This is a genomic window from Tepiditoga spiralis (assembly GCF_014701195.1).
In the GTDB taxonomy this organism is placed as follows: domain Bacteria; phylum Thermotogota; class Thermotogae; order Petrotogales; family Petrotogaceae; genus Tepiditoga; species Tepiditoga spiralis.
Genome location: NZ_AP018712.1, coordinates 346,027 through 447,500, shown reverse-complemented (window position 1 = coordinate 447,500; position 101,474 = coordinate 346,027). Strand labels below are relative to the sequence as shown.

The 101,474-nt window shown below is 25.2% G+C and carries 92 protein-coding genes and 3 pseudogenes (2 of these 95 only partly in view); 44 read left to right on the top strand and 51 right to left on the bottom strand.

Annotated features, from left to right (window positions below):
- From xth to IGS63_RS01990, 5 genes are all read right to left on the bottom strand, one after another.
- Window positions 1-318, bottom strand: the 5' portion of a protein-coding gene (gene xth / locus IGS63_RS02010; RefSeq protein WP_190615380.1) for an exodeoxyribonuclease III. The gene continues 444 nt to the left of window position 1, outside the view; only the first 318 of its 762 coding nucleotides appear in the window; it begins with the start codon at window positions 316-318; its stop codon lies off the left edge, out of view.
- 2 nt (window positions 319-320) lie between these two features.
- Window positions 321-863: an HD domain-containing protein gene (locus IGS63_RS02005; protein ID WP_190615379.1), complete on the bottom strand. Its 543-nt coding sequence runs from the start codon at window positions 861-863 to the stop codon at window positions 321-323.
- 73 nt (window positions 864-936) lie between these two features.
- Window positions 937-1,410, bottom strand: coding sequence for a Fur family transcriptional regulator (locus tag IGS63_RS02000; protein WP_190615378.1), 474 nt, complete (start codon window positions 1,408-1,410; stop codon window positions 937-939).
- A 157-nt stretch (window positions 1,411-1,567) separates the two neighbouring features.
- Window positions 1,568-2,590, bottom strand: a complete 1,023-nt coding sequence (nusA, locus tag IGS63_RS01995) for a transcription termination factor NusA (protein ID WP_190615377.1) — start codon at window positions 2,588-2,590, stop codon at window positions 1,568-1,570.
- Between the two features lie 13 nt (window positions 2,591-2,603).
- Window positions 2,604-3,065 carry a ribosome maturation factor RimP gene (locus tag IGS63_RS01990; RefSeq protein ID WP_190615376.1) on the bottom strand — a complete coding sequence of 154 codons (462 nt, stop codon included), beginning with the start codon at window positions 3,063-3,065 and terminating at the stop codon, window positions 2,604-2,606.
- A 190-nt stretch (window positions 3,066-3,255) separates the two neighbouring features.
- Here IGS63_RS01990 and IGS63_RS01985 point away from each other — a divergent pair, with 190 nt between their 5' ends.
- From IGS63_RS01985 to IGS63_RS01960, 6 genes are all read left to right on the top strand, one after another.
- Window positions 3,256-4,878 (top strand): peptidylprolyl isomerase, encoded by a 1,623-nt coding sequence (locus IGS63_RS01985; protein WP_190615375.1) that lies wholly within the window; start codon window positions 3,256-3,258, stop codon window positions 4,876-4,878.
- Window positions 4,879-4,908: 30 nt separating this feature from the next.
- Window positions 4,909-7,740 (top strand): DEAD/DEAH box helicase, encoded by a 2,832-nt coding sequence (locus tag IGS63_RS01980; RefSeq protein WP_190615374.1) that lies wholly within the window; start codon window positions 4,909-4,911, stop codon window positions 7,738-7,740.
- Between the two features lie 105 nt (window positions 7,741-7,845).
- Entirely contained in the window at window positions 7,846-8,568 is a 723-nt protein-coding gene (locus IGS63_RS01975; protein ID WP_190615373.1) for a queuosine precursor transporter, read from the top strand.
- A gap of 166 nt (window positions 8,569-8,734) precedes the next feature.
- Window positions 8,735-9,412, top strand: a complete 678-nt coding sequence (locus tag IGS63_RS01970) for a hypothetical protein (protein ID WP_190615372.1) — start codon at window positions 8,735-8,737, stop codon at window positions 9,410-9,412.
- An 83-nt stretch (window positions 9,413-9,495) separates the two neighbouring features.
- Entirely contained in the window at window positions 9,496-11,205 is a 1,710-nt protein-coding gene (locus tag IGS63_RS01965; RefSeq protein WP_190615371.1) for an AAA family ATPase, read from the top strand.
- A 187-nt stretch (window positions 11,206-11,392) separates the two neighbouring features.
- On the top strand, window positions 11,393-13,102 hold the full coding sequence (locus tag IGS63_RS01960) for an AAA family ATPase (RefSeq protein WP_190615370.1): 1,710 nt from the start codon (window positions 11,393-11,395) through the stop codon (window positions 13,100-13,102).
- 23 nt (window positions 13,103-13,125) lie between these two features.
- Here the strand turns inward: IGS63_RS01960 and oraE are convergent, their stop codons facing one another.
- Genes oraE through ord form a run of 5 tightly spaced genes read right to left on the bottom strand, consistent with a single transcriptional unit; the run spans window position 13,126 to window position 18,482 of the window.
- Window positions 13,126-15,306: a D-ornithine 4,5-aminomutase subunit OraE gene (gene oraE, locus IGS63_RS01955; RefSeq protein WP_190615369.1), complete on the bottom strand. Its 2,181-nt coding sequence runs from the start codon at window positions 15,304-15,306 to the stop codon at window positions 13,126-13,128.
- On the bottom strand, window positions 15,306-15,674 hold the full coding sequence (locus IGS63_RS01950) for an ornithine aminomutase subunit alpha (protein WP_190615368.1): 369 nt from the start codon (window positions 15,672-15,674) through the stop codon (window positions 15,306-15,308). The genes oraE and IGS63_RS01950 overlap by 1 nt, the downstream gene beginning before the upstream one ends.
- 33 nt (window positions 15,675-15,707) lie before the next feature.
- Window positions 15,708-17,111, bottom strand: a complete 1,404-nt coding sequence (gene ortB, locus IGS63_RS01945) for a 2-amino-4-oxopentanoate thiolase subunit OrtB (RefSeq protein WP_190615367.1) — start codon at window positions 17,109-17,111, stop codon at window positions 15,708-15,710.
- Window positions 17,108-17,413, bottom strand: coding sequence for a 2-amino-4-oxopentanoate thiolase subunit OrtA (gene ortA / locus IGS63_RS01940; protein ID WP_190615366.1), 306 nt, complete (start codon window positions 17,411-17,413; stop codon window positions 17,108-17,110). Before ortA ends, ortB begins: the two co-directional genes overlap by 4 nt.
- Before the next feature lie 52 nt (window positions 17,414-17,465).
- Window positions 17,466-18,482, bottom strand: a complete 1,017-nt coding sequence (gene ord / locus IGS63_RS01935) for a 2,4-diaminopentanoate dehydrogenase (protein WP_190615365.1) — start codon at window positions 18,480-18,482, stop codon at window positions 17,466-17,468.
- 362 nt (window positions 18,483-18,844) lie between these two features.
- Between ord and IGS63_RS01930 the strand changes: the two genes are divergently transcribed.
- The 6 genes from IGS63_RS01930 (at window position 18,845) to IGS63_RS01905 (ending at window position 25,379) form a co-directional block, all read left to right on the top strand.
- Entirely contained in the window at window positions 18,845-20,860 is a 2,016-nt protein-coding gene (locus tag IGS63_RS01930; protein WP_190615364.1) for a urocanate hydratase, read from the top strand.
- Between the two features lie 14 nt (window positions 20,861-20,874).
- The gene (gene ftcD / locus IGS63_RS01925; protein ID WP_190615363.1) at window positions 20,875-21,771 is read left to right on the top strand and encodes a glutamate formimidoyltransferase; all 897 of its coding nucleotides are present in this window, start codon (window positions 20,875-20,877) and stop codon (window positions 21,769-21,771) included.
- A 2-nt stretch (window positions 21,772-21,773) separates the two neighbouring features.
- Window positions 21,774-23,012 carry an imidazolonepropionase gene (hutI, locus tag IGS63_RS01920; RefSeq protein ID WP_190615362.1) on the top strand — a complete coding sequence of 413 codons (1,239 nt, stop codon included), beginning with the start codon at window positions 21,774-21,776 and terminating at the stop codon, window positions 23,010-23,012.
- Window positions 22,999-23,622 (top strand): cyclodeaminase/cyclohydrolase family protein, encoded by a 624-nt coding sequence (locus IGS63_RS01915; protein ID WP_420856920.1) that lies wholly within the window; start codon window positions 22,999-23,001, stop codon window positions 23,620-23,622. Before hutI ends, IGS63_RS01915 begins: the two co-directional genes overlap by 14 nt.
- Window positions 23,623-23,713: 91 nt before the next feature.
- Window positions 23,714-24,937 carry an aminopeptidase gene (locus IGS63_RS01910; RefSeq protein ID WP_190615361.1) on the top strand — a complete coding sequence of 408 codons (1,224 nt, stop codon included), beginning with the start codon at window positions 23,714-23,716 and terminating at the stop codon, window positions 24,935-24,937.
- 4 nt (window positions 24,938-24,941) lie between these two features.
- Complete coding sequence (locus IGS63_RS01905; protein ID WP_190615360.1) at window positions 24,942-25,379, top strand: hypothetical protein; 438 nt, start codon at window positions 24,942-24,944, stop codon at window positions 25,377-25,379.
- A 260-nt stretch (window positions 25,380-25,639) separates the two neighbouring features.
- Here the strand turns inward: IGS63_RS01905 and IGS63_RS01900 are convergent, their stop codons facing one another.
- From IGS63_RS01900 to IGS63_RS01820, 19 genes and pseudogenes are all read right to left on the bottom strand, one after another.
- On the bottom strand, window positions 25,640-27,430 hold the full coding sequence (locus IGS63_RS01900) for an AAA family ATPase (protein WP_190615359.1): 1,791 nt from the start codon (window positions 27,428-27,430) through the stop codon (window positions 25,640-25,642).
- Between the two features lie 247 nt (window positions 27,431-27,677).
- A complete protein-coding gene (locus IGS63_RS01895; protein ID WP_190615358.1) occupies window positions 27,678-28,571 on the bottom strand; it encodes an Rpn family recombination-promoting nuclease/putative transposase in 894 nt (297 codons plus the stop codon).
- 174 nt (window positions 28,572-28,745) lie between these two features.
- Complete coding sequence (locus IGS63_RS11720; protein WP_232521259.1) at window positions 28,746-28,994, bottom strand: PD-(D/E)XK nuclease domain-containing protein; 249 nt, start codon at window positions 28,992-28,994, stop codon at window positions 28,746-28,748.
- A 44-nt stretch (window positions 28,995-29,038) separates the two neighbouring features.
- Window positions 29,039-29,929: an AAA family ATPase gene (locus tag IGS63_RS01890; protein ID WP_269777944.1), complete on the bottom strand. Its 891-nt coding sequence runs from the start codon at window positions 29,927-29,929 to the stop codon at window positions 29,039-29,041.
- Between the two features lie 11 nt (window positions 29,930-29,940).
- The gene (locus IGS63_RS11760; protein WP_269777943.1) at window positions 29,941-30,189 is read right to left on the bottom strand and encodes an AAA family ATPase; all 249 of its coding nucleotides are present in this window, start codon (window positions 30,187-30,189) and stop codon (window positions 29,941-29,943) included.
- 166 nt (window positions 30,190-30,355) lie between these two features.
- Window positions 30,356-32,167, bottom strand: coding sequence for an AAA family ATPase (locus tag IGS63_RS01885; protein WP_190615357.1), 1,812 nt, complete (start codon window positions 32,165-32,167; stop codon window positions 30,356-30,358).
- Window positions 32,168-32,486: 319 nt separating this feature from the next.
- On the bottom strand, window positions 32,487-32,804 hold the full coding sequence (locus IGS63_RS01880; RefSeq protein ID WP_190615356.1) for a hypothetical protein: 318 nt from the start codon (window positions 32,802-32,804) through the stop codon (window positions 32,487-32,489).
- A 221-nt stretch (window positions 32,805-33,025) separates the two neighbouring features.
- Window positions 33,026-34,447 carry a lipopolysaccharide biosynthesis protein gene (locus IGS63_RS01875; RefSeq protein ID WP_190615355.1) on the bottom strand — a complete coding sequence of 474 codons (1,422 nt, stop codon included), beginning with the start codon at window positions 34,445-34,447 and terminating at the stop codon, window positions 33,026-33,028.
- 31 nt (window positions 34,448-34,478) lie between these two features.
- A complete protein-coding gene (rfbB, locus tag IGS63_RS01870; RefSeq protein ID WP_190615354.1) occupies window positions 34,479-35,528 on the bottom strand; it encodes a dTDP-glucose 4,6-dehydratase in 1,050 nt (349 codons plus the stop codon).
- A pseudogene (locus tag IGS63_RS01865) lies at window positions 35,525-36,286 on the bottom strand (sugar nucleotidyltransferase). The gene rfbB and the pseudogene IGS63_RS01865 overlap by 4 nt, the downstream one beginning before the upstream one ends.
- Window positions 36,287-36,981: 695 nt before the next feature.
- Window positions 36,982-37,161, bottom strand: a complete 180-nt coding sequence (locus IGS63_RS01860; RefSeq protein WP_190615353.1) for a glycosyltransferase — start codon at window positions 37,159-37,161, stop codon at window positions 36,982-36,984.
- Window positions 37,154-37,204, bottom strand: a complete 51-nt coding sequence (locus IGS63_RS11830) for a hypothetical protein (protein ID WP_420856919.1) — start codon at window positions 37,202-37,204, stop codon at window positions 37,154-37,156. Before IGS63_RS11830 ends, IGS63_RS01860 begins: the two co-directional genes overlap by 8 nt.
- Window positions 37,205-37,227: 23 nt before the next feature.
- The gene (locus IGS63_RS01850) at window positions 37,228-38,028 is read right to left on the bottom strand and encodes a glycosyltransferase family 2 protein (RefSeq protein WP_190615352.1); all 801 of its coding nucleotides are present in this window, start codon (window positions 38,026-38,028) and stop codon (window positions 37,228-37,230) included.
- On the bottom strand, window positions 38,010-38,789 hold the full coding sequence (locus IGS63_RS01845; RefSeq protein ID WP_190615351.1) for a glycosyltransferase family 2 protein: 780 nt from the start codon (window positions 38,787-38,789) through the stop codon (window positions 38,010-38,012). The genes IGS63_RS01850 and IGS63_RS01845 overlap by 19 nt, the downstream gene beginning before the upstream one ends.
- Window positions 38,755-39,642, bottom strand: a complete 888-nt coding sequence (locus tag IGS63_RS01840; protein ID WP_190615350.1) for a hypothetical protein — start codon at window positions 39,640-39,642, stop codon at window positions 38,755-38,757. Before IGS63_RS01840 ends, IGS63_RS01845 begins: the two co-directional genes overlap by 35 nt.
- Window positions 39,643-40,305: 663 nt before the next feature.
- Window positions 40,306-41,575 (bottom strand): annotated as a pseudogene (locus IGS63_RS11825) (IS110 family RNA-guided transposase).
- A 332-nt stretch (window positions 41,576-41,907) separates the two neighbouring features.
- Complete coding sequence (locus IGS63_RS01830) at window positions 41,908-43,047, bottom strand: glycosyltransferase (protein ID WP_190615349.1); 1,140 nt, start codon at window positions 43,045-43,047, stop codon at window positions 41,908-41,910.
- A gap of 13 nt (window positions 43,048-43,060) precedes the next feature.
- Complete coding sequence (locus tag IGS63_RS01825) at window positions 43,061-44,335, bottom strand: MATE family efflux transporter (protein WP_190615348.1); 1,275 nt, start codon at window positions 44,333-44,335, stop codon at window positions 43,061-43,063.
- 1 nt (window position 44,336) lies between these two features.
- Window positions 44,337-45,272 carry a glycosyltransferase family 2 protein gene (locus IGS63_RS01820; RefSeq protein ID WP_190615347.1) on the bottom strand — a complete coding sequence of 312 codons (936 nt, stop codon included), beginning with the start codon at window positions 45,270-45,272 and terminating at the stop codon, window positions 44,337-44,339.
- A gap of 261 nt (window positions 45,273-45,533) precedes the next feature.
- On the opposite strand from IGS63_RS01820, the gene IGS63_RS01815 reads away from it, so the two are divergent.
- Window positions 45,534-45,872, top strand: coding sequence for a hypothetical protein (locus IGS63_RS01815; protein ID WP_190615346.1), 339 nt, complete (start codon window positions 45,534-45,536; stop codon window positions 45,870-45,872).
- A gap of 49 nt (window positions 45,873-45,921) precedes the next feature.
- Here IGS63_RS01815 and IGS63_RS01810 read toward each other — a convergent pair whose 3' ends face one another.
- The 15 genes from IGS63_RS01810 to IGS63_RS01740 form a co-directional block, all read right to left on the bottom strand.
- Window positions 45,922-46,872, bottom strand: coding sequence for a glycosyltransferase (locus IGS63_RS01810; RefSeq protein WP_190615345.1), 951 nt, complete (start codon window positions 46,870-46,872; stop codon window positions 45,922-45,924).
- Window positions 46,873-47,191: 319 nt separating this feature from the next.
- On the bottom strand, window positions 47,192-48,232 hold the full coding sequence (locus IGS63_RS01805; RefSeq protein ID WP_190615344.1) for an NAD-dependent epimerase/dehydratase family protein: 1,041 nt from the start codon (window positions 48,230-48,232) through the stop codon (window positions 47,192-47,194).
- On the bottom strand, window positions 48,229-49,155 hold the full coding sequence (locus IGS63_RS01800; protein ID WP_190615343.1) for an NAD-dependent epimerase/dehydratase family protein: 927 nt from the start codon (window positions 49,153-49,155) through the stop codon (window positions 48,229-48,231). Before IGS63_RS01800 ends, IGS63_RS01805 begins: the two co-directional genes overlap by 4 nt.
- 100 nt (window positions 49,156-49,255) lie before the next feature.
- On the bottom strand, window positions 49,256-50,326 hold the full coding sequence (gene rfbG, locus IGS63_RS01795) for a CDP-glucose 4,6-dehydratase (RefSeq protein WP_190615342.1): 1,071 nt from the start codon (window positions 50,324-50,326) through the stop codon (window positions 49,256-49,258).
- A gap of 30 nt (window positions 50,327-50,356) precedes the next feature.
- Window positions 50,357-51,136 (bottom strand): glucose-1-phosphate cytidylyltransferase, encoded by a 780-nt coding sequence (gene rfbF, locus IGS63_RS01790; protein ID WP_190615341.1) that lies wholly within the window; start codon window positions 51,134-51,136, stop codon window positions 50,357-50,359.
- A gap of 12 nt (window positions 51,137-51,148) precedes the next feature.
- Window positions 51,149-52,495: a lipopolysaccharide biosynthesis protein RfbH gene (rfbH, locus tag IGS63_RS01785; RefSeq protein WP_420856918.1), complete on the bottom strand. Its 1,347-nt coding sequence runs from the start codon at window positions 52,493-52,495 to the stop codon at window positions 51,149-51,151.
- 378 nt (window positions 52,496-52,873) lie between these two features.
- Window positions 52,874-53,947 carry a GDP-L-fucose synthase family protein gene (locus tag IGS63_RS01780; RefSeq protein ID WP_190615339.1) on the bottom strand — a complete coding sequence of 358 codons (1,074 nt, stop codon included), beginning with the start codon at window positions 53,945-53,947 and terminating at the stop codon, window positions 52,874-52,876.
- 31 nt (window positions 53,948-53,978) lie between these two features.
- Window positions 53,979-55,058 (bottom strand): GDP-mannose 4,6-dehydratase, encoded by a 1,080-nt coding sequence (gene gmd, locus IGS63_RS01775; RefSeq protein WP_190615338.1) that lies wholly within the window; start codon window positions 55,056-55,058, stop codon window positions 53,979-53,981.
- A 328-nt stretch (window positions 55,059-55,386) separates the two neighbouring features.
- Window positions 55,387-56,553 carry a nucleotide sugar dehydrogenase gene (locus tag IGS63_RS01770; RefSeq protein WP_190615337.1) on the bottom strand — a complete coding sequence of 389 codons (1,167 nt, stop codon included), beginning with the start codon at window positions 56,551-56,553 and terminating at the stop codon, window positions 55,387-55,389.
- A 14-nt stretch (window positions 56,554-56,567) separates the two neighbouring features.
- Entirely contained in the window at window positions 56,568-57,563 is a 996-nt protein-coding gene (locus IGS63_RS01765; protein ID WP_190615336.1) for a glycosyltransferase, read from the bottom strand.
- Window positions 57,563-58,882, bottom strand: coding sequence for a sugar transferase (locus IGS63_RS01760; RefSeq protein ID WP_190615335.1), 1,320 nt, complete (start codon window positions 58,880-58,882; stop codon window positions 57,563-57,565). The genes IGS63_RS01765 and IGS63_RS01760 overlap by 1 nt, the downstream gene beginning before the upstream one ends.
- A gap of 332 nt (window positions 58,883-59,214) precedes the next feature.
- Entirely contained in the window at window positions 59,215-59,616 is a 402-nt protein-coding gene (locus IGS63_RS01755) for a hypothetical protein (protein WP_190615334.1), read from the bottom strand.
- Window positions 59,617-59,788: 172 nt separating this feature from the next.
- Complete coding sequence (locus IGS63_RS01750; RefSeq protein WP_190615333.1) at window positions 59,789-59,980, bottom strand: hypothetical protein; 192 nt, start codon at window positions 59,978-59,980, stop codon at window positions 59,789-59,791.
- Window positions 59,980-60,192 carry a DUF2922 family protein gene (locus IGS63_RS01745; RefSeq protein ID WP_190615332.1) on the bottom strand — a complete coding sequence of 71 codons (213 nt, stop codon included), beginning with the start codon at window positions 60,190-60,192 and terminating at the stop codon, window positions 59,980-59,982. Before IGS63_RS01745 ends, IGS63_RS01750 begins: the two co-directional genes overlap by 1 nt.
- Window positions 60,193-60,240: 48 nt before the next feature.
- Window positions 60,241-60,441, bottom strand: a complete 201-nt coding sequence (locus IGS63_RS01740) for a hypothetical protein (RefSeq protein WP_190615331.1) — start codon at window positions 60,439-60,441, stop codon at window positions 60,241-60,243.
- 292 nt (window positions 60,442-60,733) lie between these two features.
- Here IGS63_RS01740 and IGS63_RS01735 point away from each other — a divergent pair, with 292 nt between their 5' ends.
- From IGS63_RS01735 to IGS63_RS01720, 4 genes are read left to right on the top strand one after another with little or no spacing between them, the layout of a single operon-like run.
- Window positions 60,734-62,560 (top strand): GumC family protein, encoded by a 1,827-nt coding sequence (locus IGS63_RS01735; protein WP_190615330.1) that lies wholly within the window; start codon window positions 60,734-60,736, stop codon window positions 62,558-62,560.
- 48 nt (window positions 62,561-62,608) lie between these two features.
- On the top strand, window positions 62,609-63,433 hold the full coding sequence (locus IGS63_RS01730; RefSeq protein WP_190615329.1) for a fumarate hydratase: 825 nt from the start codon (window positions 62,609-62,611) through the stop codon (window positions 63,431-63,433).
- The gene (locus IGS63_RS01725) at window positions 63,423-63,914 is read left to right on the top strand and encodes a FumA C-terminus/TtdB family hydratase beta subunit (protein WP_190615328.1); all 492 of its coding nucleotides are present in this window, start codon (window positions 63,423-63,425) and stop codon (window positions 63,912-63,914) included. Before IGS63_RS01730 ends, IGS63_RS01725 begins: the two co-directional genes overlap by 11 nt.
- 12 nt (window positions 63,915-63,926) lie before the next feature.
- Window positions 63,927-65,066: an NAD(P)-dependent malic enzyme gene (locus IGS63_RS01720; protein ID WP_190615327.1), complete on the top strand. Its 1,140-nt coding sequence runs from the start codon at window positions 63,927-63,929 to the stop codon at window positions 65,064-65,066.
- A gap of 28 nt (window positions 65,067-65,094) precedes the next feature.
- On the opposite strand, the gene IGS63_RS01715 is transcribed toward IGS63_RS01720, so the two are convergent.
- Window positions 65,095-65,592, bottom strand: a complete 498-nt coding sequence (locus tag IGS63_RS01715; RefSeq protein ID WP_190615326.1) for a hypothetical protein — start codon at window positions 65,590-65,592, stop codon at window positions 65,095-65,097.
- Between the two features lie 169 nt (window positions 65,593-65,761).
- Here IGS63_RS01715 and IGS63_RS01710 point away from each other — a divergent pair, with 169 nt between their 5' ends.
- A complete protein-coding gene (locus IGS63_RS01710) occupies window positions 65,762-66,943 on the top strand; it encodes a phospholipase D-like domain-containing protein (RefSeq protein WP_190615325.1) in 1,182 nt (393 codons plus the stop codon).
- A 17-nt stretch (window positions 66,944-66,960) separates the two neighbouring features.
- On the opposite strand, the gene IGS63_RS01705 is transcribed toward IGS63_RS01710, so the two are convergent.
- Entirely contained in the window at window positions 66,961-67,377 is a 417-nt protein-coding gene (locus IGS63_RS01705) for an Hsp20/alpha crystallin family protein (protein ID WP_190615324.1), read from the bottom strand.
- A gap of 288 nt (window positions 67,378-67,665) precedes the next feature.
- On the opposite strand from IGS63_RS01705, the gene trhA reads away from it, so the two are divergent.
- The 4 genes from trhA to IGS63_RS01685 all read left to right on the top strand — a co-directional run bounded on the left by trhA (window position 67,666) and on the right by IGS63_RS01685 (window position 71,088).
- Window positions 67,666-68,301, top strand: a complete 636-nt coding sequence (gene trhA / locus IGS63_RS01700) for a PAQR family membrane homeostasis protein TrhA (protein WP_190615323.1) — start codon at window positions 67,666-67,668, stop codon at window positions 68,299-68,301.
- Between the two features lie 93 nt (window positions 68,302-68,394).
- Window positions 68,395-69,138: a peptidylprolyl isomerase gene (locus tag IGS63_RS11755; RefSeq protein WP_190615322.1), complete on the top strand. Its 744-nt coding sequence runs from the start codon at window positions 68,395-68,397 to the stop codon at window positions 69,136-69,138.
- Between the two features lie 47 nt (window positions 69,139-69,185).
- Entirely contained in the window at window positions 69,186-70,526 is a 1,341-nt protein-coding gene (locus IGS63_RS01690) for an MATE family efflux transporter (RefSeq protein ID WP_190615321.1), read from the top strand.
- Between the two features lie 70 nt (window positions 70,527-70,596).
- A complete protein-coding gene (locus IGS63_RS01685) occupies window positions 70,597-71,088 on the top strand; it encodes a hypothetical protein (RefSeq protein ID WP_190615320.1) in 492 nt (163 codons plus the stop codon).
- A 40-nt stretch (window positions 71,089-71,128) separates the two neighbouring features.
- On the opposite strand, the gene IGS63_RS01680 is transcribed toward IGS63_RS01685, so the two are convergent.
- Window positions 71,129-71,734, bottom strand: coding sequence for a ribonuclease H1 domain-containing protein (locus IGS63_RS01680; RefSeq protein ID WP_190615319.1), 606 nt, complete (start codon window positions 71,732-71,734; stop codon window positions 71,129-71,131).
- A complete protein-coding gene (locus IGS63_RS01675) occupies window positions 71,731-72,594 on the bottom strand; it encodes a DegV family protein (protein ID WP_190615318.1) in 864 nt (287 codons plus the stop codon). Before IGS63_RS01675 ends, IGS63_RS01680 begins: the two co-directional genes overlap by 4 nt.
- A 357-nt stretch (window positions 72,595-72,951) precedes the next feature.
- Here IGS63_RS01675 and IGS63_RS01670 point away from each other — a divergent pair, with 357 nt between their 5' ends.
- The 5 genes from IGS63_RS01670 (at window position 72,952) to IGS63_RS01650 (ending at window position 79,039) form a co-directional block, all read left to right on the top strand.
- Window positions 72,952-73,995, top strand: coding sequence for an endonuclease/exonuclease/phosphatase family protein (locus IGS63_RS01670; protein ID WP_190615317.1), 1,044 nt, complete (start codon window positions 72,952-72,954; stop codon window positions 73,993-73,995).
- Window positions 73,996-74,108: 113 nt separating this feature from the next.
- Window positions 74,109-75,224: an MFS transporter gene (locus tag IGS63_RS01665; protein ID WP_190615316.1), complete on the top strand. Its 1,116-nt coding sequence runs from the start codon at window positions 74,109-74,111 to the stop codon at window positions 75,222-75,224.
- 37 nt (window positions 75,225-75,261) lie between these two features.
- Window positions 75,262-77,430 (top strand): methyl-accepting chemotaxis protein, encoded by a 2,169-nt coding sequence (locus IGS63_RS01660; protein ID WP_190615315.1) that lies wholly within the window; start codon window positions 75,262-75,264, stop codon window positions 77,428-77,430.
- A 161-nt stretch (window positions 77,431-77,591) separates the two neighbouring features.
- Window positions 77,592-78,185 (top strand): hypothetical protein, encoded by a 594-nt coding sequence (locus tag IGS63_RS01655; protein ID WP_190615314.1) that lies wholly within the window; start codon window positions 77,592-77,594, stop codon window positions 78,183-78,185.
- 89 nt (window positions 78,186-78,274) lie between these two features.
- Complete coding sequence (locus IGS63_RS01650) at window positions 78,275-79,039, top strand: TIGR00266 family protein (protein WP_190615313.1); 765 nt, start codon at window positions 78,275-78,277, stop codon at window positions 79,037-79,039.
- A 29-nt stretch (window positions 79,040-79,068) separates the two neighbouring features.
- Here IGS63_RS01650 and IGS63_RS01645 read toward each other — a convergent pair whose 3' ends face one another.
- The gene (locus IGS63_RS01645; RefSeq protein WP_190615312.1) at window positions 79,069-80,727 is read right to left on the bottom strand and encodes a methyl-accepting chemotaxis protein; all 1,659 of its coding nucleotides are present in this window, start codon (window positions 80,725-80,727) and stop codon (window positions 79,069-79,071) included.
- 191 nt (window positions 80,728-80,918) lie between these two features.
- Between IGS63_RS01645 and IGS63_RS01640 the strand changes: the two genes are divergently transcribed.
- The 16 genes and pseudogenes from IGS63_RS01640 to IGS63_RS11710 all read left to right on the top strand — a co-directional run.
- The gene (locus IGS63_RS01640) at window positions 80,919-81,191 is read left to right on the top strand and encodes an HU family DNA-binding protein (RefSeq protein ID WP_190615311.1); all 273 of its coding nucleotides are present in this window, start codon (window positions 80,919-80,921) and stop codon (window positions 81,189-81,191) included.
- A gap of 95 nt (window positions 81,192-81,286) precedes the next feature.
- A complete protein-coding gene (locus tag IGS63_RS01635; RefSeq protein WP_190615310.1) occupies window positions 81,287-81,598 on the top strand; it encodes a DUF1292 domain-containing protein in 312 nt (103 codons plus the stop codon).
- Between the two features lie 158 nt (window positions 81,599-81,756).
- Complete coding sequence (locus tag IGS63_RS01630; RefSeq protein ID WP_190615309.1) at window positions 81,757-82,935, top strand: sugar transferase; 1,179 nt, start codon at window positions 81,757-81,759, stop codon at window positions 82,933-82,935.
- Between the two features lie 11 nt (window positions 82,936-82,946).
- Window positions 82,947-84,752, top strand: coding sequence for a GumC family protein (locus IGS63_RS01625; protein WP_190615308.1), 1,806 nt, complete (start codon window positions 82,947-82,949; stop codon window positions 84,750-84,752).
- A complete protein-coding gene (locus IGS63_RS01620; RefSeq protein WP_190615307.1) occupies window positions 84,739-85,842 on the top strand; it encodes a glycosyltransferase in 1,104 nt (367 codons plus the stop codon). Before IGS63_RS01625 ends, IGS63_RS01620 begins: the two co-directional genes overlap by 14 nt.
- Window positions 85,843-86,814: a glycosyltransferase gene (locus IGS63_RS01615; RefSeq protein ID WP_190615306.1), complete on the top strand. Its 972-nt coding sequence runs from the start codon at window positions 85,843-85,845 to the stop codon at window positions 86,812-86,814.
- 76 nt (window positions 86,815-86,890) lie between these two features.
- Complete coding sequence (locus IGS63_RS01610) at window positions 86,891-88,036, top strand: hypothetical protein (protein ID WP_190615305.1); 1,146 nt, start codon at window positions 86,891-86,893, stop codon at window positions 88,034-88,036.
- A 19-nt stretch (window positions 88,037-88,055) separates the two neighbouring features.
- Entirely contained in the window at window positions 88,056-89,177 is a 1,122-nt protein-coding gene (locus IGS63_RS01605; protein WP_190615304.1) for a glycosyltransferase family protein, read from the top strand.
- The gene (locus tag IGS63_RS01600) at window positions 89,170-90,411 is read left to right on the top strand and encodes a DUF7033 domain-containing protein (protein ID WP_190615303.1); all 1,242 of its coding nucleotides are present in this window, start codon (window positions 89,170-89,172) and stop codon (window positions 90,409-90,411) included. Before IGS63_RS01605 ends, IGS63_RS01600 begins: the two co-directional genes overlap by 8 nt.
- A complete protein-coding gene (locus tag IGS63_RS01595) occupies window positions 90,411-91,376 on the top strand; it encodes a GNAT family N-acetyltransferase (RefSeq protein ID WP_190615302.1) in 966 nt (321 codons plus the stop codon). Before IGS63_RS01600 ends, IGS63_RS01595 begins: the two co-directional genes overlap by 1 nt.
- A gap of 1 nt (window position 91,377) precedes the next feature.
- Window positions 91,378-92,496 (top strand): glycosyltransferase, encoded by a 1,119-nt coding sequence (locus tag IGS63_RS01590; protein WP_190615301.1) that lies wholly within the window; start codon window positions 91,378-91,380, stop codon window positions 92,494-92,496.
- Between the two features lie 4 nt (window positions 92,497-92,500).
- On the top strand, window positions 92,501-94,198 hold the full coding sequence (locus IGS63_RS01585) for an asparagine synthetase B family protein (protein WP_190615300.1): 1,698 nt from the start codon (window positions 92,501-92,503) through the stop codon (window positions 94,196-94,198).
- A 1-nt stretch (window position 94,199) separates the two neighbouring features.
- Window positions 94,200-95,309, top strand: a complete 1,110-nt coding sequence (locus tag IGS63_RS01580) for a CapA family protein (RefSeq protein ID WP_190615299.1) — start codon at window positions 94,200-94,202, stop codon at window positions 95,307-95,309.
- A gap of 10 nt (window positions 95,310-95,319) precedes the next feature.
- Window positions 95,320-96,747, top strand: coding sequence for a lipopolysaccharide biosynthesis protein (locus IGS63_RS01575; protein WP_190615298.1), 1,428 nt, complete (start codon window positions 95,320-95,322; stop codon window positions 96,745-96,747).
- A gap of 676 nt (window positions 96,748-97,423) precedes the next feature.
- Complete coding sequence (gene wecB, locus IGS63_RS01570; protein ID WP_190615297.1) at window positions 97,424-98,482, top strand: non-hydrolyzing UDP-N-acetylglucosamine 2-epimerase; 1,059 nt, start codon at window positions 97,424-97,426, stop codon at window positions 98,480-98,482.
- 290 nt (window positions 98,483-98,772) lie between these two features.
- Window positions 98,773-99,001, top strand: a pseudogene (locus IGS63_RS11710) (integrase core domain-containing protein); the annotation flags it as partial.
- Between the two features lie 255 nt (window positions 99,002-99,256).
- Here IGS63_RS11710 and IGS63_RS01560 read toward each other — a convergent pair.
- Window positions 99,257-100,366 (bottom strand): glycosyltransferase family protein, encoded by a 1,110-nt coding sequence (locus IGS63_RS01560; protein ID WP_190615296.1) that lies wholly within the window; start codon window positions 100,364-100,366, stop codon window positions 99,257-99,259.
- A gap of 182 nt (window positions 100,367-100,548) precedes the next feature.
- Between IGS63_RS01560 and rsmA the strand changes: the two genes are divergently transcribed.
- Complete coding sequence (rsmA, locus tag IGS63_RS01555; RefSeq protein ID WP_190615295.1) at window positions 100,549-101,343, top strand: 16S rRNA (adenine(1518)-N(6)/adenine(1519)-N(6))-dimethyltransferase RsmA; 795 nt, start codon at window positions 100,549-100,551, stop codon at window positions 101,341-101,343.
- A gap of 26 nt (window positions 101,344-101,369) precedes the next feature.
- Here rsmA and IGS63_RS01550 read toward each other — a convergent pair whose 3' ends face one another.
- Window positions 101,370-101,474, bottom strand: partial view of a methyl-accepting chemotaxis protein gene (locus tag IGS63_RS01550; protein WP_190615294.1) — the end only. Its footprint extends 2,082 nt past the window's final position; only the last 105 of its 2,187 coding nucleotides appear in the window; the start codon falls outside the window, past its right edge — the gene reads right to left on this strand; the stop codon is at window positions 101,370-101,372.

Genomic DNA, 101,474 nt, shown 5'->3' with positions numbered 1-101,474 from the left:
ATTAAATAAAGAAAACTCATTAAATTCTGTAATTAAAACTCTTCCTTCACTATCAAATTTATCTATATTAAAACCATTCAAGACTTCAATTGGTTTTATTTTGGTAAAGGTAGCAACTCCGCTGTATCCTTTTTTTTGAGCAGAAAAAAAATATTTATACCAATCTCCATAAGACAAAAATTTTTTTGTTAGTTGTTCTTCGTGAGCTTTTGTTTCTTGTATACAAAGAATGTCTGGATTTTGAACTTCTAAAAATTCAATTAAATTTTTTTTCAATATTGCTCTAATTCCATTTACATTCCAAGATATTATTTTCATGGTTATAAACCCAACTCATTAGAAATTTTTTTCATTCCAGATATACCAATTTCAAAAAACTCATTTAACTCTAATCCTAATTTTTCAATTTGCTTGATATGTTCTCTATTAGCTCCTCTTGCAAAAGCTTTGTCTTTAAATTTTTTCTTTAATGATTTTACAGTTAAATCATTAATGCTTTTTGAAGGTCTTACATAAACAGCAGCTGTAATTAATCCAGATAATTGATCGGATGCATACAATGCAAATTCAATGTCAGTTTCTAATTCTTTTTTTTCATTGTGTGCAAGAATTGCATCTTTCATTTCAGGAGTGATTTGATCTTTTAATATTTCCACAGTTTTTATAGCATGAATATCTGGATTTTCTTTTGTTTCTTCATAATCTAAATCATGAAGTATACCTGTTACTTCCCATATGTTAGAATCTTTATTTAATTTTTCTCCAAGCTCTTTCATAATAGCTCCAACTGCTAATGAATGAGTTACTAAATTTTCTGTTTGTATATGTTTTTTTACTTTTAAAATTGCTTCATTTCGATCCATTTTTATCCCCCTTTACTAAGTTAAAAAATTTGAAATTAAAAAAAACACGATTTAAAATCGTGTTTTTTATTTATTATTTAATTATAGTTTCTTTTACATCTTCTATTAAAGCTTTTGAACATTCTGGACAGTAACCTGTTATTTTTATCATTGTATTTTTTATTTGAAATCCTTTTATATCTTCTGGTAGTAATGATAAAATTTTTTCTTTTGGAATTGAAAAAGATGTAGCTTTATTACAATTTTCACAGACAAAAATTATATTTTCCATATTTTTTTCTTTAAAAATATATTCATATTTTGTTCCTTCATCTTCATAGTTTACTTCGTTTAAGATATTTAATTCAACTAAAAGATCTATTGCTCTTTTTACTGTCATTTTACTTGTTCTATGATTTCTTTTTTTTCTTATTTCCATAAAAACATCATCTATATTCATTGCTTTTCCATTTGATTCCATAAAAATTCTTAATATTAATTCTCTTTGAGCCGTCATTCTCTGTTTTCTGTTTTTTAAAGTATTTTTTAATAAATCTTGATTTGACATAAAATTCCCCTCCTAAAAAATATTCCAAAAACCTCTCAACCAGACTAAATATAACACCATAATATTTAATTACTGTTTAAATAATATTAAATTGTCTTTGCTCTTTTTTATTAATCGTTTGATATAAAATTAAATTTAAGTTAAAACAATAAATAAATTAAACTGTATGTATATCAATTTTCCATCCTGTAATTTTAGCTGCTGTTCTTGCAGTCTGACCACCTTTTCCTATTGCAAGAGAAAATTGTGTTTTAGGAACGTATACAATTGCACTTTTTTCATTTTCATTTATTTCAACATTAACAACTTCTGCAGGAGCAAGAGCATTTTTTATAAATTGAGTGATATCTTCTGAATATTCTATTATATCTATTTTTTCATTTTTAACCTCATTTAATAGTTCTGATATTCTCATGCTGTTTTCTCCAATACAAGATCCAACTGGATCAATTTCTTTACTATGACTTATAACAGCTATTTTTGATCTTATACCAGGTTCTCTATATATTTTTACTATTTCTACAATACCTTTTTCTACTTCAGGAACAATACTTTTTAAAAGTTCTATTATTAATTCATTAGTTACTCTACTAACCATTATTTTTGGTCCTTTGGTTGTTTTTTGAATATCTTTTATGTGAACTTTGATTAAATCTCCTTGTTTTAAAATTTCTCCTGGAATCATTTCTTTTTCTGGTAATTTTGTTTCTAACTTTCCAATTCTTATTTCTGCATATTGTTCTGTTACTTTCATAACTTCTGCACTTGTTAATTTGTTTTTTAAAGGTGCATATCTATCATATAAAGCATTTTTTTCTAATTCTTTTATATTTTGTAATATAACTTGTTTTGCAGTTTGAGCAGCAATTCTTTTAAAATCTTTTTTTAAGTTTACTTTTTTTCTAATTTCTCCACCAATTTCTGCTTTAGAAGATATTTTTTTAGCTTCTTCTAAAGAAATTTCTTCTGTGGGGTCTTCTACGTTTTCTACAATATGCCAAATTTGATAAACACTTATAGAAGTTAAGCTTTTATCTATTTCAACTTCTACATTTTTTGTACCATAATTTTTTTTATAGGCGCTTTTTATTGATTTTTGAATGATTTCAATTAAAACTTCTCTTTTTATTCCTTTTTCTTTTTCAAAAGTATCAAGTGCATCTAGTAAATTTATATTCATAATTATTCCTCCATTAAAAATCTATTTCTAAATTTGAATTTTTTATATTTTTTATTTTTATATTATATTTTTTATTATTTTTAGTTTTTAAAAGTAATTCATCATCGAGTATATCTTCAATGAATGCAATTAAACTTGTTTTGTTTCCAACTTTTTCAATAAAATAAAATTTTGCTAATTTACCTTTAAATCTTTTATAATCATTTATACCTCTTAGAGGTCTGTCTAATCCAGGGGAACTAACAATTAAATCATAACTTCCATTAAAAAGATCTTCTTCATCAAACCAAGGTTCAATTTTAACTGAAAACTTTCTACAATCTTCTATGCCGACATATTTTTCTAATTTATCAATAATTATTTCAACTCTATTTTTTCTTTTGGTTTTATTTATTTTTATATCAAATATTTCTAAGTTCATTTCTTTGGCAAATTCTTCAGCTTTTTTAAAAATTTTTTCTTTTATAGTATCCATTAAATCACTCCTTAAAATAAAACTCGGTGGCATTTCTGCCCCCGGTTTATTACACCGAATATTAATTTTATTAAATTATAACATAAATGAAATTTATAAATCAAGTAGATTATATTAATATTGTGTATTTTATTTCATTTTTTATGGTAAAATATCTTTGGGGTATTAATTTTTGAGAGGAAGTGAATTAATGAAAAGGGTATTGTTGGGTTTTTATATTTTAATATTTGTAGCTATAGGCTTTTCAGAGCCAGTTTCCTATCTTACTTCTAAAGATGGAAAAATTTATGAAAAATATTTTATAGATTTTGAAACTTTAAAAAGTGAATACCTTAGTTCTTCAAATAAAGAATTTTTTGAAAAAGCTAATACTGAATATTCAATAATAAAAGGATTAATTGATTTTCTTGTAATTGATAAATATCTCAATGATAAGAATATAACTATTGATTCAACATCTATAAAAAATAATGCACAAGAAATGTTTAATAAATATAAAAATAATGAAAATGTTTTGAAAATATACGGAACACTTGATGATTTTTATAATTATTTGAAGGTTCAAATGTGGAAAAATGAAATTATAACAAAAGTAAAAAAAGTTTTTTTTGATGAAATAAAAAATGAAGAATTAGATAAATATATAAAAGATAATTTTTATGATATAAAAAATGGTTATGATAGGATAAAATTAAAATTAATAACAATTTCAAATGAAGCTTCTATATTGAGTATAAAAAAGGAAATATTGGATAAAAAGATTACTTTTGAAGATGCAGCAAAAAAATACTCTGAAGATGAATTATCTAAAAATGGTGGAGAAATTGGTTGGATAGATAGAAATACAAAAAAATATCAACCTCTCTTTTCATTGACTATAAATTCAACACCTAATGAAGTTTTAGGACCAATTAAAATAGAAGATAAATATGGACTTCTTCTTTTAGAAGATAAAATTTTAATGCAAACTAAAGAAGATATTTTAAAGGATCAGTATGCAGTTAATAAAATAAAAGAAATAATAACTCAAGATAAAGTTTCAAATTGGTTTAAAAAATATAGAGATAATTATGATTTTACTGTATATTATAAACCATTAATTATAGAATACAGAGTTGATAAAGCAAAAGATTTTAAAGAAAAAAATGCATTAGAAACACTTTATAGAGAAAAATTAAAAACTGAAAAAGATATACCAGATGAATGGTATTTATCTTATGATAAATTATCTGAATATATTTTAAAAGATCGTTTATCTTATAAACAAGATCTAACTGTGTATTATAATGAAATAAAAAAATATCCAGAATACTTTGGAAAAAATAAAGAAGAAATCGATAAAGAAATTGAAAAATTAAAAAAAATAGAATCAACAGATGATTCTACTATAAATGTTCAAAAAGCCGTTGAAAAAGAAGATATATTGAATGATTTACTCTATTATTCTGAATTTTATACTTTTAAAACAATTGAAGAAATCAAAACCGAAATGAAAAAAATAGATGAGTACATAAGTGAGTTAGAAAAAATTAAAAGAGATTTTTTAATAAAACTTTATAAGAAAAATGAAGATACTGAAAATTCTGCTGAAATAATAAGTACAATCTTTAAAAAATATCCAAAAGATCCTTATATAAAGTTTGAATATACAAAATTAATATACAGTAAAATAAAAGATTTAAAATCTAAGGATATTGAAAAATTAAAACAAATAAAAACTATTTTTGAAAGCTTATTAAATGAAGATTCTTTGAGTTCTAAGGTTAAAGATGAAATAAAAAAATATATTACAGAAATAAAAGCAGAGCTTTAGGCTCTGCTTTTATTTAAACAAGGTGATTGTATGGAAAATTCTAATTTTAAATTTATTATAAATAATATTTTGAATGAATGTGTAGACGAAGAGTATAATAAAGGAATAATTTATTATCAAAAAAACAATATTTTTAGCACTATGATAGCTTTTTCAAAAGAAATTGCTTTTATAAATTCAAAGTTTTCAAGTGAAAATATTGATTATAAAATAAATTGTAAGATCGAAAAAAATGGTAATTTTTCATTTGAATGTGGATGTGGATATCATAAGAAAAATATAGGTTTATGTTCTCATGCAATAGGTGCTTTATTAGATGTTAAAAATAAATATGAATTTAATGTTGAAAGAGAAAACAATATTTTAGATGAACTAATAGTTAAAAATGAAAAGTATGATGAAATAGAAAAGTTTGGTATCTTTGAATACAATGATCAAATGATTTTAAAACCATTAATAAAAGCAAAAAACAATAAATCATATAAGTTTTTTAACTTCAATCCTAATGAATTTGTTAAAGCTAAAACAATAAACCCTTATTTTTTAAGTATAAAAAAAATAAGCTATACTAAAGTTTTTGATAATAAAAATTTATATTTACTTTCATTTTCTAGTTTGTATGATTTACAAGAAAAGATTCTTTTTGAAAAAAAAGAATTGTTTTGGGATACAGAAGTAAACTTTGTATTTAAAGTAATTGGGAATAAATCAACTTATTCTATAAAAGGAATATTTAAAGATGAAAATGGAGAAGTTTTATATAAAAAATACTTTAATTCTCGTAATGATATGGCAATTTTAGATAATAATGGTTATTTTAGAATAATAAAAAATATACAAGAACCAATAAATTTAAAAAAATTTAATAAATTTGAATTAAAGATAGAAAAAGAAAAATTTATAGAAAAATATTATATTCCATTAAGCAAAATAGGTATAAAATTTGATTTTGAAGATAGTGATATAGATATTAGTTATTTAAATCCTCAATTAAAATTATATATCTTTAAATTAGAAAATAAATTTAAAGTTAAATTAAAGATTGAATATTCAAATAAAGAACATAGTTTAAATGAAATAGAAACCAATTTAAAAAAAAGAAGTTTAGATATTTTAAAATACAATTCTGTGAATTTAAATGAAAATGGAGAAACCTATTGGAGTGCAGATAAGTTTGTAGATTTTATAGAAAACACTATGAAAAATCTGCCTAAAAACATTAAAGTATTGTATAGTAAAGATATAAAAATAATAAAAAACCCAAAAATACTATTTAATACTATAAAACAAAAAGAATGGTTTGAAACAGATATAATTTATAAAAATAATAGTATAACAAATATGTTAAACACTTCAAAAAATAAAAAGTATATAGTTTTAAAAGACGGAAGTATAATACAAATTCCAGAAAAGATAAAAAAATTATCTAAAAAGATAAAAATGGATAAAAAAATAAACGCTTTAAATTTATTTGAATTTCAAGAAGAATGCGTTGGAGATGGATTAGAGTTTATAGAAAAATTAAAAAACTTTGAAACAATAAAAGATTACACTAATGAATTAAATTTAAAGTATGAATTAAGAGGATATCAAAAAAAAGGATATAACTTTTTAAGATTTTTAAAAGAATACAATTTAAATGGAATATTAGCTGATGATATGGGGCTTGGAAAAACCTTTCAAACAATAGCATTATTGAGTACCGTAAAACAACAAAATTTAATAATAGTTCCAAATTCAGTTTTACACAATTGGATTAATGAAATAAATAAATTTTCAAATATGAGCTATACTTTATATTCTGGAAAAGATAAAATAATAGATAATTCTGACATTATTATAACAACTTATGGAACGGTTAGAAATAGTTTAGATCTTTTAGAAAAAACTTTTGAGTATATTGTATTAGATGAAGCTCAATATATAAAAAATTCTTATACTAAAACTGCAAAATCAGTAAAAAAATTAAGAGCAAAACATAAGTTAGCTTTAACAGGAACTCCAATAGAAAACTCAATTTTAGATATATATAGTATTTTTGATTTTTTAATGCCAAATTATTTAGGAACTAAAAAAGAATTTATTGAATTATTAAAAACAGAAAAGGGAACTCAAAGTATAAAAGATAAAATAAAACCCTTTATTATTAGAAGAACAAAAGAAGAAGTTTTAAAAGAATTGCCTACAAAAGTAGAAGAAACTGTTTATGTAGATATGACTGAAGATCAAAAAGATGTATATTTTTCAATGTTAAACACTATAAAAAATACAGTAAATACAAATAATAAAATTTTACTATTTGAAGCCTTAACAAGATTAAGACAAATATCTTTGCACCCAAAATTAGTTTTAAAAGAGTATAAAGGAAAATCTGGAAAGTTTGAGGAATTAAAAAATTTTATATATAAAATTATAAATTCAAACCATAAAATAATTATATTTTCTCAATTTGTTAAAATGCTAAAACTCATAGAAGAGTATCTAAATTTAGAAGAAATAAGCTATGAAATTATTACAGGTAAAACAAAGAATAGAAATGAAATAGTTGATAAATATAACAATAATGCAAATACAAAAATAATGCTCGTAAGTTTAAAAGCAGGAGGAACAGGATTAAATATAACCAGTGCAGATTATGTTATTCATTTTGATCCATGGTGGAATCCAGCAGTTGAAAACCAAGCAACGGATAGAGCACATAGAATAGGACAAACCAAAAAAGTATTTGTATATAAATATATATCAAAAGGAAGTGTAGAAGAAAAAATATTAAAATTAAAGAAAGAGAAGAAAGATCTTTATGGAGAATTTGTAAAAAGTACAGACTTTTCAAAAAAAGATTTAGAATTTTTATTTAATTAAATAATTTAATCTTTACAAAATGTATATTTTAATTAAATCAAAATTTGGTTTAATTAAGTTCGGCGGTCGTGGCACCCGCTTAAAAAAAACACGGAGGTGTTCATTGTGAACGAAATGCTATGGTTTGTTATGCTCCTTATAAATTTTGGAGCTATTTTATTTGCCTATAAAATGTGGGGTAAAGCTGGACTATATATTTGGGTTCCAATTGCTACTATATTGGCAAATATTCAAGTTTTAAAAACGATACATCTTTTTGGAATGACAGCGACACTTGGAAACATTATTTATGCAACATCATTTTTAGTAACAGATATTTTATCTGAAAATTATGGAAAAAAAGAAGCAAAAAGAGCTGTTAAAATAGGCTTTTTTGCCGTAATTTCAATGACAGTATTGATGAATTTAGCAATTTATTTTGTTCCAAGTGCAGAAGATTTTGGAAATGAAAGTATTAAAACTATTTTTGGATTTATGCCAAGAATAATGATTGCAAGTTTAAGTGCTTATTGGATTTCTCAACATCATGATGTTTGGGCATATGAATTTTGGAGAAATAAATTTCCAGCAAAAAAATTTATATGGATTAGAAACAATGCATCTACTATGATAAGTCAATTAATAGATTCAGCAGTATTTACAGTAATAGCATTTTGGGGAAGCTTTAAGTTTTCTGTACTAATGCAAATATTAATTTCAACTTATGTAATAAAGTGGATAGTTGCAGCAGCAGACACACCATTTGTATACATAGCTAAAAATTGGAAAGATAAAGATAAAATAAAAGATGAAATTTTAAATAGTGAAGTGTTGGAAAAATCTTTATAAAAAAGAAGATTAATATTAAAGTGTTCCCTGTAAAATAGACACGAAATAAAGAAGTGTCAGAAAAGAACAGGGAACACTTTTTATATATACTAAAAATAAAAAAATAATGAGAAAAAATAAAAAAAAATGTTATAATTTTAATGTTATAAAAAAGGAGGAGATACAAATGTTAAAAAAGATGTTAGTATTTTGGGCTTTAATTTTTGTAACTATAGCTTTTTCAAATTATTATCCTTCAATTTGTTCAGATTCATCTATTTTAGAAGAAGGAAAAGCAGAAATAACTATATCATATCCTTTAAATTCAATTAGAATGGGATTATTTGGAATTGCAGAAGTTGGAATTTCAACTTCGGAAAATGGGTTTTATTTAAAATTAGGTATGAATGACTCAAAAATATTTCCAATAGACTTTAATATAGGTTATTCAGTGATTTGGAATTATACGTATAATTATTTTATGCATATAGGAATTCCTATAAATACTTTTAAATTCCAGTTTGGAGCATCGTATGGTAAGGATATAGGTATTATAGATAATTATATTATAGATAATTATAAAGGGACGATGAGTTTTTCTTATTTATTTGATGAAGATGAAAAAAATCAAAAGTTTTTAATATTAGATGGTTTTATGCTTGAAAAATATAAAGGATCAAATTTAGATGATACAAAGTTTAATGTTAATTTATATGGTGTTGAAAAATTTAAAAGTGATTTTCTGTTTTTTAAAGGTATAAGTTTAATAGGCGGTTTTCAAATTAACGAAAATACATTTATGGAGAATACAATATTTCCACTTTCAATAGTAATTGGAATATCTACAAGTTTTAGTTTATATTAAAAAAACACGAGTAAACTCGTGTTTTTTTAATAGTATATCCTATAATTTAACAAATGCGCTATAATAAAACTGAGGTGATTGAAATGAAAAAAGTACCATATGGTCTTCAAAACTTTGAAAAAATACAAACTGAAAATTTTTACTATGTAGATAAAACTAAGTATATAGAAACACTTGAAGATATGCCTGAATCCTATATATTATTTTTAAGGCCAAGAAAATTTGGAAAGAGTTTGTGGCTCGACACTATGAGTAAATACTATGATGTTAAGTATTCAGATAAGTTTGATACTATCTTTAAAGACTTGTACATTCAAAAACATCCAACACCTAAAAAGAGTAGTTATCATATTTTAGAGTTTAATTTTTCTGGATTGAATACAGACAGTAAAGAAGAGTTGAAATTTGACTTTAATTCAGAAGTTTATGAAAAATTATCAAGTTTTATTAATAGATATAACTTAAATATAAAATTAAATAATTCTATAAAAGAGCCTTCAACTCTTTTGAGAACATTTATAAATCAGTATAAAGAATTAAACTTAAAAACAAAAATCTACTTATTAATAGACGAATACGACCACTTTGCAAATGAACTTTTGAGTTTTAAACTCGATGAATTCAAAAATATCGTCAGTAAAACAGGTTTTGTTAGAAAATTTTATGAAGTAATAAAAGAAGGAACACGATCTGTTATAGACAGACTATTCATAACAGGAGTAGCGCCAATAACCTTAGATAGTTTAACGAGTGGATTCAACATCTCAAAAAACATGTCAACAACCTTAGAGTTAAATGAAATGATGGGATTTACTGAAAGTGAAGTCAAAGATATTCTCAAAGAGTATCAAATAAATGATGATATTTTACAAGATATGAAGTTTAGCTACAATGGATACATGTTTAATGAACGTGCAAGTGAAAAGGTTTACAACAGCGATATGGTCTTATACTTCATTTCTGAATACAACAGAGAAAAGAGAAAACCAAAAGATGTAATAGATATGAACATAGCAAGTGATTATAAAAAAATACAAAATTTATTTAAACTTGGTGAAATCGTTGGAATAAATACAGAAAAAGATAGTCATGAAGTTGTAAATGAACTTTTGAATGAAATACTATTAAACTCAAAAACAGAAATTGAAGTATTAACTCAAGCTTTTAACATGGAAAGAAAACTCGATATAAAAGATATAAAAACCTTACTCTTTTATTTAGGATTTTTAACCTTTGAAAAAGAAAACTTCTATACATACTTAAAGATACCAAACTATTCAATGAAAAAGTTATATTCAGAGTACTTTGTAGAATCAATAGAAGATAGAGCAAAGAGTTATATAAATACAGAAAAGTTAGAACTTGCAGTAAAAAGGATAGTAATAGATGGAAACATAAACCCATTTGCAAATGAAATAGAAAATGTATTGAAAAAGCTATCAGACAGAGACTTTCAAAGCTTTAGTGAAAAGCACATAAAGATGCTACTGTTTAGTTATTTAATCTTAACACCATGGGCATACGTTAAAAGCGAGTATCCAGTAGAAGGTGGATACATAGACTTAGCAATGTTTAAAAGATATGAAGAAGTACCCTACAATGCAATAATAGAATTAAAATACATAAAAAAGAAAGACTATACAGAAAAAGTATATCAAGAAAAGATAAAAGAAGCAGTAAATCAAATAAAGAGGTATGAAAAAACCATAAACAAAGAGTTCAATGGGCCATTAAAAAAAGTAGTGATGGTATTTGTTGGCAGAGAGTTAAAGTATCTTGATGAAGTTGGGTAAAATATAAAAAATGGTGATTAAAAAAATCACCATTTATATTTATATTTATACTATTACAAACGAGATTCTAAAAAATTTATAAAAATTAGTATTAAAATAATATTTGTTAGTCCTTCCAAATTGCTTCATTACTTTGAAAAGAAATTTATTTAATATGATATGTTATAATAAAACAGAGGTGATCAAAATGAAAAAAGTACCGTATGGACTTCAAAACTTTGAAAAAATACAAACTGAAAATTTTTACTATGTAGATAAAACTAAGTATATAGAAACACTTGAAGATATGCCTGAATCCTATATATTATTTTTAAGGCCAAGAAAATTTGGTAAAAGTTTGTGGCTTGACACTATGAGTAAATACTATGATGTTAAGTATTCAGATAAGTTTGATACTATCTTTAAAGACTTATACATACAAAAACATCCAACACCTAAAAAAAATAGTTATCATATTTTAGAGTTTAATTTTTCTGGATTAAATACAGACAGTAAAGAAGAATTAAAGTATGGATTTAAAAATAAGGTTTTTAATAGTTTGAATTTTTTTATTAAACATTATAATTTAAAAATAAAATTAAATATAGATTTAAAAGAACCTGCTGATTTATTAAATAATTTTATAAATCAATACAAAGAATTAAACTTAAAAACAAAAATCTACTTATTAATAGACGAATACGACCACTTTGCAAATGAACTTTTAAGTTTTAAACTCGATGAATTTAAAAATATCGTCAGTAAAACAGGTTTTGTTAGAAAGTTTTATGAAGTAATAAAAGAAGGAACACGATCAGTTATAGACAGACTATTCATAACAGGAGTAGCGCCAATAACCTTAGATAGTTTAACGAGTGGATTCAACATCTCAAAAAACATGTCAACAACCTTAGAGTTAAATGAAATGATGGGATTTACTGAAAGTGAAGTCAAAGATATTCTCAAAGAGTATCAAATAAATGATGATATTTTACAAGACATGAAGTTTAGCTACAATGGATACATGTTCAATGAACGTGCAAGTGAAAAGGTTTACAACAGCGATATGGTCTTATACTTCATCTCTGAATACAACAGAGAAAAAAGAAAACCAAAAGATGTAATAGATATGAACATAGCAAGTGACTATAAAAAGATTCAAAATTTATTTAAACTTGGTGAAATCGTTGGAATAAATACAGAAAAAGATAGTCATGAAGTTGTAAATGAACTTTTGAATGAAATACTATTAAACTCAAAAACAGAAATTGAAGTATTAACTCAAGCTTTTAACATGGAAAGAAAACTCGATATAAAAGATATAAAAACCTTACTCTTTTATTTAGGATTTTTAACCTTTGAAAAAGAAAACTTCTATACATACTTAAAGATACCAAACTATTCAATGAAAAAGTTATATTCAGAGTACTTTGTAGAATCAATAGAAGATAGAGCAAAGAGTTATATAAATACAGAAAAGTTAGAACTTGCAGTAAAAAGGATAGTAATAGATGGAAACATAAACCCATTTGCAAATGAAATAGAAAATGTATTGAAAAAGCTATCAGACAGAGACTTTCAAAGCTTTAGTGAAAAGCACATAAAGAGGCTACTATTCAGTTATTTAATCTTAACACCATGGGCATACGTTAAAAGCGAGTATCCAGTAGAAGGTGGATACATAGACTTAGCAATGTTTAAAAGATATGAAGAAGTACCCTACAATGCAATAATAGAATTAAAATACATAAAAAAGAAAGACTATACAGAAAAAGTATATCAAGAAAAGATAAAAGAAGCAGTAAATCAAATAAAGAGGTATGAAAAAACCATAAACAAAGAGTTCAATGGTCCATTAAAAAAAGTAGTGATGGTCTTTGTTGGTAGAGAGCTAAAGTATCTTGATGAAGTTGAGTAAAAAAAGCGAGCATAAGCTCGCTTTTATTTTTGTAATTGTTTACATAAATAAGTTGCAACGTGAATTCCTTTTGTTCCTCTTCCAAATCCAGCATCCATATGATTTTCTACGGCTATATCATTATTTAATTGTGTTCCACCTACTATTATTAAAACTTTATCTCTTATACCTTTTTCAATTGCAAGTTCATGAAGTTTTTTCATATTTTCTACATGAACATCGCTGTGTGTTACTATAAATGAAGCAAGTATTGCACTTGCACCTGTTTCTATTGCAGCGTCAATCATTTTTTCAGGAGGAACAGATGTTCCAAGATATGTGTATTTAACTCCATACTTTTCAATTCCACCATGTTTTATATCAAGTATTTCTCTCATACCAACGTTGTGTTCATCATTTCCTACAGTTCCTGCTACTACTTTTGTTGGATGCTTTTTAAAGAAATCAAACAATACATCTTCTTCGAGTAAATCTGGTTTTTTAGGTAAGGTTAATTCATCTCTTTTTACAAAGAATGGAACCTTTGCCCTCAATTCAACGTATGTACCTTCCGTTGGATGAAGTACGGTTTTACTTATAACTTGAATTTCTTCAAGGTTCATTTTTTTACATATTTCAATTGCTGCAGCTTCAGCGTATTCTGGTGTATCTGGTATTGTCATATCGAGTTGAATTACTCCATCATAACTCCATTCAACTTCTGGTTTTATTAAACCTTTTGCTCTATTTTCATTTACTTCTTTTAGTCTTGTGTTTACATTGTCATTTTCATCAAGTTCATCTATATATTGTATTTTTTCTGGTTTATGAAGCGTATCTCCGCCAATAGCATCTTCTGGTTTTTCTATACCTTCAGGTAATTTATTGTATCCAAAATGTGCTGAAACAGGTGCAAAGTAATCTTCATCTCTTGGAACAATTGTTCCTGCACCTATACCGCCATTCTTAGGCCTTTTAATGCCGTCTCCGTGTCTTTCTGGATAGTTACCATTGTCTACAAAAATACCATCTTCAACAGCTTCAAAGTATCCACCCATTTCTTGAATTTCTTCAAGCATTAATATTGCTCTCATCTTTAATTCTCTTATTTCAGGTCTTACAGCTTCTTCATCTATCTTTACATATTTTTTGATTCCATCAAGAGATATTAAAGCATGTTTAGCAGTTTCTACACCTCTTATAGAATTTATATGCCATGGAACATTTCTACCTTCATCTGGTGTAATAGTTGATTGTATATCTGCTGAAGTTAATCTTGAAAGGACTGTATTCAATGTATGAATTCTTGTTGCATCAAATAAATCAGCTTCTATATATCTTGTATTCATTTGTGCTCTAAACTTATAATCTCTCATAACTTCTCTTAAGGTCAATGCATAGATTAAATTCATTCTAAACTCTGGTGATGGAACTGTTGTTGGTGGAACTGTTGATAAAGATATTAAATCTTTTTTCATACCAGCTTTAACAGAAAACATACAGTTTATACCATGTTGAACTATTAATTCAGGCATAACATTCCAAGCCTTTTTTGCAGAAGCGTTTGCATTATGAGCACCATCTATTTGAAGCATATCAACAGATGCCATTACATGTTTTGCAGCAGCTGCATCAACAAATGATCTTATAGGATTAATTCCTCTGTATAAAACATTGTATTGTGGATCTTGATGAGCTGCGTTTACTCCTTCTTCAGCAAATAATACAGCTATTTCAGGGCCAGCAACTCCAGAAACATAACTGTGAAAATTAATAGGTCTACCAATTTCATCTTCTATTAAATCACAAGCTTTTCTTGAAGCTCTCAATTGTTTTCTTGTTATTGGTATTCCACCTATACCTTCAGGTGTTCCTTCTATTAAACCATCAATATGGCTTTGACCAAGTGTTCTTATAACCATTATATGATCTGCACCATGCCATGCAGCCATTCTCATTCTTCTTATGTCTTCTTCAAACTTTCCAGAAGCTATTTCTGAAGTTATTACTTCATCTGGTTGTGGATCAATATTTCCAAAGTAATGAGCAGATGGTAGTGGAACAGAGTTTTTTAAATCTTCAGATGTTTGATAGTATGTAAAATCATGTTTTTTTGCTTCATCAACATGTTTTCTCCATGCCCATCCTTTTCTTCGGGGAACGTAACTTTCTAAATCTTTTAATATTTCATTTACATCTAACTTTTCATTTGGTTTTAAATCCATTATTTTTCGCCCCCTTTGAAAAGTTCAACAGCTTCTTCCCAATACTTTCCTTCTATCATTTGTTTCCCTGCTTCAATTACATCAAGGTTATTATTTTTTGCTACTTTCCATATTACATGTCCTGCTCCTTTTGAAAGTAAGTTCTTTTCAAAGATTTTGTCAACAAGAGCAGCTGCTTGTAATGAATTGAACCCCATTCTTAAAAGTACAGATCTTTCTATTGATTTTGTTGTATGTTTTTCTGCAAGTTCTACCATTGGATTTACAGTTTTTTCAACTAATTCCCAAAAGTATTTTTCAAGTTGTTCATCTGTCATATTTTGAAGATGTTTTGATCTTTCTTTAAAATCATCAATTCTTTCTTTCATTTTTTACCTCCTGTTCGTGTGTGTTGTGTGTTTTTATTTTAGTTCATTTATATAATTTTCAATGGTTTTTTTATCTGCTTTTAATTCTTTTTCAAGGTATTCATATTCAAAATCAGAAAATTCTGTTTTATTTTCCATCTTTATTAAGTTCTTTAAGTAAGATTTTTTGAGTTTTTCCATAGGATATTCTATGTATTTTATCATTGATGGATGTTCTGGTATTACTATTTTTTCACCAGGTTTATCTTCTTTAACAGGATCTCCTACTTTTATTTCTATACCATTTTTCTTTGCAAAAGTTAATTGAGCTGAAGGTAACTTTCCTGCTCCTGTATATTCTGTTTCATTTACAACTATTACCTCATCCTCATTCATTTCCATAGCAAGAGCAAAAGCAGCTGTTAAAGATGTGTTTCCTGCAGGACCTCTTTGCATACCTTCAATATTTGCAAGTGCTTCAGTCATATAGAATACTTCTCCTTGAGTTACTAATAAATATCTATCCATATATCTTAAAACTCTTGCAGCATTTCTTGGAACATCTGATCTATCTGGGAAGGTTGCAAAAGGTATTCCAAAACCTGTATGCCCAGTTGTAAAAGATTTTTTATTGAATGCAGTATCGGAAGCCATGTGTAAACCACTCAAATCAACACTAGCCCCAATAACTTTTGTATTGTTTGCTCCAGCCATTTGTAAACCTCTTGCTGTTCCTGTTGTTATTCCGCCACCAGCATGAGTTGAAACAACTGCATCTGGGAACTTTCCTGTTAATTCTTTACATTGTATTGCTATTTCATATCCAAGAGTTTCTACACCTTTAATTCCAAAAGGAGTGTAAAGAGATGCATTAAAATATCCTGTTTCATCTAATAATAGTAAAAAATAATAAAATAATTCAGGTCCAACAGACATTTGAACAACTTCAGAACCATAAGCTTCACAGGCTCTTGTTTTTTCAAGTATTTCTGGTTGACCAACACCTCTTGAATCAAAAGCTTCTTGCACTATTATAGAACGCAAACCTCTTTTAGCAGCTTGTGAAGCAACAGCAGCTCCATAATTTCCACTTGTGGCAGCCATTACGCCCTTATAACCAAGTTCTTTTGCTCTATAAGCACTTATAGATGCTCTTCTATCTTTAAATGATCCAGAAGGATTTTTTTCTTCATCCTTTACAAAAATTCTTGCACCTTTTCCTTTTGGAGCAAGTTTTTTTATTAATTTATTTATATTTTTAAGTTCAACTAAAGGTGTATTACCAACACCAGTTTCACTTTGTATTTTTCTCATTTCTTCAATAGTATATCCAGCATCTTTCATCATTTTTTCATAATCAAAAGCAATGCCTTCTTGTTCATACTTTGAATAATCCACTCCAACAGACTTTTTCATTATTTTATTTTTTCTTGCCATTACTTCTTCATAAGTATTCATTTTGAATCACCTTCTAAAATGTCCCATAACTGATTTGAAATTTTTAAAAGTTCTGGAACAGGTTCGCCAAAGTTATGTTCATAAACAGGATTTATGGAAATTAATTTACCTTCAACAACTCTTCCAACATTTGTTTTTATCTTAACTATATCTCCTATATTAGCTGAATCATTTTCAAGAAATCCCTTTATTTTTATTTCAAGAGGAACTTTTTTAGTATCTTCAGGAAGTCTTGGTGATCTTTCTTCAGGTTTTAATGCAATGAAGTGTATTTGTACCCAATCACCTTTTTTTGCACTCATTTTTTTCACCTCACTATTTTAAAAAAGGGTCGGTTTCCCGACCCATTATTTTTTAATAAAGTTCGCCTATTAAAGCTCTTGGAACAGGAAGATCGGACATAGTCATTAATCCAGCTTCTGATTCTATTACTGCAGGAATCATATTAGTTGCTATTGCCATAGTTCCTTTTCCACCAGGAATTTCAGGTTTTATAGAAAGTGAAAGATCAGGATTTCCTTCTACCCAAATGTAATCTCCTGTATTTACATCTTCAAGTTCAGGAAGAACTTGTTGAGGATGTTCAAGTTCAATTACACATTCATCACCCATATAAGCCTTTGCAGTGTGATTACATCCAGCAACCATGCCTTTTTCAACCTTTACATACTTTGTTTCTCTGTATACATTTGAAACTATTGGTTTTCTTTCTTGTTCAATTCTATCTATGTGCCAACCCATAGCATCAGCGATCATGTGAATTGATTGTTCAAATCCTATATGTCCAACAATTGAACCATCATTTATACCTTTTTCAAATTCTTCAACAGTTGTACCAACGCCTTGTGTTTGCATAACAGTTGGTCCAAATGGTGAAAGATCATTTATTCTTGCAGCTTTTATCTTTTTAACATTTAATGATGCTCCAGTTAAAGCAATTACCAATGTATCTAAAACAAATCCAGGATTAACACCAGTTCCTAAAACAGTAACTCCGTGTCTTCTTGCTGTGTTATCAATTTCAAGTGATTCTTCTGGATGTGTATAAAAAGAGTGAGCCATTTCTTCTGCTATTGTCACTACATTTACATTTTTCTTTACTACAGATAAAATTTGATCCTTTACAACACTTACAAAAGAGTTTGTTGCAATAACAACTAAATCAGGATTAGTTTCATCGATCATTTTCATAGGATTATCATGAACTTTAACGCCTACTTCTTCTAAACCTAATAATGTACCAACATCTTTTCCAATATAATCTACTCTTGCATCGTGAACTCCAACGAGTTTTAATTCATATTTACTTATAATGTTTCTAACGATTCCACTACCCATTGCACCGAAGCCCCATACGGCAACTCTATACATAATAAAACCTCCCTCTGTGTTTGTTTGTATAATAAAATAATAACATTTTTAATAATATATTTTCTACCCCACATTAATGTATTTTAAACGAGTATAACCCCATTAATTACTTTCTAAAAGGATTAATCGCCATCTATTTCAATTTTTAAAATTTTTTGCATTAATTATCAATATTACTATCTTTTAACAATTATAGATATAAAAATATGTTTTTTTGTAGTATAAATCATGGTAGTTTTAGTAAAATAATGATTTGTTTAATCAAAAAAGGCTAAATACTATTAATTGGTTAAAACATAATTTTACAGGTTTATTCAATGAATGATATAATAAAAATATAAATAAAAAAAGGGGGAAATAGTATGAATAGTGATATTTCAAAAGCTATGACTATAAAATTAGACAATGTACTTCCAGAATATCCAAAGTTTGAAGAAGGAATAAGAAGAGCACCAAAAAGAGAGTTGACATTAACAAAAAAAGAAATAGAAATTGCTTTAAAAAATGCTTTAAGATATGTTCCAGAAGAATTGCATGAAGTATTAGCACCAGAATTTATGGAAGAACTCATGACAAGAGGAAGAATTTATGGATACAGATACAGACCAGCAGGAAAATTATATGGAAAGCCTATTGATGAATATAAAGGAAACACAATAGAAGGTAAAGCATTTCAAGTAATGATAGACAACAACTTAGATTTTGATGTGGCACTTTATCCATATGAATTAGTTACTTATGGTGAAACTGGTCAAGTATGTCAAAACTGGATGCAATACAGATTAATAAAAAAATACTTAGAAGTAATGACAGATGAACAAACCTTAGTTATAGAATCAGGACACCCACTTGGACTCTTTAAATCACACAAATTAGCACCAAGAGTAATAATAACAAATGCATTAATGGTTGGAATGTTTGACGATCAAGAAAATTGGATAAAAGCTCAAGCAATGGGTGTTGCAAACTATGGACAAATGACAGCAGGCGGATGGATGTATATAGGACCGCAAGGAATAGTTCATGGTACATTCAACACATTGTTAAACGCAGGAAGATTAAAATTGGGTATACCTCAAGATGGAGATTTAAAAGGAAAGTTATATGTAACTTCAGGACTTGGAGGAATGAGTGGTGCTCAAGGAAAATCAATTGAAATTGCAAATGGAGTTGGAATAATAGCAGAAGTTGATAGATCAAGAATACAAACAAGACTCGATCAAGGATGGATCTCAAAGGTAACAGACAACTGCGAAGAAGCATTTAAAATAGCTAAAGAATATCAAAAAAATGAAAAAAGTATAGCAATAGCTTACTATGGAAATGTAGTAGACTTATTAGAATATGCAGACAAAAATAATATACACATAGATTTATTATCAGATCAAACCTCATGTCATGCACCATATGATGGAGGATACTGCCCAGCTGGGTTGACATTTGATGAAAGAACAAAAATGCTTGCAGAAAATAAAGAAGAGTTCAGAAAAAAAGTCGATGAAAGTTTAATAAGACATTATCATGTAATAAAAAGACTTGTAGATAAAGGATCTTATTTCTTTGATTATGGAAATAGTTTCATGAGAGCAGTTTATGATGCAGGAGATAAAACAATAACTAAAAATGGAGTAGATACAACCGAAGGATTTATCTTTCCATCATACGTTGAAGATATAATGGGACCAATGCTCTTTGATTACGGATATGGACCATTTAGATGGGTTTGTTTATCAGGAAACCCTGAAGATTTAAGAAAAACAGATAAAGCAGCTATGGACTTAATAGATCCAAATAGAAGAAGTCAAGACAGAGATAACTGGGTTTGGATAAGAGATGCTGAAAAAAATAAATTGGTAGTTGGAACACAAGCAAGAATACTATATCAAGATGCAATAGGAAGAATGAACATAGCATTAAAATTCAATGAAATGGTTAGAAATGGAGAAGTTGGACCTATAATGCTTGGAAGAGATCATCATGATACAGGTGGAACTGACTCACCATACAGAGAAACATCAAACATAAAAGATGGATCAAATATAATGGCAGATATGGCAACACAATGTTTTGCAGGAAATGCTGCAAGAGGAATGAGCTTAGTTGCACTTCACAATGGTGGAGGAGTAGGAATTGGAAAAGCAATAAATGGTGGATTTGGAATGGTTTTAGATGGAAGTGAAAGAGTAGACAACATATTAAAAATGTCAATTCCATGGGATGTTATGGGAGGAGTAGCAAGAAGAAACTGGGCAAGAAATGAAAACTCAATAGAAACATGTATTGAATACAATAAAACATATACAGAAAATCACATAACAATACCATACATACCAAATCAAGATTTAATAAACAAAGTAATGAAAGACTTTGATTTATAAAAAGGAGAGATAAAATGAATAAAATAATAGAATGTGTACCAAACTTTAGTGAAGGACAAGACTTAAAAAAAGTAGAAAAAATAGTAGATGCATTTAGAGGAAAAGAAGGAGTAAAACTATTAGATTACTCATCTGATCCAGATCACAACAGATCAGTTGTAACAGTAGTTGGAGAACCAGAACCATTGAAAAAAGCAGTAATTGAAGCAATAGGAGTTGCAATAAAAGAAATAGATATGACAAAACATCATGGGCAACACCCAAGAATGGGAGCAACAGACGTTGTACCTTTCATACCAATAAAAAATGCAACAACAGAAGAATGTATAGAACTTTCAAAAGAAGTTGCAAAAGAAGTTTGGGAAAAATATCAATTACCTGTATTTTTGTATGAAAAATCAGCAAGTGCAAAACACAGACAAAACCTTTCTAAAATAAGAAAAGGTCAATTTGAAGGAATGGCTGAAAAGGTAAAAGAAGAAAAATGGCATCCAGATTTTGGAGAAGAAAAGATACACCCTACAGCAGGAGTAGTAGCAATAGGAGCAAGACCACCACTCGTTGCATTTAACGTAAACCTAAATACAAATGACTTATCAATAGCAGATAAAATAGCAAAAAAAGTAAGATACATAGGTGGAGGATTAAGATACGTAAAAGCAATGGGAGTTGAATTAAAAGATAGAAATATAGTTCAAATTTCAATGAACATGACAGACTTTTCAAAAACATCACTCTATCAATCATTTGAAATGATAAAATTTGAAGCAAAAAGATGGGGCGTTAGTATAGTAGGAACTGAAATAATAGGACTCGTTCCAATGATGGCACTCATTGATGTTGCTGAATATTATCTTGGAATAGAAAACTTCTCAACCGACCAAATACTTGAATCAAGGATAATGGAATAATAATGAAACTTTTAATAAAAAATGCTGCAGAAATAGTAACGTGTTCCGGATATAGTTCTAAAAAAGGAAAAGAAATGAACGATATTAAAGTTATAAAAAATGGAACAATAGTAATTGAAAATGGTATAATAACAGACATTGGAACAAACATAAAAGTAGATGAAAAAGAATATAAAGTTATAGATGCAACCGGGAAGAGTGTTCTTCCCGGATTTGTAGATTCACACACACACTTTGTATTTGGTGGATATAGAGAAGAAGAGTTTGATTGGAGATTGAAAGGTCAAACCTATATGGAAATAATGGAAAAAGGCGGAGGAATTGCAAGTTCTGTTAAACACACAAGAAACACAACAGAAGAAGAATTAGTAAATCTAGGTAAAAAACGTTTAGATTCAATGATGAACTTTGGAGTTACTACAGTAGAAGGAAAAAGTGGATATGGATTAAACTTAGAAACAGAATTAAAACAATTAAGAGTAATGAAAAAATTAAATGAAATCCATTCAATTGATGTGATTCCAACATTTTTAGGAGCACATTCAATACCAAAAGAATATAAAGGTAAATCAGATGAATACGTAGAAAAACTCATAAAAGAAATGTTGCCAAAGGTAAAAGAGGAAAACTTGGCAAAGTTTTGTGATGTTTTTTGTGAAAAAAATGTATTCACAGTAGAACAATCAAAAAAAATATTACTTGAAGCACAAAAATATGGATTAAAATCTAAAATACACGCAGATGAAATAGTTGAACTTGGCGGAGCAAAATTAGCTGCTGAAATAAATGCAGTATCTGCCGATCATTTATTACAAACATCTGATGCGGGAATTGAAAAACTTGCAAACAGCTCTACAATAGCAACACTATTACCATTAACAGCATTTAGTTTAAAAGAAAACTTTGCAAATGCAAGAAAAATGATAGACTCTGGATGTAGTGTTGCACTTGCAACAGATATGAATCCTGGATCATGTTTTTCAAACTCAATACCACTATTGATATCTTTAGCAACGATCTATATGAATATGACAATAGAAGAAACTATAACGGCATTAACAATTAATGGAGCAGCAGCACTTGGATTAGAAAAAGAAATTGGAAGTATAGATAAAGGCAAAAAAGCTGATATAATAATATTAGAATATCCATCTTATAAATTTTTACCATATCATACAGGTGTAAATATAATTGAAACAGTTATAAAAGATGGTATAGTGAGGAGGGATAAAAGTGTTTGAAGAAATGAAATTAAATGAATTTATTGACAAAGTAGCTTCATCTGATCCCGTTCCAGGAGGTGGAAGTGTATCTGCAATGGCTGGATCTACAGCAGCAGCACTATCCTCAATGGTTTCAGGACTAACGATTGGGAAGAAAAAATATGCCGAAGTAGAAGAAGAAATAAAAGAAATAAAGATAAAAGCAGATGAATTAAAAGATAAACTTTTAAAAGACATTGAAAAAGATTCAGAAGCATTTGATTTAGTTATGAAAGCTTTTGGAATGCCAAAATCAACAGATGAAGAAAAAGCAAAAAGAAAAGAAGCAATTCAAACTTCAATGAAAAAAGCAGCAGAAGTACCATTTGATGTTGCAAAAAGTTGTTTTGAAGTTATGAAACTTGCAGAAGTGGTTGTTGAAAAAGGAAACAAAAATGCAATAACAGATGGAGCAGTTTCTGCAATGCTTGCAAGAACAGCAGTTTTAGGAGCATTATACAATGTAAAAATAAACCTTGACTCTATAAAAGACGATGACTTTGTTGAAAAATATTCAAAAGAAGTAAAAGACTTAGAAGAAAAAACAAGAGAATTAGAAGAAGTAATATTATCAAAAGTTGGATTTTAAAAAGCCTTTCAAAGAAAGGCTTTTTTTTATACTTAAAAACCAAATATTTGATGTATAATTATATATATAATAATTATAAATGGGGTGAGTTATGGAAAATTTTAAAGAATTATTAGAAAAATATGCAGAATTATCAGTTAGAACAGCTATTAATATACAAAAAGATCAAACATTAGTTGTAAATGCACCGATAGTAGCAGTTGATTTTGTAAGAGAAGTTGTAAAAAAAGCATATGAAAATGGTGCGAAAAATGTGCATATTGAATGGCATGATGAAGAAATAACTTATACAAAATATAAAATGGCACCAGATGAAGCCTTTAATGAATTTCCAATGTGGAAAGCAAAAGGATTTGAAGAATTTGCAAAACAAAATGCTGCATTTTTATCAATATCGGCATCAAACCCAGATTTATTAAAAGATGTAGATCCACAAAAAATTGCCAATGCAAATAAAGCTGCAGCAAAAGCCATGAATAAATTTAGAGAATATACACAAAAAGGAAAGGTTAGCTGGGCAGTAGTATCCGTTCCAACAAAAGAATGGAGTAAAAAAGTTTTTGGAACAACAGATGAAGAAAAACTATGGAAAAAAATATTTGAAGTAACAAGAGTAAATACTGAAGATCCTGTATCAGAGTGGAAAAAGCATATAGGAACATTAAAAAATAAAATTGCAATGATGAACTCAAAAAACTATAAGTTTCTTCATTACAAAGCTCCAGGAACAGATTTAAAAATAGAATTGCCAGAAGATCATGTGTGGGTTGGTGGAGGATTGACAACAGAAAAAGGAGTATACTTTATTCCAAATATGCCAACAGAAGAAATATTTACTCTTCCATTAAAAACAGGAATAAATGGAACTGTTACTTCAACAAAACCATTAAATTATGGTGGAAATTTAATAGAAAAATTCACATTAACCTTTAAAGATGGAAAAATAATAGATTTTTCTGCAAAGAATGGATATGAAACATTGAAAAAATTAATAGAAACAGATGAAGGATCACATTATATAGGTGAAGTTGCTTTAGTTCCTCAAAACTCACCAATTTCAAACTCAAACATAATCTTTTACAATACATTGTTTGATGAAAATGCATCTTGTCATTTGGCAATAGGTGCAGCATATCCTTTATGTTTAAAAAATGGACCTAATATGACAAGAAAAGAATTAGAAGAAAAAGGTGCAAACACAAGCATGACACATGTTGACTTCATGATAGGAAGTGATTCTATGAATATAGATGGAATAACAAAAGATGGAAAAATAGAACCAATATTTAGAAATGGAAATTGGATAGAGGAGTGATAAAATGAAATCAATAGTAACCTTTCATGCCAAAGATATAAACTTTATATTTAATCAACATGAAAAAGCAAATGAAATAATAGATGTTGTAAAGAAAAGTCAATTTTTAGAAGGAACTATTATTTATCAAAAAAACCCTATTTTATTTAGAGATTCTATGTACAGTGAAAAATTTTTTAAACATATTGGATATAATATACCAAATGAAGTAGAAAAATATAACTTTGATGGAGCAGACGATCAAACTGCAAAAGTTTATTCATTTGGAGATAAATACGGAGTATATTTTCATGCTTACATTGAAAATATAGAAGTTTATGAAGGATATTTAATTTTTTCTGAAAAACCAACAAAGGAATGCTTTGAAAAAATGAATAAAATTTTATTTCATGCTTATTATGTATTTAAAAAAGATGAATTTAAAGAAAAATTCGAGATATAATAAAACACAAGAGTAATTCACTCTTGTGTTTTGTTTTTTTTATCTTTTTCAATATTATATTCTCTAATAAAAGCTTGGTTCCAAGATAAATAAACAAAGAAATCAATCCAAAAGCCACGGAATACATAGAAGCTTTAATTGAGAAGAATCAATCAACCACGTTTGAAAGGAACGCTTATAAACCCTAAAAAAGCACCAACAATTGGCCCTATTGAAAATTATGCCAATATTTTTAAAAATACATTTTTATTCTCCAAAATTTATAAAATATTTTTTATATTTTTTATCTTTTCAATAGACAAATTTGTCATTTTAGATATAAATTCTATATCAACTCCATTTTCAAGCATATTCTTTGCTACTTTTTCTATCTCTGTTAATTCAACATCTTTATCTAAATTACTAACAATTTCAACCTCTTTTTTATCAAAAACTATTGAAACTTTTATAATATCATTTATTCCATAACTTTTTATCTCTTCTTCATACTTCTTTTCATTTATTTGTTTTAGTCCATTTTTTGCACTGTCTTTTAAACTTTTATCTTCATCTCTATTGTACTTTTTAAACTCAATAATTATTCCTTTATCTGTTTTATCTTTTGGAATTAAAATAACATCAGCTCTTCCAAGTCCTGTTTCTCTATTACTCTTTATTATGTACTTTTCTTTTAAACCAACACTCATTCCAAGTATTAGTCCATGATAAAATCTTTCTGGTTCCTTTCCGCTAACATCAAAATAACTCAATGTGTTCATCGTTAAATCTTTAAATTGGTCTGTAAAGGTTTTTATTCTTCCTACTTTTAAATTCAAAAGCATATTTTCAATACTTATATTCGATTCTCTCAACATATTTCTAACTGTTTGTACAAAAAAATCTTTTACTTCTTCATTTGGTATCTTTACTTTGTACATTGTTATATTGTTTTTTCTTTTTTTACTCGTCCACTTTAAGTAACCACTAAATAAAAATAATGTCCAAATTGCGCTTTCACTATTTAAGTTTAAATCACCATAAACCATAGTTTCTATTATTTCGCACTCTACTTCTTCTCCATTTATTAATTTTTCTATTTTATCTTTTAATTCAGCACTTCCTTCTTTTATTAACTTTCTTATTAAATAATTTCCACTCGTATTCATCCAATACGGACCTATCTTTTTTTCATCTACTAAATTTATTATAGAAAAAGGATTGTAAATTTCAACACCGCCAAAGTTATAACCATTGTACCAATCTATAACTTCTTTTTCTTCATATTCAAGCTCATAATACTTAAGTGTTTCTTCAACTTCTTCTTTTGTAAATCCATACTTATCATTTAATAAATTACTCAGTACGATTGAAACTTCAATATTATTTAATCCAGAAAATATACTTTCTTTTGTTACACCAGTTATACCTGTTAACACTGCTTTTTCAAGGTATACGTTATCTTTTAACGCAGAGGAAAATAAGTTTCCAATTAAAGGAGTTATTTCATCATAGTATCCATACAAATATGCTTGTTTTATAGGAATATCACATTCATCTATTAATATTATTACCTTTTTACCATAGTATCTTTCCATGTACTTTGATAAGTTTCTTATAGAGTTTTCATAATCTGCATCTAAAGCTTCTCTATCCATTATTTTATCATATATAATTTTTTCTTCATTATCTAAAACATCTAAAACATACTTATGATCAATATACAAAGTTGAAAGTTCAGAAATTAATAAATCATGCATCTTTTTTAAGTTGTTAGATTTTAAATCTTTAAAGGTGATGTATATAACAGGATGTTTGTTCAAATGTTTTTCTATTATGTTCTTTTCTTTGTATATCTTTAAGTTTTTAAAGAGGTAATCGTTATTTTGAGTAATATCAAAAAAGTACTTCATCATAGATTGACTGAGAGTTTTCCCAAACCTTCTTGGCCTTGTTATTAATAAAACATTACCACTTTCAATAACTTCTTTAATTAACAAACTTTTATCTACAAAGTACATATCTTCTTCTATTATAGTTTTAAAATCACTTTGTCCTATTGGCAATCGTTTCATAGAATCATCTCCTCATTTCTAATTATATCTTTTACACTATTATATCAAATCTACTTTAAAATATAAAAAACAGGATTTCATCCTGTTTTTTATAGAGTTTATTATATTTTTTAATTTTTAATCTGTCATTTCGCATTTCGACAAGCTCAATGACCGAATCAAATATTTTTAAGACTTTATTCTACATCGAAAACAATCCTTTATTATGAAGCCTTTTTTTCTTTGTTTTAATAGTTTATTTAAGGGTTTATTTATACAATATATTTATTTCTTCCATAGACAAACCAGTAAGTTCGGATATTATGTTTTTATCTAAACCTTTATTTATCATTTTTTTTGCCATTTCAAGTTTTCCTTTTTTAACACCTTGTTCAATGCCTTGTTCGATCCCTTGTTCGATTCCCTGTTCAATACCTTTTGTTAAACCTTTTTTAAAACCTTTATTTTCAGCTGTTTTTATTGCAGCTTCTTCATCACGAAGCCACTTTAATCTTGCTTCATAGCTTTCTCGTTCTTCATAATTTAATGACATTTCATCCAATAATTCTACAGCTTTTTTTATACTTTCTACTTCTTCTAATTCTTTTGGTAATTTATCTTTTTCATATATATCCGCTTTTTTTAGAAAATTTACCCATCTATCTAACATGGTACTCATTTTTTCATCATACTTTTCTAGCTCAATAAAATGTATTTCTAAATGATCAATGAATTCTTTTTTGCTTTCCATATTTACTATTTTATATACATTATGGTAATTTTCTTCTTCTAAACATTTAAAGTTTAATATGTTTATACTAATAGTTTTTTTCAAATTATCATAGTTTATTCCTGCAAAAAGTTGTCCTGAATAGACTCTTGACCAGTAATACAGTGCTCTTTTATCATAATATTCTTGATCTATTATCTGCATTTCTACATTGTACCAATGTCCCTTTTGATCTACTGCTTTTATATCTAATATTGAAAGTTTATCATTTTTAAAGTTTTTTTCATTGTATGGATTTTTTATTTCTATGTCTTTTACTTTATCTTCTTCTGATACTATTGAATTTATTAAATCTATTAATAATTGTTTATTTGATTCAGTTCCAAATAACTTTTTGAATGCAAAATCTACTCTTGGGTTTATTCTACACATCTTTATTCACCTCCAAAATATTTCTTTGACAGGGTTATTACCCTTTTCATATTTTTATTAATCTTTAATAATTTTAAAGCAATATTTTTAATCTGTTTTACTTATATTTTCAATGTATTTCCTCAACTATATAATTTGTTATATTTCTTTGTTTTGTATCTATTTCTATACCCACTATCTTTGCACTTTTATATTTTTTTCTTTTATTTGTTGTATACACACTTCTGGTTTTGCTTTTTTTAATTCTATTATGTATACCTCTCCTCTATACTCTATTTCTATATCACTTTTTCCCAAATTCCCTAATACCTCTCCTCTTACATTTAATCCACACGACCATAATATCGTTAATATTATGCTGTGATACCATCTTTCTGTTTCTTCAAATAAATTATATGGTATCTTTGATATTATTAATTTCATTTCTTCTATTACTTTTTCTATCTTTTTTTCTTCCAGTGCTAATATTATATTTTTCTTACATGTGCATTTTCTTCTATTTCATATGTTCCTGTTAATAATAATTCTGACATACTTTCTTTTATTTCTTTGTTGGGATAATCCACCTTGTATCCCAAATATTCATGTTTTTCTTTAAAAGTCAAATATCCAGATTGTATTAAGTATACTATTGGAGGAGCATTTTCTATTTCATAAGTTGTTAAACTCGTTTCTGTTACATATTCTCCTATTATTTCTTCTGTTTGTACCTTGTGTTTTTTAATATATTCTATTAAGTATTGAGGAGTTCCACTTTCTATCCAATAATTCTTAAATTCTTGAACATCAAAAAACTTTAATAATGAATATGGATTGTACACACTTTTTATTCCATCAAAGGAAAATCCATTGTAATGTTCTTTTATCTTTTCTAATAACTCTTTTCTATTTAAATTCAATTCTTTTGTTGTTTCTTCTATATGATCTTTGAAACCTTCTTTTAACTCTTCTTGGGTTATCTCCATCATTTGTGAATACTTTTTATTTATAGTTACATCATTTAAATTATTTAATGATGAAAATATTCCTGTTTTGGTTAATTTTGTTATTCCAGTTAATATTGCAAACCTTAAATATGGATCAGAATCTTTTATTACTACATAAAATTCTCTTAATATATTTCTCATTACTTCTGCTTTTCCATCATTCATGTGATTCAATATTGGTCTATCATATTCATCTATTAACACTACTACTTTTTCTTTCCTTGATAACTTTTGGATTAGTTCAGAAAAAGCATACTTTATTATTGTTTCATTAATTTCTACTCCATATTCTTTTCCTATTTCTCTTAATCTTAATCTTAATAATATTCCATATTCTAATTCCTCTTCATTTTTTATCGACATTTCACTCATACTAAGCCTAATTACAGGATATCCTTTCCATTCCCATTTATCATATATATATATAATCTTTTAAATAATTCTTTTTCTCCTTTAAATAAATAATACAATGTTGATATGGTTAGACTCTTTCCAAATCTTCTTGGCCTTGATATAAATATTGGCACATCTGATCTTGCTAATTCATAAATATATTTTGTTTTATCTATATACATATATTCATTTAATATTATATTTTTTAAATCTTGTTTTCCTATGGGTAATTTTTTCACTTTTAGCACCTCATTTTTATAACTTTCTTCCCACCTCTAAGCGTGTCGTAGGAGTAGGTCCCTATCTTCTTTTCTCGTTCCATGTGCTTGTCGAAGGGAACTTTATTTCACATCGAAAACCATCCTTTATTTATGAATCCATTTTTTCTTTTTTTAATAGTTTGTGTTATTTATACAATATATTTATTTCTTCTATAGACAAACCAGTTGCTTGAATTATTTGTTCTTTTGTTAATCCCATTTCTTTTAATTTTTTTGCTGTTTCTATAGATTTTAACTTTAATTCATACTCTAAATCTTTTCTTTCATTATTTTCTTCTTCTTTATCCAAATTACTAACAATTTCAACCTCTTTTTTATCAAAAGCTATTGAAACTTTTATTATGTCATTTATTCCATAATTTTTTATCTCTTCTTCATACCTTTTTTCATTTATTTGTTTTAATCCATTTTGAGCGCTATTTAATAGTGTCTTTTCATTTTTATAAAATTTTTTAAACTCTATTATTATTCCTTTATCTGTTTTATCTTTTGGAATTAAAATAACATCTGCTCTTCCAAGCCCTGTTTCTCTATTACTCTTTATTATGTACTTTTCTTTTAAGCCAACACTCATTCCAAGTATTAATCCATGATAAAACCTTTCTGGTTCTTCTCCACTTACATCAAAGTAACTCAATGTGTTCATAGTTAGTTTTTGAAAGTCTTCTTTAAACTCTTCTATATGTCCATTTATTAAGTTTATTAGTATATTATCTAATTGTATATTTTCTTCTTCAAACATTAATAATACTGTATCTTCATAAAACATTCTTACTTCTTTGTTTGGAATAGCAAGTGTGTATCTTCTATAACCTTCTTTTGTTTCTTTTATCCACTTTAAGTAACCACTAAATAAAAATAATGTCCATATTGATTCATTTGAATTTATGTGCAAATCACCATAAACCATAGTTTCATTTATTTTACTTTCAATCTTTTCTCCATTCAAAAGTTTTTCTATACTATCTTTTATATTAACAGTTCCTTCTTTTATTAGCTTTCTTATTAAATAATTTCCACTCGTATTCATCCAGTATGGACCTATCTTTTTTTCATCTACTAAGTTTATTATAGAAAAAGGATTGTAAATTTCAACACCACCAAAGTTATATCCATTGTACCAATCTATAACTTCATCTTCTTCATATTCAAGTTCATAATACTTCAATGTTTCTTCTACTTCTTCTTTAGTTAATCCATATTTATCATTGAATAGTTCATTCAATACAGTAGAAACCTTTAAGTTATTCACACCAGTAAAGATACTTTCTTTAGAAACTCTTGTTATACCAGTAAGAACTGCCTTTTCAAGGTATACGTTATCTTTTAAAGCCATTCCAAATAAGTTACCAATTAAAGATATTATTTCATCATAGTATCCATGTAAATAAGCTTGTTGAATGGGAGTATCATATTCATCTATTAATATTATTACCTTTTTACCATAATATCTTTCCATATATTCAGATAAACTTCTTATACAGTTTTCATAATCAGCATCTAAAGCTTCTCTATCCATTATTTTATTGAATACAGCTTTTTCTCTTTTATTTAATACTTTTAAAACATATTCATGTTTTATATACAACCTTGAAAGTTCCATAGCTAATAAGTCATGCATTTTTTTTAAGTTATTAGACTTTAAATCTTTAAAGGTGATGTATATAACAGGATGTTTGTTCAAATGTTTTTCTATTATGTTCTTTTCTTTGTATATCTTTAAGTTTTTAAAGAGGTAATCGTTATTTTGAGTAATATCAAAAAAGTACTTCATCATAGATTGACTGAGAGTTTTCCCAAACCTTCTTGGCCTTGTTATTAATAAAACATTACCACTTTCAATAACTTCTTTAATTAACAAACTTTTATCTACAAAGTACATATCTTCTTCTATTATAGTTTTAAAATCACTTTGTCCTATTGGCAGTCGTTTCATAGAATCATCTCCTCATTTCTAATTCTTTATATGCTATTATATCAAATCTACTTTAAAATATAAAAAACAGGATTTCATCCTGTTTTTTATAGAATTTCTCATATTTTTTTATTTTAACAAAATCAATAACCACATTTAAACAAACAAACTCAATGATCATAAAAAAATAATATTATATTTTGAAATAAATTCCAAAAAAACTTTCGATGAGAAAAACAACTGAACTCATCGAAAGAAAATATAGAGGATAAAAAATATATTTATTTAAGTAGCCTCTTTTTTTACTTTTTATATAACTATTTTTTTAAAATATTAATATTTAATGATTTAAAAATTCTACTATTTCTCTTAATTTATTAAATGCTTGAACTTCTATTTTTAATCCACTAACTACAACTCTTTCTAATATATCTAACAATGTAATAAATACTTTGTCTTTATCATAAAATTCATTTAAGCCTAAATTTCCAAGATTAATAAAATTATTTTTTACCATTTTTTCTTCCATGCTTTTATCACAAGTTCCAGTATGAGTTACTCTTATTTCTGAAACAGTTCTAGTATCTTTTTTCCCATAAAAAGATAAAGTACCTTTTTTCAATAATTCTTTTTTACAATATTCACATTTTAATTCCATAAAAAACCCTCCTTTTATAATGATATTATTGTATTTTAAAAATTACAATAACACTACAATATTACTACTTTTTATTTAAAATTCCAAATTTTAATCATAAATTTCTTAAATTTAGTTAATTATTTAATTTTTTAATAAAACTAAACAATAATAATCACTCAATATTAATTTAAAAACATAAATAAAAAAACCAATGACAAAGTCATTGGGCTTTTTAAATTTTACTTTTTATTTTTTATTAAAATTCCTTTTATCAAACTAAAACCCCAAAGAATATCTTTTATATTATAAACAATAATAATCATAAATAAAAATAAATCAATAAAAAAATTGTTGTAAATAACCGAAAAAAAAGCCATAATAATCATTAAAAATATAGATATTGCATGCTTTTTTATATCAAACTTTTTCCATAAAAATCTTGAAATAAAAGTTCTTAACCAAAAAAAGACAATATAAGACAAACCAGTAGAAACAGAAGCACCAACAGCTCCATACTTTGGAACTAAAATAAAGTTCCCAACAACATTCATTCCACTTGCTACAATAGTTATTAATATATTATAATGTGTTTTTCTTGTAAAACCTATACCCATTTGAGTTGTTTCAGATAAAGTATACATAATTGGATAAAACATTAAAAACGGAACTATTATTGCTGCACTTTTATACTCTGGAGATAAAATCATTATTATTTGATTTTTAAATAAAACAATGAATGCAAATAATGTAGTTAAAATACTGTTTAATTTATTACTCACCATTTCATACTTTTTTGTTGAAACATTATTTTCATACCATCTGTACACGGTTGGTGCCCAAAAGGTTGCAAAGGCCTGCTGAACTATTCCTACAATACCAGCTATCTTAAATGCCGCTGAATATAAACCAATAGAATTAAAATCTGCCCACGTTCTAAGCGCTATCTTATCCATTGAATTTAATATCCACATCATTATTGACGTTGGAATTAATGGAAGACCAAACAAAACTATCTTTTTTACTAATACTTTATTTAATTTGAATTTATACTTCCAATCATCTATATTTATAAAAGTTGTTATGACTGCAGATAAGATTAAAGTGTAAAACTGCGCTTGTATAATACCTTTAAAGTTTTTATTAAAAAATAAAAGAATTATTATTAATAAAATTAATCCAATGAGTCTGTTCGTTATTTGTATGAAAGAAAATAACCTTGCCTTTTCTTTCATTCTTATTATCAACGTATTGAATCTAAAAACAACGGCAAAAGGCAGTGAAAAAGCCAATATTCTTATTATATATCTTTCAATTGAATTAAATAATAATTTAGAAATACTTTCATAAAAAAATATATAAACAAACATTATTATTATTGAAAAAATAAATGGAATTAAAAAGCTATTCCACAACAAATTTTTTTTATCCTTTTCAACATTATATTCTCTAACAAAAGATTGATCAATTCCAAGATAAATAAACAAAGAAGTCAATCCAAAAGCCATGGAATACATAGCAGTCTTTCCCAATTGAGAAGGATCAATCAACCACGTTTGAATGGGAACGCTTATAAACCCTAACAAAGCACCAACAATTGGCCCTATTGAAAATCCTGCCAATCTTTTTAAAAAATCTTTTTTATTTTCTTCTTTACCATTCACAAATTTATACCTCTATTCATAAAATTATTAATTACTTATAATTCTTTTCATAAAACTCCAAATAATCACCAGAGATTACAGACTTCATCCAATCTTGATTATTCAAATACCATTCTATTGTTTTTACTATTCCTTCTTCAAACATTATTGTTGGTTCCCAACCTAAATCTCTTTTTATCTTAGATGGATCTATTCCATAACGTCTATCATGACCGAGTCTATCTTCTACGTGTTTTATTAAAGATTCATTTATCTTTTCATCACCAGTTTTTTCTCTGAGTGTTTCTATTATTTTATTTACTATAAATATATTTTCTTTTTCATTGTGTCCACCTATATTATACACTTGCCCTACTTCTGCTTTTTCAAATACTAAATCTATTGCAATACAAGTATCAAAAACATGAAGCCAATCTCTTATTTGTTTTCCATCACCATATATTGGTAACTCTTTATGATTTAATGCATTATTTATCATTAATGGTATTAACTTTTCTGGAAATTGATAAGGACCATAATTATTTGAACATCTTGTTATATTCATAGGCATTTTATAAGTATCATAATAAGCTTTTACTATTAAATCCGCACTTGCTTTACTTGCAGAATAAGGACTGTGGGGATCAAGAGGTGTTTCTTCTGTAAAGTATCCAGTTTTTCCCAATGCTCCATAAACTTCATCCGTTGATATTTGAAGATACTTTTTATCTTTACTCCATCTTCCATCTTTGTACCAACTCTTTTTACAAGCATCAAGAAGAGTTTGTGTTCCTAGTATGTTTGTTTTTAAAAATATTTGTGGATCATGAATTGATCTATCTACATGGCTTTCTGCTGCAAAGTTTATTACTCCATCTATTTCATACTTTTCAAATATTTCATTTATTTTTTGTGCATCCGTTATATCTGCTTTTATAAATTCAAAATTTTTATTATTCATTAAACCACTTATATTTTCCAAGTTTCCAGCATAAGTTAAACTATCTACACCTATTACCTTTCTATCTTTATACTTAGATAAATAATAATGCAAAAAGTTACTTCCTATAAATCCTGCTACTCCTGTTACTAATATTGTCATTTGACTTCACCCGCAATATTCAAAATATATTGACCGTATTCTGTTTTTTCCATTTCTTTTCCTAATTTTATTAATTGTTCTTTACTTATCCATTTGTTTTTATAAGCTATTTCTTCAAGACAAGATATATATAATCCAGTTCTTTTTTGTATTGTTCTTACAAATTCATTTGCATTTGATAGCCCATCATATGTTCCAGTATCAAGCCATGCAAATCCTCTTCCAAGTAATTCTACTTTTAATTTACCTTCATTTAAATATTCTCTATTTAGATCTGTTATCTCTATTTCTTCTCTTGCAGATGGAGTTAATTTTTTTGCTCTTTGAATTACACTATTATCATAATAATATAATCCAGGTACTGCATAGTTTGATTTTTGATTTTCTGGTTTTTCTTCCAATGAAATTACATTGTTATTTTCATCAAATTCCACTATACCAAACTCTCTTGGATTGTTTACATAGTATCCAAATATAGTAGCCCCTTTCTTTATGTTAACTACTTCTTTTATCATACCAGTAAATCCATGTCCATAAAATATATTATTTCCTAATATTAAAACATAAGCATCATTTTCAATAAACTCTTTGCCTATAATTCTTCAAATATAGGCAAATCCTTTTGAGTTGATATAATTAAATTCTCATTTATCCTTGCGCATAAATACAGATAAAGGATAATAGATCATAGGCTTGTCATAAATAGGGGGTATCTGTTTTGATATAGCTTTAGTTACAGGATAAAGCCTCGTTTCCACTACCACCCGCAAAAATTATTCCTTTCAATTTAAATTCAAATAAGCATTATTTTTTTATACTAAAGAAGCTTGAAACTTTTAATCCATTATCCTTCCACTATCTTTCCACGCTTTATAACATTCCATGTTTACTTTTATAATATTTTTAATACTTTGATTGCTTTCTACTCCAATTCGCATTTTTATAATATACTTATCTAAAAATTGTATTGATATTTTATGTTTCAATAAAAGTCAAAGATTATTTCATAATCAGTTGCTATTTTATAATTCAAATTAAATAGTCCATATTTATTATAAATTTATTTTTTTGTGGATTAAATACACTTCTATATCTTTATCTACAAATGGACAATCTAACATAATACTATTCCTTCTATTATTATTTTAATGTTTTCAATTTCTCTATATAGTTTTCATTGATATTTTATTAAATCTATTTTATTTGAAGAAATAGAACTTTTTCTTAATCTATAATAATCCAAATTTTCATTTAATCCATTCCCCACCACACATTTTTTTAAAATTTTTAGTCACAAAGCATAATCCTATCTTTTTCTAATTAAGGACTATATAAATTACCCAATTTTTCAGCATTATATATTACACTATAGGATTTTTTAATAATACCGGCTTATAATTTAATGTTTTTGGAACCTCTATATATTTATCTAGTTTTTTTCCATTCTCTTTAATTAGTTGATATTTAGTAAAAGTAAATTCATAATTGTTTTCTTCCATAAATCATTACTATCTAAAAATGCTATATATTTACCATTCGCTTCTTTTATAGCAATATTTCTTGATACTGTTGCATCACTATTTTTTTCCAATTTTATTAATTTAATTCTATTATCTTTCTTATTCTTATACAATTTTTACTCCATTGTCTGTTGAGTAATCATCAACTATAATCATTTCCCAATTATCATAAATTTGATTCAAATTTTTTTCCTCATTTTTATTAATTTTATATAATCAAAAGTTCCTTTATAAATTGCTTTTATTGCATTTAATATTGATAATTTTTGATTTATCATTTTATATTTTTTTAAAATAAAAACTAAATTTACTAATAACGCTTTATATCTAAATAACCTAAAAAATAATGCACCTCTTGCAAATAATCCTTTTTCATCAATTATCTTCCCTGAACTTTCATCTGGATGTATTACAATTGGTATAGGAATATATTTTATCTTTAATCCTTCCTTTATACAATCCATAAGAAATATATTTTCTTCTCCGTTTTTATATCTACAATTTATTCCAAAATCAAGATCAAATTTAATATTTTTCTCTAAAATTCTATTCCTTCTAAAAGCTATTTCAATCATTGATACTTTTGTTATTGTTCTTTTTGTATGCCACATTTCTTTTTTTATATAATTTTTATATAATTTATTTTCTGGAGTTTTTATCTGAAACGTAAGTACATCAGCATCCAGATTTTTACTAAATTGATTTTCTATAATCTCATCATAATTTTTAACGTAAAAAATATCATCATCAGCTAGTATACAAAGATTACAATTAGCATTATTTATTGCTCTATTTTTACTAATTGAAGTTCCCATTTCATTATAATTCAACATCCTAATATTATTTTTTCCATCTATATAGTTGCCTTTTCGATTTGTTTGATTAATAATAACAATATTTCTATTAATATTTTTTTCTTTTAAAAATAAATCCTTTATTGATCTTTTATTTAAAGTTGACATTAATATTTCAACGCACATTTTTTCACCATCTTTTTTATTTTTCTTATTAATATTTTTTTATAAAAATAATATTTTGCCATAATTTTACTTAATCCGTTTTTAATTGCAATTCTCTCAACTTCAACCCAAGAATCCTTTAAAAATTCATTACTTACTCCACCAAGTCTCATATGAGAAATTATATTATTAAAATATACTATTCTTGCTTTATTTATATACGCACGAAGTAAAAAATCATAGTCTGAAGATATTTTATATTTAGTATTGTATAATCCTATTTTTTCATATAAAGATTTTTTAATAAAACAAGTCGGATGTTTTATTATCATTCCTTCCCACAATTTCCAATATTTATCTTTAGGATATCTTGTCTCTTTGTAAATCATTCTTTCTGAATATATCTTTAAATTACCATGAATAATATCAGGTTTATTATGTTTATCATACACATTCACAATCTTTTCAATTATATCTTTTTCGTACCAATCATCACTATTAATAATTCCTATTAATTCCCCTATTGCCATTTTTATTCCTTTGTTCATCGCATCATAGATTCCTTTATCCTCTTCACTAACCCATTTAAAACTAATTCCTTTATTCATGAACTTTTCTTTGTAGCTTTCTATTATTTCCACAGTACCATCATTAGACTTTCCATCTATTACAATATACTCAATATTTTTATAATTTTGAAGTAAAATTGATTCAAAAGTATCTTTTATCGTCTTTATACTATTAAAACTAACAGTTATTACACTTACCAATACATTTCTCATATTTTATTTTCTCCTTTCTATTAATTCTCAATATTTCTAACATAATTAAAAAAAAGAAAGAACCTGCTGAATTAAAATTTCCCCATGTAAAAAATGATACAAATAAAATAATCAAATAATCTTTACAAACTTTCGAATATTTTTTTATTAAATACCAAATAAATACGAATAACCCTAAATAACCAGAAACAATTTTTATTACTGCTATAATATTATTAACAGCTCCTCCTGTGGTAAATAATTTTATTATTACATTATTCATTTTTATGTTATAGTAATTTTCTAAATTTCCTATTCCTACTCCATAATACGGTGTTTTCAGTGCAAATATAATTCCTCCTACTAATCGAGTTGTTGAAGAAGAAGGATGTAATACTATCAAATTCCTTATGTGATTTTGAACTAAAGGTACAGAAAAATATAAAACTATTGAAAAAATAACTATACTCACATAAACCAAAGATTTATATTTTAATTTTAGCTTTTTCATTGCTATAACAGTAAATATTCCCATAAATAATAATCCATAAATAGTTAAAGAAAATGATAAAATAAAAGCTGATATTATAATAATATGATTTTTTTTGCTTAATTTTTCTCCACTTACTATCAAATATAAGTACATCATTACTGGAAATAAGAATAATGATGGCTCTCTAAAAATACTTCTAATTCTAAATATTCCATATGAAATCATACTTGTATCTAGTCCATATGGTAATCCAATATTTAAGTAATGCGCTATAAATTGATACAATCCATATATACATATGAAATTTAATGAATTAATTATTATTTTATTAAATTGTTTTATATCTTTTGATAAATAATTTGGAATAATTAGGTAGGACATAAAATATATTATTAACTTCATATAAGCAAAAAAAAACTTATCTATTGCTAGATATTTTTCGTCCACATTAATTATGAAAACCATAAAATTAATAAACAAAAAGAAAAAAACATATATATCTTTTTTTTGTATTTTTATGTAGCTTATTTTATATAAACTAAAAAAACATAACAATATCAATACTAAATCAGCAATCCCGATTTTTCCTATATAATAACTTATAAAATTCATTCCATATACTAAATACATATTATTCTCATAACTCCCTCTATAAAATATGATTAAACCAATATTTCATGAAAATGCATAGAAATACAAACAATAAAAAAATGCACTAAAATAACAAACAATAAAAGAATTTTTGGTATTTCAAAAAATTAGTAAATTATGGATATGGTAGTAATTACCATTAATAAATTAATATTAGGTCATAGTATCAACCATACTTCGACAAGCTCAGTAACCACATTATCTCAGGTAGCTTACCCTCCCATATCTCACTGACTCAATGGCCAAAATTCCTTCGTTCTGCTTATCCTTGAGGTGGTTTGTCGGCTCTGCTCCTTTGCTGGGTCGTACCCTTATGGTTACTGAGATTGTCGAAGTATGGATAAATTTATGCCGACTTAACTCACTTTTTAGTTAATGATATTTATACTTTTTTTATGCATCTATAAGTTGTGTTTTTTTGTTTCCATGCACATCATTTATTAGTTTTTTGGATCATATTTTATTTTTTTGTTATTAACGTATATATTATTTTTATTAATTTACCCATTAACGCTATCAATGATTGCTTCTTTTTCAATGGATTTTTGACTCTTGTTGTATAATAGTTATGCATTAATTTAAATTCATTATTTGTTGCTACTATTGGAAGTATTGCTTTAAACAATAAACTTCTCAATCTCTTTCTTCCCCTTTTATTTATTGTAATTTTACCTCATTGAGCTAGTTTCTTTCAAATTTAATCCAGCTAATTTTATTATTTGTTTTGGATGATTGAATCTTTTAATATCTCCTACTTCTGCGATAAATCCTGAAATGGTTATTATCCCTACACCTTTTATACTGAGTGCATTTTCTATTCTTGGTATTGTATATACCATCGTACTCAATTTTTCTTGTATTTCTTTTAAATCATTTTCTAATTTTTTATATTCTTCTATTAATCCTTTAATTTCTTACCATTGAAAATCCATCTTTTATCCCTATTGTCTCTTTTGCTGCTTCTATTAAACTTTTTGCTCTTTTTATCCCTACCGCTCTTTTTATTCCTTTTTGCCATATTTCTACTATTTCTTCAGCATTTAATTTTATTATTTCTAGCGGTATACTGAGTTCCTCTAGTGTTATTATTGATGCTTTTCCATATATTCCTTTAAATACTGTTTTATATTCTGGAAAATATATTGCCACCCATCTTTGTATCCTGTTTTTTACTACTAATAGTTTTTTGTTTATTGTTTCTCTTATATCATATGCTTTTCTTATCTCTGCATATATTCCTCTTGGTATATATGGTATTGCATATCTTCCATCTTTCACTAACATCGCTATTGTTTTTGGATCTTTTCTATCACTTTTACTTGGTGCACTCTAATTCCTTTGCCCTTTTTACATGATATGGATTTACTTGTACTAACATCATTTCTTTTTTGTTTACATAATTTGCTAATGTATACCAATAATGCCCTGTTAGTTCTATTCCTATTATTATTTTCTCTCTTCCTATTATTTCGGCTATTTCTTTTATTTGTTTTTCAAAACTTTCAAATCCTTCTCTCGTTGAGTTGAATTTTATTACTTTCCCGTACTCTATTCCTCTATTATCAAATGTTCTTGCGTAATGTGTTTCCTTTGCTATATCTACTCCTACTACCAATGTTTTTTCATCTACTTGCTTTATTTTTTCATTTTGTGTATAATTCATTTGAGGTTCCTCCCTTTTTGTAAAATATTTGTAGTTTTGCTCTACATTTTATATTTTACTGGGAGGTTCCTTTTTTTCAACTCCTATTTTTTTTACTTACAGGAATGTTACTTTACTAAAATTTATCCAAAACTTTTCTTTTTATTATTTTTTAATTTAAAAGCTTTTATAAGAGAAAATTCTTCAAAAAATAAATATACACTAAATATTGTTTTTAAAATTAAAAATATATTTTTATAAGTTTGATTTAATACTAATTCTAATTTTTTTTCAATTATGCCCTCACTATTGTAACATATTGTAATAATACTAAATAAAATTGTTTTTCAACATTATTCCTCTTTAAAAAAATATTTTAAGCTTTCATCAAAAATTTTTTCAAATTTTTCAATTGTATGATTATTTTTTATGTAGTCATACGATAAACTTGACATTTTCTCTATTTTTTTTTCACTATATATTGAAACATTTTTAATTATTTCAATAATTTTATTTATACTAATATCATCAATTAATATTCCATATTTATCTATATCTATTCCACATTCTTTTGTTGCTATTGGTATTAATCCATTTGCCATCGCAATAATAACTGAACCAGCTTGTCCTTCAGAGGATGTAGGATATATTAAATAAGAACATTTACTGATTATTTCTTTAAACTTAGAAGAATTAATATCCAAAAAACCATAATAATTAATATTCTCTTTTTTCAGCTCATTCTTATATACCTCAAAAAAATCTTCCTCAAATGCCCCACATATATGTAAATTTAAATCTTTAGTTTTACTAAACGCCTCAATACATAAATCTAATCCTTTATGCACCAATCCAGTACTACCCAACCATAAAAAATTTTTTTTTGCAGTACCGATATCTTTTTTCTCTATTTTTTCAAATGAAAAATCTCCTAATGATACTGGAATTTTCATAATTCTCTCTTTAAAATAATTACTATAAGTTGATATAGTCCAATCATTTCCAATGCAAAATATTGCATCCGATAATACTGTAGAGCAACTCCAGTTTTTCTCAACAATTCTTCTTGGTCTTAATGTTTTATTTTTACGTTTTTTTAAATTTAATAATCTTAATAATTCGGCATTATTTTGAAAATTAACATGTGCTCCTGTCGCATAGTATATTCTTTTTCCTTTAAAATCTTCCACATAAAAGCTTTTTTCATATAAATCTCCAAAACCAAAAATTAAATCATATTTAGAATAATTAATTTTTTTAAAATAATCATAATGTACAACATCTACATTATACTCATGATTTGAAAATAGTTTTGCTATAATCCTAGATTCTTTCCAATTTGAATGTTTTATATTTTTTTCTTTATTTATAAAAGGATCTATAATATATGAAATTAATACATTTTTTTTATATTTTGTTTTAAATATATTTTTTTTTATCTGCTTTTTTAATACTCTATTATATATGTTATAAAAATTCTTAATAATTAGCAATCTTTTCGTCTCCTTAATACTCTTTTAATTTTTTTGAATAGATAAAAAAGAATATAACCCCAAATAATTTAGATATAATATGTCCTAATATTATTCCTAACGCCCCATATTTAGGTATTAATAGAATATATAAAGCAAAATTAGAAAATCCTTCAATTACACTTGAATAAGCAAATACCTTTGGTCTTGCTATAGCATTAAAATAGTAATAATAAATCACTTCTGGAGCTCTTATTATTAAAAATACTAAAAAAACTAAAATATAAATATAAGTGCTATTTGCTATTTTTGATCCTAAATATGCTCCTATAAAAAATTTCCATGTAACAATTGTAAATAAAGAAAGAACTATACTTATTGTTTCACATATAAATAAATTTTTTTTTATATATTGATTTATTTTAAATAAATTTTTTTTCCCATGCATTTTTGATATTTTAGGAAAAATAATTTTAAATATATTTATTAAAAAAGAATATAAATAATTCATAACTTTCAAACTAATCTGATAAACTCCAACTGTTTTTAGATTAATAAATTTAGCTATAATCAAATTATCCAAATGTCCTAATAAAATTGAAAATAAATATTGAAGTAAACTATACTTCAAAAAATTTATTATTTTAAAAAATAAATTTTTTCTTATTTTTGTTAACTCAAAAAAATTATAATTTCTTTTTATTATAATTATAGAAACTATCAATTTAACTATAAAAATATTTAATATTAATACAAAAATTTTAAGTATTTTTTGTTTTAAGTTAAACATTATATATAATATTCCTAAAAAATTTATTACTTTAAAAATAATATTAATTTTTGATATTATTTTCCATTTTTCAAATGCAACTAATATATTATTTAATATCTGAATTATGAAATTTAAAGTCATTAAAATTGGCAATAATACTATTAATTTCAATCCTAATTTATAATAAAAGCCAGATAAATTCAGAAAATTAATAATGTTTTCTTTAAAAATAATAGTAATAATTAATACTATTATTCCTAAAGTTAAATAAAACAATATCCCTATTTCAATAACTTGGTTTACATCTTTATATTTTTTTTCCCCAATAAACTCGCTCAAATATTTTGAAACAGCCATTCCCATTCCAATATCAACCAAACCAAATGTCGCAATAAGTCCAATAAAAAGTGAATAAAATCCATATCCTTCTATTCCTAAACCATTTGTTAAAACTTTAATGTTTATAAAAGTTATTATAAAACTAGTTACGAAATCTATTATATTCCATTTTGTATCATGCATGATTTTATTTTTCAAATCATTTTCTCCTTATTTTTTTATTTAATTTTTGTATAAATTTTTTAAATAAATAGATAAACAAATATTTACATTTAAAAAACAAAAGTTTATTTTTTTGCTCTTCTTCAATCATATATCTATATTTTTTCTTTAGGCAATACAAATATTGAAAATATACTTCTCGATCTTTTTTATATTTAAATATATTATTTAGAAAATAAACTTTTGAATAAGTATAATATTCGTCCAAATCATAACTTATTGAAAAAGAATTTTTATGAGCCCTAAAAAACGACAAATTTTCATCAATAAAACCAAATTTTGAATAAGAAGCTGCTGTAAAAAGAAAAATTAAAAGATCATTTCCTGCACCATATCTTGAAAAATCTAATTTTTTAGGATTGTTAATATCAATTAATAGATTTTTTTCAATATCTTTTCTTCTAAATAAAGCATTACCAGGAGATACTGGAACGTGCTTTTCTCCAAATAAATGAGCTTTAATAAAAGCTTTAGTTTCATATTCTCCAGTTTCTCCAAATCTGTAAGCTTTTCTTTTTTTTCCAGTTTCAAAGTAAATAATAGTGGAAGTATAAACAAAACCAATTTCCATATCATTCATTAAAAATGGTAAGGTTTTTTCAATATAGTCTTTCAATATTTGATCATCTGACCATAATATTTTTATATATTCTCCTTTAGAATGTTCTAAACATTTTTTCAAATTTTTAACTGGTCCTAAGTTCTCTTCATTTTGAAAAACTTTTATACGGCTATCTTTTCGTGCCTCATCATAAACTACTTCATAAGTTGCATCTGTACTACAATTATCTACTATAATTATTTCAATATTCTGATATGTTTGATTTTTTGCACTTTGTATTGTTTCTAATATAATTTTCTCTCTATTATAAACTGGGATCAAAATGCTAACTAACGGTTTTGATTTATTCAATCCCTTCACTCCTTCGTGTATAATATTTTCTTATAATTAATAAATTTGATATTTATTTTAAAAAAAGTATTCTAACTCTGAGTTATTATTTAACTATAGTAATTCCGTCACCTTTTGCATGTAAAGTGCCCAAAAAAGTCTGACTAACTTTGGTATATAAGTTGAATTGTTACCGGAGAATGAGCTTTAGCTCTTACATACAACGAGACTCTTTTCTTATATACCCAGAGTTATAATTTTAATCTGAAAGGTTGTGTTTCTATGTTGTTTGTTGGTATTGATGTTTCAAAAGATAAACTTGATTATTTTTTTGATAATTCTATCAAAGGTATTGTTGATAATTCTATTGATGGTTATGAGAAACTTGTTTCTATTTTCAAAGATAAGGACATTTCTTTTGCTTTAGAATCTACTGGTATTTATTCTAAAAATATTTTTGTTTTTCTTAAAGCTCATGGGTTTAATGAATTATTTTTTTTTGCGCCTTCTGATGTTTTTAATACCAGAAAGATTCTTAATTGGCCTAAAAATGATAAATTAGACGATTTGAATCTCTTAGAGAATTTACTCGTTCTAGATATCATATTTCACATCAATTAGCAACAAAAAAAATTATCTTGTTTAGCTGATTACCAGTTATTTTCCTGATCTATCCAAAACTTTTCTTTTTATTATTTTTTAATTTAAAAGCTTTTATAAGAGAAAATTCTTCAAAAAATAAATATACACTAAATATTGTTTTTAAAATTAAAAATATATTTTTACTCTGAATTGCCGTTCTTATAATATGTTTCCCTAAAAATAATTCAACCTTTTGAGTTTCAAGCTTATCACAAGTTTCTGGATGAAGATTGATTAATGTTGAAAATATTCCCAATATCTGTTTTATTCTTATATCTTTAGCTTTCTTCCAATCTAATATTTTACCTTTTTTTTCTACTTCTCTGTAATGCTCTGCTTCTCTTAACGACACTAATTTCTTACTTATAAATCCTATTTCTTCTTCAGTTGCTCCAATATAATAACAAAGATATTCTTCAGAATTATAGTGATAACTTTCTTTAAATATATTTAATAATTTTTCACTTCTTAACATCGCTGTTAGTATATTTAAAAAATAATTTGTTTCATTTCCAGGAAGTAATTCTTCACCTTTTAAAAACTTAAATTCATCTCCATCGTAAATAGAAGTAAATTCATCTAGAAGATTTCCATTATAATCAATTGAATTAGCATTTGAATAAACAATATTAATATTTTTATATTGATTTAATACTTTAACTTGCTTTTCAATTTTAGTTTTATCATTCCACAAATCATCATCTGGAGTAAATGTCATAAATTCTCCATCAACATAGCTAAATGCTTTTAATGCATTTTTTCCCATTCCTATATTTCTATCATTTTTGATATATTTTATTTTATTTGAATTTATTTTTTTTACCATTTCCTTTGTATCTGTATTATTAGAATTGTCAGTTATTATTATCTCAAAATTTTGATAACTCTGAATAAGAATACTTTCTAATAATTCTCTTAATAACTTAGGCCTATTATACGTTGTTATACATATAGATACTTTTCCTTTTTTTATTTCCAAATTAATAATACTCCTTTCAACTGTATTCTTATACAAATATTTATTTTCTATCTTCTTCAAATTTTATATAATTTTTACCTATTATTAATGATTTTTCTGAAATTAAAAATACCTCTAAATTTATATCTATATTTTATTTCATTATTAGCTTATTCGATATAATAAACTTTTAATAATTCAATTTCTTTTATTAGTCTATTTCTACTTGCATTCAGCTTTTATAAAATTGTTACATTTATATTTTTTCTTATCAACTCTTTAATTATAAAACTATTTAAAACAACCTGTCACTATCACTAATTCAATCATTTTTTATTTCCTATTTTATTTTTACATCATTTATTTTTTCCACCCATTCGTACATTCTTTTCAATCCATCATATTTATTTACCTTTGGTTCCCAATCAAAATCTTTTTTAGCTTTTGAAATATCAGCAACAAACACTTTTTGATCTGATTCACGCCATGGCAATTTTCTATATTCCATTTTTATATCAAGATTTTTTTCAAGTTCTTTAAATAATTCAAGTAGTGAAAAGCTATTTTTCATTCCTCCACCAATGTTATAAACTTGGCCTTTTGTTTTATCAATATTTTCTATAGCTAACTCATAACACTCTATTAAATCCGTTCCAAATAATATATCTCTTACTTGTTTCCCATTTCCAGATATAGTAAATGGTTCTTCTGCTATTCCTTTTTTTATTTCATAAGCTTTCTGGCAAAACCATCCTACCCAACCTTGATCTTTTGTAGCAAATTGTCTTCCACCGAAAATAGATGAATGTCTAAAAACTATTGTTTTTAATCCAAATATTCTCGCATAATCAAGCATATATTGATCTGCACTCCCTTTTGAACATCCATAAGGCGAATGAAATTCTAAAGATATTGTCTCATCAAATCCATTTGGGTAATCTTTAGATACATATCTTAAATTTTTTTCCTCAAAATTCAAATATTTTAAATCTCCATAAACCTTATTAGTCGATGAAAAACAAACAATTGTCTCTGGCGAGTATTTTCTTACACTCTCAAGTACATTTATAGTTCCTTTTACATTTATTTCAAAATCCATATATGGATTTTCTATTGAGGTTGTCATAGCAACTTGACCTGCAAAATGAAATATTATATCTGGTTTTTCTTCTTGAATAACTTTACCTATTTCATATATATTTCTAACATCACCTTTTATAAATTTAAAATTTCCTTTTAACGAATTTAACCAGTCAAGATTTTTTTCTGTTCCAAACCTATACATATTATCAAAAACTATAACTTCATTTCCATTTTTTATATAATGTGCAGCCATATTAGAACCTAAAAATCCACAACCTCCATTTATCAAATATTTCATTTATTTTCTCCTTTCAATAATTCTATATACTTTTTTAGCCCTTCTTTGATATCTATATTAAAATATTGCCCTATTCTATTTTTAAATTTACTTATATCCAATTCAAAATCCATTATTTCATTTTCTCTATAAGGAATTTTTCCAAATTCTATTTCTGAATCCGATTTAATATAATCTTTACAAAATAGTATGATTTTTTTCAAAGAAATACTTTTACCTGACGATAAATTAACTATTTCACCTAAAAAATTATCATATTTTTTTAAAATTAAACTAATTCCATTTGCAAAATCTGAAGCATAAATAAAATCTCTCTTTTGCTCTCCTAAAGTTGTTTCTATTTTGTTATTATCAAGTAATTGATTTATAATATAAGTAATAAATTTATTTTTTTCTTGGTATTTTCCAAATAAATTACCAGGTCTAACAACTGCTATTGGAAAATTATAATTTTTATTTAGCATCATAGCAGTATTAGTAGTAATTTGTTTGGCTAAAGCATATGGTGAATTAGGATATTCTCTGTTATTTTCATTAAATGGAGCTTTTATATTGCCATATTCTTCTCCAGAACCAAAATGCAAAAATAATTTTAATTTTTTTAGAGCTTTTGATGCTTCATAAAGTTTCAAAAATATATTAATATTTGCCTGTATCATATCATTAAATATATCCATATTCCTTTCAGCAGTTACAATAGAAATAAGATTAATAATATAATCTGGATCTTCATCACTTATTATTAGTTTTATATTATCATTTTCAAAAAAATTATATTCATAATATTTTATTTCATTATATTTTTTTATAAATTGTTCATCAACATATTTATCAATAACCACAATTTTATATTGCTTAGATAAATACTCTATTAGGTTCTTACCAATAAACCCAAAACCACCTGTAATTAAAATTTTTTCCATAATCTTCTCCTTTAATTACATTTGTTTTTAATAAATGTAAAATTATCTAACATTTCATTACTAAAAAAACTAATTTTATACATTTTAAATATGCATTTATTTATTTGTTTATAAACTTTTCTATTTGTTCTACACACATGTTATACACACTTCTATTCTTATATTCTCTATACCACTCTACTGTCATCTCTATTGTTTCATCTATATTTAAAGTTGGCTTCCAACCAAGTTTAAATCTTGATTTTGATATATCAAGTGCAAGTAACTTTGCTTCATGTACTGCAGTCGAATTAGATATATCTTTTAATTCTCCATTACCATAGTTTTTGATTACTTTTTTACCTATTTCCCATACAGAAACTATAGAATCAAGAGTTGGTCCAAAATTCCATCCCTCTGCATATTTTTTAGGATTTTTTAATAACTTTTCTCCTAATAATAAATATCCACTTAATGGTTCCAAAACATGTTCCCAAGGTCTTATTGCTTTTGGATTTCTTATTTCAATAGGGTTTCCTTTTTCCAAAGCTCTTATACAATCAGGTATTATTCTATCTCTTGCCCAATCTCCACCACCTATTACATTACCTGCTCTTACACTCGCAATAGCCTTACCATGTTTTTCATAATCTTTTGTATTGAAAAACGATCTTCTCCATGAACTTATTGCAATTTCTGCTGCCCCTTTAGATGAAGAATAAGGATCATATCCACCCATAGCTTCATTTTCTCTATATCCCCATATTTGTTCTCTATTTTCATAACATTTATCTGTTGTTATCATTATTCCAACTTTAGTTTCGGGAGTTTTTCTTATGCACTCCATTATATTAATCGTTCCCATTACATTTACTTCATACGTTTCTACAGGAATTTCATATGACAATCTCACTAATGGCTGTGCTGCCAAATGAAATACAATTTGAGGTTTGTATTCATTAAATACTTTCTCCAATTTTTTTTTATCTCTAATATCCCCTCTAATATCTACTATTTTATCAGAAAGCTTAGATAATACAAAATTATCTTTAACTGTATATGGATCAAGCGCATATCCTATAACTTCTGCACCAAGTTCTTTAAGCCAAATAGTAAGCCAAGAACCTTTGAAACCTGTATGACCAGTAACTAATACTCGTTTCTCTTTATATATATTATTAAATAAATTCATTAAAATCCTCCATTAAAATAACATTAATTTCTAATCATTCCAAATTTTCCAAGGAGCTTTATTTTTATCCCACATTTCGTTCAATTCTATATTATCTCTTAACGTATCCATAGGTTTCCAAAAACCTTCATGCTTAAAAGATGTCATTTTCCCATCTTTTGCTATATTTTCAAGAGGTTCTCTCTCAAATATAGTACTATCTCCATTTTTTATGTAATCAAATACTTCTGGTTCACATACAAAATATCCAGCATTTATCCACATTCCATCTCCTGCTGGTTTTTCTGTAAAAGCAGTAACATCATTATTTTCATTAATTTCCAAAGATCCAAATTTGCCTTTTGGTTTATATGCTGTAACAGTTAAAGCTTTTCCTGATTTTTGATGATGTTTTACAAGCTCTTCTATGTTAATATCAGCAACACCATCTCCATACGTTAGCATAAACGGTTCTTTTTTTGTATATTCTTTTATTCTTTTAATTCTACCACCCGTCATTGTATTTTGACCTGTTTCTATCAATGTTACTTTCCAAGGTTCCGCTTTATTATTATGAACTTCTACACTATTACTTTTTACATCAATCGTTACATCACTTGTATGTAACATATAATTTGCAAACCATTCTTTTATTACATAACCTTTGTATCCTAAACAAACAATAAATTCATTATATCCATATTCTGAATAAGTCTTCATTATATGCCATAATATGGGTTTGTCTCCTATTCTTACCATTGGTTTAGGTATGTTTACAGTTTCTTCACTTAATCTAGTCCCAAATCCACCTGCTAAAAGTACTACTTTCATAAAGACCCCCTTTTATTTATTAATTTTAATATATTCTTTTATTTTTAATATCATATAGTCTAACATCTCATCTGTTATACCAGGATAAACACCTATCCAAAAAGTATTTTTCATAATAAAATCTGTGTTTTTTAAGTTCCCAATTTGTTTATATCCAGTATTTGTTTTTCTCATTTCATCAAATGCTGGATGTTTTATTAAATTTCCTGCAAATAAATTTCTAGTTTGAATTTTATTTTTTTCTAAAAACTCTACCAATCCTTTTCTTGTTATATTGTTATTTTCTTTCACAGATATTATAAATCCAAACCAACTTGGATTGGAATTTGCTTCTGCTTCTGGTAATATTAACACATCAGAAACTGATTTTAATCCTTCATTTAATTTCTTCCAATTATATCTCCTTCTATTAACAATATTTTCTAACTTATTTAATTGAGCTACTCCAATTGATGCTTGCATATCTGTAGCTTTCAAATTATACCCAAAATGAGAATATACATATTTATGGTCATATCCTAAAGGTAATTCTCCATATTGTTTACTAAACCTATGATTACAAGTATTATCCACTCCACTTTTACACCAACAATCTCTTCCCCAGTCTCTAAAAGAATTAATTAGTCTATTTAAAAGTGAATTATTTGTATATACAGCTCCACCTTCTCCCATAGTCATATGATGTGGAGGATAAAAGCTTGAAGTTCCTATATCCCCTATTGTTCCAGTTTTTTTCCATTCACCATCTATAAAGTATTCTGAACCAAGAGCATCACAATTATCTTCTATTAACCATAATTTATTTTTATCACAAAATTCTTTCACTTCTTTTAAGTTAAATGGATTTCCTAAGGTATGAGCAACCATTATAGCTTTGGTTTTATTGGATAATGCTTTTTCTAATTCTGTAACATCTATATTGTATGATGGTAACTCTACATCTACAAATACTGGTATTGCTCCATATTGAATTATAGGAGTTACTGTTGTTGGAAAACCTGCTGCTACAGTAATTACTTCATCGCCTTTTTTTATTCTTTTCTCCCCTAGCTTAGGAGAGGTTAATGCCATAAAAGCTAAAAGATTTGCAGATGAACCTGAATTTGTCAAAGAACAATATTTTATATTAAGATATCTTGCAAATTTTTCTTCAAATTCTTCTGCCCAATGCCCAGATGTCAACCAAAATTCTAATGATGAATCCACCAAATTAATTACTTCGTTTTCATCAAAAAAACGTCCTCCATAGTTAATAAAAGTTTCTCCAGGTATAAATTTTCTTTTGTTTTTATGAACTAAATTATAATATTCTTTTGTTTTTTCTAATATTTCTTGTTTTAATTGTTCTTTTTTATTCATTGATTTCTCTCCTTGAATAGATGATTGTCTAAAGTTATCAGAATTTGTTTTCATAGTTAATCTATACACTCTAACTGTTTTTGGTTTTCTTTTTAGTATCATATCTGCTATATGGTCTCTTTTCGTGTTGTATTTGCATCTACTATTGCTTTTATTATTTTGTTTGATATGTTTAAATATTTTTGCTCTTTTACTTTGTTCACCAATTACTATTCTTAATGGGTATAAATTGTCATACAAAGTTTTTCCTTCTCTTAAAAACTCTGGCGAAAACATACTATTTTCTATTTCATATTTCCCTTTTATACTATTTGTATATCCAACTATGTGGTTTTATCATAATTAAAGAACTTTAAAATTTTATTTTTTATAAAATCTTTATCTCCCTCTAAACCAATCATAAATTAACTTCACACCTTTTTCTAACTCTATATTATGTTTCCAACCCAAAGAATTTAATTTAGATACATCAAGTAATTTTTTAGGTGTTCCATCTGGTTTTGTTTTATCATAGATTGTTTCTCCATTGTATTCAATAATTTCTTTTATTAAATTTGATAATTCTTTTATTTTTATATCTTTTCCAGTTCCTATATTTACGAAGTAGTCTAGAGATACTTTTTTCATTTCTTTGGCTTCTATATTTTTCATTAAGTATACACATGCATCAGCCATATCTTCTACATATAAAAATTCTCTATATATTTCTCCACTTCCCCATAAAGTTATTGCTTCTTTTGTTACCCCAACTTTTTTTAATACTTTTAGTATAGAATCTTTATTATCAAAATCTATTTCTTTATCTAGATTAAATCCTATTTTATACTTTTTTATATTTTCTATTATTTTATCATATTTTTCTTCTTCTAATAACTTTCCTAAATAAAATTTTCTAATTAATGCGGGTAAAACATGTGCTGTTTCTAAATTAAAATTATCATTTGGACCATACAAATTTGTTGGCATTACACTTATAAAATTTGTTCCATATTGTTCATTAAAGTATCTACACATTTTTATTGCAGATATTTTTGCTATTGCATAAGGTTCATTTGTTGATTCAAGTTCTCCTGTTAATAATTCTTCTTCTTTCATTGGTTGTTTTGCATATTTTGGATATATACAAGATGATCCAAGATTTAATAGTTTTTTTACACCATACTTATATGATGCTTCAATTACATTTGAAGCTATCATTATATTTTGATATATAAAATCAGCCTTGTATGTATCATTAGCCAATATTCCACCTACTTTAGCTGCTGCTAAAAATACATATTCTGGCTTTTCTTGTTCAAAAAATTCTCTTGTTTCTTGTTGATTTGTTAAATCTAATTCTTTGTGCGTTTTTGTTATTATATTAGTATAACCATCTGATTTTAGTTTTCTAATTATTGCAGATCCAACCAATCCTCTGTGACCAGCAACATATATTTTTGAATTTTTTTCCATTATTTCACCTCAGTATTAAAAACAATATTTTTTAGTCAAAACTTCTTGTACTTTTATCTTCTTTTTTTACTAACTCCATATCTGATTTTACCATTATTTTTATAAGTTCTTTAAAAGAAGTTTTTGTTGGATTCCATCCTAACAAAGTTTTTGCCTTTGTTGGATCACCTAAAAGTTGTTCTACTTCTGTTGGTCTAAAATATTTTGGATCTACTTCAACTAATACTTTTCCTGTTGCTTTATCTATTCCTTTTTCATTTATTCCATTTCCTTGCCAATCAAGTTCTATTCCAACTTCTTTAAAAGCAAGTGTTGTAAATTCTCTTACTGTATGCATTTCTCCTGTTGCTATTACAAAATCTTCTGGTTTGTCGTATTGTAACATCAACCACATACACTCAACATAATCTTTAGCATATCCCCAATCTCTTTTTGCATCCAAGTTTCCTAAATATAATTTTTCTTGTTTTCTTAATTTTATTCTTGAAGCTGCCAATGTTATTTTTCTTGTTACAAATGTTTCGCCTCTTCTTTCGGATTCATGATTGAATAATATTCCGTTTACTGCAAACATATTGTATGCTTCTCTATAATTTTTTATTATCCAATATCCATATAATTTTGCTACAGCATAAGGACTTCTTGGATAAAATGGAGTTGTTTCTTTTTGTGGGATTTCTTGAACTTTTCCAAATAATTCTGATGTTGATGCTTGGTATATTCTTGTTTTTTGCTCAAATCCCAAAAATCTTACTGCTTCTAATAATCTTAATGTTCCTATACCATCTGTATCTGCTGTATACTCTGGAACTTCAAAAGAAACTTGAACATGTGATTGTGCTGCAAGATTATATATTTCATCTGGTTCTATTTCTCTTATTAATCTTATTAAATTTGTTGAATCTGTCATATCTCCATAATGAAGTTTTACCTTTCTCTCTTTATGCATATCTTTTATTAATTCATCTATATATAAATGTTCTATTCTTCCTGTATTAAAGCTTGAACTTCTTCTTATTATTCCATGGACTTCATATCCTTTTTCTAAAAGAAATTCTGCTAAATAGGAACCATCTTGTCCTGTAATACCTGTTATTAATGCTTTTTTCATACAAATACCTCTCTTTACTTAAAATTTAATCCAATTATTTGGTGCTATGCCAATATTTGTATTATTCACAACTCACTTTTTAGGGACTATCTCAATTTTATTTGTTATGATTTCTTAGCTAAGCTCCACACCAATGAATTTTACTCTTATCTATTATAGAATTCTTATATAAAATCATTAACTATAATTCTTGAGAATCAAAACTATATTTGTCTCTAAAAATAAAATTTTCATTTAATTTAAAACTGTTTTTTACCCATTCAAAATAAATTATTGTCAAAATAGTTGATTTCCAAAACCACTTTTATATTTTACAATTTTCACAATATCAATCCCTTTTATATAAATCTCTAGTATAGATTTTTTCAATTACATCATTAAGTTCTTCATGCATTCTATTTGATATTATTACATCAGATAAGTTTTTAAATTCATCTAAATTATTTATAACTCTTGAATTAAAAAATTTAGTTTCTTTTAGAGTTGGTTCATATACTATCACTTCTATTCCTTTTGCTTTTATTCTTTTCATTACTCCTTGAATAGATGATTGTCTAAAGTTATCAGAGTTGGTTTTCATAGTTAATCTATATACTCCAACTATTTTTGGTTTTCTTTTTATTATCATGTTTGCTATATGATCTTTTCTTGTTGTATTTGCATCTACTATTGCTTTTATTATATTATTTGGGACATTTTCATAATTTGCAAGTAATTGTTTTGTATCTTTTGGTAAACAATATCCTCCATATCCAAATGATGGATTGTTATAATGATTTCCAATTCTTGGATCAAGTCCTATTCCTTCTATTATTTGTTTAGTATCTAATCCTCTTATTTCTGCATATGTATCTAATTCATTAAAAAAAGATACTCTCATTGCTAAGTAGGTATTTGCAAATAGTTTTATGGCTTCTGCTTCTGTTTCATTAGTATACAATACTGGTATATCTTTTTTTATTGCTCCCTCAATTAATAGATTTGCAAATGTTTTTGCTCTTTCGCTTTGTTCACCAATTACTATTCTTGATGGATATAAGTTGTCATACAAAGCTTTTCCTTCTCTTAAAAATTCTGGTGAAAATATAATATTTTCTATTTCATACTTTCCTTTTATACTATTTGTATATCCAACTGGAATAGTTGATTTTATTATCATTAAAGCATTTGGATTTATCTCTAAAACATCTTCTATTACTTTTTCTACTGTTGATGTATCAAAATAATTTTTTTCTTCATCATAATTAGTTGGTGTTGCTATTATTACTATTTCAGCATTTTTATATGCTTCATTTTTATCTAAAGTTGCTTTTAAGTTTAATTTTTTTGTTTTTAGATATTCTTCTATTTCTTTATCCTTAATTGGAGAAATTTTATTATTAATCATTTCTACTTTTTCTTTAATTATATCTAATGCTGTTACTTCATTATGTTGTGCAAGTAATATAGCTAATGATAATCCCACATATCCTGTTCCTGCTATTGTTATTTTCATGTTATGAAAGCTCCTTATTTTTTTAATAATTTTAAAAATGATTTTATCACTCCCAAAAAAAAACCTAAGTGGTTCATAAAGTATGAATAAAGCGCATAAGGCAACAAAAATATTTCTATTATATTATCTATTTCAATTAAATATGATATTGAACAAATAAAAAAATAAAATAACAAAACATATATATAAATTTTTAAATTAATAAAAAATAAAATTAAACCTATAATTCCAGCTAATAAAGGAAAATAATGTCTAAATAATATTCCCTCTTTTCTATTAAAAAGCCATATTCCCTGTTTAAATTGCCTTTTATAAAGCTCAATAGCGTTTGTAGATTTAAGTTTATAATAAATTTTCATATTTTTTAAAATTTTAATTTTACCATTAAAAATTTTTTTTAATCTATAAAATAAATCTATATCTTGCCCTCTTATTAATTTTTCATTATAACCATTTACTTTAATTAATTGTTCTTTTCTAAATATTCCATAAGGAACTGTATCAACTATTTTGTTTTTTGCTTTATTTAATTTATTCATTCTATATTTTGAAAAACCAGATCCTAAGTATGAATTAAAAATTTTTGAAATTACCTTACTTCTCTTAGTTTCAAAAACAGGTGTTGTATACCAATATCCCCCAACTGATATTAAAGAATCATTATTTATCATTTCAATAATTCCTTCATATATATATTCTTTATTATATGTGGCATGTGCATCTAGTCTTACTATATATGAACCTTTAGCTCTTTTTATTCCAATATTCATAGAAATCGGTGTTAATTTTTTTGGATTATTTAATAATAAAATATCATATTTTCTTTTTTGTTTTTCTGTGTTTATGATTTTTACTGTATTATCACTAGAATTTCCATCAACTAAAATTAATTCAATTTTTTCTTTAGGATAGGTTTGATCATCTATTGACTTCAATAATTTTTTTATGTGTTTTTCCTCGTTTAACAAAGGTATTATAATACTAATCATTGGTAATTCATATTTCTTCACTATCTAGAACCTCTCATTCCCAACATCGTTTCTGCTGTTTTTAGCATTATTTGTAAGTCCATTATCGATGTTCTGTTTTTTATGTAATATAAATCATATTCTGTCTTTTTTTTGTAATCTTCTAAAGTTGTTGTATGCTTATAGTTTATTTGTGCCCAGCCTGTTATTCCAGGGTTTAATAAAAGTCTTTTTGGATAAAATAGTATTTTTCCCTTCATTTGATTGTGAAACTCTTGCATTTCTGGTCTTGAACCAACTATAGACATATTTCCAATTAAAACATTAAAAAACTGTAGCGTTTCATCTATTCTTAATTTTCTTGTTATTTTCCCTATTTTTAATACTCTTTGTTCTATTCCAGCATTTGGATTTTCTTTGTTTATTGGTTGATTTTTTAATGATCTAAACTTGTGCATTTTGAATAATTGTTCGTTTTTTCCAACTCTTTTTTGAGAAAAAACAATTGGCTTTCCGTCTTCAAATAGTGTAAAAAAAGAAATTATAAGCATAAACGGTGAAAAAACAGCAAATAAAACAGAGGATATTATAATGTCTCCAATCCGTTTTGCTGGCGATTCTTTAACATTTTGAAAGATAACTTCATAATATTCTTTAAACTTTTCTGCTACTTCAAGTGGTATTCTTTTTAAATAGTTTTCTGCTATGTTTGGAAGGTACTCTATTGGTATATTTCTTTTTTTGTATTCTTGAAGTTGCGGTTTTACTAAGTCTTCTAATTTTGGATCGGTTATTATTATTGCGTTGAAGTTGTTTTTTGCTGTTTCTTTTTCTTTTTTTAAGTTGAAAAAGTATAATGGATTTTTTTCTTCATAATTTTCTGTCATTAACTTTTCAAGTCTTACTGGTGAAGGGTTTATATATTCTACAAATTGTAGTTTGTTCATTGATTTTTTTGTTATTTCGTCTAATATTTTTCCTATTTCATTTTTTCTTCCTATTACAAGATATCTTTTTACTGGAAAGTGTTTTGAATATAAAATGTATTCTATTTTGTGAAGAACAGGTATTGTTATCATAACAAATAATAGGTTATATAAGAATATATATCTGTTTATATATTTTTCAATAAATACATAAACGAGCAATATTATTATATAACCTATTATTGTTCCAACTGTTGTTCTTATTAAATTTTCATTTATTGATTTCATGTTTTCACTGTCATATGTTCTAAATGCATATAGCCCTATGAATAATGCTGCTGTTATTATTAATGATAACCAAATTGGCAAAGCCATTGCATATATATTGAATAAAAGTATGATAAGCATGTCTAGTAACTTTATAGCTTTTCTCATAATGTCCCCCATTCTATTTTCACAATCATTATATATTTTATCATATAAAAGACTTTCAATCAACCATTGATTATTTTAGCATATAAACTTGTGAAAATCAACCTTGTTAATTTTTTTTACCAAAAATTATTTTATTATTAATATATCGTGCGATTGATTTATTAAGCTGTTGAAAAAAATAATAAACGTACTATTATTATAATACATTTTTTATTAATTTTTATAATCTTAGATAAAAGGGTAATTTTAAATGTTTAATTGACTATGTTATTATTTAATTGTCATTATTTGTATATTAATATAAAAATCCTCCACAAAGTGGAGGATTTAACTTACTCTCTGTTATAAACTTCTGATGTTTCTTCATAAAAATAAACTTTATCCCAATTTCGTATATAAAATGGGCTTTCTTTTCCAACATAGGGTAGTTTTGTTTTTTGTTTTCCTATGTCATTCATAACCTTTAGGTCTATATATCTGCTTGAATATCCTTTGAATTGTCCTTTCATTTTAAATGTTTTAATTGCAAGGTTGAATAAATAACATAATGATTGATATGTTCCATCAAAATCTGTTGAACAGTTTTCACAGAGTTTTTTTGTTTTGTTTTTTAGCATTCCTATGTACTTGTTAAATAATGTTTCTTTTGCCTTTTCCTTCAATCTTTTTGGTGTTTTTTCATTTTGAATCATTTGAACCAATTGTTCATCTGTGAATCTTTTTTGATTCAGCATAAAATCTCCCCCTTTTGATTTTGTTTTTTTAACAATACCTATAGGCTAAACTGTAAAATTAGTATATGTGAAAAAAAATACTATTAAACTTATTTTTATCTATATATACATAAGTATACCATAAATTTGTTTTTTTAAGCAAAAAGTGCGGGGCATTTTTTGCCCCGCAATGTTAATTTTTTAATAACCCTGCTATGCCGTCTATCATTGCTGATATTGCTGCATCTAATAATGGATTATACAAATTATTTACTTTTAAAACTTCTTTTGTTGCATTCATTACTATTTCCTTTTTTATTTCACCATTTCCTGGATGTTCTATCATCTTAACCAAGGTTGGTATTATTCCTGTTAATATGTCCATTAGTTTTCTATTAAGTTGAATACTTCTGTTTTATTGGTATCGGTTATTAAAGCTTCATCTTTTGCTGCTGTTGTTGGAACAAGAACTCCAATCATTTTATCCATTGATGCTTGTATTTCTTCTTGAGTTTTTGTATCATCAAAGTCAGATATGTTTACTGTGTAATTTTTCTTTGCATTCACATCATAAAATTTCATTGTAAGTTTTTTCATTAAAATCTCCTCCTTAGTTTAATTATTTTTTATTATTTTTGTTAATCTTTAAATTATTTCATAATCCTCTCTGTATGCATAAAAAGCATTTTTGTTTGAGGAAAGATTTACTACTTCATCTAAGGCTTGTTTTATTAATGTGTCATCATCTGTGTAGAGATTGTAAGTTTTTGTTGTTCTTTTTTCCTTTCCGTTTATTGTTTCTGTGTATGCTACTTTTCCACTTTTTTTCAATAGATTTTTTGCCATGATTTTCATCTCCTCTTTTTAGTTTTTTGGACGTCCACTTATAATATCCATTTTTATTATTGAATTTGTGTAAATTTTTATTTACAACTTAAAGGTGAGGATTTGATTACACCTTTCAAGTCTTTAAAACGTTTTATTTTTTATGTTTAAACTTTGTTGTTTGTGTTTTATTTTTTTATTTTTTATGGTAAAATAAAAAAGTTAATATGAAAAATAATAACTATAAATAATCATAAGAGTAATTAATAAAAAAATTCAATACAAAAAATAAAGATAAATTAGGAGGATTTTTATGGAAGAACAAGAAATGGAGTTGAGTCTTTCAGACATTTTAAGAATTTTTAAAAGAAGAAGTAAGTTTTTTTGGATAATTTTAATTTCTACTTTTGTTTTAACTTTAATTTATTTGTTTGCTTTTGCAAAGCCTGTTTATGAGGTTAAACAAACTATTGAGTATAAGGGAAGTAGCGGTTCTTCTTTTTCACTTGGTAGTTTGAGTGGTTTAGCTTCTTTAGCGGGTATTTCAACAGGTGGAAACTCTTCTCTTTCAACAGAAATAGAAAAGATGAAGTCCGATGAAGTTTTAAAAGAAGTAATAAAAGATTTAAATATGGTTGAAAAGGCAAATGAAAATAAAGGATTTTTAACAAAACTTAGAGGAATTACTTATACTGAAAGAGATTTTATAGATAAATTAAAAGAAGATATAAGCATTAATAATGTTAAAGATACAAGCCTTTTGAATATTTCTTATAAAAATAGTGATCCAACCTTTGCTGCTTCTGTTGTTTCTTTGCTTTATAAACATTATATGAAGTATTCAGAAGATAATTATTATAAAAATAATGCAGAATACATGAGTGGAATAAATAAATTATTTAATGATACAGAAACTCAATTTGATTTAATAAATAAAGAAATAATGGATTATCAGATAAAAAATAAGATAACAAGTAGTCAAGTTCAAAATGATCCAATGATTAGTTATTATGCAACAACTTATATGAACTTATTAAAGCTTGATTCTCAAAAGTCTCAATTAGAAATGAAGTTAAAGGCTATTGAATCAAATTTATTGAAGTTGAATCCAGATATGAAAGAATATTTGGCTGTTAACTCTGTTTCGGCATTGAATAATTTAAAGGTTTCTTTAGAAAAAAATAAGATGACCTTAGAAACTTTAAAGCTAACTCAGCCAAACTCTCCAAAAATTGATGAATTAAATGCTGTTATATCTGTTCAAGAAAACGATTTTAAAACTTCTTTAAATAAGGTTCTTTCAAACAACTTAAACTTTCTTGCAGCAACGGATAAAAACACTTTTAATGATTATATAAGTACAAAGACTCAACTTGAAATGTTTGATGTTTTAAAAAATGTAAATAAAAAAATTTTAAGCATGATTGATGCTGAAATTTCTAAAAAGTCTCCTATTTTGTATAAATATTATGAATTGAAAAAGAATCAAAAGATACTTGAAACAAAGTATAACTCTCTTTTGAACCTTGTTGAATCTGAAAAAATGAAAAAGAGTTTGTATCAGCAAAAGTTTGATGTTGTTTCTCCTGTTTATGTTCCTTTAAAGCCTGTTGCACCAAATAAAAAGTTAACTCTTGCCATTGGTATTGTTTTGGGAATTTTCTTGGGTATTCTTGGAGTATTTTTAAAAGAATCTTCGGATAAAACAATTAAAGATATAAACGAATTTGAAGCTTTGTTTGGTGTTCCTGAAATTAAAATGAGTAAAAAAGAAGTTAATAAACTTGCAAATTATATTTATCAGCATGGTGGAAATAATATTGGTATTATTTCTTTGTCTAGTGATCCTGAAATTCATAAGATTGGTAGATTTGTTTATAATAAGTTGTATGAAGTAAATAATGATTATGATTTTTATGATACTCATACAATTTCAGATAAGATAAAAGTTTTTGATGAGGTTAAGGGAAAAGATAAAAATATTTTGAGCTTTATAGATTTTGAATCTGAAGATTATATTTTGTATAAAAATATTTTAGATGTTAATATAATTTTAGTAAAAGAAAAAGAAACAAATATAGATCATGTTGTTGAAGCTAAAAAGTCTATTAAAAATATGGTTTACGTATATATTAAATAAAACAAGAGCTTTGCTCTTGTTTTATTTAATTATTGAAAGGGTGATTTTATGGAGAGTGTTGATTTAAATAGTATAAAAAATGAATTAATTGAAGCTATTAAGAATGCAAATGTTCTTATAAACTCAAAGGTTAAAGAAAAGGTGGATAATTATTCAGGTTTGTTTTGCAATACTTTAAAAGAAAACTACTCTGTTTCAAAGGATACTGGTATGCCTTTGTGTCAAGATACTGGAATGGTTGAATTTTTTGTTTTTGTTGGTAAAGATCTTTGTTTTAATGAGAATATAAATGATTTTTTAAATAATTGTGTTGAAGAGGTTTATACTAAAAATCCTTTTAGATATTCAACTGTTAATGATCCTTTGTTTGAAAGAAAAAACTTAAATAATAATACTCCAGCAATTGTTCATTTGTTTCAAACTAATGATAGTACTTTAAAAATAAAGTTTTTAATAAAGGGTGGAGGAAGCGAAAATAATACTGCTCTTTTTATGTTGAAGCCTTCTAGTACAAAAGAAGATGTTGTGGAGATAGTTAAATCTTTTATTAAAGAAAATGGTGCAAAGAGTTGTCCTCCACTTCATGTTGGTATTGGTGTTGGTGGAAGTTCAGATAAGGCTATTATTTTGTCTAAAATGGCTCTTTTAAAAGATTTTAATGAAAGAAATTCTAATGAACTTTATGCAAATCTTGAAAATAAATTAATAAAGGAATTAAATGAATTAAAGATAGGCTTTCAAGGTCTTGGAAAAGGTAGTTCTGTTCATTCTGTTCATATAAATTACTTTCCAACTCATATAGCAACGTTGCCGCTTGCTATTTCTGTTGATTGTTATCTTTGCAGAAAGGGGGAAGTTTGTTTTGAATATTGAGTCTTTAAAGATTTGGGATGAAATAAGTTATAGTGGTGAATTAATTGTAATGCGTGATGCTGCTCACAAACGTTTAAAAGAGTTAATGGATGATAATAAAAAACTTCCTGTTGATTTAAATAAAAAAATAATATTTTATGCGGGTCCTGCAAAGAGTTTAGATGGGTTCCCTGTTGGTTCTATTGGGCCAACAACGAGTAATAGAATGGATCCTTTTCTTGATATGGTGTTTTCTCTTGGAGTTCTTGGTACTATTGGTAAGGGAAAGAGAAGTTCTGTTGCAATAAGTATGTGTAAAAAATATAAAAGGGTATACTTTGTAACTCCAAGTGGTTCTGCTGCAGTAATGGCAAAAAAGGTTATTAAAAGAAAGGTTTTAGCTTTTAATGATTTGGGTACAGAGGCTATACAGCTTTTAGAGGTGGTTGATTTTCCACTTCTTGTTGCAATAGATAGTAATGGTAATAGTATCTTTAAATGAGGATGTGAAAATATGGATATTAAGGAACTTTCTTTAAAAAAACATGAAGAATGGAAAGGTAAGTTAGAGGTAGTTTCAAAGTCAAAGGTTAACAATTCTCATGATTTGGCAATTGCATATACTCCGGGTGTTGCAGAGCCTTGTAAAAAGATTTATCAAAACAATGATGATGTTTATAAGTATACAATGAAGGGAAATACAGTTGCTGTAATAACTGATGGAACAGCTGTTCTTGGTCTTGGAGATATTGGTCCAAAGGCTGCTCTTCCAGTTATGGAAGGTAAGTGTGTTTTATTTAAGGAGTTTGCTGGGATTAATGCTATTCCAATTTGTTTGGATACAAAAGATGTAGATGAAATAATTAAAACAATTAAGTTGATTTCTCCTGGTTTTGGTGGAATTAATCTTGAGGATATTTCTGCTCCTCGTTGTTTTGAAATAGAGGAAAGATTAAAAAAAGAGTTGAATATTCCTGTTTTTCATGATGATCAACATGGAACTGCTATTATAGTTCTTGCTGGTATAATCAATGCTTTAAAGGTTGTTAATAAAAATACAGATGTAAGAGTGGTTGTTAATGGTGCTGGTGCTGCTGGAACTGCTATTACAAAACTGCTTTTAAAGTATGGTTTTAAAAATATAATGGTTTGTGATAAACAAGGTATTTTAACGCCTAAAACGGCTGTTAATGATCATCAAAAAGAATTGGCTTTAATGACAAACACAAAAGAATTGAGTGGTAGTTTAAAGGATGCAATAAAAAAATCAGATATATTTATTGGAGTTTCTGCTCCAAATATAGTTACTGAAGATATGGTTAAATCAATGAATAAAGATGCTATTATCTTTGCTATGGCAAATCCAACACCAGAAATAATGCCTGATTTGGCTAAAAAGGCTGGAGCTAAAGTTATTGGAACTGGACGTTCTGATTTTCCAAATCAAGTTAATAATGTTCTTGCTTTTCCTGGAATTTTTAAAGGAGCTTTAAAAATACGGTCTCAAATAAGTGATGATATGAAGGTTGCTGCTGCAGAGGCTATTGCTTCTATGGTTGATGATTTGAATGAAGATAATATATTGCCTAAAGCTTTTGATGAAGGTATTTCTGATAAAGTTGCAGAGGCTATTGTAGCTATAAATAAAAAATAAAGGCTTTCGCCTTTATTTTTTATTTAAGTTAAAATGTTAATCCTACACCAAGTGCGTATCCTAATTGATCAAAGTGTCTGAATTTATCATTAGTTACAAAGTATGCTTCTCCGATTATATTAATTGCACCTAAGTTTAATTCAGCTCCACCTTTTAATACAAATGGGTTTAATGAATGGTATAATCCGCCAGATGGTGTTGTTTCTGTTGTGCTTGGGTCTTGAAGATTGAATAGTAAGATTGGTGAAACTCCACCATAAACATCTATTATTCCAAGTTTTAATACACCTAGTACAAATGCATTAAATTCTAAAAAATCTGGATGGCGAGGGTCATTAGGCATATAACCTTCAATAGATAATCCTATAAACGAGTCTAAGTTAGAAATTCTAAATCCATTTGCTCCTTTTGGTGTTCCATCAGGATAGGTGTCGCCATTAGGCATAAATCTAAATGCTCCTGATAGTTGTACAGAAAAAGCAAAAACTGAAATAACAACGATCATCAATACCAATAATTTTTTCATAAACATCACTCCTTACCCATATTAAGGATTTTTAATAATAAACTATATACTTCATTAATATTTTACTACAATTTTAAAACAAATGCAAATTAGATTTTTTGTTGAAGATACTATATAATAATGAAGGTGAAAAAAATTTATTGAAAAAATTTATTTTTGGAGGGTTAGTATGAGAAAGTTTTTAAGTATTTTAATTATTTTAACATTGCCTATTCTTGTCTTTTTATCTGATTATAACTTAAATTTGTCAAATGGAGATTATCTATGGATAAATGGTCTTACTGATAATATTATCGGCCATATTCCAGGTATGTATGAACAAAATAATGAACTTTTTTTTAGAGCAGATAATAGTGTCTCTGAATATTCTTTTGATATTGGATTGAATAAATGGAAAATAGGTATTTCAAAAAACACAAATGATTCAACAGTTTTATTTTATGATATTTCAACACAAGATAGAAATAATAAAAACTTATCTTATTTTTTGAATCTTATAAATGGTGCTAAGAAATTTATTTATCTTTCTGTTTATGATTTAGATAATGTTGATATTGTAAATGCTTTAATTTCTGCAAAAAATAGAGGGGTTGATGTAAGAGTTGTAATTGAATCTGGAAATAGAAATACAAAAACTGATTTTAAATTACCAAATAATAATATACCTATTATTTATGATATGAATAGTGCATATATGCATAATAAGTTTGGTGTTATAGATGGTTATTGTGTTGTTACTGGTAGTACAAACTTAACTGAAACTGGTATAAATTCTAATTCTAATAATATGTTTATTGTGTTTAATAATGAACTTGCACAAGATTATATGGAGGAATTTAATGAACAATTTAATAAAAAGATGTTTGGAAAGTATGATGATAATATAAAGAGTTTTGTTAAAGTAAAGACTAATTCTGGTTTAATAGAACCATTTTTTATGCCCGAAGATGATTTAAAGGATAGATTAGTTCAATTGATAAATAGTGCTCAACAGAGTATAGATATTATGATGTTTACTTTTACTGATAAAGAAATTGCAAATGCTCTTTTAGATGCAAAAAATAGAGGTTTAAAGATAAGAATCATTATGGAAACATTTCAAGCTAAGAGTTCGTGGTCTGTTTACTCTTTTATTAAAAGTTTAAATCCAGTTTTAGATAAAAATCCAAGAACTTTTCATCATAAAGTTATGATAATAGATAATTCTATAACCGTTACTGGTTCTTATAATTTTACGAATTCTGCTCAATTTAAAAATGATGAGAATGCTTTAATTATTCATAGTCAAGATGTTTCTCATTCTTTTACAAAGGAATTTAATAGATTTTGGACTTTGTATACAAAAAAATAAACTGCGCTAAGCGCAGTTTATTTTATAACGATTTCTTTTGAGTTATTTTGTTTTTCTTTTTTTGGTATGTTTAATTTTAAAATTCCATTTTCAAAGTTTGCATCTATTTTTTCTACATCTACATTTTCAGGTAGTTTAAAGCTTCTTTCAAAGGTTCCAAATACTCTTTCTCTTCTGAAATAATTTTTTCCTTTTTCTTCTTTTTCTTCTTTTTTATCACATCTTATGCTCAATACGTTGTCTTCTAAGTTTATTTTTATGTCTTTTTTTGTTACTCCAGGAAGTTCTGCTTCAATGTTTAAACTTTTTTCATCTTCATATATGTCTATTTTCATGTCTCTTGTTGGAGCTGCATTTAATAGATTGTCAAATTCTTCAAATAATTCAAATGGTTTTTTGAAAAAATCGTCGTTATAAACTTTTAATAAACTCATACATAACACCTCCATCTTTTTGTTTTTATCGTTTTATTTTTGTGTTTCTTTCATTTACACCTATATGATAGCACATTAGCACTCTATATGTCAAGTTGCTAATACGAATTATAAAATTTATTATAATTATTTTTAATAAATAATTATAGTTATAATAAATTTATTTGATACTATTTTGTTTATTACTTGTTACTTATAATTGCTAATTATTTTTATTTTTAATTTAATGATATAATTAAAAAAAGTATTTATAAAAAATATAATAGTTATTTTTATGGGAGGGATTTTATGAAAAAAAGAGATTATTCAATTGGTGAGGAAATTTTTAATAGTATAACTCATGGAGTTGGTGCTTTATTGAGTTTAATAGCTTTAATATTATTGCTTGTAAGTTCCTTTCTTAAAGGAAACACCTTGCATGCGGCTAGCGCTTTGGTTTATAGTTTAACTCTTTTTACTCTGTATTTGTTTTCAACGCTTTATCATGCTATACCAAATAAAAAGGCTAAGTCTGTTTTTAAAATCTTTGATCATTCTTCAATTTTTTTGTTAATCGCTGGTACTTATACTCCTTTTACTTTAATAACTATTGGTGGAGATCTTGGTTGGAGGGTGTTTGCTATTATATGGAGTATTGCCATTTTTGGAATATTAAAAGAGATTTTTATAAAAAAGAAAATGGTTGTTCTTTCAACATTAATTTATCTTTCTATGGGGTGGATGGTTGTTTTTGTTTTAAAACCTGTTGTAAGTAATTTACCTTTTTGGGGATTGATATGGCTAATAATTGGTGGGCTTTTTTATACAGCTGGTACTGCTTTTTATATAGTTAAAAAAATACCTTATTTCCATTCTGTTTGGCATCTTTTTGTTTTAGCTGGAAGTGTTTCTCATTTTATTTGTATTTATTTTTATGTTGTTTAATGAATAAAAAATGAAGTTGTTAAGTTCTATTTTAAAATAATTAATTTTTATATGTTAGACTTTTAATAATTCAAAATAAAAGGAGTTAAAAAAATGTCTGATAAAGTATTAGCTGTTGTAAATGGTAAAGAAATAACAGAAAGAGCTGTAAATGATTTAATTGCAAAGCTTGGTCCTCAAAGATCTGCACCTTTCATGACACCAGAAGGTAAAAAACAATTATTAGATGAGCTTATAAATCAAGAATTAATTTATTTAGATGCAATTGATCAAAAATTAGATGAAGAAGAAGATTTTAAAATAAACTTAGATGTTGTAAAAAAAGATATTTTAAAACAATATGCAATTGGTAAACTTTTAAATCCTATAACTGTTTCTGATGATGAAGTTAAGAAGTATTATGAAGAAAATAAAGCTGCTTTTGTAAAGCCTGAAAGCGTTAAGGCAAGTCATATTTTAATTGATTCTGAAGAAAAAGCAAATGAAATTTTAGAGGAATTAAAAAATGGTACTGATTTTGCAGATGCAGCTAAAAAATATTCAAGTTGTCCTTCAAAGGCTCAAGGTGGAGATCTTGGCTACTTTGGAAGAGGTCAAATGGTTCCAGAATTTGATTCAGCTGTTTTTAATATGGAATTAAATGAAATAAGTAATCCTGTTAAAACTCAATTTGGTTATCATATAATAAAGGTAACAGATAAAAAGGATAAAGAAATGAGTTCTTTTGAAGAGGTTAAAGAAGGTATTACAAAACAAATGTTGAATATGAAACAAAGTGAAGTTTACTTGAAAAAATCTCAAGAGTTAAAATCAAAATATACTGTTGAAATAAAATAAGAACGCCTTATGGCGTTCTTTTTAATAGGAAACATGAGGTGAATTTAATGGAGTTGAATTTAACTGAAGGTAGTATATTAAAAAAATTAACAAAATTAGCACTTCCAATAATGGCTACGTCGTTTTTTCAAATGGCTTATAATATGACAGATATGATGTGGCTTGGAAGGGTTGGTAGTTCTGTTGTTGCTGCTGTTGGTGTTGCTGGTTTTTTTATTTGGTTTGCAAATGCAATAGTTATGATGACTAAAGTTGGTGCAGAGGTAACTGTTTCTCAATCAATAGGTGCAAAAAATAAGAAAAAGGCATTTGAATATATTATTTCTTCTTTATTTTTGGCTTTTGTTTTGGGAGTTTTTTATTCTGTTTTTTTGTATTTTTTTGCAAATGATTTAATTTCAATTTTTCAATTTGAAGATAAGAGTATTTTTTCTATGTCTGTAAATTATCTTAGAATAATTTCTTTTGGAATTTTATTTACATTTTTAAATCCAACTTTTTCTGGTGTTTATAATGGTCTTGGTAATAGTAAAATTCCTTTTTTAGTAAATGGCATTGGATTAATTGTGAATATGATTTTAGATCCAATTTTAATTTTAAACTTTAATTTTAGAGAAACTGGTGCTGCTATTGCTACTGTTTTTTCTCAATTAATTGTTTTAATAGTATTTTTAATTGATTTTAAAAAGTTTAAAGAGAGTTTGGTCTTTAAATTTAACCTTAGTAATTTTAAAAAAATTATTAAAATAGGGTTTCCAATAACTTTAAATAGTTCTTTGTTTGCAACTTTTTCTATGATAATTTCTACTATGATTTCAAAGTATGGTGCTTTACCTGTTGCTGTTCAAAGTGTTGGAGCTAAGATTGAATCTGTTTCTTGGATGACTGCTTCAGGTTTTTCAACAGCTCTTGGCACGTTTACGGGTCAAAATTATGGTGCTGGAAAAATAAATAGAATAAAAAAGGGTTATTTGTCTACTATAACTTTGAGTTTTATTGTTGGTTTATCTGCAACCTTTGCTTTTATGTTTTTTGGAAAACAAATTTTTTCTTTTTTTATTCCAGAGCAAAGTGCTATAGATCTTGGTTTTAAATATTTAAAAATATTGGCAATTTCTCAAGTTTTTATGACTTTAGAGATTTCTACTCAAGGAGCTTTTAATGGCTTTGGTAAAACTATTCCTCCAACTGTTGTTAGTATACTTTTTACTGGTTTAAGAATTCCTTTTGGTGTTCTTTTGGCTGAGTATATAACAAAAGATGTTACTGGTTTTTGGTGGAGTATTAGCATTAGTAGCATTTTAAAGGGCGTAGTTTTAACTACTTGGTTTGTTTTATTTTTTTCTTCTAAGTATAATAAAAATATATTTAATTCTGAAAAAATTTAGGTTTACAGTTTAGTTCCTACAATTGAATACATTGTTTTTAAGTGATATAATATATTGTGGGGGTGTAAGAATGAATGAAGAAAATATGGGTGATGTTAAGATAAATAAAATAGCAAAGCCATCTTCTGTTTATTTTGAAATGTTTTTAGGGACCTTAAATATATTAGTTTCTACAATAGTTTTATTGTTCAGTGGTATTGTTCAAATTTTTAGAGAAGAATTAACTCAATTAATTGGAACTCAATTTACTTTAGATTTTAAAAATTTAATAATAATAAACATACCTATTTTAGTTTTTGGTATTCTTTTACATATTTACTCTCTTGAAAGAGTTGCAAATAAAAAATATAAGTTGTATGGTTTTTTTATTTTTTTGCTTGGTTTTGTAATGACTGGTTTAATCACCTTTTTAATAGTTAAATATTCATTAAATTGGTTCGGAGTTAGTTTGTTTGGTAAAACTTCAATAGGTTTAAATAAATTATTTTATTTTCCATCTATAGCTTATATTGCATATTCTTTAATAATAATATATTATTCAATAGGTTTAATGCGTAGATAAAAAGCCAAACTTAGTTTGGCTTTTTATTTATCAATTATTTTTAAAGTAACCCTAAAGCACTTTTTGCAAGTTTATCAGCTTCTTCATTATATTTGTTTCCTGTATGTGCTTGTACTTTTATGAATTTTATATTTACTTTATCTTTTATTTGGTCATAATATTTTTTGTATAGTTTTGTGCCTGTTTTATTTGCTTTCCATTCATCAGTACACCATTTTTCTATTCCTTCATAATCATAGTATATTTCTAAGTTTTTTACATGATTCTTTACTGCATATTGCATTATTAATTGTGATGCCATTATTTCTCCTGCAACATTTCTCATTTTTGAAAATTTTGGATCTTTATCTTTGTATTTAAAGGTTTTTTTTGTGTTATTATAAAACATTACTATTCCCGCTGAGTATTCTTTTGTTTTTGAATTAAAACTTCCGTCTATGTATGCTATTATTGTATTTTTAATATCAACATTTTTAGTTTTTTTATTTAAAGAAGAATTTTGTAAATATTTTTCTGCTTCTTCTTTATTTGTAAAACTTTTATATATTGCTCCTGAATAGCCTTTTGTTTGTTCTTCACATTCTTTCCAACTACTAAATAATCCAGTTTTTCTACCTTTTTTTACGGCATATATTTTTTTATTCATGAATTTAATGTTTCTTTAGTAAAGTAGGCTATTCCTATTGATCCAGGTCCAACATGTGTTCCTATTACTGGACCTATTGGAACTATTTTAATTATTTTTCCAGTCGTTTCTTTTAATAAGTCTGCTAATTTCAATGCTTCTTCTTCACAGTTAATATGATGTACAACTGCGTCTCCAAATCCATATTTTTCAATGTCTTTTGCAAAAATATCTATCATCTTTTCAATTGCTTTTTTTCTAGTTCTGATTTTTTCTAAAACGGCTGTTTTTCCATTTATTACTGTCAATATTGGTTTTATTTTTAGCACAGATCCTATAATTGCTTGTGCAGTTCCTACTCTTCCTCCTTTTTTCAAATACTTGAAATCGTCTGGTATGAATATAAATTTGCTTCTTTTTATATTTTTATTTATTTCTGATACTATTTCTTCAATATTTTTTCCTTCTTTTGCAAGTTTTGCACCAGTTATTGCTGCAAATCCAAGTTGCATTGAGTTTGATGTTGAATCTACTATTTCTATCTTTGCTTCTGGGTAGTTTTCAAGTATCATATTTTTTACCATTAATGCTGTTGAATATGTTCCACTCATTTTAGATGATAAAAAAACTCCAACTATTTCATGGCCTGCTATTACTATTTCTTCAAAAGCTGTGTAAAAATCTTTTATAGAAGGTTGCGAAGATTTTGGTAACTCATCATATTCTTCCATTTTTTTATAAAATGTTTCATTTTTCAATTCAATTTCTTTGTATTCTTCTGTATCAAAAGAAATATTTAATGATAATATTGAAATATCTAATTCTTTTTTTATGTTTTCGGGAATATACGATGTACTATCTGTTATTATCTTTACCGACATTTTTTTTAATCACCTCGTTTTAATTATTAAAATATATTATTTTTCTCATTTTACATTATACAACATTTTGCTTTTTTTATCAATTTTTTATTTAATAATAAAGAAATATAAATATTTTATAATTAATTTGAAGCAATAAAAATAAAATATTCAATGTAATTTTAGGTACATAAATAAAATAAGTATGCAAAGCTAATTAATTTGTAATATTAATGTTTTTTTTGAAAACAAAAATTAATAAATGTGATATAATGGTAAATAAAAAAATATTTTTATTTATTTTTTTATTAAATTATATTAATTATTATAACTGAGTAATAGAATTTAAGTTTCAATATATTTCAAAGGGGGAGTTATATGAAAAAAGTTTTAAAAGTATCACTTTGGATTTTATCTATACTTGTTGTTGCGGTTATTGCGTTTTTTGGTTTTTATACAGCTGTGGATTTCAAACCAAATAAAGTAATAAAATTAAATGTTACTTCAAATGGAAAATCCATTGATAAAAATGAACTTACTTTAATGACTTGGAACTTGGGTTATATGGGTATGGGTAAAGAAATTGATTTTTTTATGGATGGTGGAACTCAATCTAATCCTAAAAAAGAAAATGTAGAAAGAAATTTGAAAGGAATACTCAATTTTATATCTACTCACAATGCTGATTTTTATTTATTACAAGAAGTAGATAAAAATTCAAAACGTTCTTATCATATAGACGAATCAAAAGAAATAGCAAAAGCTTTAAATAATTATGCATATTCTTTTGCTGTTAATTATAAAAACCCTTATGTTCCAGTGCCTTTATCAGATCCAATGGGAAAAGTTCTTTCTGGATTATTTACTTTGGGTAAGTATACACCATCTTCTGCTACACGTTATGCCCTTCCTGGTGAATATGGATGGCCTATAAAATTGGTTCAACTTGATAGATGTATACAGGAATGGAGATTTCCTTATAAAGATAAAGAGTTAGTAATAATTAATACTCATAACTCTGCTTTTGATGATGGAAGTTTGAGAAAAACTCAAATGGGATTCTTAAAAGATAAATTATTGAGTGAGTATAAAAAAGGGAATTATGTAATCATAGGTGGAGATTGGAATATGGTTCCACCAGGAGTACCTTTAAATAACTTTAAAAGCGAACAAAAAATTCCTTCTTGGATTATTGAAATATCAAAAGATTGGCCAGACAAAGGCTGGAAATGGAATTATGATATAAAAACACCTTCAATACGAAATGATGATATACCTTATACTCCTGGAAAAAATTATACTACAATAATTGATAGTTTTTTAACTTCACCCAATATAGTAGTTGAGAGTATAAATGGTTATAATTTGAACTTTGTATATACTGATCATAATCCAGTTATGATAAAAGTTAAATTAAATTAACTAAAAATATCTTTACAAAAATTAATTATCATGTTATAATTAATACAGTTCCCGGCAAAGCCGGGATTTTTTTTATTAAATAATTTCCAATTAATAAAAATGGAGGTATTTTTATGGAATTGAAAAAAAGAAACTTTGTTTTTTTATCTTTATTATTATTTTCTATATTAGTAAATACACTTGCTCCAATTATGACTTCTATTAAAAGTACCTTTAATGTTTCTATTATTGAGCTGTCTTTTGTTCCAACTTTAAGTACTGTTGGAAGTATGCTTTCTAATTTTATTGGAGCTATGATTATTGCACAACTTGGTTTGAAATCTTCTCTTTTAATAACCATTATTTTTGGAGTTATTGGAACTAGTATTTTTGCAATTTCTTCTTCTTTTTTGATGATTTTATTTGGAATATTTTTTATTGGAGTTTCTATGGGTACGGCTTTTACAACATTAACCTCTTTTTTTGCTCATTTAGATGAAAAATATCAAAATTATGGTTTTTTTCATGCTTGCTTTGGATTTGGAGGTATTTTAGCTCCTGTTTTTATAGCTTTTTTATTAAAGTATAATATAGATTTTAGAACTATTTATGCTGTTTATTCTGTTCTTTTAATTGTTCTGTTTTTTTATGTTTTATTAACTAATACTATGAAAAATACAAAATATGAAGCTATAAGATTTCGAGAAGCTTTAAAAATATTGTCAAGAAAATTTGTTTATATTTCTTTAATTATTTTTGTATTGTATGCTGGTGTTGAAATTGGATATGTAACTTGGAGTGGTACATTATTTAATAAGTTTAATATTACCAAGGAAAATGCTTCATTAATTTTGAGTGGTTTTTGGATTGTCTTTACTTTTGCAAGAATTTTAACAGAAAAAATTAATAAAAAAATTGGTTTGTTAAAAACTATTTCTATTTTCTCTTTCTTTTCTGCATTGAGTATTATTTTATTATTATTTACACATAACTATTTGTTTTTTATTTCCACTGGAATATTTTTAGGACCAATTTTTCCATCAGTACAAAAGTTTTCTAATTCAAAATTATCTAATAGAGAAGTTGGTCTCTTTAGCGGTTTAGTTTATGGTTCAACTGGTATAGGTCAATTAATAATAGTTAATTCAATGGCCTTAATAGGAAGCATAAATATATTATATTCTTACGTTTTACCTATGTTTATTTTATTTACGTTAATTTTACTAAAACGATTATTAAATAGTGTATAATATATTTAATTATGATTAATAAAAGGAGGAGTTATTTATGAGATTTAAAAGTTTGAGTTTTAAGTTTATATTACTGATGTCTTTGGTGTTGATAGTTTCGTTTTCAGTAATTGGATTTTTTTCTGCAAGGGAGATAACAAATCTTTCCAATGACTTAATAAAAAATAAAATAATGGAAAAATCTGTTGATAAAATTACAAACATAATTTTAACAAATGATTCTAAAATAGCAAAATTAAGAGAAGAAGCTATAAAAGATCAAGTTTTAAGATTAACGAGTATTGATGAAATGGCAAAAGATATTATTGAAAAGTATATACAACTTGAAAAATCTGGAAAAATGACAAGAAAAGAAGCTCAAGAAGCAGCTAAAAATGATGTTAAGCTTTTAAAATATGATAATGGAGAAGGTTATCTTTTTGGTTTTACAGAAAAAAGTGTGACTGTATTTCATGCGGCAAAACCATCTCTTGAAGGTAAGAGTTTGTATGATTTAAAAGACAAAAATGGAAATTATGTTATAAGAAATATTGTAAAAGCTGCAAAAGATAAGTTTAATGGAATTGGTGATGGATCAAGTGTTTATTATTGGCCAAAACCTGGTATGCCAGATGATCAAGTTTTTCCAAAATTGAGTGTTGGTTTATATGTTCCTGAATGGAATTGGTATATTGGAACAGGTGTTTATATTGATAATATAGATAAAAATATGGCTCAATTAAAAAAAGAATCAGATGATCAGCTTTATAAAATGCTTTATTCAAATCCAACCTTAGGTAACAGTTCTTATCCAATTGTTTATGATAAAGATGGTAAATTTGTAATGTATTATAAAAAAGAAAGTATTGGTAAAAAAAGTTCTGCAGTTGATGATAAAACTGGAAAAAAAGTGTTTGATATAGTAAAAGATGTTAAAAATGGATTTTTTTCTTACTATTATCCAAAACCTGGACAAACAAAACCAGTTAAAAAAATTGCTTATGTAAAAAATATTGGAGATTATTATGTTGTTCTTGCTGCATATGAAGATGAAATGTATGCGGCTGTTAGAAAGAGTATTTCTATAACTATTTGGATTTCTATATTCTCAATAATTATTGTTTCATTAATTATTTATTTCTTGTTTAGAAATATGATAAAGAAACCTTTAAATACTATTGTTGAATTTTCAAAGGAAATTTCAAATGGTGTTTTAAATAAAGAATTAAAAAAAGATAAGAATGATGAAATGGGAATATTGCAAGAATCACTTGAAAGTATGAGAAAAAATTTACACAAGATAGTTATCGAAATAAAAGAAAAATCTCAAAAAACAGAAAAAAATTCTGCTAATATGGCAGCATTGTCTGAAGAATTAAATGCAACAACTGAAGAAGCTTTTGCAGATTCAGAAAAGGTAACTGAAGCTGCTGAAAATACGGCAGCTGCTATTGAAGAAACTACTGCATCTGTTGATGAAGTTGCAACTTCTGCACAAGTTGTTAGTTCTGCAGCTACTTCACTTGCAGATAAAAATGATGAAGTTGAAAACAACATAGAAACTGGTGAGAAAAAAATAAGAGAAATTAAAGATATTGCAAAAAATGCAGTAGATAACGCCGAAGATAATTATAGTACAGTTAAAAAATTACAAGATGAATCAGCAAATATTGAAGGAATAGTTGATGCAATAGTTACTATTGCAGAGCAAACAAACTTATTAGCTTTAAATGCAGCTATAGAAGCAGCAAGAGCAGGAGAAGCAGGAAAAGGTTTTGCTGTTGTTGCTGATGAAATAAGAAAACTTGCTGAAGAAACTAAAACAGCAACTGAAAGCATTTCAGAACTTTTGGGCAACATAAAAAATGATACAAAGGTTGTAGGAGAAAAATCTCTTGGATTAAAGGATATAATTGAAAAGGTTGGAAATCAATCTAATGAAGTTGCAATTGGTTTTGAAAATATAAAAAATTCTATGAAAGAAATGAGTTCTATGGTTACTAATCTTGCAGCTAGTGCAGAAGAACAAAGTGCAGCAGCTGAAGAAATGGCCGCAGCAATGAATCAAGCAAGCGATAATGTTTCTACAGTTAGTTCTAGTATTAAAAATACAAAAGAAGAAATTAAGGCTGTTGCTGATTCTAGTGTTGAAATAGTAGGTATGGCTGAAGAATTATCTCAAATTTCAAATGAATTAGATAGTTTAGTAGAAAAATTTAAAGTATAAAAAACTTATAAAAAATAGTTGACTTAAATAATTAAGTCAACTATTTTTTTATTATATTGTTAAGAAAACGTTTACTTTTTGTATACGTGTGTATGGTATTCTTTAAGTAAGTTGTATTTTATTAATAAAAACTTATATTTATTTGACAAAGGAGTGGTTTTATGAAGAAATACTTATTAGTTTTATTTGTTGCCATTTTATCTTTAACAAGCTTTTCTAATTTAATAGTTGGAGGAAATGGTTGGAGTGACATTTTTTTTGGGTTTGAAGGATGGAATGCTTATGGCGGAGTTAAAGAATATTTATCTTTAGATAGTATTCTTGGAGAAGAATATACAAAATTAAACTTGCCTCTTACTGATATACAATATATTTTTGATGGTGGAATAAATTATGTAGGTTTTGATGGCTCAGTTTTACTTGATGATACTAATCTTAGTTTTGGTTCTTATTATTTGAGTGGAGAAGCAAAGGCCGCAATTGGTACAACATTTTTAAAACTTAATTTTTTTGGTTATGACGTTATTCCTGCATTCGAAACAGGATTAAGTGCAAATTATTATTTTTATGATACTAAAGCATTAACTGCTGCTCAAAAAGCTGGCTTTGGTATTAATTTACTTGGAGACCTTTATTTAAATCCTATTTTTGGTTTTACTTTCATATTTGAATCTACGGAAAAAACAGATATTAAAATTACGCCTCATTTTTTCCCATGGCCTTTTATGTTAGGCGTAGAAGTTGAATTAAATTAAGTTATAATAAAAAAAAAGCAAAGAATATTTATTCTTTGCTTTTTTTATTTTGTTTATGGTAGAATTAAACTAAAAAAGGAGGGGAAAATATGGCTGATGTTATTGATTATAAGATTTATGGTGATGATATGCAACTTGTAGAAATTGAGTTAGATTATGGTGAAGGTGTTAGGGCTGAAGCTGGTGCCATGATGTATATGGAAGATGGTATTGAAATGCAAACTAATACTGGCGGAGGAATATTCAGTGGATTAAAAAGAATGGTTACTGGTGAAAGTTTTTTTATAACAAATTTTTACTATAAAGGTAATGGAAAAGGACATGTGGCTTTTGGTGCACCTTATCCAGGTAAGATAATTCCAATAGATTTGAGTAAATTTAATGGACAATTTATTTGTCAAAAAGATAGTTTTTTATGTGCAGCTAAAGGTATTGAAATAGGTGTTGAATTTACAAAGAAGATAGGTGCTGGTTTATTTGGCGGAGAAGGGTTTATTCTTCAAAGACTTGAAGGAGATGGTTTGGCATTTATTCATGCTGGTGGAACTATTATAAAAAAAATACTTCATCCTGGAGAAAGTTTGAGAGTTGATACAGGTTGTATAGTTGGGTTTGAAAGAAATGTAAAGTATGATATACAATTTGTTGGTGGTTTTACTAACGCTTTATTTGGTGGAGAAGGTGTGTTTTTAGCAAGGTTAACTGGACCAGGTGCTGTTTATTTACAAAGTTTACCTTTTTCAAGACTTGCAGATAGAATTAGTGCTGGAGTAAGATCTAATAAAGGAGAAACAAAGGGTATAGATGGAATTGGAAAAAATATACTTGGTAGTTTTTTTGGTGGAGATAATTAAAAAAGTCGCTTAAGCGACTTTTTTAATTTTTAAAATTTAAATTTTGAAATAGAATCATTTAAATTATCTACACTTAATTGCAAGTCAGAAGCTATATTTGCTAAGTTATCTGCCGTGTTTTGTATATCATTGCTTGATTCTCTCATATTTCTTACATTGTCAAAGTATTTATTTAATGAATCATTTACATTTTCAAATGATTGAGATATAGCTTGCGATGAAGCGTTTTGTTCTTCAGCAGATGCTGCCAATGTTTGCGATTTTTCAGAAACAACAGATGTTTGATTTAATATGTTGTTTAATTCTTTTTCTAATGTTTTTGAATGATCCGTTACTTTTTCTACGGTTTCTTTTACTGTAAAGATTTGATCTGTTGATTTGTCTACATTTGATTTTATAGATCCCAATATTTCAGAAATTTCTTCTGTTGCATTTCTTGTTTCTTCAGCAAGTTTTCTTATTTCATCTGCAACAACAGCAAATCCTTTTCCAGCTTCTCCAGCTCTTGCTGCTTCTATAGCAGCATTTAAAGCTAATAAGTTTGTTTGATCTGCTATATTTGAAACCTGTTCAATTACTTCTGTTATGTTACTTGCATATTTTTCTAATTCTTTAACTTCATCTATAGTTTTTAATGTTTCATTTTTTGCATTATTAACAGCACTTTCTAAGTTAGCCATAACTTCTTTTCCATTGTTTGTTGCATCTTCTAATGTTCCTGCAACATTTGCTAATTCAATTGCTGAATTTGCAACTTCATCTGTTGAACGAGATATTTCACTTACAGCATCATTAGTGTTATCCGTTTCATTTTTCATTACTTCTGCTTCTTCTGACATCATATCAAATGCTGCTTTAAACTCTTCGGTTATAGCATTAGACTCTTGTGCACTACTAGAAACTTCATCAGAGTGAACTTTAATTTTTTCTAAATTTTCTTTTATAAATTCAAAGGTTGGTCTTAGTTTTTCTCCAACTAACATATACATTTTTTGTGCTATAATACCTATTTCATCATTAGTCTCTATGCTTGATTTTACAGTTAAATCTCCTTCGGCAATTTTTTCAAGACTTTTTAAAGGAGATAAAGATTTTCTCAACATATAAATTGCATAGGTACCTAATAGTAAGCTTATTATAAAAATTATTAATTGCATACTTTTCATTAAAACAACCTTTTTTTCAGATTCTTCTTGAAATAAAGTAACTGCCTTATTCATCTCTATTAGTAAACTTAAGTTATTATTTATTAAATAGACTAAACTTTCTTCAGAGTCTTTGTCTAAAAAATCATGCATTTTATTATAAAAATTATCCCAAATATTTTTAACAGTTTCAAGTTGAAGTTTTACTTTTTCTGGAGCTTTTGGTAAGTTTACCATTTTTTTCCAAGCTAAATCAAATGGTGCCTCTCCGCCATCTTTTAGTGAAGTTAATGTTGTATCAAATACTTTTAATGTATTTAATAAATCTGTTTTATCTTCTTCTTTTTTAAATTTTGAAAAGGTTAAAGCTTCTTTTGTCATTCTTTGAGATAACATTCTTTGCCTTCCTGCAAGGTTAATAACTAAACCATCTGCAGACTGCATTTTTGTAATGTACAGTGTTGACAAATATGTAGTTAAAGCTAATAAAACAAATAAAATAATTGGAATTCCAAGTTTAATATACAAACTATCTTTTTTCATATTGATTCCCCCTTTTTTTATATAATATTTTTGTATTAATATTATATCATAATTTTGATAAGTTTAAGAATCAATAGCTCATTAATAAAAAATTTTTGAATAAAAATAATGGTTATATAAAAACTTGATTAACAAAAGATTTTATGGTAAAATTAAGAGAATATGATAACATTTCATAGGGGGGTGTATATATGAACAAAAAGAGTCTTGTTTCTGCTATTTCTGAAAAATTAAATGTTTCAAAAAAGGATGCAGAAAAATTTTTGAATGATTTTGTTGATATTGTTTCTGAAAGTCTCGAAAAAGGAGAAAGTGTAAAATTAGTTGGTTTTGGAACTTTTGAAGTTGTTAAAAGAGAAGAAAGAAAAGGTATTAATCCTCAAACTAAAGAAACTATTATAATTCCAGCTAAAAAAGTACCTAAGTTTAAGGCTGGTACAGAATTAAAAAATAGAGTAATGTAAAATTGGAGGCTAATGCCTCCTTTTTTTTACTGTATTGAAATAAAAATTAAATTTAAAAATGAGATAATGGTTAAAATATGACTGGAGGTAGTATAATGGAAAATATAGAATTTTTTACTTTAACAGGTGAAGATGGAAATGAATATCACTTTATGTATGTTGACGAAATTGAGTTAAATGGAACAAAGTATTGGATTTGTGATGAAGCTTTTCCTGAAGAAAATGCTGAAGAAATTGTTCTTGGAGATAGCGTTGCTTTTAAGGTTATTCAAGATGGAGAAGATTTTTTCTTAGATTCGATAGAAGACGAAAAAGAGTATGAAGCTGTTTCAAAGGCATGGGAAGAAGCTGAAAAAGAAATTGAAATTGATGAAGATGCTGATTTTGAAATAAAAGAAAAGGAATGAGTTAACTCATTCCTTTTCTTTTATTTCAAAGTGTAAATTGTACAGTTAGTATTTAAATTATTGCATATTATCATACAATTAAATATTATTTAATACTTTTCTGATAAAATAGTTTTTGTATAAAAGGTTGTATGATTTCTTTTAAAAAGGAGAAAATCATGAGAAAGTATATAAAAATAATAGATATTTTGATTATAACTATTTTTTTAATCTTATTAAAAGTGCCATTTACAGTGGCATTTTTCGTTGCGTTTATTGTATTTTTAGGATTTTATGCATTTAGAGTTTATGACAATGAAAATATGATCAATTACAACTCTAATTTAATTAGAAATGCCATTGGAACCATAATAGGATATGTTGGTACACTGATATTTTATTTTGCATTAGAAAACTTTATAAACAGATACATGCTTATATATTTATTTATTTTTAATACATTTGCTTTATCTCTTTTACACTTAATAGAGTATAAAATTTATACTAAACATGCAAATATAAAAAAATTTTTAATTCTTGGAGATTCAAAAGGAATTGAAAATATTTTAAGTGAAATAGAAAAAAAAACAATGAATAAAATAAAATTTGTTGATACTGAAGATTATGATAATCTTCTAATAGTTGACCCTAAAATAAAAAGAAATGGAGAAAACGTTGAATACCTTCCAAATCTTTGTGAATATTATTTAAAAAGAATACCAATTGAAGTTTTAAGTAAATTTTCAGAATATTATGAAGTTACACTCAATAATCCTCTTGAATCTCCTTCTAAAAGAATTATAGATATAATAATAAGTGTTGTATTAATGATACTTTTTTCGCCGTTTATGTTAATAATATCTTTTTTTATATTAATTGAAGATGGTTTACCAATTATTTTTGAACAAAAACGTATAGGAAAAGATGAAAAATCCTTTAAAATGATAAAGTTTAGGTCATTAAAAGAGGCAAAAATAGATAAAAATAATCCAAATGGTGAAATTGAAAAGAGAGTTTTGAAGATAGGAAAGTTTATAAGATTTACAAGATTAGATGAATCTTTACAGTTTATAAATGTTTTAAAAGGTGATATGTCTATAGTTGGTTCAAGGCCTGAAATGGAAGAATTTCATTTGAAAATGAATGGTAAGATTCCATTTTATTCAAAACGTTTAAAGTTAAAACCTGGAATAACAGGATGGGCACAAATAAACTATAAACATACATCAACAATTAAAGATTATATAAAAAAAACAGAGTATGATTTATATTATATTAAAAATAGAAATTTAATGTTGGACCTTCAAATAATGTTGAAAACATTTGAAACAATGATTGGTATGAAAGGTGCAAGATGATGGAGGAAAACATGGAAGATAATTCATTAAAAAAATTTTTTAATAAATACTTTAATATTTTCAAAAGAAATTATAAGTTATTTCTAATATTATTTTTAAGTTTTTATGCTTTTATGTTTTTATACTATAAAAACACAAGAAAATTTTGGGAAGCTTCACAAACTATGGTTTTAAAAAATAATGAAGTTGATTTAAGTAATAATTCATCATTATCTTTACTGGGGCTTGGTGAAGGAAATTCTGCAATAGATGATGAAGCTAATATAATAAAATCTGACTATGTAATAAAAAAAACTATAGAAGACTTAAAACTAATAAAGTATTTAAACGACAATAGGACTTTCATAGAAAAATTAAAGGGAGTTGAATATAAAGAAAGAAACACAATAGAATATATAAGAGGAATAATAGAAGCAGCTAAAATCCCAAATACAGTCAATTATTTTGAAATAAAAGTCAGATTTTTTAATGATGTTTATGCTTATAAAATAGTAAAGGATTTGTACAAATACTACAATGAATATTCTATTATTTTAGAAGATAAAAAAATGGAAAATAAAATAAAAAAAATGGAAGAAGAATTTAATAAAATATCTATTGATTTTGAAAGCATAAATCAAAAGATTATAAAATTTCAAGTAGATAATAAGATTTTAGATACATTTGAAAAAGATAACCTCACTAAACAATACTTTGAAGTTTATTCAAAACTCTTTGAAATTGAAAAAACAAAAATCGAAAAACAATTAGAAAAAAATAATATTGAAAAAAACATCAAAAATATGAATCCAGAATTACAAAATGTAATGCTTTATAACTCTAATTTTAGTGGAATAAAAGATTTAAAATCAACTATAACTAAACAAAAATTAGAATTAGAAATATTGAAAATAAATAGTCCAAACTCTCCTAAAATAAATGAATTGGAAACATCAATAAATGTATATGAAAATAATTTAAAAAACAAAATAAGTACAATAACAAAAAATAAAATCAATTTGTTGGCAGTAATAGATAAAAATAAATATAATCAATATGTAGAAGACCTCACTTTCTTAGAAAATGTAGATATTTTAAAAGAAGTAAATCAAAACTTATTGAAAGTAATAAATGAAAAAATACAAAAAAGAACGCCTTTGTACATTGAGTATTTTGAATTATTAAAACAAAAAAATTTTTTACAATACAAATACAATGCATACTTGGAAACTATTGAAAAATATAAATTAAATAAAAATATAAAAGAAAGTAAATTTGTAATTGTCAATGAAGCATTCATACCTCCTTATTCAGTATATCCAAGTAAAAAAAGAACTTTAATTTTGAGTATCTTTATTTCTGTGTTTTTTGCATACTTAATAATATATTTGAAAGACTCATTTTCTAAAAAAATAAAATATACATCAACTTTAGAAGAATTGTATAACGAAGATTATATAATTTTAAACAACAGTGTAGATAAACTTGTGAGTGAAATTATTTCAAAGGATTATATTTCTATTGGATGTGTTATAAAAAATTCAGAGTTAAAAAATATGTTTAAAGAAGAAATGATAAAAAATAAATTTAACTTATTTACAATACAAAAAGAAGATTCTTATGCAATAAAATTAGAAAAATATAGAGAATTTATTAGCAAAAAAAATAAAGTTTTCATTATTTTTGATAATTTTAATAATGACTATAATTTATTAAAAGATGAATTTGATAAAATATTAGTAATTGCAAATGAAATGAATAAAGATTTTTTTGAAAATCAAGTAAACAAAAAACATTTAATTGTGTTTTGGAAGGATAAAAAGAATGGAAAATACTAAAAAAGTAATAACCTCCATAGGAAAATATTATTATCCAACAAAAGGTGGAATAGAAAAAGTAACCAAAGATATAGCTGAAGTACTTGCAAAAGATGGCTATGTATCAAAGGTTATATCTTTTGATGGAAAAAAACATAAATCTGGTATTATAAATAATGTTGATATTATTAGATTTAAGGAATTAAAGATTGGACCTGCTCCAATTTCTATAAAGTTTTTAAAAATATTTAATAATTTGTGTAAAGATTCAGATGTTTTAATTTTTCATTATCCAAATCCAATAGCAGAATATGCTCTTTTAAAATATAAAGGGAATGCAAAAATTATAATATTTTATCATAGTGATTTAATTGGGTACAATGGGTTAATAACAAAAATTTATAACAAAATGACTGATAAAGTATTAAATAAAGCTGATGTAATAATAGGAACATCGCCAAATTATGTAAAATCATCTAAAAATTTAAAAAAATATGAAGATAAAACTAAAATACTCCCACTTTGTGTTAATCATGGTGAATTTGAAACAGATAAACTTTATGACTTTAAAAATTTTAACTTTAAAAATAAAATTTTATTTGTTGGAAGATTTGTCAAATACAAAGGAATTAATTATTTAATAGACTCTTTAAAGTATTTAGATAAAAGCTATGGATTAATAATTGTTGGAAGTGGAAAATTAAAAAATAAAATAAAAGAACAAATAAAAGAAAATGATTTAAAGGAAAGAGTTCTAATGCTGGAAAATCTTTCTAATGGAGAATTAAAAAGTGTATACAATTCATCTGATGTTTTTGTTCTTCCATCAATACTAAAATCAGAAGCATATGGAATAGTTTCGCTTGAAGCTATGGCAAACAAATTGCCAATAATAACAACAGAACTCGGTACAGGAACTTCATTTTATAACGTTGATGGATTTAACGGAAAAGTTATTGAACCAAAATCATCAAAAGCTATTGCTGAAGCTGTTAAAATTTGTATAAAAAATAAAAATGAATATGGAATAAATGGATATCAAAAAGTACGCCAAGAATTTTCTTTAGATGTTTTTAATCGTACAATTTTAGAAATATTGAAGGAGCTTTAAATGAGTAAAGTTTATCAACTACTGGATAAGTTTAGATTTGGTGGCGGAGAAAATGTTGCCTTCAACTATGCAAGAATTTTAAATAAACTCAACATAGAAAATTATTTAATTGCAAAAAATCAAGATAATAACTTTATAAATAAACTAAAAAATTATAAAATAAATTATAAAACTAAACTGAATAAAATAAATAAAAATGATGTTTTAATTATACACACAAATAGAAACCTAATTAAAATATTTATAAAATACTTTTTTAAAATAAATAAACCAAAAATATATTACTTACAACATTTAGAATATGATGAAAAAAAATTTAAAAGACTGTCAAAAATAATAAACTATATTTGCAATGGATTTATACAAATAACTCCAATTACAGAAAATTTAATAAATAAATACATAAAAATACCAGTGATTTTTTTTCAAAATTTCAATATAAACAGATATAAAAAAGAAGAATATGAAAAAATAAAAAATAAAATTAGAAAAGAATTGAACTTAAAAGATGATGATTATATAGCCATGTTTTCTGGAACATTCAAAAAAGGAAAAAATTTGTCTCACATACTGTATTTTGCAGAAAAAAATCCCAAGATAAAATTTTTAATTTTAGGTGATGGTGAAGAAAGATCTATATTAAAAAACAAAACAAATAATATTATTTGGCTCGGAAGAGTTGAAGATGTTGAAAAATATTTAATAGCAAGTGATTTATACCTCTTTACATCAGGAAAAGAAATGATGCCAATGGCTTTAATAGAAGCTATAAACTATAATAAAGCTTGTTTAGCCTATAATATAGAAGTTAACAAATATTTATTAAATAAAATTCAGCTCTGTAAAAATAAAGAAGAAATGAACCAAAAAATAAAAGAACTATATAAAAATAAAATTAACTACTTTGAATACAAAACAAAATATAACTTTGATTATGGAATAAGAAAAATGAAAGAACTATTGAATATTTAGAAGAGAATACAACTTGAAAAAGTTTTAAATTAACATTATATTTGTTTTACTACATTAAAAAAGTGGAGCTAAAAAAATGTTTGGTATTTTATTAATAACTCTTTCTTTTATTGTATCTATCAAATACAATAAATTAAACCATTTTATACTTTTTAATTTACTAATAGTAATAATGATTTACTTAATGAATATAAATTCGTATGAAGCACTTTTTCAAATAGCCTTTAAAACTTCTGATACTAAATTATACTTTAGTACGTTTAATCTTCCTTTTGAAGATATGACAAATAAAACTTTTTATCAATATCCAATGTTCTTAAGATATTTAATATATCCATTTAAAGATGCTGTTTTAGCCTTAATTACTCAAAGCAACATTATTTTTTTGTTGCTTATTTTGATATTTAAAGACTTAAATAATATCTTCTTTTTTACAATTTACTTTAATCACACACTATTTTTTACAAATATAAACTTTTTAAAAGACAACTACTTAATAATAGTAATTCTATTAACTATATTTTTAATTCAAAATATAAAAAATAAAATAATGCAAGCAATAATAATAGCTTTTAGTATTTTAATTATGAAAGATATAAGACCATTTTATAAATTCTTTATATTTTTATCGATTATCCCATTTGTTCATTTGAAACAAAACAGCAAAAAAAAGAATTTTATTATTATAGGTTTGATGTTGAGTCTTGCTGGATTAATTTTTCTTTTAAACTTTAAGTATATAATGGCTGTTTTATCTACATGGAATGCTACATCTTCCACAGGAACAACTGGATTTAGTATTTTATCACCAATAAAAATAATTTTTGGACCAACACCACTTAGATATTTATACTCACAAAATTTTTTTGTACAACCATTTTTAAAAGAACACAACATAATATTTTTTGTACTACATTTAATTTACTATCTCATACTACCATATTTAATAATAATGTTTTTTATAAATATAAAAGAATATTTAAACATAAGTGCTTTGAAATCAGAATCATTGTACAGTTTAGGAATGAGTTTAGGAACATTTTTAGTTTATTTATTGATTTATGGAAGTGCGGATATAAGACAAAGAGCTATAATACTCTTATTTTTAACCATATTTATAATAAAAGAAAATACTCTTTCATTTGACTTTATATTAAAGTATAAATATTCATATTTCTTTATATTTTTATTTGAAATGATTTTGATGGTAATATCAGTATAGAGTATTGGTTGGAGGTATTATGAATTTACTTTATTTTACACATTATAATTTAAATAACAATGAGTTTAAAGGCGTAAAAAATAAAATACAATCACAAATTAAAGTTTTTAAAAAAAATAAAATAAAAACATCTTTAGTTTATTTTGAAGATTTTAAAATGATGCTTTTAAATGAAGAGAAAAAAACAGTGCTTTCTACATTTAAAAACAATGTGGAAAAAAGAATGAAAATGTATAAAATATTAAATAATTACACAATGAACCATAATATTGATATTTTATATATAAGATATCCATCTACTGATCCTAATTTTATAAGTTTTTTAAAAAAACAAAAAAAAGAAAATAGGAAAGTTTTTTTAGAACTGCCAACATATCCATTTAAAAATGAAGATAAATCATTAAAAGCATTTGTAATTAAATCAATAGAATCATTGAATAACTTTAATTTAAAAAAATATGTTGATTATATAGTGACTTTTTCTAATCATAAAAAAATAAAGGGTATTCCATGTATAAATATAAACAATGGAATAGATATAGAAAAGCTACCTTTGCATCAAAAAACAAAAAATATAAATAAAATAAATTTAATAGGTGTTGCAAATATCTCCAAATGGCATGGATATGATAGAATAATAACAGGATTATACGAATACTACAAAACAAAACCACAAAAAGAAGTTTACTTCCACATAGTTGGTATGGGAAATGAATTTTTAAACTTAAAGAATTTGGTTGAAAAGTTAGCTTTAAAAAAATATATAAAATTTCATGAAATAAAAATTGGAAAAGAATTAGATGAAATATTTGAAAAAGCAGATATAGGAATAGGAAGTTTAGCAAATCATAGAAAGGGATTAAAAAAAGATAGTGCTTTAAAAAATAGAGAATATTGTGCTCGTGGAATACCTTTTATTATAGCTTCAGATGATGATGATTTTTCAAAAAATTTCAAATATACTTATAAAATTTCAAAAACTGAAAAACCTGTCAATATAAAAGATATTTTAAACTTTTATGAATCTATAAAAAATAAAAACTATCCCGAAGAAATGAGAGAATATGCAAAAAATAATTTATCTTGGAATGTAAAAATGAAACCAATAATAAATATTATAAAAGGTGATTTATTTGAATAAAGTTGATATAAAATCATATATAGAAAATTATTTAAATGAAATTTTTGTTGAAAATATAAATATTAGTATCTTGAAAAATTCATATATTTTAAATAATGAATTGAAATTTAATATTTATGAATTTTGGAATAAAAATGATGAAGAATTATTAAATGATTTTAATAATTTTTCTTTTAAAAATGATTATATAAGTACGATATTTTTCTTTTTATCAGGATATTGGGAATACACACATTCAGAATTAAAGGATAAAATTGGAAGATTTCCTGCAATTGAAAGTTTTCAATTTAAAAAAGAAATTTTAGAAGAACCAGTTGTGGAAATTATAGTAGAAAAAATTAGAAAAGAATTGAATTTAAATTATAAACAAAATAATACAAAAATTTTTATTACTCATGATATAGATTTTTTAGGATTACTTAAAGGATTTAATTTTATTAAAAATTTGGGAGGGGATATATTAAAAAGAAAAGATATAAAGTTATTTTTTGATAAATTAATAAAAAAAATTATAAATAGTGACCCTTGTTCAGTAGAAAACTTAATATCTATTCATAAAAAATATGGTACAACAGGAACATTTTTCTTTATACCAGATATTCAAGGAAAAAAATTTGGTGGTGGTTATGATCCAACAAAAAAGAAAAAATATTTAAAAAAATTAGAAAAAGAAATAAATAAAATAAACGGAAATGTAGGTATACATTATGATGCTGAATATTTAAATAAAAATAGAATGGAAAAAGATATAGAAAAATTGAAAAATATTTTTAATTCAAAAATTGATAAAGGTCGATCTCATTATTTAATGTTTGATATAAAAAAAAGTTTTGATATATATGAAAAAGCAGGAATAAAATTAGATAGTACAGGTGGTTATGCAGATAGGGTAGGATTTCGATTTGGAACATGTAAACCCTTTAAACCATTTAATTTTGATAAAGGAAAAGAATATAATATAATTGAAATACCTTTGATAATAATGGAAGGAACTTTACAAAGCCAAAAATACATGAATTTAACATCTAAAGAAGGCTTTGAGAAAATAAAAGAAATTATAAACAAAATAAAAAAATATAATGGAGTATTTACATTTTTATGGCATAACACATCATTTTACAATATAACCTGGAAAGATTGGGAATGGGTATATGAAGAAACCATAAAATATTCTATAAAAAAAGAATTAAAATGTATTTCTGCAGATAATTTGGTAAAAGGAGAAAACAATTAATGATGGTAAGGTTATTAAAAGAATCTGAAAAAAACAAATGGAATAATTTTGTTCAAAATTCCAATCAAGGAAGTATATTTTGCTCTTATGAATGGATAAAAACGGTAACTAATAATGATTTTAAAATACTTACATATGAAGAAAATAGAAATGTAATAGCTGGACTCCCCTTACCTTTTATTAATAGCAAAAATATTAAAATGCCTAAATTAACTCAAAAATTAGGCGTTTTATTTGATAATTTTGAAAATATGAAATATAATAAAAGATTAGAAAAGGAAAAAAAGATAATATATGAATTTTTAAATGAGATAAAAGGAAAATATAAATCTTTCTATATGAATTTTGATTGGCATTTTGATAATTGGTTGCCATTTTATTGGCAAGGATTTAAACAAACTACTAGATATACTTATGTAATTGATTTTGAAAAAGGAATTGACAATATTTGGAAAGAATTAGATCAAAATACTAGAAATACTATAAAAAAAGCTAAAAAAAATAATATTAAAGTAGTTGAATCTTTTGATATTAAAGAATTTTATAAATTTAATAAAATGACTTTTAGTAGGCAAAGTATGAATATTCCTTATTCTTTTGAATATGTAGAAAAAATTTATACTAATTTAAAAAATAATATTAAAATTTTTAAAACTATTGATGAAAAAGGAAACATTCATGCCATGAACTTTTATATTCAAGATAATAAAGCTGTATATTATTTAATGAGTGGTTCTGATCCTAAATTTAGAAAGTATAGTTCTCAAAATTTACTTCAATGGGAAGCTATTAAATATTACAGCAGTAAAGTAAGATACTTTGATTTTGAAGGATCTATGATTGAAAGTATTGAATCTAATTTTAGAAAGTTTGGTACTATTCAAAAGCAATATTTTAGTATTTATACTGCTGATTTTAATTATTATTTAAAATCATTAATAAAATACATATTAGGTAGGTCTTGATATGAAAATACTTATGATAACAAGTTTGTACCCGGCATACAAAAATCATTCTATTAAAGAAATAAGTTATGCTTTACATAACTTTATTACAGAATGGAATAAAAATAATGAAGTAATTGTTTTTAGGCCTTATTTTATTCCAGCAAGAAAAAAAGTACATTATGAAAAAAAAGTTATTATAGATAACATAACTATTTATAATGTTCCTGTATATAGAATACCTAAATTAGGAATATTTTTCACTAAAAATATTATAAAAAAATTAGAGAATATTAAATTTAATCCTGATAAAGTCATATGTCATTTATCTCCTGCATTTTCTTGGGGTTATAAGATAGCTGATAGATTTAATGCTGATTTTATAGTAGGAATTCATAATAGTGACTTAAAAGAATACAATAAAAAATATATCGAAATATTCACTAAAGCAAAAAAAATAGCTTGCCGATCTAAATCTATACAGAATAGACTTATAGAAAAATACCCTCAATTTAAAAATAAAACTTTTATAGCAAATTCTGGTATAGATAAAAATGAAATTGAATCGAAAGATTTTTTTTATAATAAAATAGATTTTTGGAAAAATAAAGATAAAATAAATTTTATAACTGTATCTTTATTACAAAAATTAAAAAATATAGATATTAATTTAAAGGCTTTAGCTAATTTAAAATATAAAAATTGGAATTATACTATAATTGGGGATGGTGAAGAAAGGGAATATCTTGAAAATTTAGTTGATGAATTAAATTTAAAAGATAAAGTTAAATTTTTAGGTATGAAGGATAGATTTGTAGGTCTTGAATATATGAAAAAATCAGATGTGTTTATAATGGCATCTGCTCCAGAAACTTTTGGGCTTGCTTTTTTAGAAGCTATGGCTAAAGCTAATATTATCATTGGAGCTAAAGGTTGGGGTATTGATGGTATTATTAAAAATAATTATAATGGTTTTTTAGTAAAACCTAGAAATACACAAGAAATGATTAATGTTTTAAACAGTTTATTTGAAAGTGGTTTTAATGAAATAAATAAAATTTTATTAAATTCATATGATACAATTAATAATTATACTCAGGAATTAATGGCTAAAGCTTATATTGATAATATAAAGGAGTAATATAATGCTTATAAAATTAGAAAAAAATAATTTTGATATTATAGATAAAAATAAATTAATAGAAACAGATAAATATTTTATCTACTTTGAAGGATACTTTTTTTATAATGATGACTTTTATATAAAAAATGAAGCTGCTAATTTTTTAGTTAAAAATATAGAAAATATAGAAAATTTAATCAGAGAGTTAAACGGTGTTTTTTTGTGTTTAACTCTAGATAAAGTTAATAAAAATATAATTATATTTAATGATAAAATAAGTTTTCCACAACTTTTTTATTATAAAATAGAATCAAATATTTATATTTCAGAAGACTTTTGGAAACTTAGAAATTATTTGAATATTAAAGAATTTGATGATATAAGTATTGTTGAATTTTTAAAATATCGTTTTGTAAGTGGAAAGTACACTCTATTAAAAAATATATTTGAAGTTCAACCTGGAAGAATTTACAAAATACAAAATAATATTATAGATGAAGAAATATGGTATGATTATAAAATTAAAGAAAAAATAAATGATAAAGAGTTTGCTGAAAAAGAAATATTTAATTCTATGGAAAAAATATTTAAAAGATATGATAAAATTTTTAAAAATAAAAAAATAGGTTTAAATTTAACGGGTGGATTAGACTCAAGATATATTTTAGGTATGCTTTTAAAAAATAATAATGCAAATAATTTGATAAACTTTACTTTTGGAACAAAGTATTGTGAAGATATGAAAATAGCAAACACTATAAACAAAAAGTATAAATTGAAAAATAGTTATTATTATTTAGATGATAACTTTATAAATGATTATTATAACGAAGAAGAAATTTCAAAAATAATTGAAAAAATCGGATTTAAAACTTATTACTTTCAAGGATTTGGTTTTTCTAAAATTTCTAATCTTCATAATAAAGAAAGTATAGATTATTTACTTACTGGAGATAATGGTTTTATATTGGGATTATTATATAAAGATGAATTAGAAAAATTAAACTCTTTTGAAAAATTAACTAACTATTTAATAAAATCTACTTCTACTATTTTATCTAATGAAGATATAGAAAAATATACTAAAATAGAATTTAATGATGCTTTAAATAAAAAATTATTTGATAGAATATATGAACAATTGGATAAAAATAATGATTTAGCTTCTGAATACGTTAAGTGGTCTATATTGAATAGAGAAAGGAATTATGCCACTAGAAACTATAATTTTTATTCTCTACATTCAATTCCCTTATACCCTAATTATGAAAATGAATTTTTTGAATTAATGTTTAGTTTAAATAAAAAATTATTCAAAAATCAAATGGTTTATATTAATTCCATGTATAAGTATTTATTTATTGATGAATTAAAAGATTTATCTAAAATTTTAGTAGATCAAAGAGGCAATATAAAATTAGATAAAAATAATAATTATATTTTTAATTCTAAATTTTATAATAAAAAAAGATTTATTTGTAATGGCTTTGCCAATAAATATAACTTAAAATCTCAATATAACACTTATCCTTTTAATTTAATAAAAAAGAATAAAAAATTAATTTATGGCAAAACTAAAAATATTATTAATAATGAGAATATTATTAATAAAAATTATTTATTAGAAAATTTGTTTAATCAAAAAAGAAAATTTTATTTATATGATCTATCCGTTTTAATGAGTTTAGAAGCTTTTATGAATTATATAAAGGAGTTATAATATGAAAATTAATTTAGCTGGAGATGTTTCTTTTTCTTTATTAAAAGGTGAAGCAAAAAATTTTATGATAAGAGAAAAAGAAGAAAAATTATTTAAAATTTTTTTATCTAAAATTTTAAATAAACTCAATATAAATTATAAATTATATTACAATTATATGTTTAAAGATATAAAATTAAAAGAATATTCTAATGAACAGATTTTGTATAATACTAATATACAAATAAGAGACATTAATCCTTTTGAACATATGAAACAATTTTTTAAAGAAGCAGATATCTCTTTTTTCAATTTAGAAACCCCCATTTCAAATAAAGGTAGACATGTTGGAGATTTTAATAGTGAGATAAAATATTTGAATTATATAAAAGATTTAGATATTAGTTTAGTTTCAATTGCAAACAATCATATGTTTGACAATGGAGAAATAGGATTTGAAGAAACTTTAAAAAATTTAGAAAATAATAATATCAGATATATTGGTGGTGGATGGAATTTATCCAATGCTAGAACTTTAAAAACAATTGAAAAAAAAGGTATAAAAATAACTTTTTTAGCTTATACCGATCATTGTAATAGGAATTTTTATGGTTTAGCAAGGGAAAATAATTCTGGTATTTTACCTTTATATTCAAAATTAATAAAAAAAGATATAAATAGAGCTAAAAAAATCTCAGATTATGTTTTTGTGTATTTGCATTTTGTATTAGAAAATAAAACTTTAATTCATAAAGAAGAACAAAAAATAGCTAGAAAAATTATAGATTATGGGGCTGATGTATTAATAGGTGGTCATTCTCATGTACCAAAAGGATTTGAAATATATAATAATAAACCTATAATTTATTCTTTAGGTAATTTTATTTTTGGATATAACTCAAAAAATTGGGGAAATAATTTAGTTTCAACTATTGAATTAAATAAAAATAAAATTTCTGAAATAAAAATTTATCCAATATTATCTAAAAAAGAGTATATATTTTCACCCATAATTTTAAATAATAGTGAAGGTATTAAACTTTTAACCAGAATAAAAAAAGATTCTAAAAAATATTGTAAAACTAAACTTTTATTAAATGAAAAAGATTGTTATTTATCTTATAAATTTTAGGAGGAATAAAGTGAAAAAAAATGTAAAAGATATAATGACATATTTTATTGGTTCATTATTTCCTATGTTTATAGGTTTTTTATCTTCTCCTATTTTTACAAGATATTTTACGCCTGATGAATATGGTATTTTAGGATTAATAAATATAACTTATAGTTATATAAATGTTTTTTTTATATCTTGGATATCAAGCTGTTTGTGGAGATATTATAATAAATTTAAAAATAAAAATGAATTATCAAAACTATTAAATATAATAATATCAATATTCTTTATAAATTGTTTTATTCTAATAATTTCTGGATTTTTAATAACTTATTTAATACCTTCTTTAAATGAATATATGATTTTATTACTATTGAAAAATATAGCTTTATTAACTGGTGGTTTTGTTGGATATTATTTAATTATATTAAGATTAGAAGGTAAAGCTTTTAAATATGTTTTCTTTAGTTCAAGTGTTGCATATATAAATTTCGTTATTATGTTATTATTGACTTTTAAGTTTTCTTGGAGAATAGAAGCTTTTTATTTTTCACAAATATTATCAAATTTTCCATTCTTTTTAACCTTTTTATTATACATAGGAAAAAATACAACTGAAATAAAACCATTTAAAATTCTATTGAATGAGAAGAAAATACTAAAAGAAATGTTTTTATTTGGAATTGCAAGTGGTTTAACTATAATAACCCAATATTTGTTATCAAGTGGAGACAGATATATATTAAAAATATTTAGAGATTTATCAGAACTTGGTATATACGATAGAGTTTATAATATAAGCAATAGAAGTGTATTCTTATTAATAGGAGTATTTTTTAATACTTTTAATCCTTTTATATATGACAAGTTAGAAAATGATATAAAAAACATTGATAAACATTATGAAAATCTAATTCCAAAGTATATTTTATTTATTTTTCCAATAGTCTTATTTGTCTCGTTATATTCAAAAGAAGTTGCTTTTATATTGCTGGGAGAAAAATTCAGAATTGGTTATACTATAATTCCATTTGTAGTATTTGGTACATTTTTTATGGGAATAAATACTTTTTTTGAAGTAAAATTAAAGTTTACTAACATAAAGTATGTACTAAGAGGTTATATTTTTGCTACTATTATTAATATAATTTTAAACTTTATTTTCATTCCAAAATTCGGTTATTATGCCGCAGCTTTTACCACAACATTGTCTAATTTTATACTTCTATTTTATTTAGCCTATAAATCTAGAATTTTTAAATTAAAATATATTTTAATTAATAAAATTAATTATACAATACCTCTAATTTTTTTAGGGATAAGCACAGTTAGTTTTTTTATAGTGAGATTGTTCTTTAATCCAAATCTTTTGTTTTCCATAATCGAAGGATGTTTTTATTTCTTTATGTATATTTTTATTACAATAAAATTAAATAAAAAATTACTTAAATGATAATAAATGGATTGGATCTAACCAAAAAAAGTGGGCACCAAAAAGTTAACAAAAAATAGTATAATAAAAATATAAAGAAGGTGACCCAAATGAGTAGAAATGGAAAAAGATATAGTGATGAATTTAAAGAACAAATAGTAAAATTACATAAAATTGGAAAAAAGTGTATGGATTAAGCAACGAATATGACATAAGTGCAATAACAATATACAATGGGATAAAAGAAATAAAACCTGTATCAGAAAGTACATTTAGTAAAAAAAATATGAAAAAATGAAATATTAAAAAAGTTACAGCCATATTTGTACGAAAACAACAAGTGAAATAGTAAAATTCATAGAAAAATATAAAAAATATTACTCAATAAAAATGATATGTAAAATATTAAAATTTTCAAGGAGTATGTATTTGGCGAGTGTAATAGATATGTACAAAAATAAAATAATAGAATATTTATGTTAAAAAATGGATAAAGGACTAAATACAGTAAAAAAGGAATACTGCATGACAATACAAAAACAAAATCACTTCGTTTAATAATCAAAAAAGAAGAAATATATATATCTATAAAAACTTTGAAGAAGAAATGAAGATATCTGTTTATAAGAGTAATAATAAAATGACTGATATTGGTCAATGGAATTATTATAAAAAATTTTTATGAAGAGGTAAAAAAATGAAAATAATAAGCTTAATAGGAGCAAGGCCACAATTTATAAAAGAAGCAATAATAAACAAAGAAATAAAAAAAACAAACATACAAGAAATCATAGTACATTCAGGACAACACTATGATAAAAATATGTCTGATATATTTTTTCAAACACTTGGAATAACTCAACCAGACTACAATATGAATATAGGATCTGGAAAACATGGAGAAATGACAGGGAAAATAATGATAGAGTTTGAAAAAATAGTTGAAAAAGAAAAGCCAGATATGATATTAGTTTATGGAGATACAAATACTACACTTGCAGGAGCAATAGTAGCAAGTAAAATGAAAATCCCTGTAGTTCATGTAGAAGCTGGAATAAGACAAGAACCAAAAGATATGCCAGAAGAAATAAATAGAGTTCTTACAGATAGAATATCAAATATGCTTTTTTGTGCATCAAAACAAAGTGTAGAAAACTTAAAAAAAGAAAATATAAAAAATGGAGTACACTTTGTAGGAGATGTTATGTATGACTTGTACAAAATGATGGAAAAAGACTTTAAATATGATAAATTCAATGAATTGAATTTAAAAAAAGATGAGTATATATTAATGACAATGCACAGAGATTTTAATGTAGATAAAAAAGAAAAATTAGAAAAAATCTTAAAACAAGTAGAAAAAATAAGTGAAGAAAAAAAGATAGTATTCACTATTCATCCAAGAACAAAAGCAAGAATAAAAGAATTTAAACTAAAAAAATATTTAAAAGAAGTTGTAGTAATTGAACCAATTGATTATTTAAATTTAATGGGTCTTGTAAAAAATTCTTGGAAAGTAATAACAGATTCAGGAGGACTGCAAAAAGAAGCATACTTTGCAAAAAAAAGAGCAATTGTAGTAATGCCAGACACTGGATGGAGAGAATTAATAGAAGTAAAATGGAATGTTTTGGCAAATGAAAATAATTTATATGAAAAAACATTTTTAAACTTCAAAGAAGTCTATCCAAAGAATGTATATGGAAATGCCGATGCAGGTAAAAAAATTGTTGATTTATTGCTTAATAATAACTAAAAGTATTCCTTTGAAAAAACTAACGAATCAGAATTATGATGAATTTTCTTTACAAATGTTCCATAGAAGGACCGATGAAGTGTAGGAGAGATAAAGAACATATTTATAAATGTCCCCTTGAGGGGACGAGGGTTTGTCGGAGGGATGTTTGTTTTTGATTTTGATTTTAAAAGATAAAAACCAAAAACCATAATTTTCTCAAAAAGAAATTTTTTCGTTTGCAATTTTACTAAAAATTACAATTCTTCATCAACATTTATTTTTCTTTTTTTGACCAAAATAAATTTTTACGCAAAACACAAAGAATAATATTCCATAGTGATTTAGGAACACAATATAACAATACAAAAATAGAATCATTTCATTTAATAATCAAAAAAGAAGAAATATATATATTTATATATATATAACTATAAAAACTTTGAAAAAGCAAAAATAAAAATATTTGAATACATAGAATCATTTTATAATAGAAAAAGAATACATAGTTCTATCAATTACATTAAACAAATTCTCTAATTTATGATTTTTCTAAAGAAATTTTAAATATAAATTTAAATGAAATAAAAATTAATAAAATTTTAGAAAGATCCTTAAATTTTGATTGGAATATTCTATCTAATAAAATTTATAATATTTATTTAGATATCTTAAAATTTAATAATATTTAAAATATAATTATTTGTAAAGGATGGTTTTGTTTTTTTTATTTACACAAAATTTTACATGCTACCAAATTACATTCTACTTATGCTACCTATACTCAAAGAGTTGTTATTTTTTTATAAAATCTATTAATTTTTGTTTTTGTTTTTGATTCCAAATAAATTCATTTTGATATTTTTCTATATTTTTCAATAGTTCATTGTAGTTTTCTTTTGTACTTAATTTTTTTATTTTTTCTATTGATTCATCTGGATTATTTATGTTTATTATTATTCCGTTTTTGTATTTTTTTGTCATATTTTGCATAGTAATAAATTTATCAGCTAAAATTATTGGAACTCCTGCTCCTATTGAATCAAAATATTTATTTGGCATGCAGTATATATGATTTACTGGTTGTACTATACCAAATGATAAAAATGTAAACATGCATTTTGATGTTTCTTCCAGCATTTTTTCATAAGGCAAAAATCCCATAGGTTTTATAAAAGATAAAGCTTTATCTTTTATTTCGTCAATACCTATTAATGCTATTTCATATCCTAAATTATTCAATCTTTTTAATATTTCTTTTTCTTCATCTAAATCTCTTGGTACTTTTCCTAAAAAAGCTATTCTTTTATCTCTTTCTTCTATTTTTTTGACTTTTAATGATGAAATTGCATAATTTGGAACTATTATATACGGATGTTTTAAATCATAATTATTATTATCCATATAATCTTTTATTCCTTGAGAAACATATATTACCTTATCTACTATATTTAATTGTTTTTTGAAAATTTTTGTCATTATTGATATTTTCATTTTTCTTTTTATTCCTTTCATTGCTGATAAAAAATTTTCTGGATGATATTCATGTAAATCATATACTATTTGATTACATTGTTTTTTTGCTATTTTAAATGATTTGACTGGAAATCTAGCTAAAAAATGATGAAAATATATGGTGTCATACTTTTTTCTTTTCATTATTTCTATTATTTTTAAATCTATGTTTTTTCTATTTTTTAATTTAATAAATGGATGAGCTTGAATATTTTTCTTATAATATACTGGTATATAAACAATATTATTTTCTTCATATTCTATTTCTTTTTCATCATTTGTCCAATATTGATAATATATTTTGTACTCTTGAGATAATGTACTCACAGTTCTATATGTTCTTTTATCATATTTTGGATGCATATATCCAATTATTAATATATCTTTCATTTTTTAAACCTCCAGTAATAAAATTTTGCTACAATATATAATAAAAATAGTTATTTTAATTATACAACTAATTGACTTTATTAATTATTAATTAAAAGTAACATTAATTTTTTTATTTTAGTATTAAAAAATTATAAATAAAATAAAAAAAATTTTAAAGTTTAAAACAACGGAGGAAAAAATTGAAAAAAACATCTGAATGGTTAAAAGAGTATCAAATAATTTTAAAAAAGAAGTATGGTCAAAATTTTTTATCTTCTGATTTATATACAAAAAAAATAGTCAAAAAATCAGAAATAAAAGATGTAGATTATATAATTGAAATAGGTCCAGGTGCTGGAACATTAACAGAAGAATTAGAAAAAACAGGTTTAAAAGTTATTGCATATGAAATAGATACAACTTTAAAATCTTTATTAGAAGAACGTTTTAAAAATAAAAATGTTGAAATAATTTTTGGTGATTTTTTAAAAGCTGATTTAACACCATACAAAGATAAAAAAATAGCTTATATTGCAAATATTCCTTACAATATTTCTTCACCAATTCTTGAAAAGATTTTTATAGAAACCCCAAATTTTGTTCAAGCTTCTTTAATGGTTCAAAAAGAATTTGGAGAAAGAATAATTGCAACTTCTGGAAAAAATTATAGTCCATTGAGTGTTTTTGTTCAATATTTTTGTGATGTAAAAAAACTTTTAGATGTTCCTAAGTCGGCTTTTATTCCAAATCCAAAGATAGATTCAGTTGTTTTGAAATTAACTAAGCACAATAAGTATAATGTAGATTCAAAAGATTTTTTTAAATTTATTCATATTTGTTTTTCGCAAAGAAGAAAAACTATAAGAAATAATTTAAAGTCAATAATAGATGATGTAGAATATTTTTTAGAGAGCTGTGGAATTGATTCAAAATCAAGACCTGAAACTATTTCTGTTGAACAATATTTGAATATGTATAAAGAGTATATAAAATAAAAACACCGCTAAGCGGTGTTTTTATTTTATAGTTTGAATTTTTTTATGTTTTCCATTAATTCTTCAGAAAGATTTGAAAGTTCTTTGGCATTTTCATTAACTTTTTCTGCACCATCAGATTGAAGATCTAT

Bases quoted from the DNA above. Each gene is read 5' to 3' on its own strand.
- IGS63_RS02005 (WP_190615379.1), bottom strand. From the start codon at position 863: ATGGATCGAAATGAAGCAATTTTAAAAGTAAAAAAACATATACAAACA.
- IGS63_RS02000 (WP_190615378.1), bottom strand. From the start codon at position 1,410: ATGTCAAATCAAGATTTATTAAAAAATACTTTAAAAAACAGAAAACAG.
- nusA (WP_190615377.1), bottom strand. From the start codon at position 2,590: ATGAATATAAATTTACTAGATGCACTTGATACTTTTGAAAAAGAAAAA.
- IGS63_RS01990 (WP_190615376.1), bottom strand. From the start codon at position 3,065: ATGGATACTATAAAAGAAAAAATTTTTAAAAAAGCTGAAGAATTTGCC.
- IGS63_RS01985 (WP_190615375.1), top strand. From the start codon at position 3,256: ATGAAAAGGGTATTGTTGGGTTTTTATATTTTAATATTTGTAGCTATA.
- IGS63_RS01980 (WP_190615374.1), top strand. From the start codon at position 4,909: ATGGAAAATTCTAATTTTAAATTTATTATAAATAATATTTTGAATGAA.
- IGS63_RS01970 (WP_190615372.1), top strand. From the start codon at position 8,735: ATGTTAAAAAAGATGTTAGTATTTTGGGCTTTAATTTTTGTAACTATA.
- IGS63_RS01965 (WP_190615371.1), top strand. From the start codon at position 9,496: ATGAAAAAAGTACCATATGGTCTTCAAAACTTTGAAAAAATACAAACT.
- IGS63_RS01960 (WP_190615370.1), top strand. From the start codon at position 11,393: ATGAAAAAAGTACCGTATGGACTTCAAAACTTTGAAAAAATACAAACT.
- oraE (WP_190615369.1), bottom strand. From the start codon at position 15,306: ATGGATTTAAAACCAAATGAAAAGTTAGATGTAAATGAAATATTAAAA.
- IGS63_RS01950 (WP_190615368.1), bottom strand. From the start codon at position 15,674: ATGAAAGAAAGAATTGATGATTTTAAAGAAAGATCAAAACATCTTCAA.
- ortB (WP_190615367.1), bottom strand. From the start codon at position 17,111: ATGAATACTTATGAAGAAGTAATGGCAAGAAAAAATAAAATAATGAAA.
- ortA (WP_190615366.1), bottom strand. From the start codon at position 17,413: ATGAGTGCAAAAAAAGGTGATTGGGTACAAATACACTTCATTGCATTA.
- ord (WP_190615365.1), bottom strand. From the start codon at position 18,482: ATGTATAGAGTTGCCGTATGGGGCTTCGGTGCAATGGGTAGTGGAATC.
- IGS63_RS01930 (WP_190615364.1), top strand. From the start codon at position 18,845: ATGAATAGTGATATTTCAAAAGCTATGACTATAAAATTAGACAATGTA.
- ftcD (WP_190615363.1), top strand. From the start codon at position 20,875: ATGAATAAAATAATAGAATGTGTACCAAACTTTAGTGAAGGACAAGAC.
- hutI (WP_190615362.1), top strand. From the start codon at position 21,774: ATGAAACTTTTAATAAAAAATGCTGCAGAAATAGTAACGTGTTCCGGA.
- IGS63_RS01910 (WP_190615361.1), top strand. From the start codon at position 23,714: ATGGAAAATTTTAAAGAATTATTAGAAAAATATGCAGAATTATCAGTT.
- IGS63_RS01905 (WP_190615360.1), top strand. From the start codon at position 24,942: ATGAAATCAATAGTAACCTTTCATGCCAAAGATATAAACTTTATATTT.
- IGS63_RS01900 (WP_190615359.1), bottom strand. From the start codon at position 27,430: ATGAAACGATTGCCAATAGGACAAAGTGATTTTAAAACTATAATAGAA.
- IGS63_RS01895 (WP_190615358.1), bottom strand. From the start codon at position 28,571: ATGTGTAGAATAAACCCAAGAGTAGATTTTGCATTCAAAAAGTTATTT.
- IGS63_RS11720 (WP_232521259.1), bottom strand. From the start codon at position 28,994: ATGAAATTAATAATATCAAAGATACCATATAATTTATTTGAAGAAACA.
- IGS63_RS01890 (WP_269777944.1), bottom strand. From the start codon at position 29,929: ATGAGTGAAATGTCGATAAAAAATGAAGAGGAATTAGAATATGGAATA.
- IGS63_RS01885 (WP_190615357.1), bottom strand. From the start codon at position 32,167: ATGAAACGACTGCCAATAGGACAAAGTGATTTTAAAACTATAATAGAA.
- IGS63_RS01880 (WP_190615356.1), bottom strand. From the start codon at position 32,804: ATGGAATTAAAATGTGAATATTGTAAAAAAGAATTATTGAAAAAAGGT.
- rfbB (WP_190615354.1), bottom strand. From the start codon at position 35,528: ATGACAATATTAGTAACAGGAGTAGCAGGATTTATAGGAAGTAACTTT.
- IGS63_RS01850 (WP_190615352.1), bottom strand. From the start codon at position 38,028: ATGTGCGTTGAAATATTAATGTCAACTTTAAATAAAAGATCAATAAAG.
- IGS63_RS01845 (WP_190615351.1), bottom strand. From the start codon at position 38,789: ATGAGAAATGTATTGGTAAGTGTAATAACTGTTAGTTTTAATAGTATA.
- IGS63_RS01840 (WP_190615350.1), bottom strand. From the start codon at position 39,642: ATGTCCTACCTAATTATTCCAAATTATTTATCAAAAGATATAAAACAA.
- IGS63_RS01815 (WP_190615346.1), top strand. From the start codon at position 45,534: ATGTTGTTTGTTGGTATTGATGTTTCAAAAGATAAACTTGATTATTTT.
- IGS63_RS01805 (WP_190615344.1), bottom strand. From the start codon at position 48,232: ATGAAATATTTGATAAATGGAGGTTGTGGATTTTTAGGTTCTAATATG.
- IGS63_RS01800 (WP_190615343.1), bottom strand. From the start codon at position 49,155: ATGGAAAAAATTTTAATTACAGGTGGTTTTGGGTTTATTGGTAAGAAC.
- rfbG (WP_190615342.1), bottom strand. From the start codon at position 50,326: ATGAATTTATTTAATAATATATATAAAGAGAAACGAGTATTAGTTACT.
- rfbF (WP_190615341.1), bottom strand. From the start codon at position 51,136: ATGAAAGTAGTACTTTTAGCAGGTGGATTTGGGACTAGATTAAGTGAA.
- rfbH (WP_420856918.1), bottom strand. From the start codon at position 52,495: ATGAATAAAAAAGAACAATTAAAACAAGAAATATTAGAAAAAACAAAA.
- IGS63_RS01780 (WP_190615339.1), bottom strand. From the start codon at position 53,947: ATGGAAAAAAATTCAAAAATATATGTTGCTGGTCACAGAGGATTGGTT.
- gmd (WP_190615338.1), bottom strand. From the start codon at position 55,058: ATGAAAAAAGCATTAATAACAGGTATTACAGGACAAGATGGTTCCTAT.
- IGS63_RS01770 (WP_190615337.1), bottom strand. From the start codon at position 56,553: ATGAAAATAACAATAGCAGGAACAGGATATGTGGGATTATCATTAGCT.
- IGS63_RS01760 (WP_190615335.1), bottom strand. From the start codon at position 58,882: ATGAGAAAAGCTATAAAGTTACTAGACATGCTTATCATACTTTTATTC.
- IGS63_RS01755 (WP_190615334.1), bottom strand. From the start codon at position 59,616: ATGCTGAATCAAAAAAGATTCACAGATGAACAATTGGTTCAAATGATT.
- IGS63_RS01750 (WP_190615333.1), bottom strand. From the start codon at position 59,980: ATGGACATATTAACAGGAATAATACCAACCTTGGTTAAGATGATAGAA.
- IGS63_RS01745 (WP_190615332.1), bottom strand. From the start codon at position 60,192: ATGAAAAAACTTACAATGAAATTTTATGATGTGAATGCAAAGAAAAAT.
- IGS63_RS01740 (WP_190615331.1), bottom strand. From the start codon at position 60,441: ATGGCAAAAAATCTATTGAAAAAAAGTGGAAAAGTAGCATACACAGAA.
- IGS63_RS01735 (WP_190615330.1), top strand. From the start codon at position 60,734: ATGGAAGAACAAGAAATGGAGTTGAGTCTTTCAGACATTTTAAGAATT.
- IGS63_RS01730 (WP_190615329.1), top strand. From the start codon at position 62,609: ATGGAGAGTGTTGATTTAAATAGTATAAAAAATGAATTAATTGAAGCT.
- IGS63_RS01720 (WP_190615327.1), top strand. From the start codon at position 63,927: ATGGATATTAAGGAACTTTCTTTAAAAAAACATGAAGAATGGAAAGGT.
- IGS63_RS01715 (WP_190615326.1), bottom strand. From the start codon at position 65,592: ATGAAAAAATTATTGGTATTGATGATCGTTGTTATTTCAGTTTTTGCT.
- IGS63_RS01710 (WP_190615325.1), top strand. From the start codon at position 65,762: ATGAGAAAGTTTTTAAGTATTTTAATTATTTTAACATTGCCTATTCTT.
- IGS63_RS01705 (WP_190615324.1), bottom strand. From the start codon at position 67,377: ATGAGTTTATTAAAAGTTTATAACGACGATTTTTTCAAAAAACCATTT.
- trhA (WP_190615323.1), top strand. From the start codon at position 67,666: ATGAAAAAAAGAGATTATTCAATTGGTGAGGAAATTTTTAATAGTATA.
- IGS63_RS11755 (WP_190615322.1), top strand. From the start codon at position 68,395: ATGTCTGATAAAGTATTAGCTGTTGTAAATGGTAAAGAAATAACAGAA.
- IGS63_RS01690 (WP_190615321.1), top strand. From the start codon at position 69,186: ATGGAGTTGAATTTAACTGAAGGTAGTATATTAAAAAAATTAACAAAA.
- IGS63_RS01685 (WP_190615320.1), top strand. From the start codon at position 70,597: ATGAATGAAGAAAATATGGGTGATGTTAAGATAAATAAAATAGCAAAG.
- IGS63_RS01680 (WP_190615319.1), bottom strand. From the start codon at position 71,734: ATGAATAAAAAAATATATGCCGTAAAAAAAGGTAGAAAAACTGGATTA.
- IGS63_RS01675 (WP_190615318.1), bottom strand. From the start codon at position 72,594: ATGTCGGTAAAGATAATAACAGATAGTACATCGTATATTCCCGAAAAC.
- IGS63_RS01670 (WP_190615317.1), top strand. From the start codon at position 72,952: ATGAAAAAAGTTTTAAAAGTATCACTTTGGATTTTATCTATACTTGTT.
- IGS63_RS01665 (WP_190615316.1), top strand. From the start codon at position 74,109: ATGGAATTGAAAAAAAGAAACTTTGTTTTTTTATCTTTATTATTATTT.
- IGS63_RS01660 (WP_190615315.1), top strand. From the start codon at position 75,262: ATGAGATTTAAAAGTTTGAGTTTTAAGTTTATATTACTGATGTCTTTG.
- IGS63_RS01655 (WP_190615314.1), top strand. From the start codon at position 77,592: ATGAAGAAATACTTATTAGTTTTATTTGTTGCCATTTTATCTTTAACA.
- IGS63_RS01650 (WP_190615313.1), top strand. From the start codon at position 78,275: ATGGCTGATGTTATTGATTATAAGATTTATGGTGATGATATGCAACTT.
- IGS63_RS01645 (WP_190615312.1), bottom strand. From the start codon at position 80,727: ATGAAAAAAGATAGTTTGTATATTAAACTTGGAATTCCAATTATTTTA.
- IGS63_RS01640 (WP_190615311.1), top strand. From the start codon at position 80,919: ATGAACAAAAAGAGTCTTGTTTCTGCTATTTCTGAAAAATTAAATGTT.
- IGS63_RS01635 (WP_190615310.1), top strand. From the start codon at position 81,287: ATGGAAAATATAGAATTTTTTACTTTAACAGGTGAAGATGGAAATGAA.
- IGS63_RS01630 (WP_190615309.1), top strand. From the start codon at position 81,757: ATGAGAAAGTATATAAAAATAATAGATATTTTGATTATAACTATTTTT.
- IGS63_RS01625 (WP_190615308.1), top strand. From the start codon at position 82,947: ATGGAAGATAATTCATTAAAAAAATTTTTTAATAAATACTTTAATATT.
- IGS63_RS01620 (WP_190615307.1), top strand. From the start codon at position 84,739: ATGGAAAATACTAAAAAAGTAATAACCTCCATAGGAAAATATTATTAT.
- IGS63_RS01615 (WP_190615306.1), top strand. From the start codon at position 85,843: ATGAGTAAAGTTTATCAACTACTGGATAAGTTTAGATTTGGTGGCGGA.
- IGS63_RS01610 (WP_190615305.1), top strand. From the start codon at position 86,891: ATGTTTGGTATTTTATTAATAACTCTTTCTTTTATTGTATCTATCAAA.
- IGS63_RS01605 (WP_190615304.1), top strand. From the start codon at position 88,056: ATGAATTTACTTTATTTTACACATTATAATTTAAATAACAATGAGTTT.
- IGS63_RS01595 (WP_190615302.1), top strand. From the start codon at position 90,411: ATGATGGTAAGGTTATTAAAAGAATCTGAAAAAAACAAATGGAATAAT.
- IGS63_RS01590 (WP_190615301.1), top strand. From the start codon at position 91,378: ATGAAAATACTTATGATAACAAGTTTGTACCCGGCATACAAAAATCAT.
- IGS63_RS01585 (WP_190615300.1), top strand. From the start codon at position 92,501: ATGCTTATAAAATTAGAAAAAAATAATTTTGATATTATAGATAAAAAT.
- IGS63_RS01580 (WP_190615299.1), top strand. From the start codon at position 94,200: ATGAAAATTAATTTAGCTGGAGATGTTTCTTTTTCTTTATTAAAAGGT.
- wecB (WP_190615297.1), top strand. From the start codon at position 97,424: ATGAAAATAATAAGCTTAATAGGAGCAAGGCCACAATTTATAAAAGAA.
- IGS63_RS01560 (WP_190615296.1), bottom strand. From the start codon at position 100,366: ATGAAAGATATATTAATAATTGGATATATGCATCCAAAATATGATAAA.